Annotated in this window: 113 protein-coding genes, 6 tRNA genes, 2 rRNA genes and 5 pseudogenes (1 of these 126 cut by a window edge); 50 read left to right on the top strand and 76 right to left on the bottom strand. The window is 42.9% G+C overall.

Translation table 11 applies throughout. From position 1 onward, the window contains the following. The first annotated feature begins 109 nt into the window (after window positions 1–109). Window positions 110–1,180, top strand: a complete 1,071-nt coding sequence (locus QA442_RS01245; RefSeq protein WP_279473470.1) for an SDR family oxidoreductase — start codon at window positions 110–112, stop codon at window positions 1,178–1,180. 55 nt (window positions 1,181–1,235) lie between these two features. Here the strand turns inward: QA442_RS01245 and QA442_RS01240 are convergent, their stop codons facing one another. After that, complete coding sequence (locus tag QA442_RS01240; protein WP_040081221.1) at window positions 1,236–1,667, bottom strand: MarR family winged helix-turn-helix transcriptional regulator; 432 nt, start codon at window positions 1,665–1,667, stop codon at window positions 1,236–1,238. 227 nt (window positions 1,668–1,894) lie between these two features. Between QA442_RS01240 and QA442_RS01235 the strand changes: the two genes are divergently transcribed. After that, complete coding sequence (locus QA442_RS01235) at window positions 1,895–2,296, top strand: CidA/LrgA family holin-like protein (RefSeq protein ID WP_041521462.1); 402 nt, start codon at window positions 1,895–1,897, stop codon at window positions 2,294–2,296. Beyond that, window positions 2,269–2,961, top strand: coding sequence for an LrgB family protein (locus tag QA442_RS01230; RefSeq protein ID WP_040081217.1), 693 nt, complete (start codon window positions 2,269–2,271; stop codon window positions 2,959–2,961). The genes QA442_RS01235 and QA442_RS01230 overlap by 28 nt, the downstream gene beginning before the upstream one ends. A 96-nt stretch (window positions 2,962–3,057) precedes the next feature. Here the strand turns inward: QA442_RS01230 and QA442_RS01225 are convergent, their stop codons facing one another. After that, the gene (locus QA442_RS01225; protein WP_279473469.1) at window positions 3,058–3,576 is read right to left on the bottom strand and encodes a DUF1433 domain-containing protein; all 519 of its coding nucleotides are present in this window, start codon (window positions 3,574–3,576) and stop codon (window positions 3,058–3,060) included. Window positions 3,577–3,636: 60 nt separating this feature from the next. Between QA442_RS01225 and QA442_RS01220 the strand changes: the two genes are divergently transcribed. From QA442_RS01220 to QA442_RS01210, 3 genes are all read left to right on the top strand, one after another. After that, window positions 3,637–5,097, top strand: a complete 1,461-nt coding sequence (locus QA442_RS01220) for a DUF2974 domain-containing protein (RefSeq protein WP_014666051.1) — start codon at window positions 3,637–3,639, stop codon at window positions 5,095–5,097. 14 nt (window positions 5,098–5,111) lie between these two features. Further along, window positions 5,112–5,522 carry a hypothetical protein gene (locus QA442_RS01215; RefSeq protein WP_279473468.1) on the top strand — a complete coding sequence of 137 codons (411 nt, stop codon included), beginning with the start codon at window positions 5,112–5,114 and terminating at the stop codon, window positions 5,520–5,522. Between the two features lie 142 nt (window positions 5,523–5,664). Then, the gene (locus QA442_RS01210; protein ID WP_279473467.1) at window positions 5,665–7,242 is read left to right on the top strand and encodes a Na+/H+ antiporter; all 1,578 of its coding nucleotides are present in this window, start codon (window positions 5,665–5,667) and stop codon (window positions 7,240–7,242) included. 39 nt (window positions 7,243–7,281) lie between these two features. Here QA442_RS01210 and QA442_RS01205 read toward each other — a convergent pair whose 3' ends face one another. After that, a complete protein-coding gene (locus QA442_RS01205; protein WP_279473466.1) occupies window positions 7,282–8,313 on the bottom strand; it encodes a polysaccharide pyruvyl transferase family protein in 1,032 nt (343 codons plus the stop codon). 92 nt (window positions 8,314–8,405) lie between these two features. Beyond that, window positions 8,406–9,554, bottom strand: coding sequence for a glycerate kinase (locus QA442_RS01200; RefSeq protein WP_279474472.1), 1,149 nt, complete (start codon window positions 9,552–9,554; stop codon window positions 8,406–8,408). Window positions 9,555–9,748: 194 nt separating this feature from the next. On the opposite strand from QA442_RS01200, the gene gntR reads away from it, so the two are divergent. From gntR to ahpF, 6 genes are all read left to right on the top strand, one after another. Then, window positions 9,749–10,480 carry a gluconate operon transcriptional repressor GntR gene (gene gntR / locus QA442_RS01195; RefSeq protein WP_279473465.1) on the top strand — a complete coding sequence of 244 codons (732 nt, stop codon included), beginning with the start codon at window positions 9,749–9,751 and terminating at the stop codon, window positions 10,478–10,480. Further along, the gene (gene gntK, locus QA442_RS01190) at window positions 10,473–12,014 is read left to right on the top strand and encodes a gluconokinase (protein ID WP_279473464.1); all 1,542 of its coding nucleotides are present in this window, start codon (window positions 10,473–10,475) and stop codon (window positions 12,012–12,014) included. Before gntR ends, gntK begins: the two co-directional genes overlap by 8 nt. 28 nt (window positions 12,015–12,042) lie before the next feature. Continuing rightward, window positions 12,043–13,389 (top strand): gluconate permease GntP, encoded by a 1,347-nt coding sequence (gene gntP / locus QA442_RS01185; protein ID WP_014666059.1) that lies wholly within the window; start codon window positions 12,043–12,045, stop codon window positions 13,387–13,389. A 22-nt stretch (window positions 13,390–13,411) separates the two neighbouring features. After that, on the top strand, window positions 13,412–14,818 hold the full coding sequence (gene gnd, locus QA442_RS01180; protein ID WP_095431003.1) for a decarboxylating NADP(+)-dependent phosphogluconate dehydrogenase: 1,407 nt from the start codon (window positions 13,412–13,414) through the stop codon (window positions 14,816–14,818). A gap of 473 nt (window positions 14,819–15,291) precedes the next feature. After that, a complete protein-coding gene (gene ahpC, locus QA442_RS01175) occupies window positions 15,292–15,855 on the top strand; it encodes an alkyl hydroperoxide reductase subunit C (RefSeq protein WP_014666061.1) in 564 nt (187 codons plus the stop codon). Window positions 15,856–15,868: 13 nt separating this feature from the next. Beyond that, window positions 15,869–17,398 (top strand): alkyl hydroperoxide reductase subunit F, encoded by a 1,530-nt coding sequence (gene ahpF / locus QA442_RS01170; RefSeq protein WP_095431002.1) that lies wholly within the window; start codon window positions 15,869–15,871, stop codon window positions 17,396–17,398. 132 nt (window positions 17,399–17,530) lie between these two features. On the opposite strand, the pseudogene QA442_RS22170 reads toward ahpF, so the two are convergent. Continuing rightward, window positions 17,531–17,623, bottom strand: a pseudogene (locus QA442_RS22170) (hypothetical protein); the annotation flags it as partial. A 101-nt stretch (window positions 17,624–17,724) separates the two neighbouring features. Then, entirely contained in the window at window positions 17,725–18,741 is a 1,017-nt protein-coding gene (locus QA442_RS01165) for a hypothetical protein (RefSeq protein ID WP_095431001.1), read from the bottom strand. Between the two features lie 284 nt (window positions 18,742–19,025). Between QA442_RS01165 and QA442_RS01160 the strand changes: the two are divergent. The 3 genes and pseudogenes from QA442_RS01160 to fbp form a co-directional block, all read left to right on the top strand. Beyond that, a pseudogene (locus QA442_RS01160) lies at window positions 19,026–19,436 on the top strand (Pathogenicity island protein); the annotation flags it as partial. Between the two features lie 61 nt (window positions 19,437–19,497). After that, complete coding sequence (locus QA442_RS01155) at window positions 19,498–19,656, top strand: hypothetical protein (protein ID WP_279473461.1); 159 nt, start codon at window positions 19,498–19,500, stop codon at window positions 19,654–19,656. 206 nt (window positions 19,657–19,862) lie between these two features. Next, entirely contained in the window at window positions 19,863–21,788 is a 1,926-nt protein-coding gene (fbp, locus tag QA442_RS01150) for a fructose-1,6-bisphosphatase (RefSeq protein ID WP_014478521.1), read from the top strand. Between the two features lie 254 nt (window positions 21,789–22,042). Here fbp and QA442_RS01145 read toward each other — a convergent pair whose 3' ends face one another. From QA442_RS01145 to QA442_RS01130, 4 genes are all read right to left on the bottom strand, one after another. Next, window positions 22,043–22,162: a TdeIII family type II restriction endonuclease gene (locus QA442_RS01145; RefSeq protein ID WP_083252772.1), complete on the bottom strand. Its 120-nt coding sequence runs from the start codon at window positions 22,160–22,162 to the stop codon at window positions 22,043–22,045. Window positions 22,163–22,394: 232 nt separating this feature from the next. Then, window positions 22,395–25,634, bottom strand: coding sequence for a hypothetical protein (locus QA442_RS01140; RefSeq protein ID WP_279473460.1), 3,240 nt, complete (start codon window positions 25,632–25,634; stop codon window positions 22,395–22,397). 99 nt (window positions 25,635–25,733) lie between these two features. Then, complete coding sequence (gene rlmH, locus QA442_RS01135; RefSeq protein WP_014115824.1) at window positions 25,734–26,213, bottom strand: 23S rRNA (pseudouridine(1915)-N(3))-methyltransferase RlmH; 480 nt, start codon at window positions 26,211–26,213, stop codon at window positions 25,734–25,736. Window positions 26,214–26,293: 80 nt separating this feature from the next. Next, window positions 26,294–26,464: a CxxH/CxxC protein gene (locus tag QA442_RS01130; RefSeq protein WP_003219122.1), complete on the bottom strand. Its 171-nt coding sequence runs from the start codon at window positions 26,462–26,464 to the stop codon at window positions 26,294–26,296. 184 nt (window positions 26,465–26,648) lie between these two features. Between QA442_RS01130 and QA442_RS01125 the strand changes: the two genes are divergently transcribed. After that, a complete protein-coding gene (locus QA442_RS01125; protein ID WP_279473459.1) occupies window positions 26,649–27,062 on the top strand; it encodes a hypothetical protein in 414 nt (137 codons plus the stop codon). A gap of 33 nt (window positions 27,063–27,095) precedes the next feature. On the opposite strand, the gene fdhA is transcribed toward QA442_RS01125, so the two are convergent. The 6 genes from fdhA to QA442_RS01095 form a co-directional block, all read right to left on the bottom strand. Then, entirely contained in the window at window positions 27,096–28,322 is a 1,227-nt protein-coding gene (gene fdhA, locus QA442_RS01120) for a formaldehyde dehydrogenase, glutathione-independent (protein ID WP_279473458.1), read from the bottom strand. Window positions 28,323–28,384: 62 nt separating this feature from the next. Further along, a complete protein-coding gene (locus QA442_RS01115) occupies window positions 28,385–28,555 on the bottom strand; it encodes a hypothetical protein (protein ID WP_279473457.1) in 171 nt (56 codons plus the stop codon). A gap of 101 nt (window positions 28,556–28,656) precedes the next feature. After that, window positions 28,657–28,905, bottom strand: coding sequence for a DUF2651 family protein (locus tag QA442_RS01110; protein ID WP_279473456.1), 249 nt, complete (start codon window positions 28,903–28,905; stop codon window positions 28,657–28,659). Window positions 28,906–28,920: 15 nt separating this feature from the next. Further along, window positions 28,921–30,084, bottom strand: coding sequence for a hypothetical protein (locus tag QA442_RS01105; protein WP_279473455.1), 1,164 nt, complete (start codon window positions 30,082–30,084; stop codon window positions 28,921–28,923). 10 nt (window positions 30,085–30,094) lie between these two features. Next, entirely contained in the window at window positions 30,095–30,832 is a 738-nt protein-coding gene (locus QA442_RS01100) for a YiiX/YebB-like N1pC/P60 family cysteine hydrolase (protein WP_095430990.1), read from the bottom strand. 140 nt (window positions 30,833–30,972) lie between these two features. Then, entirely contained in the window at window positions 30,973–31,443 is a 471-nt protein-coding gene (locus tag QA442_RS01095) for a GNAT family N-acetyltransferase (protein ID WP_095430989.1), read from the bottom strand. Between the two features lie 110 nt (window positions 31,444–31,553). Between QA442_RS01095 and rapG the strand changes: the two genes are divergently transcribed. Both rapG and QA442_RS01085 read left to right on the top strand, forming a co-directional pair. After that, the gene (gene rapG / locus QA442_RS01090; protein ID WP_095430988.1) at window positions 31,554–32,651 is read left to right on the top strand and encodes a response regulator aspartate phosphatase RapG; all 1,098 of its coding nucleotides are present in this window, start codon (window positions 31,554–31,556) and stop codon (window positions 32,649–32,651) included. After that, complete coding sequence (locus QA442_RS01085; protein ID WP_014666080.1) at window positions 32,652–32,768, top strand: Phr family secreted Rap phosphatase inhibitor; 117 nt, start codon at window positions 32,652–32,654, stop codon at window positions 32,766–32,768. A gap of 35 nt (window positions 32,769–32,803) precedes the next feature. Here QA442_RS01085 and rocF read toward each other — a convergent pair whose 3' ends face one another. The 3 genes from rocF to rocD all read right to left on the bottom strand — a co-directional run bounded on the left by rocF (window position 32,804) and on the right by rocD (window position 36,599). Beyond that, window positions 32,804–33,694, bottom strand: coding sequence for an arginase (gene rocF / locus QA442_RS01080; protein WP_003226959.1), 891 nt, complete (start codon window positions 33,692–33,694; stop codon window positions 32,804–32,806). A gap of 73 nt (window positions 33,695–33,767) precedes the next feature. After that, a complete protein-coding gene (locus tag QA442_RS01075; protein WP_095430987.1) occupies window positions 33,768–35,171 on the bottom strand; it encodes an amino acid permease in 1,404 nt (467 codons plus the stop codon). 222 nt (window positions 35,172–35,393) lie between these two features. Continuing rightward, window positions 35,394–36,599 (bottom strand): ornithine aminotransferase, encoded by a 1,206-nt coding sequence (gene rocD, locus QA442_RS01070; RefSeq protein WP_095430986.1) that lies wholly within the window; start codon window positions 36,597–36,599, stop codon window positions 35,394–35,396. Between the two features lie 240 nt (window positions 36,600–36,839). On the opposite strand from rocD, the gene rocR reads away from it, so the two are divergent. Further along, window positions 36,840–38,222: an arginine utilization regulatory protein RocR gene (rocR, locus tag QA442_RS01065; protein ID WP_014666083.1), complete on the top strand. Its 1,383-nt coding sequence runs from the start codon at window positions 36,840–36,842 to the stop codon at window positions 38,220–38,222. On the opposite strand, the gene QA442_RS01060 is transcribed toward rocR, so the two are convergent. Beyond that, the gene (locus QA442_RS01060) at window positions 38,204–39,670 is read right to left on the bottom strand and encodes a sensor histidine kinase (RefSeq protein WP_095430985.1); all 1,467 of its coding nucleotides are present in this window, start codon (window positions 39,668–39,670) and stop codon (window positions 38,204–38,206) included. The two genes, rocR and QA442_RS01060, sit on opposite strands and share 19 nt — an antisense overlap. Further along, window positions 39,667–40,350 carry a response regulator transcription factor gene (locus QA442_RS01055; protein WP_014666085.1) on the bottom strand — a complete coding sequence of 228 codons (684 nt, stop codon included), beginning with the start codon at window positions 40,348–40,350 and terminating at the stop codon, window positions 39,667–39,669. The genes QA442_RS01060 and QA442_RS01055 overlap by 4 nt, the downstream gene beginning before the upstream one ends. A 211-nt stretch (window positions 40,351–40,561) precedes the next feature. Between QA442_RS01055 and QA442_RS01050 the strand changes: the two genes are divergently transcribed. Together QA442_RS01050 and QA442_RS01045 are read left to right on the top strand one after the other, a co-directional pair. Continuing rightward, window positions 40,562–41,461 (top strand): PepSY domain-containing protein, encoded by a 900-nt coding sequence (locus tag QA442_RS01050; protein ID WP_095430984.1) that lies wholly within the window; start codon window positions 40,562–40,564, stop codon window positions 41,459–41,461. A gap of 160 nt (window positions 41,462–41,621) precedes the next feature. Continuing rightward, window positions 41,622–42,122, top strand: a complete 501-nt coding sequence (locus QA442_RS01045) for a PepSY domain-containing protein (protein WP_071581800.1) — start codon at window positions 41,622–41,624, stop codon at window positions 42,120–42,122. Here the strand turns inward: QA442_RS01045 and QA442_RS01040 are convergent. The 14 genes and pseudogenes from QA442_RS01040 to dnaB form a co-directional block, all read right to left on the bottom strand. Then, window positions 42,119–42,248, bottom strand: a pseudogene (locus QA442_RS01040) (hypothetical protein). The gene QA442_RS01045 and the pseudogene QA442_RS01040 sit on opposite strands and share 4 nt — an antisense overlap. Window positions 42,249–42,267: 19 nt before the next feature. Then, window positions 42,268–43,470 carry a serine protease HtrC gene (gene htrC, locus QA442_RS01035; protein ID WP_095430983.1) on the bottom strand — a complete coding sequence of 401 codons (1,203 nt, stop codon included), beginning with the start codon at window positions 43,468–43,470 and terminating at the stop codon, window positions 42,268–42,270. A gap of 81 nt (window positions 43,471–43,551) precedes the next feature. After that, entirely contained in the window at window positions 43,552–44,346 is a 795-nt protein-coding gene (locus QA442_RS01030; RefSeq protein ID WP_003226939.1) for an MBL fold metallo-hydrolase, read from the bottom strand. Window positions 44,347–44,367: 21 nt separating this feature from the next. Next, complete coding sequence (gene walI / locus QA442_RS01025) at window positions 44,368–45,210, bottom strand: WalRK two-component regulatory system regulator WalI (protein ID WP_014666090.1); 843 nt, start codon at window positions 45,208–45,210, stop codon at window positions 44,368–44,370. Further along, window positions 45,197–46,564 (bottom strand): WalRK two-component regulatory system regulator WalH, encoded by a 1,368-nt coding sequence (walH, locus tag QA442_RS01020; protein ID WP_095431142.1) that lies wholly within the window; start codon window positions 46,562–46,564, stop codon window positions 45,197–45,199. The genes walI and walH overlap by 14 nt, the downstream gene beginning before the upstream one ends. Next, window positions 46,554–48,389 (bottom strand): cell wall metabolism sensor histidine kinase WalK, encoded by a 1,836-nt coding sequence (walK, locus tag QA442_RS01015; RefSeq protein ID WP_014666092.1) that lies wholly within the window; start codon window positions 48,387–48,389, stop codon window positions 46,554–46,556. The genes walH and walK overlap by 11 nt, the downstream gene beginning before the upstream one ends. Before the next feature lie 7 nt (window positions 48,390–48,396). Continuing rightward, window positions 48,397–49,104: a cell wall metabolism DNA-binding response regulator WalR gene (gene walR / locus QA442_RS01010; protein WP_003244363.1), complete on the bottom strand. Its 708-nt coding sequence runs from the start codon at window positions 49,102–49,104 to the stop codon at window positions 48,397–48,399. A gap of 384 nt (window positions 49,105–49,488) precedes the next feature. After that, a tRNA-Phe gene (locus tag QA442_RS01005) sits at window positions 49,489–49,561 on the bottom strand. Between the two features lie 35 nt (window positions 49,562–49,596). Then, a tRNA-Asp gene (locus QA442_RS01000) sits at window positions 49,597–49,673 on the bottom strand. Between the two features lie 81 nt (window positions 49,674–49,754). Further along, window positions 49,755–49,826: transfer RNA gene (locus tag QA442_RS00995), tRNA-Glu, on the bottom strand. A 9-nt stretch (window positions 49,827–49,835) separates the two neighbouring features. Next, window positions 49,836–49,911, bottom strand: a tRNA-Lys gene (locus tag QA442_RS00990). 224 nt (window positions 49,912–50,135) lie between these two features. After that, window positions 50,136–51,428, bottom strand: coding sequence for an adenylosuccinate synthase (gene purA, locus QA442_RS00985; RefSeq protein ID WP_014666093.1), 1,293 nt, complete (start codon window positions 51,426–51,428; stop codon window positions 50,136–50,138). A gap of 205 nt (window positions 51,429–51,633) precedes the next feature. Continuing rightward, window positions 51,634–52,053: a VOC family protein gene (locus QA442_RS00980; RefSeq protein WP_095430981.1), complete on the bottom strand. Its 420-nt coding sequence runs from the start codon at window positions 52,051–52,053 to the stop codon at window positions 51,634–51,636. A 119-nt stretch (window positions 52,054–52,172) separates the two neighbouring features. Beyond that, entirely contained in the window at window positions 52,173–53,537 is a 1,365-nt protein-coding gene (gene dnaB / locus QA442_RS00975; protein WP_003226923.1) for a replicative DNA helicase, read from the bottom strand. Between the two features lie 169 nt (window positions 53,538–53,706). Here dnaB and QA442_RS00970 point away from each other — a divergent pair, with 169 nt between their 5' ends. After that, window positions 53,707–53,907, top strand: coding sequence for a DUF2188 domain-containing protein (locus QA442_RS00970; protein ID WP_014666095.1), 201 nt, complete (start codon window positions 53,707–53,709; stop codon window positions 53,905–53,907). 47 nt (window positions 53,908–53,954) lie between these two features. On the opposite strand, the gene QA442_RS00965 is transcribed toward QA442_RS00970, so the two are convergent. Then, window positions 53,955–54,158, bottom strand: coding sequence for a hypothetical protein (locus QA442_RS00965; protein WP_014666096.1), 204 nt, complete (start codon window positions 54,156–54,158; stop codon window positions 53,955–53,957). A 120-nt stretch (window positions 54,159–54,278) separates the two neighbouring features. On the opposite strand from QA442_RS00965, the gene QA442_RS00960 reads away from it, so the two are divergent. The 3 genes from QA442_RS00960 to QA442_RS00950 all read left to right on the top strand — a co-directional run bounded on the left by QA442_RS00960 (window position 54,279) and on the right by QA442_RS00950 (window position 57,866). Beyond that, on the top strand, window positions 54,279–54,419 hold the full coding sequence (locus QA442_RS00960; RefSeq protein ID WP_003242786.1) for a YycC family protein: 141 nt from the start codon (window positions 54,279–54,281) through the stop codon (window positions 54,417–54,419). Between the two features lie 72 nt (window positions 54,420–54,491). After that, entirely contained in the window at window positions 54,492–55,700 is a 1,209-nt protein-coding gene (locus tag QA442_RS00955; RefSeq protein ID WP_095430980.1) for a CynX/NimT family MFS transporter, read from the top strand. A gap of 105 nt (window positions 55,701–55,805) precedes the next feature. Then, the gene (locus QA442_RS00950; RefSeq protein ID WP_095430979.1) at window positions 55,806–57,866 is read left to right on the top strand and encodes an ArnT family glycosyltransferase; all 2,061 of its coding nucleotides are present in this window, start codon (window positions 55,806–55,808) and stop codon (window positions 57,864–57,866) included. A 36-nt stretch (window positions 57,867–57,902) separates the two neighbouring features. On the opposite strand, the gene rplI is transcribed toward QA442_RS00950, so the two are convergent. The 4 genes from rplI to QA442_RS00930 all read right to left on the bottom strand — a co-directional run bounded on the left by rplI (window position 57,903) and on the right by QA442_RS00930 (window position 61,669). Next, a complete protein-coding gene (gene rplI, locus QA442_RS00945) occupies window positions 57,903–58,352 on the bottom strand; it encodes a 50S ribosomal protein L9 (protein WP_003226915.1) in 450 nt (149 codons plus the stop codon). Then, window positions 58,349–60,328 (bottom strand): cyclic-di-AMP phosphodiesterase GdpP, encoded by a 1,980-nt coding sequence (gene gdpP, locus QA442_RS00940; RefSeq protein ID WP_040081167.1) that lies wholly within the window; start codon window positions 60,326–60,328, stop codon window positions 58,349–58,351. Before gdpP ends, rplI begins: the two co-directional genes overlap by 4 nt. Before the next feature lie 36 nt (window positions 60,329–60,364). After that, window positions 60,365–61,294: a YybS family protein gene (locus tag QA442_RS00935; RefSeq protein WP_095430978.1), complete on the bottom strand. Its 930-nt coding sequence runs from the start codon at window positions 61,292–61,294 to the stop codon at window positions 60,365–60,367. Window positions 61,295–61,519: 225 nt separating this feature from the next. Beyond that, complete coding sequence (locus QA442_RS00930) at window positions 61,520–61,669, bottom strand: hypothetical protein (RefSeq protein ID WP_003226909.1); 150 nt, start codon at window positions 61,667–61,669, stop codon at window positions 61,520–61,522. A 145-nt stretch (window positions 61,670–61,814) separates the two neighbouring features. Between QA442_RS00930 and cotF the strand changes: the two genes are divergently transcribed. Continuing rightward, complete coding sequence (cotF, locus tag QA442_RS00925; RefSeq protein ID WP_069838304.1) at window positions 61,815–62,297, top strand: spore coat protein CotF; 483 nt, start codon at window positions 61,815–61,817, stop codon at window positions 62,295–62,297. 29 nt (window positions 62,298–62,326) lie between these two features. On the opposite strand, the gene hypR is transcribed toward cotF, so the two are convergent. Next, window positions 62,327–62,704 carry a transcriptional regulator HypR gene (gene hypR, locus QA442_RS00920; RefSeq protein WP_014666105.1) on the bottom strand — a complete coding sequence of 126 codons (378 nt, stop codon included), beginning with the start codon at window positions 62,702–62,704 and terminating at the stop codon, window positions 62,327–62,329. Between the two features lie 204 nt (window positions 62,705–62,908). Here hypR and QA442_RS00915 point away from each other — a divergent pair, with 204 nt between their 5' ends. Then, the gene (locus QA442_RS00915; protein WP_014666106.1) at window positions 62,909–63,838 is read left to right on the top strand and encodes a manganese-dependent inorganic pyrophosphatase; all 930 of its coding nucleotides are present in this window, start codon (window positions 62,909–62,911) and stop codon (window positions 63,836–63,838) included. Window positions 63,839–63,870: 32 nt separating this feature from the next. Here QA442_RS00915 and QA442_RS00910 read toward each other — a convergent pair whose 3' ends face one another. Continuing rightward, the gene (locus QA442_RS00910; RefSeq protein ID WP_095430977.1) at window positions 63,871–64,317 is read right to left on the bottom strand and encodes a DUF6376 family protein; all 447 of its coding nucleotides are present in this window, start codon (window positions 64,315–64,317) and stop codon (window positions 63,871–63,873) included. A gap of 11 nt (window positions 64,318–64,328) precedes the next feature. Further along, the gene (locus QA442_RS22135; protein WP_040081162.1) at window positions 64,329–64,649 is read right to left on the bottom strand and encodes a hypothetical protein; all 321 of its coding nucleotides are present in this window, start codon (window positions 64,647–64,649) and stop codon (window positions 64,329–64,331) included. A gap of 100 nt (window positions 64,650–64,749) precedes the next feature. On the opposite strand from QA442_RS22135, the gene QA442_RS00905 reads away from it, so the two are divergent. Then, window positions 64,750–66,060, top strand: coding sequence for an MFS transporter (locus tag QA442_RS00905; RefSeq protein WP_095430976.1), 1,311 nt, complete (start codon window positions 64,750–64,752; stop codon window positions 66,058–66,060). 158 nt (window positions 66,061–66,218) lie between these two features. Continuing rightward, window positions 66,219–66,956 (top strand): MerR family transcriptional regulator, encoded by a 738-nt coding sequence (locus QA442_RS00900; RefSeq protein WP_095430975.1) that lies wholly within the window; start codon window positions 66,219–66,221, stop codon window positions 66,954–66,956. Between the two features lie 37 nt (window positions 66,957–66,993). Here QA442_RS00900 and QA442_RS00895 read toward each other — a convergent pair whose 3' ends face one another. The 4 genes and pseudogenes from QA442_RS00895 to QA442_RS00880 all read right to left on the bottom strand — a co-directional run bounded on the left by QA442_RS00895 (window position 66,994) and on the right by QA442_RS00880 (window position 69,321). Continuing rightward, complete coding sequence (locus QA442_RS00895; RefSeq protein ID WP_095430974.1) at window positions 66,994–67,782, bottom strand: hypothetical protein; 789 nt, start codon at window positions 67,780–67,782, stop codon at window positions 66,994–66,996. A 67-nt stretch (window positions 67,783–67,849) separates the two neighbouring features. After that, window positions 67,850–68,029 (bottom strand): annotated as a pseudogene (locus tag QA442_RS00890) (Cif family virulence factor); the annotation flags it as partial. A 10-nt stretch (window positions 68,030–68,039) separates the two neighbouring features. Then, the gene (locus QA442_RS00885; RefSeq protein ID WP_095430973.1) at window positions 68,040–68,702 is read right to left on the bottom strand and encodes an MBL fold metallo-hydrolase; all 663 of its coding nucleotides are present in this window, start codon (window positions 68,700–68,702) and stop codon (window positions 68,040–68,042) included. 166 nt (window positions 68,703–68,868) lie between these two features. Beyond that, entirely contained in the window at window positions 68,869–69,321 is a 453-nt protein-coding gene (locus QA442_RS00880; RefSeq protein WP_095430972.1) for a MarR family transcriptional regulator, read from the bottom strand. 117 nt (window positions 69,322–69,438) lie between these two features. Here QA442_RS00880 and QA442_RS00875 point away from each other — a divergent pair, with 117 nt between their 5' ends. Together QA442_RS00875 and QA442_RS00870 are read left to right on the top strand one after the other, a co-directional pair. Beyond that, the gene (locus tag QA442_RS00875) at window positions 69,439–69,885 is read left to right on the top strand and encodes a GNAT family N-acetyltransferase (protein WP_071581815.1); all 447 of its coding nucleotides are present in this window, start codon (window positions 69,439–69,441) and stop codon (window positions 69,883–69,885) included. Next, window positions 69,882–70,487 (top strand): YczE/YyaS/YitT family protein, encoded by a 606-nt coding sequence (locus QA442_RS00870; protein ID WP_095430971.1) that lies wholly within the window; start codon window positions 69,882–69,884, stop codon window positions 70,485–70,487. Before QA442_RS00875 ends, QA442_RS00870 begins: the two co-directional genes overlap by 4 nt. A 96-nt stretch (window positions 70,488–70,583) precedes the next feature. Here the strand turns inward: QA442_RS00870 and satA are convergent, their stop codons facing one another. Then, window positions 70,584–71,105 carry a streptothricin N-acetyltransferase SatA gene (satA, locus tag QA442_RS00865; RefSeq protein WP_095430970.1) on the bottom strand — a complete coding sequence of 174 codons (522 nt, stop codon included), beginning with the start codon at window positions 71,103–71,105 and terminating at the stop codon, window positions 70,584–70,586. A 398-nt stretch (window positions 71,106–71,503) separates the two neighbouring features. Between satA and QA442_RS00860 the strand changes: the two genes are divergently transcribed. Together QA442_RS00860 and QA442_RS00855 are read left to right on the top strand one after the other, a co-directional pair. After that, window positions 71,504–71,860: an MmcQ/YjbR family DNA-binding protein gene (locus QA442_RS00860; RefSeq protein ID WP_095430969.1), complete on the top strand. Its 357-nt coding sequence runs from the start codon at window positions 71,504–71,506 to the stop codon at window positions 71,858–71,860. Window positions 71,861–72,019: 159 nt separating this feature from the next. Further along, complete coding sequence (locus tag QA442_RS00855; protein ID WP_021481097.1) at window positions 72,020–72,586, top strand: dihydrofolate reductase family protein; 567 nt, start codon at window positions 72,020–72,022, stop codon at window positions 72,584–72,586. A 403-nt stretch (window positions 72,587–72,989) separates the two neighbouring features. Here the strand turns inward: QA442_RS00855 and tet(L) are convergent, their stop codons facing one another. Next, entirely contained in the window at window positions 72,990–74,366 is a 1,377-nt protein-coding gene (tet(L), locus tag QA442_RS00850; RefSeq protein WP_095430968.1) for a tetracycline efflux MFS transporter Tet(L), read from the bottom strand. Window positions 74,367–74,399: 33 nt separating this feature from the next. Next, a complete protein-coding gene (locus tag QA442_RS22165) occupies window positions 74,400–74,462 on the bottom strand; it encodes a tetracycline resistance efflux system leader peptide (protein ID WP_369122227.1) in 63 nt (20 codons plus the stop codon). A 243-nt stretch (window positions 74,463–74,705) separates the two neighbouring features. Between QA442_RS22165 and QA442_RS00845 the strand changes: the two are divergent. Next, a pseudogene (locus QA442_RS00845) lies at window positions 74,706–74,874 on the top strand (DUF255 domain-containing protein); the annotation flags it as partial. Between the two features lie 94 nt (window positions 74,875–74,968). On the opposite strand, the gene arsC reads toward QA442_RS00845, so the two are convergent. Genes arsC through arsR form a run of 4 tightly spaced genes read right to left on the bottom strand, consistent with a single transcriptional unit; the run spans window position 74,969 to window position 77,278 of the window. Continuing rightward, window positions 74,969–75,388 (bottom strand): arsenate reductase (thioredoxin), encoded by a 420-nt coding sequence (arsC, locus tag QA442_RS00840; RefSeq protein ID WP_071581820.1) that lies wholly within the window; start codon window positions 75,386–75,388, stop codon window positions 74,969–74,971. An 11-nt stretch (window positions 75,389–75,399) separates the two neighbouring features. After that, a complete protein-coding gene (acr3, locus tag QA442_RS00835) occupies window positions 75,400–76,440 on the bottom strand; it encodes an arsenite efflux transporter Acr3 (protein ID WP_071581821.1) in 1,041 nt (346 codons plus the stop codon). Between the two features lie 21 nt (window positions 76,441–76,461). Beyond that, the gene (locus QA442_RS00830) at window positions 76,462–76,902 is read right to left on the bottom strand and encodes an ArsI/CadI family heavy metal resistance metalloenzyme (protein WP_071581822.1); all 441 of its coding nucleotides are present in this window, start codon (window positions 76,900–76,902) and stop codon (window positions 76,462–76,464) included. 58 nt (window positions 76,903–76,960) lie between these two features. Then, on the bottom strand, window positions 76,961–77,278 hold the full coding sequence (arsR, locus tag QA442_RS00825) for an arsenical resistance operon transcriptional regulator ArsR (RefSeq protein WP_071581823.1): 318 nt from the start codon (window positions 77,276–77,278) through the stop codon (window positions 76,961–76,963). A gap of 373 nt (window positions 77,279–77,651) precedes the next feature. On the opposite strand from arsR, the gene QA442_RS00820 reads away from it, so the two are divergent. Next, window positions 77,652–78,260 (top strand): transglutaminase-like domain-containing protein, encoded by a 609-nt coding sequence (locus tag QA442_RS00820; RefSeq protein ID WP_071581824.1) that lies wholly within the window; start codon window positions 77,652–77,654, stop codon window positions 78,258–78,260. A 127-nt stretch (window positions 78,261–78,387) separates the two neighbouring features. Continuing rightward, window positions 78,388–80,457 carry a thioredoxin domain-containing protein gene (locus tag QA442_RS00815; protein WP_095430967.1) on the top strand — a complete coding sequence of 690 codons (2,070 nt, stop codon included), beginning with the start codon at window positions 78,388–78,390 and terminating at the stop codon, window positions 80,455–80,457. On the opposite strand, the gene QA442_RS00810 is transcribed toward QA442_RS00815, so the two are convergent. Next, window positions 80,454–81,353 (bottom strand): CPBP family intramembrane glutamic endopeptidase, encoded by a 900-nt coding sequence (locus QA442_RS00810; RefSeq protein ID WP_095430966.1) that lies wholly within the window; start codon window positions 81,351–81,353, stop codon window positions 80,454–80,456. The two genes, QA442_RS00815 and QA442_RS00810, sit on opposite strands and share 4 nt — an antisense overlap. 226 nt (window positions 81,354–81,579) lie before the next feature. Here QA442_RS00810 and QA442_RS00805 point away from each other — a divergent pair, with 226 nt between their 5' ends. After that, entirely contained in the window at window positions 81,580–82,935 is a 1,356-nt protein-coding gene (locus QA442_RS00805; RefSeq protein WP_095430965.1) for an MFS transporter, read from the top strand. 33 nt (window positions 82,936–82,968) lie between these two features. Here the strand turns inward: QA442_RS00805 and QA442_RS00800 are convergent, their stop codons facing one another. From QA442_RS00800 to QA442_RS00750, 11 genes are all read right to left on the bottom strand, one after another. Further along, window positions 82,969–83,523, bottom strand: a complete 555-nt coding sequence (locus tag QA442_RS00800; protein ID WP_014666134.1) for a sugar O-acetyltransferase — start codon at window positions 83,521–83,523, stop codon at window positions 82,969–82,971. A 17-nt stretch (window positions 83,524–83,540) separates the two neighbouring features. Continuing rightward, on the bottom strand, window positions 83,541–83,921 hold the full coding sequence (locus QA442_RS00795) for a VOC family protein (RefSeq protein ID WP_014666135.1): 381 nt from the start codon (window positions 83,919–83,921) through the stop codon (window positions 83,541–83,543). A gap of 54 nt (window positions 83,922–83,975) precedes the next feature. Further along, window positions 83,976–84,911 carry a transcriptional regulator CcpB gene (locus QA442_RS00790; protein ID WP_095430964.1) on the bottom strand — a complete coding sequence of 312 codons (936 nt, stop codon included), beginning with the start codon at window positions 84,909–84,911 and terminating at the stop codon, window positions 83,976–83,978. Window positions 84,912–84,972: 61 nt separating this feature from the next. Next, window positions 84,973–85,731: an exodeoxyribonuclease III gene (gene xth, locus QA442_RS00785; RefSeq protein WP_095430963.1), complete on the bottom strand. Its 759-nt coding sequence runs from the start codon at window positions 85,729–85,731 to the stop codon at window positions 84,973–84,975. Between the two features lie 60 nt (window positions 85,732–85,791). Then, complete coding sequence (gene rpsR / locus QA442_RS00780; protein WP_003219224.1) at window positions 85,792–86,031, bottom strand: 30S ribosomal protein S18; 240 nt, start codon at window positions 86,029–86,031, stop codon at window positions 85,792–85,794. 43 nt (window positions 86,032–86,074) lie between these two features. Next, window positions 86,075–86,593, bottom strand: a complete 519-nt coding sequence (gene ssbA, locus QA442_RS00775; protein ID WP_003219228.1) for a single-stranded DNA-binding protein SsbA — start codon at window positions 86,591–86,593, stop codon at window positions 86,075–86,077. 40 nt (window positions 86,594–86,633) lie between these two features. Beyond that, window positions 86,634–86,921: a 30S ribosomal protein S6 gene (gene rpsF, locus QA442_RS00770; RefSeq protein WP_014115888.1), complete on the bottom strand. Its 288-nt coding sequence runs from the start codon at window positions 86,919–86,921 to the stop codon at window positions 86,634–86,636. 110 nt (window positions 86,922–87,031) lie between these two features. Further along, window positions 87,032–88,132, bottom strand: a complete 1,101-nt coding sequence (ychF, locus tag QA442_RS00765; RefSeq protein WP_014666140.1) for a redox-regulated ATPase YchF — start codon at window positions 88,130–88,132, stop codon at window positions 87,032–87,034. A gap of 126 nt (window positions 88,133–88,258) precedes the next feature. Next, window positions 88,259–90,262 carry a molybdopterin-dependent oxidoreductase gene (locus tag QA442_RS00760; protein ID WP_095430962.1) on the bottom strand — a complete coding sequence of 668 codons (2,004 nt, stop codon included), beginning with the start codon at window positions 90,260–90,262 and terminating at the stop codon, window positions 88,259–88,261. Between the two features lie 50 nt (window positions 90,263–90,312). Next, entirely contained in the window at window positions 90,313–90,519 is a 207-nt protein-coding gene (locus QA442_RS00755; protein WP_003219236.1) for a DUF951 domain-containing protein, read from the bottom strand. A 93-nt stretch (window positions 90,520–90,612) separates the two neighbouring features. Then, a complete protein-coding gene (locus QA442_RS00750) occupies window positions 90,613–91,629 on the bottom strand; it encodes a YkvI family membrane protein (RefSeq protein WP_095430961.1) in 1,017 nt (338 codons plus the stop codon). A gap of 442 nt (window positions 91,630–92,071) precedes the next feature. On the opposite strand from QA442_RS00750, the gene yyaC reads away from it, so the two are divergent. After that, on the top strand, window positions 92,072–92,689 hold the full coding sequence (gene yyaC, locus QA442_RS00745) for a spore protease YyaC (RefSeq protein ID WP_095430960.1): 618 nt from the start codon (window positions 92,072–92,074) through the stop codon (window positions 92,687–92,689). Between the two features lie 38 nt (window positions 92,690–92,727). On the opposite strand, the gene spo0J is transcribed toward yyaC, so the two are convergent. Together spo0J and soj are read right to left on the bottom strand one after the other, a co-directional pair. Continuing rightward, entirely contained in the window at window positions 92,728–93,576 is an 849-nt protein-coding gene (gene spo0J / locus QA442_RS00740) for a stage 0 sporulation protein Spo0J (protein WP_040081123.1), read from the bottom strand. Next, entirely contained in the window at window positions 93,569–94,330 is a 762-nt protein-coding gene (gene soj / locus QA442_RS00735) for a sporulation initiation inhibitor protein Soj (protein ID WP_003219244.1), read from the bottom strand. Before soj ends, spo0J begins: the two co-directional genes overlap by 8 nt. A 247-nt stretch (window positions 94,331–94,577) precedes the next feature. Here soj and QA442_RS00730 point away from each other — a divergent pair, with 247 nt between their 5' ends. After that, window positions 94,578–95,018: a PH domain-containing protein gene (locus QA442_RS00730; protein ID WP_095430959.1), complete on the top strand. Its 441-nt coding sequence runs from the start codon at window positions 94,578–94,580 to the stop codon at window positions 95,016–95,018. Window positions 95,019–95,067: 49 nt separating this feature from the next. Here the strand turns inward: QA442_RS00730 and noc are convergent, their stop codons facing one another. The 8 genes from noc to rpmH all read right to left on the bottom strand — a co-directional run bounded on the left by noc (window position 95,068) and on the right by rpmH (window position 102,560). Beyond that, window positions 95,068–95,919: a nucleoid occlusion protein gene (noc, locus tag QA442_RS00725; RefSeq protein ID WP_014666147.1), complete on the bottom strand. Its 852-nt coding sequence runs from the start codon at window positions 95,917–95,919 to the stop codon at window positions 95,068–95,070. Window positions 95,920–96,040: 121 nt separating this feature from the next. Then, entirely contained in the window at window positions 96,041–96,760 is a 720-nt protein-coding gene (gene rsmG, locus QA442_RS00720) for a 16S rRNA (guanine(527)-N(7))-methyltransferase RsmG (RefSeq protein WP_014666148.1), read from the bottom strand. Between the two features lie 13 nt (window positions 96,761–96,773). After that, entirely contained in the window at window positions 96,774–98,660 is a 1,887-nt protein-coding gene (gene mnmG / locus QA442_RS00715) for a tRNA uridine-5-carboxymethylaminomethyl(34) synthesis enzyme MnmG (protein ID WP_014666149.1), read from the bottom strand. A 20-nt stretch (window positions 98,661–98,680) separates the two neighbouring features. Beyond that, entirely contained in the window at window positions 98,681–100,060 is a 1,380-nt protein-coding gene (gene mnmE, locus QA442_RS00710; protein WP_095430958.1) for a tRNA uridine-5-carboxymethylaminomethyl(34) synthesis GTPase MnmE, read from the bottom strand. Between the two features lie 310 nt (window positions 100,061–100,370). Then, a complete protein-coding gene (gene jag / locus QA442_RS00705) occupies window positions 100,371–100,997 on the bottom strand; it encodes an RNA-binding cell elongation regulator Jag/EloR (RefSeq protein WP_095430957.1) in 627 nt (208 codons plus the stop codon). Next, the gene (gene spoIIIJ / locus QA442_RS00700; RefSeq protein WP_050982297.1) at window positions 100,994–101,779 is read right to left on the bottom strand and encodes a YidC family membrane integrase SpoIIIJ; all 786 of its coding nucleotides are present in this window, start codon (window positions 101,777–101,779) and stop codon (window positions 100,994–100,996) included. Before spoIIIJ ends, jag begins: the two co-directional genes overlap by 4 nt. A 144-nt stretch (window positions 101,780–101,923) precedes the next feature. Next, on the bottom strand, window positions 101,924–102,274 hold the full coding sequence (rnpA, locus tag QA442_RS00695) for a ribonuclease P protein component (RefSeq protein WP_003236647.1): 351 nt from the start codon (window positions 102,272–102,274) through the stop codon (window positions 101,924–101,926). 151 nt (window positions 102,275–102,425) lie between these two features. Then, entirely contained in the window at window positions 102,426–102,560 is a 135-nt protein-coding gene (rpmH, locus tag QA442_RS00690) for a 50S ribosomal protein L34 (RefSeq protein WP_003178075.1), read from the bottom strand. A 626-nt stretch (window positions 102,561–103,186) separates the two neighbouring features. Here rpmH and dnaA point away from each other — a divergent pair. The 11 genes from dnaA to QA442_RS00635 form a co-directional block, all read left to right on the top strand. Then, on the top strand, window positions 103,187–104,527 hold the full coding sequence (gene dnaA / locus QA442_RS00685; RefSeq protein WP_003242674.1) for a chromosomal replication initiator protein DnaA: 1,341 nt from the start codon (window positions 103,187–103,189) through the stop codon (window positions 104,525–104,527). A gap of 188 nt (window positions 104,528–104,715) precedes the next feature. Beyond that, window positions 104,716–105,852, top strand: coding sequence for a DNA polymerase III subunit beta (gene dnaN / locus QA442_RS00680; protein WP_014662455.1), 1,137 nt, complete (start codon window positions 104,716–104,718; stop codon window positions 105,850–105,852). Between the two features lie 130 nt (window positions 105,853–105,982). Further along, a complete protein-coding gene (gene rlbA / locus QA442_RS00675) occupies window positions 105,983–106,198 on the top strand; it encodes a ribosome maturation protein RlbA (RefSeq protein WP_003219264.1) in 216 nt (71 codons plus the stop codon). Window positions 106,199–106,213: 15 nt separating this feature from the next. Beyond that, window positions 106,214–107,326, top strand: a complete 1,113-nt coding sequence (recF, locus tag QA442_RS00670; RefSeq protein ID WP_040081112.1) for a DNA replication/repair protein RecF — start codon at window positions 106,214–106,216, stop codon at window positions 107,324–107,326. A 17-nt stretch (window positions 107,327–107,343) separates the two neighbouring features. Then, on the top strand, window positions 107,344–107,589 hold the full coding sequence (remB, locus tag QA442_RS00665) for an extracellular matrix regulator RemB (RefSeq protein ID WP_003219266.1): 246 nt from the start codon (window positions 107,344–107,346) through the stop codon (window positions 107,587–107,589). A 53-nt stretch (window positions 107,590–107,642) separates the two neighbouring features. Further along, entirely contained in the window at window positions 107,643–109,559 is a 1,917-nt protein-coding gene (gyrB, locus tag QA442_RS00660) for a DNA topoisomerase (ATP-hydrolyzing) subunit B (RefSeq protein WP_095430956.1), read from the top strand. Window positions 109,560–109,769: 210 nt separating this feature from the next. Further along, window positions 109,770–112,235 (top strand): DNA topoisomerase (ATP-hydrolyzing) subunit A, encoded by a 2,466-nt coding sequence (gene gyrA / locus QA442_RS00655; RefSeq protein ID WP_014662458.1) that lies wholly within the window; start codon window positions 109,770–109,772, stop codon window positions 112,233–112,235. 288 nt (window positions 112,236–112,523) lie between these two features. Next, window positions 112,524–114,072, top strand: a 16S ribosomal RNA gene (locus QA442_RS00650). Between the two features lie 102 nt (window positions 114,073–114,174). Beyond that, window positions 114,175–114,251: transfer RNA gene (locus tag QA442_RS00645), tRNA-Ile, on the top strand. Between the two features lie 11 nt (window positions 114,252–114,262). Continuing rightward, a tRNA-Ala gene (locus QA442_RS00640) sits at window positions 114,263–114,338 on the top strand. Window positions 114,339–114,419: 81 nt separating this feature from the next. Then, a 23S ribosomal RNA gene (locus tag QA442_RS00635) occupies window positions 114,420–115,343 on the top strand (it continues 2,004 nt past the right edge of the window). The 16S and 23S rRNA genes sit together here with 2 tRNA genes alongside, the layout of an rRNA operon.

Genomic DNA, 115,343 nt, shown 5'->3' with positions numbered 1-115,343 from the left:
ATGGTAGAGCGACTTATATAATATAAAAAAGAACCCTGTGATTGTCAAAAGGGGTAAGACCCTCCCGGATGGGGTAAATGTTAGAAAACAGCCTCTAGGAGGGATCTCAATGGCAAACGATTATTCAGTCACGAATACAGAACAGCTTGAACAACAGAACCCCGGCATGAAAACGAAGATCAAACTGAAAAAACTCAAGGATCAAGTAATTGTGATTACCGGCGCTTCAAGCGGTATCGGACTTGTCACTGCGAGAATGGCAGCTGAAAAAGGCGCAAAGGTCGTGGCAGCAGCGCGAAATGAAGATGCGTTGAAGGAGCTCACTGATGAACTAAAGGAAAAAGGGCACGACGCCATATGGGTGAAGGCGGATGTCGGAAAAGAAGAGGACGTCAACCGCATCGCCGAAACCGCAATCAGCACATTTGGCCGCTTTGACACATGGGTTAACAATGCGGCCGTCTCGACTTTCGGACATGCCATGGACGTCACCGTCGAAGACATGAAGCGGATGTTTGACACAAATTTCTGGGGGCCTGTTTACGGAACAAGAGCGGCTGTCAAACACTACACCGGCAGGGGCGTGCCGGGCGCACTTATTAATGTAGGAAGCCTGTTCGGAGACAGGGGAACGGTCATTCAATCCACATATGCGTCAGCCAAATTCGCGCTTCACGGCTGGACGGAAAGCATCCGAATGGAACTCGAAAAGGAACAGGCGCCCGTCTCGGTAACGCTCATCCATCCGGGCAGAATCGACACACCTTATAACGAGCACGCACACAGCTACCTTGACAAACAGCCGGCTCATTACCGCTCCATGATCTATCCGCCGGAAGCAGTCGCCGAAGCCATCCTGTTTGCCGCCGAACACCCTAAGCGCGACATGTATATCGGGTCACAGGCAAAAGCCATCGCCATGCTGGGCGCGCTTTTCCCTCGTCTGACCGACAGACTGATGGAAAAAATCATGTATCACAGCCAGCATGCCGAAAGACCGTCCAACCCGCGAGAAGAACGCGCGCTTTATGAAGCGGGCTACGGCATGCATGACAGGGGCACAAATAAAGGATGGATGCGGTCAAGGAGCTATTACACGAAGGCTGCGAAGCGCCCGATTGTATCGGCGGCTGTTGTTGCCGGACTAGTGGCTTGGGCTGCCGCCAAACGGTGCAAATAATCTCTGCCCATAAGAAAAACCCATGCTGTTCCATCGAACCATGGGTTTTTAGCTGTTAATCAATAAAAGCCTTGTTCATACGCTGCAGCAGCTCGCCGAATATCTCTTTTTCCTGTGTTGACCATTCTTGCAGCATCTGTTCATAACGTTCAAGGCGCTTTTGCTGATCGGCTTTTAAAATTTGTTTACCGAGCTTTGTAATGGTAAACAGGCTGACTCTCCCATCAGATGGGTCTGAAAAGCGATGGATGAGCTCCTTTGCCTCTAATGCAGCTGCTTGTCTTGAAAGAGTTGAAATATCAAGCTTGAACGATTCTGCCAATTCCTTAACACGAGCAGGCCCAAACTCATCCAATTGTCTCAGCAATAAGTAAGAAGATCTTTCCAAATTCCCTGTTCTTTTCTCTGATTGATCCAGATAAACGGCTCTCCTGATAAAAGTCGTCAGCTCATATTCAATTAATTCAACTGGATTTTGTTTTCGCAATCGCTCTCGCTCCCCATTCCAATCTCCGTCATTGACAACATCATATATACTTGTATAATACAAATGTATATTAACTGAATGAATACAAGTCGTTATATGACCAAATCAATTATTATACTTGTATAGTACAATCATATAAATAGAAAGTAAAGCGATTCCTCAGAACCATCCTAGAAGCAAGTCACCAGAAAGGAGGAAGCTGTTCTCATTGGAGAGCAGCACTTGATGTGAAAGTCATACGAGTTATCTTGCAAGTGTTGATATTATATGTATTTTTTATGATCGGGGAAGCCCTTCAGCACCTGTTTCATTTACCTGTGTCAGGAAGCATCGTCGGATTGGTATTGCTGCTGATCTGCCTGGGCCTCCGTATTGTCCCCGTCTCCATCATTGAAGACGGAGCAGGTTTTTTATTGTCCTTTCTTCCATTATTGTTCATCCCGGCAATGACAGGAGTGATGAACTATCCGTCACTTATTTCATTCAATGGTCTGATGCTGCTGATTACAGTCGTACTCAGCACCATCGTCACCATCATTGCGGCTGGATTCGCCAGCCAGCTATTAGAGAAAAAAGCAAAAAAACGTGAGGAGAAAGAGAAATGCAGCAAGCATGTATCGCAATCATGATAATTCTTTTAACAGTGGCCGCTTATGTAGCGATGGCCAAACTTTATAAGCGATTCCCGCTTCCATTTCTGATCCCTGTTCTGACAACGACCATATTGATTGTAGCGGTTTTGATCATGTTCCATGTTTCGTATGAAGGCTATATGATCGGGGGGAAATGGATCAATTCTTTGCTTGGGCCGGCTGTTGTGGCACTGGCTTATCCGCTTTATAAACAATGGCATATCATTGTCAAACATTGCATTCCCATTCTAGGCGGCGTCCTGGTCGGATTATGCATGGGAATGATCAGTGGGCTGGTCTTCGCAGAAGCATTCGGGATTGATCATGATCTTTTATTATCCATTCTGCCAAAGTCGATCACAACCCCTGTCGCTATTCAAATCGCCGCCGGTCTAGGAGGCGTCCCTTCCATGACAGTCGTATTTGTCATGATAGCGGGTTTTTCAGGCGTCATCCTCGGGCCGCTTTTCCTAAAATGGCTTCGCATACGCAGCTCCCTTGGACAAGGCATTGCATTAGGAAGCGCCTCCCATGCGCTAGGCACCTCCAAAGCATTGGAATATGGGGAACTGGCCGTATCCATGAGTTCCGTCTCCATGACGCTTTGTGCAGTGCTCGGCTCATTCTTCGGCCCAATCGTCGTCTGGCTGTTTCATATTTAACAAGAAAGACTGCCCCGGCGGAGGGCAGTCTTTTTTCATCTATTTTACATGGTTGTTAGAGATAGCATCATAAAAGTAAACTGGCATTTTTCCTGTTTATTTTAGTTCTCCGATATCTCTTAAATACTGTTCACGCTCTTTTTTATCGGGGTAAGCGGTTCTGATATATTCTTCTTTTTCTTTCTTGGTGTATTCGCTCCAATCTGTAAAACGATTACCTACATCCTCAGGGTAACTCATTCCGTCCACTTTATTGGAATCATAAATTAAATCTGCTGAGAAGTAAAACTTATCTGGCTTGTCATTTATATATCCATTTACTATTATTCTTCCCATTGGGTTTATTTCAATTTTATCCTCGAAAGTAATTGTTTTAATAAAATTGTGTATATCTTCTTTTTTAAGATGTTCTTTAATTTGTGGTTTCATCTTTTCTGCATATTCTTCTGCTTTTTCTTTATCGCTTTTTTCATCTTTTTTCACTGCCTGTTTACCTCCAGTCTCTTCTGTTGTCTGATCTGATATATTCATTTTTTTTACTATCCCATAAGAAATACCCAATACAATAACCAATACGATAGAACTTATTATAAGTATTTTTTTTACAAACGACATGGTATTTCATCCTTTTTTAATTTATTATACAATATATACAAGTTTTTGGAGAGTGAAGAAATGTCTAGAAAAAAGAATTCACTTACAGACGAAGATTATAATAAAGCATCAAGTGCTGCATATAATCTTAGAAACTATCATATTGGTACTAATATTGAGATAAGTAATGGACAAAAGTTATATGTAGTTGATTATAAAAAAACGAAAAAAGGGCTTGATGCCCTTACTTTAGTATCCGAAAAAGAATACAAAATTTCCAATCATGGAAAAAACAAAGAAAAAATCCAAAACGCCATCATCGCATACCGCGGATCAGAACCCATCAGCCCCGGCCAATTCCAAGATACAATAAAACAATATCGTGATGAGCGGGAACAGCTTATTAAAGAAGTAGAGAAAAAAGGAATCAACATTCCTGAAGATGAAGATGGCTCCTTTTATGACTCAGCAAAAGGGCTTCGTGAATATTCAAATGAGATTTTGCAGGATTGGCTTCACATGGACACTAGTTATTTGGTGGGCAAAAAACCATTTGATGACGGGACAGAGAACCAAGCCATTCAGGCGGATCAATATGCAAAAAAAATACATAAAGACTTTAAAAATGCTGACATTCAAGTCACCGGTCACTCATTAGGCGGTTCTAACGCAAGCTATGCTGTCGTGATGAATGACTTTATCAAACGCGGCGTTACTTTCGAGAATCCAAACATATATGAAAACCTGCCTGAGGATGTCAAAGCCCGGGCGTTAAAAGGGGATTTCCGCAGCCGCTTAACAGAATATATTAATTTAAATGATGGTTTATCGTTGCTGAATCGGGATGCCGCTGAAGTGGGTCAAGTGAAAGTAATGTATGACGAGGCTTTGCCGAATGGTGTACAAAATAATGGTCTCCCTAATGAAGTGAAAATGCTTGGGCTTGCTCTTAAACATTACGGCAATCAATCTCTTGATGTCACATTATTTGTTGAAGCATTAATGGGGAGTCACGGTCTGGACCGCTATAACTTCAATTCAGATGGCTCTGTCCAAACTGTAGATGATGTGTTAAAAAACAATCCAGAGTTTGCGGTAGCGATGCTTAAGCAAATGAAATCAACGAATGTAAAAGGCAATACAGGTGTTTCAATTCTCATTAAGTCACATGTATTGATGAATACAAGCACACAGTTAAAACATATCGCTGAATCAGAATGGTCTAAGATTATACGCCAAATTGAAAGAATTGATGACATCGTAAAGGATTCTATTGAGGATGTCAGGAACATGCATACACGAATGGTTGGTTTTGGCACATATGATGAATTATCAATTTCTGATGTCGATGATTTGATCAATAAGCTTAAAATGAACAAACCGCATCACCTTTTTTACTCAAAAGAGAAGTATGATCAGGCTGTAGATGCAGCACTTCATTTACAGCACTTGCTTCATATGGTGTCAGATGACCTTGGCCATATGGGACACGCTTACCATGATGCGGATCTGGCAGCGGCCAGCCGGATGGGGATTTCGTAAGGAGAGAAAGAGACATGAATTTTATGAATAAAAAACCAACAGATGCAGACCGTTTTATGCAAAGAGTAACGAGCCAGCATTCAAGCACCTCGCTTTTTTCAAATGCCCATCTAGATACATCTGAAATGACACCGGAACAATTGGCGGTGTACAAAGAGAAGAAAAGACAAGAACAAAAGTTGGCGCTGATGAATTCAATCAAGAAACAACTAAGCTATGCTCTTCAGGAAGACCGCAAACACTTGTCTTCAATCCTTGATAGCATCACAGATGCCGAGCAGGCTGTTAAGACAAAGCGGAAAATGCTCGACCATCATATGTCAGGAAAAGCGATTGACAGTGTCACTGATAAAATGAAGGATCAATTATCATTTGATAAAGTTCGTTCTCATGTATCGAGTGCAGTAAATTCCATTGGCTTATAGAATAAAGAAACCAAAAGCCGGCAAATTGCCTGCTTTTTTGCTTTCTCCAGACTGACATAGAGCTGTCTTACATAAGATATGTTTATCATTCACAAAATGAGGGTAATTCTTTCGTTGCACGATTAACATAAAGGAGGTTCAAATGGACCACTTGGACTTGCATCATATTTTCGAACTGGGTTTTTTGCTGGTTATGATCGCGGCCGGAATCACTGCGATTGCCAAGAAGTGCAGGCAGCCTTATCCCATCGCACTGGTGATTGTCGGAACGATCATTGGACTTGTACATATTCCGCTCTTAGAACCGCTTAAAGATTTTATTACTGAAGGAGAAGTCTTTAACTTCGTCATCATAACACTATTCTTGCCGGCTTTATTAGGAGAAGCGGCGCTGAAACTTCCTTTTTCCCATTTGAGAGAAAACAAACGGCCCGTTCTGGCACTGGCTTTCGGCGGTACACTCATCTCGTTTCTGATCGTCGGCTTTTCTTCCATGTGGCTTATGCATCTGGCCATTCCTGCGGCGTTTGTTTTTGCGGCGCTGATGAGCGCGACTGACCCCGTGAGTGTGCTGTCCATATTCAAAAGTGTCGGCGCGCCGAAAAAGCTTTCGATCGTCGTTGAAGGAGAAAGCCTGTTCAATGATGGGCTGGCGGTTGTGCTGTTCAACATTTCCGCTTTTTACTTGATGACATATCTGGATCTCGGCATCCAAGGCGCCGGTTTAGGCCTGTGGGAGTTTGTCAAAGTGATTTCTCTCGGCCTGATCATCGGAGGCATACTTGGATATGTCTTTTCCCAGCTCACCAAGTACTTTGATGATTACCCTTTAGAAATTATTTTCAGTATCATTCTGTTTTACAGCTCATTTTTATTAGCGGAAATGGCAGGTGCCTCCGGGGTAATCGCCGTTGTTGTCGCCGCTCTTATTTTCGGTAATTATGGCGCCAACATCGGCATGAGCCCGACGACAAAGCTGAATATCAATAACTTTTGGGACGTCGCCGCCTTGCTTGCGAACTCCCTTGTCTTTCTAATGGTCGGACTTGAGATTACGAGAATTGATCTCACAGATAAATGGGGTTTGGCCGTTACGGCGATTGTGATTGTGCTTATCGCCCGAAGTGCCGCCGTCTATATTAGTCTGGCCTTTATCAAAAACTTTCCGGCTTCATGGCAGCATACGATTAATTGGGGCGGGCTGAAGGGTTCTCTATCCATCGCACTGGTGCTGAGTCTGCCGAGAGACTTTCCGGGGCGTGAAGACATTCTTGTGTTCGCCTTCAGTGTTGTTTTATTCTCCCTCGTTGTCCAGGGCCTCAGCATCAAACCGCTTCTTGAACGGTTAGGCGTGAATCAAAAGGATGAAGGCAATCAGGAATATGAGGAACTGCTAGCAAAAGGACATCGCTTAGAAACCGCCATCAAAGAAGTCCAGCAATCCAAACATCATTTGCTTATACACGAAGCTGTCTCCAGCGAACTGACAGACCAATACAAAGAAGAGGTCAGCCAGCTGCATCAACAAACAAATCAATTATTCGAAACGTACCCAGAACTCAAAAACAAACAACAAACCATTTTGAAGAAACATTCGTTATACGCTCAATACCAAGCGATTGAAAACCTATCAAAAGAAGATATCATCTCAAACGAAGTGGCTGAGCAAGAGCAAGCCCGGATCATTGATGAAATCGTTCGTTTGGAAGACGATCATTAATACACAAAAAAGCAGACTGTCAGTAGTCTGCTTTTTCCTTTATGATCTAAAAAAATCAATCAGCGGCTGAAAATCCTTAGACAAATCAACGTCATTCGGCTCTGCTTGAAGCAGGCGGTCAATCATGCGCTCCAGCTCCTCAACATCATTCTGATCCGTATACTCAATGAAGTTTAAGCCTTCAAGCCAATCTCGATATGAATGTTTGGCTTTGCCATAGCTGTTCCCGAAGACAAGGCAAGGTGTTTTCGTGATAATCGAGAAAATCATCGCATGAAGGCGGTCGGTAATCACCAATTTACTGGAGCCGATGCGGTCCAGCATCTCCATAAAATGCTTTTCACGATCGGCGTAATCGATGGTGTCGACCGTATCCAGCACCGTATCGGTACGCTCCGTGTAAGTTGTTTTTTCTGCCCATTTCTTCATCTGTGAAATAAAATCTTCGTCAGTCACTTTCTCCTTATCCGCTCTTAAAATAAAGAGAACGCCGTCCCGCTCGAGCTCTCGCGGCACAATATCCAAGGAAAGCACCATGTCCGGTGTAAAGATCACATTGGAGTTGAAGGTCTCTTTCACCACATCGAGTGTTTGCGTTTCACGCGCAGCAATCGTTAAGTTTGTATTTTGATGGTACGCATCCTGTGTTTTTTTCTTTTCCTTCTGCCCTTCCTCTGTATCCTCAAAATAAACGGATTGTGGCAGAGAAATCGATTTGTAGTCTTTAAACGCCGAGAAGACCTTTCTTCTGTCTTCCTCAATATCGAGATAAAGGTTTCCTAAGTTCCCTCCGCCTGTAAAGCAGACAATATCGTCTTCACGAATGATCTCCTTCACCAGTTCAATGCCCTCATCCGTCGCATAATCCATAATTTCAATGTATTCATAATACGGAAAATGATTTTTGATAAATTTCTCTTCCGCATACGCAATCGCTTGGTCGCCAATGTTTGTGTAACTAGGGGAACCAAACAAAAATACTTTTCGTTTATCATTTAACAGAGCTTCTGGCTCCACATTTGGCGCAATGCCTTTAACTAGTTTTTTGCCTTTAATTTCTTGTACAGTCATATCTGCGTCCTCCTTCTGGGATGAATTCCTCATTATGTGTTAACTGTCTCTACCCCAAAAGAAGGATGGCTATGCATTGGCATGTGCACCGGCTATATCAAAAACATCGTTTTCGCCAATTTGATAGACGCCGCGATATCCCGCGCCGTTCTTTCCATATATTCCGCGGCATGTTCAAACGCGTCTTCTAGAGGCACGGCTCCGGGAACGATGCTGAAAAGCGCATCGATGCCGTGCCGGTAGACGGCATCACTGTCCAGTGATATTGATCCCGCAATGCCGATAACGGGCACATCGTATGATTTAGCCGCCTTGGCTACCCCGATCGGCGTTTTTCCGTGAACCGTTTGGCTGTCAATCCGGCCCTCACCGGTAATTACAAGATCTGCATCTTGAACGATATTTTCAAAATCAACCGCTTCAAGAACGATATCAATGCCTCTTTTCAAATCAGCCTGAAGAAAAGTCAGCAGGCTCCACCCAAGACCGCCCGCTGCACCGGCGCCCTCTCTTTCTCGCAAGGTTGCTCCGAGCGCTTTTTCTGTGATATCAGCGAAATGGCTTAGGTTCTGTTCTAGTACATCCACCATGTCGGACGTCGCGCCTTTTTGCGGCCCGAAAACAGCCGTAGCTCCTTTTGGCCCTGTCAACGGATTATCCACGTCACACGCGACTTCCAGTTTGACATTCTGCAACCTGGGATCAAGCCCGCTAATATCTATTGATGCAAGCTGTGATAGCGCGCCGCCCCCTGGGCCGATCTCGCGTCCTGAGTCATCAAGAAGCCTTCCGCCCAATGCCTGGATCATTCCGGCTCCTCCATCGTTCGTGGCGCTCCCCCCGATTCCGATGATCAAACGCTCCGCTCCCGCATCAAGAGCTGCTCCGATTAATTCTCCCGTTCCTTTTGTTGTAGTGACGAGCGGATTTCGTTTATCAATGGATACCAGATGCAGCCCCGAAGCAGCAGCCATTTCAATCACAGCTGTTCTCCCATCACCCATCATGCCAAAAAACGCTTTTACCGGTTCTCCCAGCGGTCCTGTCACAACCTGCTCTAGGACCCTTCCATTTGTGGCATCAACGAGCGACTGGACGGTTCCCTCGCCGCCGTCCGCCATCGGCATTTTTCTGTAATCAGCACCCGGAAAGACCGATTTGAAACCTCTTTCTATCGCGTCGGCGGCCTCCAGAGCTGATAAACTTTCCTTAAAAGAATCAGGTGCAATGATGATTTTCATCCAAATCGCCTCTTTCAAAACATGATTCATTAACCTATTGATCTCCAATGTACCACACTACCGCTGGAAATAAATACTATATAATATGGTAAAAATTTAATTAAAAATTAGAAATGAAAGTGTTTGCATAAAAGAAACATTCACGTTATCATACTTGTATACAAGTATACTCCTTGAGTGAGGAAGGTGAGTGTATGCTAGACTCCAAAGACCTGTTGTATCCCGCAAAGTGGCTCTCAAAAGCGTCAACCGGGGTTCGTGTCGCATACGAGCTGAGAATGCGGATCGTTTCAGGCCTGATTGAAAGCGGTACCATTTTATCAGAAAATATGATTGCCGCCGAGTTTTCAGTAAGCCGTTCGCCGGTTCGTGAAGCACTAAAAATACTCGCATCCGAAAAAATCATCCGCTTAGAACGAATGGGAGCGGTCGTAATTGGTTTAACTGAGAAGGAAATCGCGGAAATTTATGATGTGCGTTTACTATTAGAAACATTTGTCTTTGAACGGCTCGTCAAAATAGACATTGAGCCTTTAGTTAAGGATCTCAGCAAAATTCTTGAAATGATGAAAGTTTCAATCAAATATGAAGACGCTGACGAATTTTCATTTCAAGATGTGCTGTTCCATGAAACGATAATCAGAGCCATCGATCATTCATACATTCAAATGATCTGGAACAATCTAAAACCTGTCATGGAAAGCTTTATTCTTTTATCGATGCGGGTACGGTTAAAGGAAAAATATGATGACTTCACAAGAATTTTAGATAACCATGAGCTTTATATTCAAGCCATCAAAACAAAAGATAGGGCGCTGATGATTCAGTCACTTCACCAAAACTTTGATGATGTGCAAGAAAAGGTAGAAGACCTGTGGCTCTCACAACAAATGCTGGCAAAAGGAGCTGAATACAACAATGACTAGTTATATGTTAGGAATCGATATCGGAACGACAAGCACAAAAGCTGTGCTGTTCAGTGAAAACGGAGATGTGGTACAGAAGGAAAGCATCGGCTACCCACTCTATACACCGGACATCTCAACAGCTGAACAAAATCCGGAAGAGATTTTTCAGGCCGTCATCCAAACAACAGCGAGAATTACAAAACAGCATCCCGAAAAACAGATCTCTTTCATTTCGTTCAGCAGCGCCATGCACAGCGTCATTGCAATCGACGAAAATGACAAGCCGCTGACGCCATGCATTACATGGGCCGACAACCGAAGCGAAAGCTGGGCGCATAAGATCAAAGATGAATTGAACGGACATGAGGTGTACAAACGGACGGGAACACCGATTCATCCGATGTCACCGTTAAGTAAAATTGCCTGGATCACGAATGAACGGAAAGAAATCGCTTCCAAGGCAAAAAAATATATCGGCATCAAAGAGTACATTTTTAGACATCTGTTCAATGAGTATGTCATCGATTACTCCTTGGCATCAGCAACAGGCATGATGAACCTGAAAAGCTTGGATTGGGACGAAGAGGCACTGCGCATCGCAGGCATTACGCCGGATCACTTATCCAAACTCGTGCCGACAACCGAGATCTTTCAGCATTGCAGCCCGGAAATAGCGATCCAGATGGGAATCGATCCGGAAACGCCTTTTGTCATCGGGGCCAGCGACGGCGTGCTCTCCAACCTCGGCGTCAACGCCATTAAAAAAGGCGAAATCGCCGTCACCATTGGAACAAGCGGCGCCATCCGGACAATTATTGACAAGCCGCAAACCGATGAAAAAGGGAGAATTTTCTGCTACGCCTTGACGGACAAGCATTGGGTGATCGGGGGACCTGTGAACAATGGGGGCATCGTCCTTCGCTGGATCAGAGACGAGTTTGCCTCTTCCGAAATCGAAACAGCGACACGGCTGGGCATTGATCCATATGACGTGCTGACGAAAATTGCCCAACGCGTCAGACCCGGTTCTGACGGTCTGCTGTTCCACCCATATCTCGCCGGAGAACGTGCTCCGTTGTGGAATCCAGATGTACGCGGCTCCTTTTTTGGCCTGACTATGTCGCATAAGAAAGAGCATATGATACGCGCGGCATTAGAGGGCGTCATTTACAACCTGTACACGGTGTTCCTGGCGTTAACAGAATGCATGGATGGCCCGGTAACCCGCATCCAAGCAACAGGGGGATTTGCAAGGTCGGAGGTTTGGCGCCAAATGATGTCGGATATCTTCGAATCAGAGGTTGTCGTTCCGGAAAGCTACGAAAGCTCATGTCTCGGCGCCTGCATTTTAGGCCTGTATGCGACAGGAAAAATCGATTCTTTTGACGCCGTGTCCGACATGATCGGCAGCACATACAGACATACGCCGATCGAAGACTCAGCCAAAGAGTACAGAACATTAATGCCGATTTTCATCAATCTATCAAGATCCTTAGAAAATCAATATACGCAAATTGCAAATTATCAGAGGGGCTTAATCACACACAAATAGTACATGACATGAAGGGGAGGGCATTACCATGCCGTTAATCATCGTTGCACTTGGGATCTTAGCATTACTATTTTTGATTATGGGATTAAAACTAAACACATTTATTTCCCTGCTGGTCGTATCGTTCGGCGTGGCACTGGCACTCGGGATGCCGTTCGATAAAGTTGTCAGCTCCATCGAACAAGGAATAGGGGGGACTCTTGGCCACATCGCGCTCATCTTCGGACTCGGTGCGATGCTGGGCAAGCTGATCGCGGATTCAGGAGGCGCACAGCGCATTGCGATGACGCTCGTTAACAAATTCGGTGAAAAAAATATTCAATGGGCTGTTGTCATTGCCTCATTCATTATTGGGATTGCGTTATTTTTTGAAGTAGGACTCGTTCTATTAATTCCCATTGTCTTTGCGATTTCAAGAGAATTGAAGATTTCTATTTTATTTCTCGGAATCCCGATGGTCGCAGCACTATCCGTCACGCACGGTTTTCTGCCGCCGCACCCGGGACCAACGGCGATCGCTGGTGAGTATGGCGCAAACATTGGAGAAGTGCTGCTGTACGGCTTTATCGTTGCTGTTCCGACAGTGCTCATCGCAGGACCGTTATTTACAAAGTTCGCGAAAAAAATCGTTCCTGCATCATTTGAGAAAAACGGCAATATTGCATCACTCGGCACACAAAAAACGTTTAACCTTGAAGAAACACCCGGCTTTGGAATCAGTGTCTTTACTGCAATGCTCCCGATTATCATCATGTCGGTCGCGACCATTATCGACCTGCTTCAAGAAACAATCGGGTTTGCAGATAATGGCGTTTTAGCTTTTATCAGATTGATTGGAAACGCGTCGACTGCTATGATTATTTCGTTATTGGTTGCAGTCTATACAATGGGGATCAAACGCAACATTCCAGTCAAAACTGTGATGGACTCTTGTTCAACTGCCATTTCACAAATCGGCATGATGCTTTTAATCATCGGAGGCGGCGGCGCCTTCAAACAAGTGCTGATCAACGGCGGTGTTGGCGATTATGTAGCAGACTTATTCAAAGGAACGGCATTATCGCCAATCATTCTGGCATGGCTTATCGCAGCGATCCTACGCATTTCTCTAGGTTCAGCCACTGTTGCCGCTCTAAGCACAACGGGTTTGGTCATACCGTTATTGGGGCATTCTGATGTTAACCTGGCGTTAGTCGTGCTCGCAACAGGCGCCGGAAGTGTCATCGCTTCACACGTCAATGACGCCGGCTTCTGGATGTTCAAGGAATACTTCGGATTAAGCATGAAAGAAACATTTGCCACATGGACATTGCTGGAAACCATTATTTCCGTTGCTGGACTGGGATTCATTTTATTGTTAAGTTTAGTTGTATGAAATTAAGAAGGAGCTGTAACACATGTTGAATACGATTGGTGTCATAGGCTTAGGCGTAATGGGAAGCAACATCGCCTTAAACATGGCAAATAAAGGTGAAAACGTCGCTGTCTATAATTACACCAGAGATTTAACGGACCAGCTTGTCCAAAAGCTGGATGGACAATCTCTCAGCCCGTATTACGAGCTAGAGGACTTTGTTCAATCGTTAGAGAAACCAAGAAAAATCTTTTTGATGGTCACAGCGGGTAAACCCGTAGATTCCGTCATCCAATCATTAATGCCTTTGCTTGAAGAAGGCGACGTCATCATGGATGGAGGAAACTCCCACTATGAAGACACAGAAAGAAGATATGACGAGCTGAAGGAAAAAGGGATCGGCTACCTGGGAGTCGGCATTTCCGGCGGTGAAGTCGGCGCATTAACAGGGCCTTCCATCATGCCGGGCGGAGATCGCGACGTCTATGAGAAAGCCGCTCCTATCCTGACAAAAATCGCAGCTCAAGTCGGAGACGACCCTTGCTGTGTCTATATCGGACCAAAAGGAGCAGGGCACTTTACAAAAATGGTGCACAACGGCATTGAGTATGCCGACATGCAGCTGATTGCAGAAGCGTATACGTTTCTGAGAGAAACGCTGCGTCTGCCGCTTGATGAAATTGCATCTATTTTTGAAACATGGAATCAAGGTGAGCTGAAAAGCTATTTAATAGAGATTACAGCTGAGATTTTACGCAAAAAAGACGAAAAAACAGGGCAGCCTCTGATCGATGTCATTCTTGATAAAACCGGCCAAAAAGGAACCGGAAAATGGACGAGCATGCAGGCAATTGATAACGGCATCCCGTCTACGATCATCACAGAGTCCTTGTTCGCCCGCTACTTGTCATCCTTAAAAGAAGAACGCGTAGCGGCTCAAGATGTATTAGCAGGTCCGGAAACGGAAGAAAAACATTTTGATAAAGACACGTGGATTGAATACGTCAGACAGGCTCTTTACATGGGGAAAGTATGCGCCTACGCACAAGGCTTTGCCCAATACAAAATGTCATCTGAGCTTTACGGCTGGAACCTGCCGCTCAAAGACATCGCGTTGATTTTCCGCGGCGGCTGCATCATCCGCGCAGATTTCCTAAACGTGATCAGTGAAGCATTCAGCGAGCAGCCAAACCTGTCAAACCTGATGATTGCGCCTTATTTCTCAGATAAGCTCCAGGCTTATCAAACAGGCATGCGAAAAGTCGTTTGCGAAGGCATCAGCACCGGAAGCTCATTCCCATGCTTAACAACAGCGCTCTCTTATTACGACGGCTACCGCGCAGGGCGTTCCAATGCGAACCTCTTGCAGGCGCAGCGCGATTACTTTGGCGCTCATACGTATGAACGGACTGATATGGACGGCGTTTTCCATACAAATTGGTCTGAATAACCTGTATCAAAAACACGGTCAGTTTCAACTGAACCGTGTTTTTTTCATCTATGTTTTCTTCTCAAACAACAGAAGACATAAGTTATGTTTTAAATCTCATAAACAGTGATACAATAATAGCTAGAAACAATCCCCAAGACCATCATGTGACAGCGGCTTGCTGTTTTGTTCTATTCTGCTTTTGGTCATTGTCCTTTGCTCCTTGCCTATGGTGTCATAAAATGTTCAAATGCCTAAAACGTCCTGGCATTCTCATTTACAAAAGTCCCTGAAAACCTTGTCTAATTGAGAATCAGCCTCTCATCTGTTATAAAAGAAATGCCTAAATCCTACCTGTCACACCTTTAACAAGATGAAAAAAAGTAGGTTATGGCTTGACAAAAAATATATATTAATTAATAATTCATATATAATTAGAATTATTATTGAAAGCGAATATGCTTTCTAATACATTTTTAGGAGGAATATACATTATGTCTTTAATCGGTAAAGAAGTACTTCCATTCGAAGCAAAAGCATTCAAAAACGGTGAATTCATCGATGTAACAAACGAATCTTTGAAAGGCCAATGGAGCGTATTCTGCTTCTACCCAGCAGATTTCTCTTTCGTATGCCCAACTGAGCTTGAAGATCTTCAAAACCAATACGCTGCACTTCAAGAATTAGGTGTTGAAGTATACTCTATCTCTACAGATACTCACTTCGTACACAAAGGCTGGCATGACAGCTCTGAAAAAATCGGCAAAATCACTTACGCAATGATCGGTGACCCATCTCAAACGATCTCTCGCAACTTCGATGTTCTTGACGAAGAATCTGGTCTTGCTGACCGCGGAACATTCATCATCGATCCAGATGGCGTTATCCAAACTGTAGAAATCAATGCGGGCGGTATCGGCCGTGACGCAAGCAATCTGATCAGCAAAGTAAAAGCAGCTCAATACGTTCGTCAAAACCCAGGTGAAGTTTGCCCGGCTAAATGGGAAGAAGGCGGCGAAACTCTTACACCTAGCCTTGATCTAGTAGGTAAAATCTAAGGAGTGCATTCAATTGGTACTTGATGCAAATATCAAAGCACAATTAAATCAATATATGCAGCTAATTGAGAATGACATTGTTCTCAAAGTTAGCGCAGGCGAAGATGACACTTCTAAGGACATGCTGGCTCTCGTTAATGAGCTGGCTTCCATGTCATCGAAAATTTCAGTTGAAAAAGCTGAATTAAACAGAACGCCAAGCTTCAGTGTCAATCGTGTCGGAGAAGACACTGGCGTGACTTTCGCCGGTATCCCTCTGGGCCACGAATTTACATCATTAGTGTTGGCGTTGCTCCAAGTGAGCGGCAGACCGCCTAAGGTAGACCAAAAAGTCATTGATCAGGTGAAGAAGATCAGAGGTGAATACCACTTTGAATCTTATATCAGCCTGACATGCCATAACTGTCCTGATGTTGTACAAGCTTTAAACATGATGAGCGTGCTGAACCCGAACATTACGCACACGATGATTGACGGTGCAGCATACAAAGCAGAAGTTGAAAGCAAAAACATTATGGCAGTGCCGACCGTTTACCTGAATGGCGAATCCTTCGGAAGCGGCCGTATGACGCTTGAAGAAATCCTTGCGAAAATGGGCAGCGGCGCAGATGCATCTGAGTTTGCTGACAAAGAGCCGTTTGACGTTCTTGTTGTCGGAGGCGGACCTGCTGGTGCAAGTGCAGCGATCTACACTGCACGTAAAGGCATCCGCACTGGGGTTGTCGCTGAGCGCTTCGGCGGACAGGTTCTCGACACCATGAGCATCGAAAACTTCATCAGCGTCAAAGCGACGGAAGGACCGAAGCTGGCGGCAAGTCTTGAAGAGCATGTGAAGGAATATGATATTGATGTCATGAACCTTCAGCGTGCGAAACGCCTTGAGAAGAAAGATCTGTTCGAACTTGAACTCGAAAACGGCGCTGTCCTAAAAAGTAAAACAGTGATCCTTTCAACAGGTGCACGCTGGCGCAATGTCAACGTACCTGGTGAACAAGAGTTCAAAAACAAAGGTGTCGCATACTGCCCGCACTGTGATGGGCCATTGTTTGAAGGCAAAGACGTTGCGGTAATCGGCGGCGGAAACTCTGGTATCGAAGCAGCGATTGACCTTGCAGGTATTGTCAATCACGTTACCGTGCTAGAGTTCGCGCCAGAACTGAAAGCAGACGAAGTCCTGCAAAAACGTCTCTACAGCCTGCCAAACGTCACTGTCGTGAAAAATGCACAAACAAAAGAAATCACAGGCGATCAAAGCGTTAACGGCATCACATACACAGACCGCGAAACGGGCGAAGAAAAACACGTTGAACTTCAAGGTGTATTCGTCCAAATAGGTCTCGTGCCAAACACAGAATGGTTAGAAGGAACGGTTGAACGCAACCGCATCGGCGAAATCATTGTCGACAAACACGGCGCAACAAGCGTACCTGGCTTATTTGCTGCCGGCGACTGCACAGACAGTGCGTACAATCAGATTATTATTTCTATGGGATCAGGTGCAACTGCCGCTCTCGGCGCGTTTGATTACCTAATCCGTAACTAATATAAGAAATCCGCTATATTGCCAGATTGGCAGGATAGCGGATTTTTCTTATTTTATAAAAAACCCCAACCGCACTTCAGTATGATTCGGGCCGGCTTCTTATAGTTCTTCGCCATTCGTTTGAATGACATTTTAGTACCACTCAAATGAGTCTTTCTTATATCGCTTCATCTCGCCTGTTGTGAAGAAGACGATATCAATAATGCCCAAGGCGTTTAGCCCAATTTTTGAATGTAAAGAGCTTAGCCTCTTAGACACCCGCCCTACCCTAAAAAGGTGCAAGAGAATCTCTTGCACCCTAATATATTAGAATTTCAAACGTGATTTTACTTATAATAATTATAATTATTAAATGTGGCGATCATATCTTCTTGTGTTCCTTTGTTTCCTCGGTTCGTATTAAAGTATAACGTGCCATCATCAAAATCAACAGATTCTATCTCGAAAAGTGTATAGGCACCGCTGGTAATCCGGAAAGATAAGTTGTTACGGGTGAACAATTCTTTCGAAAAATCAGCTGTTGGAGTTGCTTTTTGTTCTTTAATTAAACCATTTATATCCAAAGGATAAGTTAGTATAATGCTAACATTAGAGGCATTTCCATTTGCATCTGGTTTTGAAAGCGGCACATATAAGGTTCCTTGATAGAAGGAAATCCCTTGCTGGATGTATTTAGAAACATCTTCTATCTTATTATTAACTATAGCTTTCGTATAATTGAGTTTAAAAGTAGCCTCATAATCAAATCGTCCAGTTTTATCATTAAACGTACCAACAAAAAATCTTTTTCCTGATCTAACGATAAATTTATCTGCTCCTACTGAGTATGTAATTCCACTTATAGATAAATTAGAACCCTTATAATTCAGAACATAAGTTTTAGCAACTTTGTATGTTTTCTTTGTTGTATCTACACTGAGTTTTATTATTTTATTTATATATTTAGTTCCATCTGACATTGGAGCAACATAAATGCTTACATTTTTATCACCTGCAGATGCTTTTACGGCTAAATCATTAGCGTGACCTAAATCATAATTAGTACTATTTGTGTCTGAATTTTTAAGTAGTGTAACAGTTCTATTACTCGATGTACTGCTCATTTTAATAGAGAATAATTGAGTTTTTTGAGTTGCACTGTTCAGTTTTGCTGCATAAATAGCATTATTGTTGCGATCCACACACATTCCCTGCATCGCAGTAAAATACCCTGATTTTGATAAAGGTGTATAAGTTGTATACGTGTTAAAGTAACCGGATTGAGCGTATACAGTTGTTGCAGCCAAACTGCTTATAGCTAAGACAACCGCCGTTATTAAGACTCTTGGTTTTCTAAACATCAATACTATCCTCCTGTATTTTATTTCCAAATTATATATTGAAGAGATTTTATCGTCAACGTATTACCCATTTATGCAAATTCGATTTTTTCACCTTATAAACTAAGAAATTGTTTGTTTAACCATTAAATATTGAAAACAAAAAGACCTACCAACGTCTAAGATTTTTAGATGAAAAATGAATATTTTGGTGATTCAATGTAATGAAATTCAGTAATTTATATATATAAGGGTTTAACAGGCGAAACGTCTCTGTTAGTATGGCAACCAAAGGAGAAGGATAAATGATGCAAAGGATAATGAAGCTAACCACAGTAAAATTGGCGGCCTTGGTATTCCTAGTAGGTGCCTTATCCCTCCCGGTTTTACCTATTGCAGCGAATGCTACAGAATCCCAAGCTACATACAATATTGAAAACCTCAATGATAGTGAGCTGAAGATGACGTTCGATCATGCAGATGTTCAGCTTGCTGATGGAAATGCAATATTAAAAGATCATGTAACAGGCGAAGAACAAGTTCTCCCTAAAAGCTCAACTGACAAAAATGGTGTTCCTGTTACACTACAATACGAAAAACTCGTTCATGGCGTTTTAATCAAAGTAGTAAACCAAGACTCTGGACAAACTAGCGGTACAATCAGCACCCAATCAGTTGGAAAATGTATTCTTGGGACTGGCGGCGGTGCGATGACAGGGGCTGCTGCATCTTGCTTCTAATATAGAACTCTTCTTTCATTAACTATGGAAGGTGGTCGACATGTACAAAATCATCATTCCTGCAATACTAGCCATCTTTGCGCTCTGGATACTCTTACAGATTTCCCTGGAGATGAGCATCGTTAAGAATCCAATGAACTACTTTATCGTATTCATTGTCTTTTTCCTCTTTATCAAGATGGTGAAAGAAAAACAATAATAGTTTGCTTTGAACAGGAAACCAGATTTAACATCTGGTTTTTTTGTGTTTCACTTTATTCACTCGTTTCAATTGTCTCTAAAAGCAGTTATGCGGTACTATCATATAAAGGTCCAATGTTTAAAAATAATGTCATACTTTTAAATTCACCTTATCATGCACATGCTCATAAAGAGGGGTTTATTCTAAAAAGGGGATGGACGATTTTGGAAAGCAAGTACCTAGATCTACTCGCGCAAAAATACGATTGTGAAGAAAAAGTGGTAACAGAAATCATTAATTTGAAAGCGATATTGAACCTGCCAAAGGGCACTGAGCATTTTGTCAGTGATTTGCACGGGGAGTATCAGGCATTCCAGCACGTGCTGCGCAATGGTTCAGGACGAGTCAAAGAGAAGATACGCGACATCTTCAGCGGTGTCATTTACGATAGAGAAATCGATGAATTAGCAGCATTGGTCTACTATCCGGAAGACAAACTGAAGTTAATCAAACATGACTTTGATGCGAAAGAAGCGTTAAACGAGTGGTATAAAGAAACGATTCATCGAATGATTAAGCTCGTTTCATATTGCTCCTCCAAGTATACCCGCTCCAAATTGCGCAAAGCACTGCCTGCCCAATTTGCTTATATTACGGAGGAGCTGCTGTACAAAACAGAACAAGCTGGCAACAAGGAGCAATATTACTCCGAAATCATAGATCAGATCATTGAACTTGGCCAAGCCGATAAGCTGATCACCGGCCTTGCTTACAGCGTTCAGCGGCTGGTAGTCGACCATTTGCATGTTGTCGGCGATATTTACGACCGCGGACCGCAGCCGGATAGGATTATGGAAGAACTGATCAACTATCATTCTGTCGATATTCAGTGGGGAAATCACGATGTCCTTTGGATCGGCGCCTATGCCGGTTCCAAAGTGTGCCTGGCCAATATTATCCGCATCTGTGCCCGCTACGACAACCTGGATATTATTGAAGACGTGTACGGCATCAACCTGAGACCGCTGCTGAACCTGGCCGAAAAATATTATGACGATAATCCAGCGTTCCGTCCAAAAGCAGACGACAACAGGCCAGAGGATGAGATTAAGCAAATCACCAAAATCCATCAAGCGATTGCGATGATCCAATTCAAGCTTGAGAGCCCGATTATCAAGAGACGGCCAAACTTTAATATGGAAGAGCGACTGTTATTAGAGAAAATAGATTATGACAAAAACGAAATCACGCTGAACGGAAAAACATATCAACTGGAAAACACCTGCTTTGCGACGATTAATCCGGAGCAGCCAGATCAGCTATTAGAAGAAGAAGCAGAAGTCATAGACAAGCTGCTATTCTCTGTCCAGCATTCCGAAAAGCTGGGCCGCCATATGAATTTTATGATGAAAAAAGGCAGCCTTTATTTAAAATATAACGGCAACCTGTTAATTCACGGCTGTATTCCTGTCGATGAAAACGGCAATATGGAAACGATGATGATTGAGGATAAACCGTATGCGGGCCGTGAGCTGCTCGATGTATTTGAACGATTCTTACGGGAAGCGTTTGCCCACCCGGAAGAAACCGATGACCTGGCGACAGATATGGCCTGGTATTTATGGACAGGCGAATACTCCTCTCTCTTCGGAAAACGCGCCATGACGACATTTGAACGATATTTCATTAAAGAAAAGGAAACACATAAAGAAAAGAAAAACCCGTATTATTATTTGCGCGAAGACGAGGCAACCTGCCGAAACATCCTGGCAGAATTCGGCCTCAATCCAGATCACGGCCATATCATCAACGGCCATACACCTGTAAAAGAAATCGAAGGAGAAGACCCAATCAAAGCAAACGGAAAAATGATCGTCATCGACGGCGGCTTCTCCAAAGCCTACCAATCCACAACAGGTATCGCCGGCTACACGCTGCTATACAACTCCTACGGCATGCAGCTCGTCGCCCATAAACACTTCAACTCCAAGGCAGAAGTCCTAAGCACCGGAACCGACGTCTTAACGGTGAAACGATTAGTGGACAAAGAGCTTGAGCGGAAGAAAGTGAAGGAAACGAATGTGGGTGAAGAACTGTTGCAGGAAGTAGCGATTTTGGAGAGTTTGCGGGAGTATCGGTATATGAAGTGAGGAATATTTAGGGTTCAGAGATGATTTTCTCTGGGCTCTTTTTTGCGTTTTCCAGATCTATTTAGTGCGACACCTTCTTAAAAATAAACCATTTCCAATAAATGTATATAAATATGAACTAAAGAAGAATGGAGGCAATGGATGGGTATCCAAAACAAGGAATATCTTGATGGATTCGTTTATTTATAGAATAAGTAAAAAGAGAAGCGGTTTTTATCCGCCTCTTACAATCCGAAGTATTCTCTTCTAATTCGTTAAGATGTATGTTGCCCTACCTCATCAAAAATATCGAGTAGTTCTGTATATGTATTTAAATCATTTCCAATCTGATTCCAAAAAGAGGAGTCAACAAGTACAAAGTTAGTATCATCCATATCAAAAAATTTTGCAGGTATTTTATGTTTTTATTTTATTTTAGCTTTATTTACAAACACCATTATGTTGTGGGATATTCACTTATTAGTACTCCTACTGCAATTTTCCATATCATGTTTTTATCTCCAAAATAATATTTTTTATTATAAAAAGCTTACGAATAGAGAGGGGCCATTAAGGCTAAGGAGCGTATTTATAAACTCGTTTTTATTAATGAACTTCATAGAATCATTATAACTGATTATTTACATCTACATCGTAAATCAATGATTCTCTTAGAAACCACTTTAGAATTTCGTACATTTTATTCCAGTTGATATCAATCTCGTATTGTTCAAGAAATCGCGGTATATTACCAATCAACAAATTCCAATTACCAATGTATTCTCTATCTGATACTCTAGCAAACATTGCATTATGTATTATCTTTAAGTGGGACATTCTGATTTCATCCAAGTTATAAAGAGAATATAAATCTACAAACGGTAAACAGGAATGCCACCCATCAGAGTATCTTGATACTTCAAGATATCCGATTTGGTTTTCATGTATATACTCTATGTCTGCTTCATGAATACATCCATGTTTAAATGGGATATAGCTGTCTTCTTCTTTTACTTGCTTTAGTATTTCTATTCCTTTTTCAGTAATCATTTCCTCAATTTCTTCATCATCAATCAGCCCGAATATTTTGTAACCATAGTAATCTATAGCGTCAAGAACACGATTAAAGTACTTACTTCGCAATGGATTTAGTATATCTCTGTATTCAATGGTTTTTCCATAATTATGATATGAAAGCATTTTATATATTCTTTGATCAACGTGCTTAACATCAAGGCAATTTATTTTCTCGGGTGTTAAATCGAATATATCTACCGGAAAATCACTATCATTAAATGCACCAATTTGACCTAATTTATTTATAAGTGAATCATCTTTCAGATTTATATAGCTTCCAAGTAGATGCCTAATCCCTTTTTCACTTTGATTCATTACTTTTCTTAGTATTTCAATCGACTTTAAATCTTCTAAAAAACCAAATTTCTCAAACACTGTTAATGCACTATCTAGAGTATAAACACTGTAATCTTTTCGATTGTAATACATTGCCCACACTCGATTAACTGAATAAATATCAATCTGTCTCTTTTCATGATTGGCTAACCTTATAAAGGATTGTGCATACTCTACTGTTTCAAAAGATCCATTTGGAGCACTATTCCTTATAATGTCGCTCAAAGATTTACCATAAAAGAAATTCTTTTCTCCTAATTCACCTATCTCATTGAGTTGGTATTTAACAGATGATAGTATCCTGGCTGACCATCTACCTCTAATACCATTCTCTTCGACAATTTTCCTTAATCGATATGTTGCTATGTTTTCATCGTTATTCAAGAATTCATCTAGTATTTTATAATAGATATCCTCTTTATCTTGGTGAACCCAGACTTTTACCATATGTCTTATTAAGATATCTTGTTTACCAAATTCGAATATATCATTTTCTTGTAACTTTTCTAATGTTTCTTTGTAGTTCGGCTTTTCTTTCCGTTTTTCAAAGTAGCAATGTTCATCATTCAATTTCTCATATAGTTCATTTATTTGATTTGGATCATACATTCTATCTGCTAAATACCTTTTATATGATGCTTCGTCCTTCAACTTTAAAAGGATAAAAATATTCCATAAAACACCAGTACTAAATATCTCTTCCTCTATAGTTAAATGATCATTCATATATATAAGAATTTGATACACCAAACCATCATATCCAATTAAGTCATTACGATTAGCCATTTGATAAACCAAAGCAAATGAATAATAATGATATAGATCTAGTACTCCTTCTCGTTGCTCTAATAACTTCTGTAGCTGGTTGTAAAATGAGGTTATTGAATTATAATCTAAAGTTCTTTCAAGTAGAGCTGAAAAATTATCAACCTCGCTATACATCCATAATAGTTCATTATAGAAATCTTCACTAAGTTCAAATGAAGACAATCTTGACATGAAATTAATATCTCCATTCAATAAACTACTCTGTACAAACTGATTCACTCTGCCTTTTAATTCTGGATAACTTTCTAGTTGATACCTCAAGTATGTATTAAAACTATCATGAATTAAAGAAATCCTATTCATTGTCCTTTTAAACAAGTATGGATGTACTTCAATAAAGTCCATGATTGCGTCTACCACGAAAGATTCGTTAAGAATAGTTCTAAGCTCGGATTCTGTGAAGAAACTATTGTTTGTTGCAAAAATAGATAATAATGACTTTGGATTAGCTTTTTCAAGCAAAATACTATAATATTGATTTAAGTTTTCAATCTCAAGCCCAATATTAATCTCTTTATGCATTATATAATGTTCAGCAATAAAATAAGTGATTATCGGATAACCATCGGTAACTTCGTAGATTTCCTTAACAACTCTGTATTCATAGATGTTGTAAGCCATAGCCAAATATAATGCAGTTTCGTCAAAACTCCAATTTATCAATTCCATAGGTTGCCAACTAACTTTAGCTAAAAGTGGTCTTGATAAAACAACCAAACGAGCTTCTTTCAATGAATTAATAAAATCTATGTATAGTTGAAGCTCTTTCGGATTATAATTTTCAACATGATCTAGACCATCAATAATCAATATTTTTTCTTGTCTAATAATTTCTTGAATCAGTTCTTCGATGGTGTAACTCCTTGGAGAATTGAAAATTCCTAGTGCCACATCATTTAAAAACGTATCAAATTGCAACCGTTTCATAAGTCGTTCATCTTGAGATCCAGTCCAAAACCTATACACTATTGCATCATTATATTTTTGAATCAACTCTTCGACATAATGGCTTTTGCCTACACCTGGCTTACCATATATCCATAAAATACCTTTCTCCACGCTTTCTAATGGTTCTCGAATTAAGATTGTTCTGTCATTTAAGTCTAAAGACATTCTTATCATTTTTGGTAGTTCCTCTTCATTTATCACAAAGTTTGAGGAAGTTATCAAAGAAAATGCGAACTGAATTATCTGAATTTCTCTACTTTCAGTACTAAACATCTCATCAAGTAAATCTTGTACATCAAATGGAGTTAGTGGTATTATCACAATTCCGTTTACTTTTTTTGCTGGAAAACCCATGAACTCTGAATCTGTATCAATCTGATCAGTATTAATTATTACAATATTATTCTCATCTTGATTGTAGTCATTAGAGTTTCCTTTGATTCGAACACTGTCTTTGGTAATAACAATGTCATCCAATGTAGTACTAGGGTAATTTTTTACTTGAATTCTATAATTCTCATCAGCCTCTATATATAAATCATCAAAGTTTCCACTAATAATCGTTTCCGATTCAATTTTTTTGATTTTCCTTTCAACATCCATCTTTGCTACAAACAGCGTAAATATGTAGTGTTGAAATGTGTAACCTTTAAGTGCATTTCGTGCAACTTGCCCCATAACTTCCCTCCTCTATTCATCAATACTTTATTAAATCTTTTAGTTTCTCTATATGCTATCACTTACTAAAGCGTAAATCTTACGCCTCAAAAACCTCATTTACTTATGGTACGGCTCACCACGATTAATCCGAAAAGCCCGATAAATCTGCTCGACTAGTATGAGACGCATCAACTGATGAGGAAACGTCATCTTTGAAAACGACAGCTTTTCGTCCGCTCGCTTCATCACCGCGTCACTCAGTCCAAGTGATCCGCCGATGACGAAGGTGACTTTGCTTTTTCCATAAGTAGCCAGCTTATCTATTGTATCGGCTAGTTCTTCGGATGTTTTCATTTTTCCTTCGATGGCGAGGGCGATGACGTGGGCGTCGGGGCTGATTTTTGCTAGGATGCGGTCGCCTTCTTTGTCTTTTATGATTTTCATGTCCTGGTCACTTAGGTTTTCCGGCGCTTTTTCGTCCGGGAGTTCGATGATGTCGATTTTTGCGTAGGCCGAAAGTCGTTTGGTGTATTCTTCAATGCCTTGCTTGAGGTATTTTTCTTTTAGTTTTCCGATTGTCACAATATTGATATTCACAGGTCATCCCCACTTTAAAAACAAGTTATTCATATATGTTGTCCACAATTGTGGATATCTTTTCTGTATTTTGTGTAAGATCACTCGTTCCCCACTATATATACTGCGGGGTCTCCACATAATTCACAGGCTGTGGATAAACTGTTAGTATGTTCGATTTTTCTGATTTCGGGCGGCAGCTCGTGGTCGTCTATGTACATATCCAGTACCGTTTCGATATGTTCTTCACAGGAATAATACGCTTGTTTCATGTTCAAATCCTCCGATGTTTTCTTCCATTTTTACAATTGTGCTCTTCTCAATATAACCTATTTATTCACATGTTAGTAGTGCTTCGGGCTGAGTTTTATCCACAATTCGACAAACAAGCTGTTGATGACTCTATTTCGCACGTGTGTTAGTTTGGATGTAACCGATGTGTGGGGAGGTTTGTATTTGCGCTTTAGATGGGTTTGGCTTTTTGTGATCATGTTGCTGCTTGCTGGGTGTCAGCCGTCTTATTGGGTGTTGGAGAAGGATCGAATCGGTGAAGGCAGTCCAGACTTAGAAATATACGCTAATTACCTTCAAATGCATGATGATGTTAAAGGATATCAAGTCTTCACCATTTCAGAAGGCAAAAAAATGGCCGTGGTGTCTCTCGGAAGCAGCGCGAATGATAAGAAGCTTGATGTGTCAGACGTCAAATACTCGCCTAAAGAAACAATTGTGACTGTGAAAAGAAAACCTGCTCCTAAGGCAAATGAGAAAAATCCTTATATTTTGATTGGACTGGACAAAATCGAAGGGGATTTCATCGTACAGGATGAAACGGGAAACCGCTTTGAAGAAACGGATTATCAGCAATAAAGCCGGCGTTCAAAGAACGTCCGGCTTTTTCTTTTACTTCAATGTTCCATGCGGGTCGATGACGAATTTTTTGGCTGCGCCTTTGTCGAAGTCGCTGTAGCCTTTTGGCGCGTCGTCCAAAGAAATGACGGTGGCGTTGACGGCCTTTGCGATTTGCGCTTTGCCGCTCAGGATCGCTTTCATCAAATTACGGTTGTATGTCATGGCGGGCGTTTGTCCGGTGACAAAGGTGTGGGCTTTGGCCCAGCCAAGTCCGAAGCGGATTTTTAGTGAGCCTGTTTTGGCGTCCGCATCCTTTGCACCAGGATCCTCGGTCACGTATAAGCCTGGAATGCCAAGGCTGCCTCCGACCTGGGTGACGTCCATGATCGAGTTCAGCACGGCAGCAGGCGCTTCTCCTTGATTGCCGTGCCCAGATGCTTCAAAGCCGACACAGTCCACTGCGGCGTCAACGGTCGGTTCACCTAGTATTTGTTCAATTTGCTCGCCGAGGCGATCGTGTTTTTGCACGTTGACCGTTTCACAGCCGAAGCTTCTCGCCTGTGCCAGTCTGTCTTCGTTCAGATCGCCGACAATCACGGTGGAGGCGCCAAGGAGCTGAGCGGAGTGTGCAGCTGCCAAGCCGACAGGCCCCGCTCCCGCGATGTAAACGGTTGAACCTGTTTGCACGCCTGCTGTGTAAGCTCCATGAAAGCCTGTCGGGAAAATGTCGGACAGCATGGTCAAATCGAGAATCTTTTCTAGCGCCTGTTCTTTATCAGGGAATACCAAGAGCTGAAAATCGGCGTACGGTACCATGACGTATTCAGACTGGCCGCCGACCCAGCCGCCCATATCGACGTAGCCGTAAGCCGAGCCCGGCCGGTCCGGATTGACATTCAGGCACACGTGCGTTTTCTGCGTTTTGCACATCACACAGCGTCCGCAGGAAATATTGAAAGGAACGGATACGATATCTCCTTTTTTGATAAATTCAACATCACGCCCCGTTTCAATGACTTCTCCCGTAATTTCATGCCCGAGCACCAAGCCTTCTGGCGCCGTTGTGCGGCCTCTGACCATATGCTGGTCGCTTCCGCAAATGTTGGTTGTAATGACTTTGAGAATAACCCCATGCTCACATTTTCGATTCACATTCGCCTTTGGAACGCCGGGCCCGTCCCTTAGGATTAACTCCGGATAACCGATATCCTCCACCGCTACAGTCCCTTTGCCTTTATACACAACCGCTTTGTTTCCAGTCAACGCCATTCCTCCCATTCATGTGTTTGGACTCTTGGTCCTAGAACATGACTTCGGTTCGGCATGACCCTTTCCCTTTTTCACGACTGTTTTTTCTGTATTCTTATAACGATAAAGATGCCAAGAAAGCAGCCGATAATGGTTCCGAAGATGTCTAACCAGTCGACTTTACGTCCATTTAACAGGAACACAGTAATGGCCGAAACTAGGCTGATCATAACTGCCAGAAGAATAACCCGTTTGGTCCGCATGTCATTACTCCTTTAGATTCGTTTCTATACCATACCCAAAATCTCTGCGAACTTCGGTTCAACAAAAAAAGAGACTTTATACCAGTCTCTTCATAAACAGATCAATTAAAAAATTTCCTGAGAAATAATGTGACAATACTGGTTACTAACGCAATTGCCGTATACATAACAACCCAAAACATGAATGAGCTATTGCCCGAAGCTAACGTAAATAACAATATCAAACTCGCGATAAGGACGATGAGCGGCGCCACCCAAAGTCTCTTAAATAAAAAATGACCCGCTATACCAAATACACCTGCAATGATCGGAAAACCAAAAACGATAAATAAAACGGCGATAGCTCCCATAAAACCTCCTTGCCCTTAAAACCCCTTCATCACCTCAACATCATACAGCTTCAAATGACTCTTCGGCGTCACGACGTCCTTTACCTTCCCAATCTCTTTTTCCTTCATTTTCTTTCCGGTTTTCAGACTGTACTGTTCAATGGTTGCAGGCTTGTTATACGTGTATGTGAAGAAGTAGAGACTGCTGCCTTTTTTGGTGATTTCTTTGAAATCGGCTTTCATTTTGTCCTGGGAAAGGGTGAAGGCGATGTTTGTTTTTCCTGTCTTGGCATCGATTTTGTGTACCTTTCCGAAGCCGTCAATGAAATACAGGTTCCCGTCATAAGGGAAAAAGCTGTTTTTAAAGCTAAAGGGCATGGAGCTGTATATCGTTTGTTCGTCGTTTTTGTATTCGGCGATGTCGTGCAGCTCTACTTTGCCGCTTTTTTTGTTGATCTTGACCATTTGATAGAAATTGCGCGCCTTTTGGCCGCGGATCATGACATACACAGCTTGGTCGTCCACGGCAAGCTGGGATTCGACTGAGGCTCCTTCCCTGTACTGCCATTCCGTTATGGTGTGATAGGTAAGCTTCTTCTGATCTGCTTGAATCTGAAGGAGCTCATAGCCTTTTTCGTCATCTGTCGGGACGAGTGCATAAATGGCGCCGTCATGAAAACCGGAGGCCCGAATGTAGGATGGGATGACGTCTTTTTTCCACTCTCCGTTCATTTGGCGGTACAGCTCTGAGCGGTATCCGTCTCTCTTTTTGTCGTAGCCGGAGTTGTATAAGGTATAAAAACCGTCCGTGTTTTGCAGAAAGCCCGCGCTGTCTCCGGTGTGCTGATAGGCTCTTTTATGAGAACTCAGGCCGTTTTTGATCGTGTAAATCGTGTTTTTGTCCTCCAGCATCACACTGTCGCCGTGAAACTTGGCTGAGCCCAGCTCAAGGCCCTTCATCTTAAAGGAAGACAGCGACCCGTCCTGGCTGATAAACAGGGCGTAGCTTTTCCCGCCGCCAAATGCATCTTGATCCGCAGAGGATGAGAAATACAGCAGGATTTCTTTGTCATCCAGGAAACCGGGATCTCTAAGATCCTGCTGACTCACGGCTTTATGGCTTTTGAGAGGGGAAACGAAGACAAATAGTGCGATTCCTGCGAGTACAAGCATGGCAATGATGATCATCCACTTTTTCATATCCCTCTCCTTATCTGATGGTCATAATGGTTGCTGTATAGGATGAGCTGGTGATGTCGCGCGGATACACCCCTAAACCTCCGTTGCTGTCTATATCAATGCCGGCTTTCAGCAAAAAGGCGGACCATAGGAGCTTTGAACAGTTTTTGGCGCCGTCATGGCCGGTATTTCTGTTATTGACGAAGTTAAATGAGTATGGGTCACCGACTTTTGATACCGCCCAGTCAGCGGCAGCTGTTTTTTGAGATGAGGTAACACTGACGGTCTGTACAATGGAGTTGTCTTCCACGTCTCTGGCATTGTAAGCGATCTGCCTGACACCGTCACCCGGGACAGATTCAACAATTTTGTCAGCGGCGGAATACATGCCGACGTGGCCATGATTATAGTAGGCTGTGTAGGAGTTCGTGTAATAAATGTTGCCTTTCGCGCTTGTCGGAAGTTTTTTCGTGCCGGACGAGCCGCCCATGATAGACATGCCGCTTTCCTTGGCGAGCCTGTCACCTTCTGCTTTATCTGCTGTGATTTCCTTATAAAACTGCTTCAGAATGACGTCTTGCTTTACATGTTGCTGTTTGGCAATCTGGCTGGCCGATTTCATGATTTCCTCCGGTGTCGTGCCTGGCTGCAGTGCGGCGATTTCTTCAGCATAGTTTGTGGTCTTTACGGCTTTGGCTGGAGAAACAAACAGGCCGCCGTACATTGTAAGCGCTACCAATAACATCGACACCCGTTTCTTCAACTTCATTACATCTCCTCTTTTCTTGTGAATGTAGGAAGGGTAATTCCTCACCCACATTATATTAGAAAAATAAGGAAAGTAACTAGGTTATTTACAGAATTTTTAGAAATCATTTACAGAAAAAGGCCTTTACCAGGCCCTATTCGTTAAAGCTCTTTGCTCATTACCACGTCTGTTTCTTGAAATCCGGTTCGCTCATATAGCTTTCGCGCCGTCTGATTATGGGCAAAGACGTGAAGGGACAGCTTCCGGATTCCCATGCTGCGGGCCGTGTTATCTAATGCTGCCAATGCTTGCTTTGCGTAGCCCTTGCCCCGATACGGTTCATATAACCCGAAATCGTATATATATGCTTCCTGCTGCGGATGCTCCGGTTCAGCATGGATCCAGAGCCAGCCAACGATTTCCTTTTCATTCAGCGTGAGGCTCCACAAATGGTGATGGGGGGTTTCAAGCCCTCTCGGAAGCAGATCAGTAAACGTCTGCCTAGACAAAAGCTGTGCGTCTTCAGGCAGCCATGCTCCCGCTTTTACCTTTTCTTCCGCGTAATGCTTTGTTGTGTACGTGAGATAGGACCGAAATTCTTCTGTCTGCATCGGGGTTAGTATCATTGTCATATCATCTCTCCTTCATATATTGACTAGAGGATTTTACATAAAATAGAAAGAGGTGTTACTATCAGAATAAGCAACTGAGATTGATAAGTCACTAGAGAAAGGAGTTTCACATGAATAAGATTGCACCTGCAGAAATCGCTAGCATGCTCAACGATTGGTACCTTGCTATCAAGAAACATGAAGTGGAAGAGTCCTCCCGTTTATTTGAAGAAGTGAAGCCTTTATTGGATGACATGGAAGAGGATCAGGAGGTGCTTGCCTACTTCTCCTTATTGGAACTGCGCCACAAGGTTTTGCTTCACGAGGCGAGAGGACAGGGTTTTCAGCATGAGGAGCCTTCTCATATGAATGCTACGTCTGACATGCTGAAATATTACTTTTTTCTGTTTGAAGGCATGTATGAGGCCTATAAAAATAATTATGATATTGCCATTGGGCTGTATAAAGATGCTGAGCAGTATCTCAACAACATTCCCGATCCGATTGAGAAAGCCGAATATCACCTGAAGGTCGGAAAGCTCTATTATAAGCTGGGACAAAATATTGTGTCCCTCAATCATACACGGCAAGCGGTCAAAACGTTCAGGGAAGAGACTGATTATAAAAAGAAGCTGGCTTCAGCCCTGATTACCATGTCAGGCAACTTTACAGAAATTGGGCAGTTTGAAGAAGCTAAAACATATTTGGACGAAGCAATTCGGATCACAAGAGAATTGGAGGATCATTTTTTTGAAGCCCAGCTTTTGCATAACTTCGGCCTTCTCCATGCGCAAAGCGGCCAATCAGAACAAGCAGTCTCCAAATTAGAAGAGGCCTTGCAGAACGAAGAGTATGCCCGCTCCGCCTATTATTATCATTCTGCCTACCTGCTGATACGAGAGCTGTTTAAGGTCAAAAAGAAAGAACAGGCCTTATCTTATTACCAAGAAGTGAAGGAAAAATTGACTGCTGAGCCGAATAGAATATGTGAGGCAAAAATAGACATTTTATATGCCATTTATGCAGAAGGGGGTCATGCGGAAACGTTTTACTTATGCAAACAACATATGGATGACTTGTTGTCCGAGAAAGAGTATGACAGTGTAAGAGAACTTTCCATTTTGGCTGGCGAACGGTATAGGGAACTTGGGCTTTACAAAGAAGCTGCCCACTTTTTTTATGAAGCATTACAAATTGAAGAACTGATTAAACGAACGGAGGTTATATAAATGAAAAAATTTTTGATTGGCGCAGGCGTCGCAGCGGTGATGTTATCAGGCTGGTTTATTGCGGACCATCAAACCCATTCACAGGAGATGAAAGTCGCTGAGAAAATGATTGGATAAATGAAAAACCCCCGCGGGATACGGGGGTTTTCTTATTACAGGAGCTTCTTCCCTAGCAGAGATTCTACGAGCTCTACTGCTGTTTTGCCCGTTTTGTTTTTGTGATCAAGGATCGGGTTAACCTCAACGAATTCGGCTGAGGTAATAATGCCTGCGTCATACAGCATTTCCATAGCCAGATGGCTCTCCCGGTAGCTGATGCCGCCGACGACAGGGGTTCCGACACCCGGTGCGTCGTTCGGATCAAGTCCGTCCAGATCAAGGCTCAGATGGACGCCATCACATGCTGATAAATAATCAAGGGTTTCTTCAATGACCTTTGTCATGCCAAGACGGTCGATTTCGTGCATTGTGTACACCTTCATGCCGCTTTCTTTAATGTACTTGCGCTCCCCTTCATCAAGTGACCGGGCGCCAATGATGACGACGTTTTCCGGTTTGATTTTAGGCGCGTAGCCTTCAAGGTTAACCAGTGACTCGTGGCCAATGCCGAGGCTGACCGCGAGCGGCATGCCGTGAATATTGCCCGATGGTGAAGTTTCAAGTGTATTCAAGTCGCCGTGCGCGTCATACCAGATGACGCCGAGATTATCGTAATGCTTTGCTGTGCCTGCCAGCGTGCCGATCGCAATACTGTGGTCACCGCCCAGGACAAGCGGGAATTTTTTCTCTTCGATGACTTTGTTGACTTTTTGTGCGAGTTTTTCATTTCCCGCCAAAACAGAATTCAGGTTTTTCAATTCCTCGTCATTTTTGATCTTTTCGCGGTTGATCGGAATGTCACCGAGATCTTCAACCGTATACCCCATGTCTGACAGCCGCTCAATCAGATGAGCGTAGCGGATGGCACTCGGGCCCATATCCACTCCGCGTCGTGCTTGTCCTAAATCCATTGGCATTCCAATAACCGAAATCGTTTTATCCATCTGTGATTCCACCTCAACATTTAAGATAATGTCCTATGCGGGTTCTAACAAAGATGACTTGCGGACAACGTTTTTAAAGCTCTAGCTGACGATTTGCCTGCTGGCGTTTTTTAATGACGACATGATAAATGATGTAGCAAATGATCATAAACGGTACGCCGCAATACAGCGCGATACGCTGCTCCGGATCAAATGCAAGGCTGATAAGCACGACTGTATTTAATGTCAGGCCGATCAGCGGAAGCACCGGATACAGCGGTGTTTTGAATTTCAGATCTTCTGTCTTGCCGCCTTCGCGGATATATTTGCGTCTGAACATGATTTGGGAAAGCGAAATCGTAATCCAGCCGACCTGCGCACTCATCCCCGCCAATGATAACAGCACCATATATACGGTTTCAGCCTGCGCAAACTTTGTCAGAAGTGATAGGCAAGCCACAGCCATCGTTACGATTAACGCATACATCGGTACACCGCGCTTATTTGTTTTGCCGAGCGCTTTAAAGGCCTGTCCTTCATTCGCCATCGCGTACAGGATACGTGTTGATGCGTATAAACCTGAATTCGCAACAGATAACAGTGCGATTAAAATAACAAAGTTCATGATATCAGCAGCATATGGGATTCCAATTTGCTCAAATACGGCAACAAACGGACTTTCCACGACTCCCGCCTGTTTCCACGGAATCATGCCGGCAATGACAATGATTGAAAGCACAAAGAAGACAAGCGTTCTCCATACTGTCTGTTTGATCGACCGAGGAATCGTTTTTTCAGGGTCTTCACTTTCTCCGGCCGCAACCCCGATCAGCTCAGTTCCCTGGAACGCAAAGTTCACGGTAATCATCGTAATCAGCATTGCCTTTATGCCGTTCGGAAATAACCCGTCTTCATAAAAATGCGTCAAAAACGGCGCATGCTCTCCGCCCTTCAGATCAATCAGGCCAAACATGGCAGCTCCGCCGAGAATAATAAATAAAAGGATAATCAAAATTTTAATGCCTGAGAACCAGAATTCAGATTCCGCAAAGGCTTTTGTGGTGATCGCATTTAGAATAAACATCAGTGCCGCAAAGACCAGACACCAGATCCACACGTCTATATGCGGAAACCAGCGTTGCATCAGCTGCCCCGCTGATAAGAATTCAATGGCGCATGTAACCGCCCAGCCGAGCCAGTACAGCCAGCCGAACGCAAACCCAAAGGCCGGGCTGATAAATTTCGTCGCGTAGGTCTGGAAGGACCCCGATACAGGAAAGGCGACTGCCAGCTCTCCTAAGCAGAGCATGGTCAAAAACATGATAAAGCCGCCCACTAAATAGGACAGAACCGCGCCGAGCGGTCCCGCTTGGTTAATGGTAAACCCGGTTCCAAGGAAGAAACCGGTTCCGATCACTCCGCCCAATGAAATCATGAACAAATGGCGTGATTTCATTGTCCGCTGGAGCTGATTTCCGTTATCTTGGTTTGTATTCACATTCTGCACCCCTTCAGCAACTTGTATTGGATCTAAGCTGGAACATCTGCATGGTGCTATCCCAGTTTGCTGTCCAAAGAGCCTCTATCTATTTAATATAAAATTCACTTCTTCTCATAAAGATACATTATACTAAAATACTGTAGCTGAGCAAATAGGGAGTGCTGATTTTTCTGTTGTAAATTTATACAAACGAAGTGAATATCCCTTCATGGTGCGGGTTTATGCGTTTTGCAGCACGTGCTTGATTTTCTCTATCGCCCAATCCAAATCCTTTTTGGAAATGATTAATGGCGGTGCAAAACGAATAACAGTATCATGCGTTTCCTTGCATAAAAGCCCTTCTTCCTTCAAACGCTCACAATACGGACGTGCCGCTTCTGTCAATTCCACACCGATAAACAGCCCTCTGCCACGGACTTCTTTAATGATAGGGTTGTCAATGCTCTCAAGTTCGCTTTTAAAGTATTCGCCAAGCTCAAGAGAACGATCCGCCAGTTTTTCATCCTCCAGCACTTCTAATGAAGCGATAGACACTGCACATGCAAGCGGGTTTCCGCCAAATGTGGAGCCGTGTGATCCCGGGTTAAACACGCCTAAGATCTCGCGGTCCGCCGCAATGCATGAGATCGGGAACACACCGCCGCCAAGCGCTTTGCCCAAGATATACATATCCGGAACAATGCCGTCCCAGTCACAGGCAAACGTCTTGCCTGTACGTCCGAGACCCGTTTGAATTTCATCCGCAATAAACAAGACATTCTCTTCCTTACAAATCGCCGCCGCTTCCTGTAAAAATCCTTCAGGCGGAATGACAATGCCCGCTTCGCCTTGAATCGGTTCAAACAAGAATGCCGCTGTATTCGGCGTAATGGCCTGTCGAAGCGCTTCCACATCGCCGTAAGGAATGAGTTTGATCCCCGGAAGCATCGGGCCGAATCCTCGTTTATATTCCTCTTCAGAAGAAAGAGATACCGCCAGCATCGTGCGGCCGTGGAAGTTCCCGACACACGCGATAATTTCCGCTTGATTGTCTGCTACGCCTTTCACTTCATACGCCCAGCGTCTCGCCGCTTTCACCGCAGATTCAACCGCTTCGGCTCCTGTATTCATCGGCAGAATCATCTCTTTGCCTGACAGCTTAGCTGTTTTTTCGTAAAACGGCCCAAGCTGATCGTTGTGAAACGCGCGTGACGTGAGGGTAATTTTATCAGCCTGATCCTTCAATGCCTGAATGATTTTCGGGTGTCTGTGACCCTGGTTTACCGCAGAGTAAGCACTCAGCATATCCATATATTCATTGCCTTCCGGGTCCTTTACCCAAGCACCCAGCGCTTCAGAAATGACAATCGGGAGCGGATGATAATTGTTGGCTCCATAATGAGACGTCTGATCAATAATTTCTTTGGATTTAGATAAAGCTGGCATATTTGAATTCCCCCTTGTTTTCTGTTTCAACATGTTATCCTGCTTTCCCTTTATATAAATGCAAGTTCTGTGCCAAATCAAGAATTCGTGTGTTTTCTACAATTTTCGAGGACAAGGTGCAAAAACATTCTGATATTTCGAGCAAAAATTTCAATGAGTGCAAAATTCTTTTGCATATCCTCTCCATTTTTTTATAAAATAGAAGAAATATTAAGAAAATAATTGAGGGAGGTTCATACAGTGGTCAAGGACAGCGAATTCCTCACATTGGTTTTTCAGAGCATTTTAGATGAAATCGATGTTGGCCTGCACGTAGTGGACGAGCATGGTAACACGATCGTTTATAACAATAAAATGATGCAGATTGAAGATATGGAGAAGCATGACGTCCTGAATAAAAACCTGATGGATGTGTTTATGTTTTCAAAACAGCAGGACAGTACGCTGGTACAGGCGCTCCAGGAAGGCAAGACGATTAAAAATGTGAAGCAGAGCTACTTCAATAATAAGGGCCAGGAAATCACGACGATCAATCATACCTATCCCATCGTCCAGGACGGCAAAATCAAGGGTGCCGTTGAAATTGCCAAGGATGTGACAAAGCTAGAACGGCTGATCAGGGAGAATATGAACAAAAAGGGCAGCACCACCTATACGTTTGACAGCATCCTCGGCACCAGTCCGGCCATTCAAGACGTCATCGAAAACGCCAAGCGGGCAACCCGCACGTCATCATCTGTCCTTCTCGCAGGTGAAACCGGCACGGGAAAAGAGCTGTTCGCGCAAAGTATTCATAATGGCAGCGATCGTTCAGGCGGCCCGTTTATTTCGCAAAACTGCGCGGCACTGCCAGACAGCCTTGTGGAAAGCATTTTGTTCGGAACGAAAAAAGGCGCTTTTACGGGCGCTGTCGACCAGCCCGGCCTGTTTGAACAAGCCCATGGCGGCACGCTGCTGTTAGATGAAATCAATTCGCTGAATCTCAGCCTTCAGGCAAAGCTGCTGCGCGCCCTTCAAGAACGAAAAATCAGGCGTATCGGTTCAACAAAGGATACTCCGATTGATGTACGTATTATTGCCACGATGAATGAAGACCCAATTGACGCGATTGCCGGCGAACGGATGAGGAAGGACTTGTATTACAGGCTGAGTGTCGTGACGCTGATCATCCCGCCGCTTCGGGAACGAAAAGAAGACATATTGCTTCTCGCGTCGGAGTTCATCCAGAAAAACAACCATCTGTTCCAAATGAATGTTGAACACATCAGCGAAGACGTGAAACAATTTTTTCTTTCTTATGACTGGCCGGGAAATATTCGTGAGCTTGAGCATATGATCGAAGGCGCCATGAATTTCATGACGGACGAGCAAACGATTACGGCCTCCCATCTGCCCTATCAATACCGCATGAAAATCAAGCCTGCTGACATTCCAGAGCCTGAACCAAGACATCAGCCGGCTGCGGATTTAAAAGAAAAAATGGAAAGCTTCGAAAAATATGTGATAGAGAACGTGTTAAGAAAACACGGCCATAACATCTCGAAAGCCGCTCAGGAACTTGGAATCAGCCGACAAAGCCTTCAATACCGGCTGAAGAAATTTTCTCACTCATCTGACGAATAAGCTGGTGCAGGAAGCCTGATCATAAATACAGTGCCTCTGCCGATTTCACTTTTCATGTCAATTGTCCCATTGTGGCTGTCGATAATCGATTTCGTTATGGCGAGGCCCAATCCCGAACCTCCATATTTCCGGGAGCGGGATGGGTCTGCCCTGTAAAACCGGTCAAACACATGCGGTAAGTGCTCCGGCGCGATGCCTGTGCCGTTGTCCGCTATCATCAGCATAACGCTATCACGGCCTTTTTGCAGTGAAATGGTAATGGCACCGGCTTTCTCTTTTGTATACTGCACCGCGTTATAAACCAAATTCAAAATGACCTGTTTCATCTTATCCCTGTCAAACACCGCTTCAGCATCATCTTCTAGCAGCAGCTGCAGTCTTCTTTCTTTTGCAAGCAGACTTAGCTGCGGCTCCATTTCCCTTATGAGCGCATCGAGATTTCCTCTCTTCATTTCAAAGCTCGGCACCCGATCAATTTTTGCTAAAAACAACAGATCCTCTATCAGCCGAGTGGCTCTCTTCGACTCTTCATACATACTATTCAGCGCCCTATCTCTCTGCTCCGGCTGAAGCGCGGCGCCACGCAGCAGCACTTCGATAAAGCCGTGTATGGACGTTAAAGGCGTTCTCAATTCATGTGAAGCGTCTGATACAAATTGCCGGATGCGCTCCTTCGCTTCTTTTTCTGCTTTAAATGACGTTTCAATCCGCTCCAGCATGCGATTAAACGAAATGGCGAGCGTGTCGATTTCCATTTGTTTTCGATATACAGGAAGCCTTTTATTCAAATTTCCTGCATTGATTTCACCCATCATATGTACCATTTGTGATAACGGTTTAAGCGTATGTCTGACCACTGGCAAGAATGTAAAAAGCCCGAGCAGGAGCGCGACAAGCGAGAGCGTGGAGTAAGTGCTGATTTGCCGGAGCAGTACGTCCTTCAGTGGTTCTGTTAAAGCACTCATTTGAATCACGCCTGCTTCTTTTCCATCGATATTAATAGCTTGAAATACAATCAGCACTTCCTCGCCGGATTCATTTTTCGTGACTCTATAATGCAAGGCCATCGTATCTTTTAATGCCTCATCATATACACTTTTATTCACTGTCGGCGGCGCTCCCGCATATGGGTCGGTCGACAATACCGTACTGTCTTTTGTTTTCTTATCAATAAAAACAATGGTCACGCCCGGATAAATATAGGCGGGACGGACAGCACCATCTGACTTTTTCAAGCCGCCGGGATGGCTTTTGTATGTTTTAATGTTATTCCAGATGGTCGGCTCCGTCGAATTGATATAACTCTGAATGCTGACAGCCCGGTTTTCATATAATAGACGTTTTCCATACACATATTGCAAAGCGCCAACAAACACCAATAGAAGAACGAGAATGCATAATGAGCGGCATAAAAGCTGAAAGCGCAGCGTTTTGAATCGTTTTTTCATTCTATATCCACCCGATATCCCGCGCCCCGAACCGTTCGGATCACTTCATGCTTTTTGTCATTCAGCTTTTCCCGCAAGGAACGGATGTACACTTCGACAATATTTTCTTCTCCGTAAAAATCATACCCCCATACTTTATCTAGAATCCTCGCTTTACTGAGCACGAGGCCGTGATTCAGCACCAAAAACTTTAAAAGCTCGTATTCTGTTGCTGAAAGCTTGAGCACCTCTTCCTGATAGCGGATTTCTCTGCGCCGATCATCAATTCGAAACGGACCGAGCGCGACTTCTTCAAACAGGTTGGGAAAGTGATCCCGAATTCTCGCGTAGATTCGCGCCAGCAGTTCTTCAAAGCTGAAGGGTTTGATCATATAATCATCAGCGCCCTCTGTCAGCGCTTTTACCCGAACCCCCACCTCATCCTTGGCCGTAAGCATAATAACGGCGGTATGGCCGGTTTTTTTCATCATCCTCGATACTTCCAGTCCATCCATTCCGGGCATCATCACATCCAGGATGGCCACATGCGGCTGAAATGTCTTTACGGTGTTCATCGCTGTCATTCCGTCAGCTGCTGTCTTCACTTCAAAGCCTTCATTTTCAAGGCCCATTGTCAAAAAATCTAATATCGCCGGTTCATCGTCCACGAGCAAAATCTTGATGCCTTTCATCCTATTCATGCTGTGCTCTCTCCTTAGTTGGCATAAACCTCTGATTAGTTTTTTCCCTTCCCCTCCTATTATTCGTTTTTACCTGAAAACAAACTGAATCTTCCCTAAAAATCAGCTGAATTCAGCAAGTTTTCAGCCAGCCCTCATTTGATTTTCAGCTTCAGCCTATACAATTGCCTTAGTTGGTACAGCCAACAATGAAATAAAGGAGGAATCTCACATGAATATCACTAAAGTTTTATCAGGAGCTGCACTGGGAACGATTATTTCAATCAGTTCTTTCACTTCTGCTCACGCCGCGGTCATTCAAAAGGATGATACATCAACGAAGGTCGAGACGAAGCAGCAGGCTTCCATCACAATAGCAAAGGCAAAACAGGTTGCGTTGAACAAATGCAAAGGTACTGTTCAAACGGCCCAAATGAAGAAAGTGAACGGCACATACGTATATGTTGTGAAAGTTCTCGGTGAGGACGGCAAACAGCATACGATGAACGTCAACTGCAACAGCGGCAAAGTTGTGAAACATGATGTTCAAAAGAAACAAATCTATATCAGCAAAACAAAAGCCCAATCGATCGCTTTGAAAAACTGCAAAGGTGCGGTTCAATCTTCTGAGCTGAAGCAAGAAAACGGTGTTTACGCTTACGTCGTGAAAGTAATGGGTGAAGACGGAAGCCTTCACACGCTCCATATCAATGGAGAAAACGGCAAAGTCGCAAAACACGAGCAAAAGAAACAAGCACATCTTTCTAAAACAAAAGCGCATCAAATCGCACTCAACAAATGCAAAGGCGCAGTTCAATCTTCTGAACTGAAGAAAGAAAACGGCGCATACATCTACGTTGTCAAAGTGCTTGGCGAAGATGGAAAAACTCATAAAATCCATGTCAACTGTGACAGCGGTAAAATCGTAAAACAAGAAGTGCAACAGAAAAACGCAGCCGTTACAAAAACAAAAGCACATCAAATTGCACTAAATAAATGTAAAGGCACAGTGAAATCTACTGATTTGAAGAAAGAGAACGGCACATTCGTTTACGTGTTCAAAATTACTGCCCAAAACCACACTGAACATACAGTGAAAGTGAACGCTGAAAACGGAAGCATTTGCAAATAAAATAACTGCTTGCCAGCAGTAAAATAACTGAAATTCAACGTATAACACCAGTCTTGTTTTAACACAAAGTTCTAAGTTCATGTCTACCTTTTTCTAAATACTCTTTTAAACTGAACGTGTGTGACCCGCGTTCAGTTCTTTTTCTAAGGAGGACCTACAAATGAATATGAAAATATGTTCTGCAGCTGCTTTAGGCGCGGTCATTTCAATCAGTTCTTTATCATCCGCACACGCGGCTGTTCTGCATAAAGAAGACACTGCTAAAGTTCAAACCCAGCAGCAGGCTTCTATTACGCTCTCTAAAGCAAAAACTGTCGCTATAAAGAACTGCAAAGGCGCAGTTCAATCAGCACAAATGAAGAAAGCAGATGGCGTTTATGTCTATGTCATTAAAGTGCTTGGTGAGGATGGCAAAATTCATACCTTTAACATTAACCGCAGCAGCGGAAAAATCGTCAAGCATCACGTTGAAAATAAACAAGCCGCGATCACAAAAGCAAAAGCACAAAGCATTGCGTTGAACAAATGCAAAGGTACCGTCACATCTTCTGCATTAAAGAAAGAAAATGGCACCTATGTGTACATCATCACCATCACAGCCAGCAACCACACGGTACAAACCATTAAAGTCCATGCAGATAACGGAAGTATTTGCAGCTAACAGCCATTTACTGCTGTTTCACGTGTAACATCCATCTTGTATTTTTCTTCATATTCGATATATCCTTTTCAACTGAACGGGCGTGACCCCCGTTCAGTTTTTTTGCATATCAAAACAGCCTGGCAAACGATGCCAGACTGTTTGATTAACTTCCTAATTGGTCTGCGGACGACAGCTTGATGTCAACAGATTTTTCTTTTCCGCCGCGGTAAAACTTCACCTTCACCCGATCACCGACTTTTTTCTGATAAAGCCGTTTTCGCAGATCAACAATATCATTTACTTTGTATCCGTCAAATTCCGTGATGACATCGAGTTCCTTCAGTCCTGCTTTTCCGGCAGGTGAAAAGGCGTCTACGCCCATCACAACCGCTCCATTGGTGACGTTCTTAGGAAGCTTTAATGTTTCATCCCAATGATAGCTTGCGATATCGCTTAAGGATTTCATCTCAATGCCAAGGAACGGGCGTTTGACCTTTCCGTATCTCTCTAAATCCTCTATCACAGGGATCACGAGCTTAGACGGAATGGACAGGCCAATCCCTTCAACCGATGATTCGGCAATTTTCATTGAATTGATGCCAATGACCTTCCCATCCATATTTAACAAAGCACCGCCGCTGTTCCCAGGGTTAATGGCCGCATCTGTTTGCAGGACTTCTGCGTTCCAATCAGGCTGTCCGTCACCGTTTGAATCCACTGGGATCGCCCTCTCCGTACCCGAGATGACGCCTTGTGTGACAGAGCCAGCAAACTCAAGGCCTAACGGGTTCCCGATCGCAATAACCGGCTCCCCAGACTTCACTTTATCTGAATTTCCGAAATCGGCGACTGCTTTAATCTTATCGCTTTTCACCCGTAAAACGGCAAGGTCCATCAGCTGGTCACTGCCGACAAGATCAGCTGATACACGTGAGCCGTCTTTCAAGCTGATTTCAATTTGGGAAGCGCCTTCGATGACATGATGGTTAGTCACGACATAAGCGGTATGGTCATTTTTCTTATAGATGACGCCAGAGCCGCTCCCAGCCTCGCCGCTCTCTCCCCGTATATCTGATTTTTGGATGTTCACAACACCCACAACGGCGGGCGACACATTGCTGACAATCTTGGTGACCGTATTGTTGACACTGACATTCACCGTCCTGATTGATTCCCGGCCGTTATTGTTCTGCTGCTGATCTAAAGCGCCTGTATCTAGCCCTTCATTTGAAAGGTACGGCATGATAAACGCCATTAATACGGCACCGACAATCACGCCAATCAGACTTGAAAGAAAATATCCTTTTTTGCTTCTCTTTGGCTTTTCAGGAGTAGTATGTTCTTCCTCACGTTCGTAATCCACCATATTCCATCCTTTCCAAGAACGTTAATATGGTTATATTGTGGGTTAGAAGCTCCTAGAATAGTCATGATTTACATAGAAAAATTATACAGCGCAAAGCGGAGTGGCCTTCTTCGGATCGGTGTCATATAAGTCAAATGTCTCACCCGTCACAAATCCTTTAGAAGCCAATGTCTGCTGTACAGACATCCTTGCCAGCTCCTTCATGTTGTTGTCCTGGCTTAAGTGCGCCAGGTAAATACGAGACGTCTCATCGCCAATGACATCCGTCATCGCCAGGGCAGCATCTTCATTTGAAACGTGCCCGACGTCACTTAAAATCCGCCGCTTAATGCTCCACGGGTATCTTCCCATTTGCAGCATGCCGACATCATGATTGCTTTCAAACACAAACACATTCGCAGAACGGATAATGCCTTTCATCCGGTCGCTGACATATCCCGTATCTGTCATTAACGCGAGCTTTCGGCCGTTATAATGGAACACATAAAACATCGGCTCGGCCGCATCGTGGGAAACGCCAAACGATTCAACATCAAGTCCGCCGAACGACTTCACTGTTTCCATCGGAAATACAAACTTTTGATCGGTGTCAATTTTCCCGATTTGATTCTCCATCGCTTTCCAAGTCTTCTCATTCGCATAGATCGGAAGCTTGTACTTTCTGGCGACCACACCAAGGCCCTTAATATGGTCACTATGCTCATGCGTCACAAAAATGCCGTCTACATCATCCAGCTTACGCCCGATCTGCGCCATCAGCCCATCCATCGCTTTCCCGCTCAAACCGGCGTCCACTAAAAATGCGTGATCCTCTGTTTCAAGGTAAAACGCATTTCCCGTACTCCCGCTCGCAAGTACGCTAAATTGCAAGCTCATGTCTGTCTCACTCCATTATTTTCATTGATCTGTATCTAAAATCGTACTCTCCAAAGCATTCACAGTAAAATACTCTTGTACTGTCTTTTTCTCGCCGTTCACTTTTTTATCGTACTCGACTGTAATTCTCCATACCGGCGCCAGCACCTGCGTACTTGTCAGCGGATATTGTGCTACATAGCCGAATTTACAGCTCTTCACAGTGCTGTATTCTTTTAATTGATTTTGATAGTACAACAGCTCAACCGCATCCATTTCAGTAATTAAGCTTTCTTTCTGGATTTGCTTGAAGGTCTCAAGCGTTGTCTGGTCGTACGACACAACCTCGTTTTTACCGTTTAAGTGCAATACCACTTGCCCGATCATATTAGAGGGATTATCGGTCTTTTGGTAAATATAATGGCCTTCGTACGTTTGGAAGAAAATAATTTCTTTCTTCGATTTATCAACCTTCCAAAGCTTATATTTTTCGCCATCTTGAATCTTCGAAGAAACAAGTGCCTGCGCATCGTCCTCGATATTCTTCTTTGACAGGGCAATTGGATTTGCAAACTTCATTTTCAGGCTCGTTACTTTATGATCATCACTAGGCATGTCCATCAAAGGCTTTTGGTCCTTCAGCGCCTCAATTTCCTCCTTGGTGAAGGCTTTTTGATTTGCTGTGATCCGATAGCCTTCTGTCGCTTCCTTATTCAAGCCTTCATACGTGATATGATCGGCCCTCATGTCGTGCTCGACATCATTTTTAATGACTTCATATTCCTTGCCGGTAGCCTGCCATTTTTGAAAAAACTGATAGCCTAAGAAAATATCTAAAATGAGGAAGGCAACGATGAAGATTGATTTTGTCTTATTCCACTCCACTGTTAGCCTCCTCCTTTTTCAATAAGTCCTTTGTAATCGGCACAATTTTTCCATTTACTTTCATCGCCCAAACCGGTTCCAGTTCAACGAGAGGATCATCGTTGGTTGATGTGGATACCAATTGATAAGCAAGGAAGATCTGATCAATTTTGTCCGTATCATAAGCGGTTTGTCTCGAAAGCAGCATCTTCACTTCACTGCCGCTCATCAGCTCTGTTTCACTTGTTTTAATCGGATTCGTTCCGAGACTGTAATTCGGCCGCTTATAGCTGAGAATGTCATCATTCGCCCATTGCACCGTAATCGCTGAGGTCGCTCCGAAAGGTTTGGCGGTGCTGTTAATGACCGGGAGCTGATCCATAAAGATATAGAAGCTCAGCTGCTGGCTGTCATTGATACTGAAAAATTGATAGTGATCCGTCCAGCTTCCGGTATCCTCAAGGTATTTTTGGCTCTTTTTGATTAATTCTCCCGTTTGATAGGATGTGCTCTGCACCAAATTGCGCTGCTGGAATTGCACCTGGCGCTGGCTAAGATTCACATCTAAACGGCTGATCCCATCTGTCAGTACATTTCTGTTGTTGTAATTCGAATCTTCCCTTACAATGCTCGGATCGCTAAACAAAGCCTGCTTAAAGGTATTTGTTTTAATCGATTCAGTGACAAATTCTTTTTTGTCCATTGTAAGCGGTTTGTTTGGCAGCAAGAACTCTTTCTTTGAGCCAATGGAGAACAAACTGAACGCCGGCATATTTGATTGCCTGTTTTTCAAGTCGTTCATAATGTTCCGGTAGTTTGCCGACTCAACCGTCACTTCAAGAATGAGCTGTTTGCTGTAAGACACCAAATAGATTTTCTTGTTCGCTTTTGTTTCATTGAACGGGATCAGAATATGATCAAACGAACTGTATTCAAACGACTGATTAGACCATTTAAACAGCGTTTGGAAAATATCAATCGGGATCGTATCGCTGAATTGCAAATCAAGCTTGGCTTCAGAACCGCCTATACCATAAAACCAGCTCTTGAATCCAGACTTGTCATACTGATCCGAAATATCTTTAATTCCTTTTACATCCCAATGCGGCAAGTCAGACCAGATTTCTTCATAGAGGGTATTGTCATCCACTTTGTAATGAGCGCCGTCATCATGGATAAACATGTCTCTCGGCCTTACCGTTTCAGACAGCTTTTGGGTCGTTTTTTCGATTTTATGTTTCTCACGCACAGTAGACTCTGTTGAGGATGAGCCTTCAGAAAAGTTTGGCTGGAACGTCCATATCCCCCATGTAAAAACAAGACTGATGACGACGAGTACGGTAAGTAATATCGTTTTTATATTTTCACGCTTCATCCCAATCATCCTCTTGCTCCTCTTTATATGGAAGAGTAAATGTAATCGTCGTGCCTTTTCCTTCTATGCTGTCCGCCCAAATATCTCCGCCGTGCGCCTGTACCATTTCCTTGGCAATCGCCAACCCCAGGCCGGTGCCGCCAAGCTTTCTCGTTCTTGCTTTATCCACCCTGTAGAAGCGGTCAAAGACTTTTTCGACATCTTTTTTCGGAATTCCGATCCCTTCATCCTTCACGCTGATATAGAGCAGTTCTTCCTCTTCATTGACATCAATAGAGAACGTGACATGTCCGCCTTCGGGTGAGTATTTTAATGCGTTAGAAATAATATTATCGAGCACCTGCGTAATTTTATCCTGGTCAATCTCGACGTACAGGTTTCTGTCCGGCAGATTGCGGATAAACTCCACATGCTGCTCTTTTGTCATTTCAAAACGGTCAATAATAAGCGACATAAACCGGACAATCTGAATCCATTCCCGGTTAAATTGATAATCTTTACTGTCAAATTTCGACAGCTGAAGCAGATCATTGACCAGCCGGATCATACGCTCTGTTTCATTTTGCGTCACCATCAAGAAGCGCGGAGCAATGTCTTTATTTTCCCACGCGCCTTCAGCTAACGCTTCTAAATAGCTGCGCATTGTCGTGAGCGGCGTCCGCAGCTCATGTGATACATTCGCAACAAATTCTCTGCGTTCCTGATCCATTTTCTCTTGTTCGGTTACATCATAAATGACAGCGATTAAACCATCAATTTTGCCGTGTTCCCTTTGAATCACAGAGAAATTCACGCGAAGCACCGTTAATTGATCATCGCGCTCAATTTCAAGCAGCATAGAATCCTGCTGCTCCACCAAATCTTCAAAAGTATAATTCTCTTGAAGCCCCAGCAAGCTTGTAATCGGCATTTCTAAGGCTGTTTCACGTGAAACGTTCAACAGCTCCAGCGCCGGACTGTTTAGGAGAATAATTGCTCCGTTTCGGTTTGTAGCGATAACGCCGTCTGTCATATAGGCAATAACAGAGGCTAGCTTTCTTCGTTCCCCTTCAGTCATCGCCTGAGCATCTTCAAGTTCTCTCGTTAAGTGGTTAAACGTTGTGGCGAGCTGACCAATTTCATCATGCCCGTACTTTTTAACCTTCCTTGAGAAATTCCCTTTCGCAAGCTCCATCGCCTGCTTTCGCATATCTGAAAGCGGGTGGGTAATGGTTCTTGCCAGAAAAATACCGAGAAGAGCCGTCAAAACGAGTGCCAAACCTGTGCCGGACGCCAGAATCGTGTTGATTGTCTTCATTTGATTAAAGACATCTTCCATACTCGCGACAACATAGATCGCGCCGACAACCTCTTGGTTTTCAGTCATGACGGGCTTCGCGGAAATAAGAACTCTGATTTTGCTTTTCGGATCATAATATTTTCTTAAATACGACTGTTTGGTAGAAAAAATCCTCTTAAAAATCAGATCGGTCGTTTGTTTCCCTGCCACTTCTTCACCATACGGCTTTGAAGAACCGACCACTTCATAGCTTTTATCTACAAAACTAATTTCCCGAACCTCATCACTTTTCGTGAAATCACTCAGGATACGGCTGACGTCATCCTTTATGACAGTGCTGTCGTTATCGCTCTTATATTCTTGTTCGATATAATAAGAAAGGTTGTCGATTCGCTGATTCAGCGATTGTTCATAAGAGCTGATCAGCGACTTCTCTACCTGATTGACAAAATACACACCAATGATTTGCATAGCAATGATGATCAAAAGCACATAAATCAAGGTAATCTTAAATTGGATCGACCGAAAAAAACCAACCTTATTCATATGGGCATTAGTCCTGTTCTGGGTTTCTCAAGTAATAACCTACACCGCGGCGTGTGACGATCCAATTTGGATGGCTCGGGTTGTCCTCAATTTTCTCACGAAGCCGGCGGACTGTTACGTCAACCGTTCTGACATCGCCGAAGTAATCATAGCCCCAAACGGTTTGAAGCAAGTGTTCACGGGTCATCACTTGTCCGATATGTTTTGCTAAATAATGAAGCAATTCGAACTCACGATGAGTCAATTCGATTGTTTCATCTCGTTTTGATACAACGTACGCGTCAGGGAAGATGACGAGAGAGCCGATATGAATCTCGTTAGAGGAAGGCTCTTCCTCCGCAGGCGCTGTTGTCAGCTGGCGGCGCAGATTCGCTTTTACACGCGCCAGAAGCTCGCGTGTGCTGAATGGTTTTGTGACATAGTCATCAGCACCGATTTCGAGTCCGATAACCTTGTCAATTTCTGAATCCTTAGCCGTCAGCATAATGATTGGCATATCGTATTTCTTTCTGACTTCACGGCATACTTCAACGCCGTCTTTATTAGGGAGCATAATATCTAAAAGAATTAAATCAGGCTGAAGCTCTTCTACCATTTCAACGGCTTCGTTTCCGTCGTGGGCACAGTGCACCTCATAGCCTTCTTTTCTTAAGTTAAATTCCAATATATCTGCAATCGGTTTTTCATCATCTACTACAAGGATCTTTTTATCCATCATTTTGATTTTCCTCCTGCCGAATGACTTCATTTCATCTATATCTCATTCGTTTCGTCACTTAAGGCCCATGTAAAGAATGGGTCCTTGTCTATTATAACGGTTTAAGGGCAAAAGATAAAAAAAATAAAGGTTTAGAAAAAAAACACACATTTCACCTTTATCCGCCCATTGTTTATCTTTTGTCATGCTGGTCAACTTTTTTTAAAAAAGATAACTTTATTGAAACCTCCCCTCACAGGAGTGCGTCTTTATCAATGACGTCTTCTTCTTTGAACCGGCCGCAGGGCCGGTTCTCCCTTTTTCTTCTATTATAACATTCCTCATGTTTGCCTTTTTCCTATAAGAAAAAACGCACCTACGATTGCAGATGCGTTTGGTAAGTGGCTCGGGACGGAATCGAACCGCCGACACACGGATTTTCAGTCCGTTGCTCTACCAACTGAGCTACCGAGCCAAATGTTTTATTTTTCTCTACTAAGTAAAGTAAAATGGCGGTCCGGACGGGACTCGAACCCGCGACCTCCTGCGTGACAGGCAGGCATTCTAACCAACTGAACTACCGGACCTTACAGTAATTGCCCGGAGAGCTGTCGTGTCAGCTCTCACAGACAAATAAGGAATTTAGCAATAACGCTAAAGTAAATCAATGACCCGTACGGGATTCGAACCCGTGTTACCGCCGTGAAAGGGCGGTGTCTTAACCGCTTGACCAACGGGCCTTCACGAAATGGTGAGCCATGAAGGACTCGAACCTTCGACCCTCTGATTAAAAGTCAGATGCTCTACCAACTGAGCTAATGGCTCTTAAAGATGTCGGAATTTCTATAGAGCAAACGACTTAGATCTAGTTCTTATCTCGTACTCTATTGAAGCAGTTTCCGTAACAACGAGATTTATAATATCACGAACAAATAGAAGTGGCAATAACTTTTTTGGTTTTTTTTCATATTTTTTTCTCAGACCAACTTATATGCGGCTTTCAAACAAAAAACAAGCCCCAGATATAGGGGCTTGCAGGCATATTCTATTTAGTTCGCACGGTATACACTGCGAAGGACATTTGTTTGTGAACGGTCTGGACCGACAGAGAAAATAGAAAGCGGAATGCCTGTCAGCTGAGACACACGCTCAAGATAATGGCGCGCATTTTCCGGAAGCTCGCTCAAGCTCTTCGCACCTGTAATATCCTCAGTCCAGCCTGGCATTTCTTCATAAACCGGCTCACATTCAGCAAGTGCTTTAAGACTTGCTGGGAATTCTTCAATGATTTCGCCTTTGTAGCGGTACGCCACACAGATTTTCAACGTTTCAATTCCTGTTAAGACGTCAATTGAGTTCAGAGAAAGATCTGTAATTCCGCTCACACGGCGGGCGTGGCGGACAACGACGCTGTCAAACCAGCCGACGCGGCGCGGGCGGCCTGTTGTTGTTCCATATTCGCGTCCGACTTCACGGATTTGATCACCGATTTCATCTTTCAGCTCAGTCGGGAAAGGACCGTCTCCGACACGAGTCGTATATGCTTTTGATACACCGACAACGTGCTGAATTTTGGTCGGGCCGACACCAGAACCGATCGTGACACCGCCGGCAACCGGGTTAGATGACGTAACAAACGGGTATGTTCCTTGGTCGATATCAAGCATAACCCCTTGTGCGCCTTCAAATAATACACGGCGCCCTTCATCAAGAGCATCGTTTAAGACAACAGATGTATCGCAAACGTATTGTTTGATCTGCTGGCCGTACTCATAATATTCGTCTAAGATATCCTCAATTTTAAACCCTTCTGTCTCGTACATTTTCTCAAGCAGACGGTTTTTTTCTTCCAGATTGCGTTCAAGCTTTTCCGCAAACGCGTCACGGTCTAACAGATCCGCGATGCGAATTCCGATGCGGGCTGCTTTATCCATGTAAGCAGGGCCGATTCCTTTTTTTGTTGTACCGATCTTGTTAGCCCCTTTACGCTCTTCTTCCACTTCATCCAATTTCAAATGATACGGCAGAATGACGTGAGCTCTGTTGCTGATTCTCAGGTTATCTGTACTGACGTTGCGTTCATGAAGATACGCAAGCTCTGTGACTAATGCTTTCGGATCTACAACCATTCCGTTTCCGATGACACACGTTTTATCCTTATAAAAAATTCCAGACGGGATTAAGTGAAGTTTGTATGTGATTCCGTCAAACTTGATTGTATGCCCTGCGTTATTTCCGCCTTGATAACGGGCGATCACTTCTGCATTTTCTGATAGGAAATCTGTGATTTTACCTTTTCCTTCATCGCCCCATTGCGTACCTACTACAACTACTGAAGACATGTCCGTGCACCTCCGTTAACCTTTCAAAACGATTCTATTCAAACAAATCAAGTTTATCAGTGAAGAAACAGAAAGTCAATTGTAAATCCGAACATTAAATTATTGTAAATCTATATTCGTTCGCTTTCATTCGTTTTATAAGCGTTTTCTCACCATTTTGTCATAAAAAGCTTGTGAAACTTTCATCCTTTAGCATGAAAAAGAATTACTTGCCTGATAGCCCTTTTGTGTTCATAAAAACGATTCGCCAGCCGTCCGGATCCTCTATTGTCACGCCTCCATGGCTCCAGTAAGGATTCTCTGATTCAACCTCTTGATAGCCCATGTGCTTCAGCTTTGAAGTGATCGCTTTCAGTTCACCTGCATCCGGCACATAAAAAACGAGGAGGCTGTCGGGATGGGGAACTGGGGCGCCACTTTCCCCATCAAACTGAGTGAATTCCAAATGATAATCGGCATGAGGAAGGCCGAACATGACACCGTCATACCCGTTATGCTGTGAAAATTCACCTATTCGTTTCAAGCCCAGTCCCTCTTCGTAAAAACGAACAATCTCATCAAGCTGGCCTGTAGGACGCGCAATTCGGATTTGTGCTGCGTGAAAAGATGAAAAACGGTTTCCCATATTGATACCATCTCCTTTTTGCACCATTTTATTAAAACGCTTTCAAATTTTCATCCACAGAGCGGACGGTTTTTCTTCCGTCTTTCGAACGAAAAAACCCCAAGATCAGCTCTTGGGGCTTATGCGCCGGGCGGAACGCCTGCGTCATCAAAACGCCGTTCCAGGTTGACGAATTTGTTGTATTCTTTTACGAACGCAAGAGACACGGTTCCTACCGGGCCGTTACGCTGTTTGGCGATAATGATTTCGATAATATTTTTATTCTCGGTTTCTTTGTCATAGTAGTCATCACGATAAAGGAACGCGACAATATCCGCGTCCTGCTCGATACTTCCTGATTCCCGGATATCAGACATCATCGGACGTTTATCCTGACGCTGCTCAACACCCCGGGAAAGCTGAGAAAGCGCGATAACAGGGACTTGCAGCTCCCTGGCAATCGACTTCAGTTCACGGGAAATTTCTGATACTTCCTGCTGACGGTTGTCCTTTGAACGGCCGCTTCCCTGAATCAATTGCAGGTAATCGATCAAAATCATGCCAAGCCCGCTTTCCTGCTTCAAGCGGCGGCACTTGGCGCGGATTTCACTTACCCGAATCCCCGGTGTATCATCGATGTAAATCCCGCTGTTCGACAGGCTTCCCATTGCCATCGTCAGCTTGCCCCAATCCTCTTCGGTAAGGTTACCGGTACGGAGATTCTGGGCATTGATATTTCCCTCGGCACAGAGCATACGCATAACGAGCTGCTCTGCACCCATCTCAAGACTGAAAATCGCTACGCTCTCATCGGTCTTGGTCGCCACGTTTTGTGCGATGTTCAAAGCAAAGGCAGTTTTCCCCACTGACGGACGGGCAGCCACAATGATCAAGTCGTTGCGCTGGAAACCCGCAGTCATCCGGTCAAGCTCCGTAAAACCTGTTGGAATCCCTGTGATATCACCTTTTCGATTGTGAAGCTGTTCGATATTATCATAGGTTTGGACAAGGACGTCCTTAATGTTTTGGAAGGCACTCGTATTTTTGCGCTGTGCCACTTCCATAATCGTTTTTTCCGCTTCACTGAGTAAATCCTCGACCTCATCTTCACGGGTATACCCGTCTTGAGCAATCGTTGTCGCGGTTCTGATTAATCGGCGAAGAATCGATTTTTCCTCAACGATTTTCGCGTAATATTCTATGTTAGCCGCTGTCGGCACCGAGTTTGCGATATCTGTCAGATATGAAATGCCACCTACTTCTTCCAGCAGGTCTGTGTTCGCAAGCTCTGAAGTTACCGTCACCAGATCAACCGGCTCACCTCGGTCACCGAGCACCAGCATCGCATTATAGATTTTTTGGTGGGACATTCTATAAAAATCATCTGGAATCAATACTTCTGAAGCCAGTGTTAAAGCAGACGGCTGTAAAAAAATAGCGCCTAACACGGCTTGTTCGGCTTCTATATTTTGCGGAGGAAGCCGATCATTCAGAAGGTCTGTCATGCTAAGCACCGTCCTCTCATTAAAAAATCTCCAACCTCCATTCTACCATTTCTACAGAAAAAAAATAGAAAAATTGTCTGTTTCCTATTTTTTTCAGTTAGCAGATTGGATCGTTTTGGACAGTAACAAGGCGGGAAAAATGCAATAAAACATAAGGGAGGAATGAAAAATGATTAAAAAATACGCGATTACACCGAATGTTGATGCGGATGGCTGGTTTATTGAGGTGGAGAATGTGGCGCCGACAGCTTTGTATACGTCTAAAGACGCCGCCATTGAAAAGGCCAAACAGGTGGCTAAGGAAAACAGTCCGGCAAAGCTTGTGATTTATGACCAGTTTAAAAATGTGGAAGAGGAACTCTCATTTTAGTGAATGAAAGCCTTCGCTGCAGCGAGGGTTTTTTAGCGGTTATCGGTTTATTTCATCCATTGAATGCCTATGTCCATCATCAAATCTGCCGCTTTTTGATACAGATCCCACTCCTCGAGCGAAGCAAATTTCCCCATCAGCTCCTGAAGCTTTAGTCTCACTGCTAAGTATTCTTCGAATGTGACAGCTTTTTCAGTGTCTATTTGGTGTTCCTTCAGCATTTGTTTTAATAAGGACAACGGTGCGTGCATAAGAGCCCTCCTTACCTCATTTATAACGGGCATTTTTCGATTGCTCTATTCCTTTGTTACATCTTCTTACATTTCACATTTGATTCTTGTACAATGGACAGAAGAGAGGAGGGATCTTTTGTGAGACCTTTGCAAATTTCTGCTGAAACTGCACAAAAGCTTGCAGAGTCCTTGAATCTGCCGCTTGAACAGATCATGCATATGCCTCAGCATATTCTGCTGGCCAAAATGGCTGAATTGCAAAAAGAGGACAAATCATAGCCTTCATTCACATACTTGCTTACCTGCTTCGGGATAATATGATGTATATGTTAGAAAAAAGGAGTAACTGCTTTGCCACATCCACAAAATAAAAAAATCCAATCATTTTGGCTGATCGCCGGCATTATCTTTATCGCCTTTAACTTACGGCCCGCGATCACTTCAGTCGGTCCGGTCATCAGCTCTATCCGGGCAGAGCTGCACATGTCCAATGGGGCAGCCGGGTTTTTGACCGCACTGCCGCTGCTTTCATTTGCAGTTCTTTCTCCGCTTGCGCCTAAGCTTGGACAGCGCCTCGGAAATGAGCGAACCTTATGGCTAGGTCTCGTGGTACTGTTGATCGGTGTTTTGACTCGTTCTATCGGCTATACTGCCGCTTTGTTTTTTGGAACGGCACTAATCGGAGTCGGAATCGCGATTGGAAATGTACTTTTGCCAAGCTTAATCAAACATAAATACCCTGAAAAGCCAGGGCTCATGATCAGCCTGTATACGACATCAATGAATATATTCGCTGCGTTGGCATCAGGTGTCAGCGTTCCTTTAGCGACCCAGATGAATGGCGGATGGAAACAAGCCTTTCTCTTATGGGGCGGGCTGGCTTTGCTTGCATTGCTGATCTGGATACCCCAGCTGCGCCATCGAGATACAGCAAACAAGGCAGTGAAGCTTCAAAACAGTTCCATTTGGGCTTCCAAAATGGCATGGTATGTCACCATCTTTATGGGACTGCAATCGTTTTTATTTTACAGCAGCATCGCTTGGTTTCCTGAAATTCTCCGTTCACACGGGATTGATACGGCAACAGCCGGGTGGATGGTATCACTCATGCAATTTGCGAGTCTGCCTTCCACTTTTCTGACACCGGTTTTAGCTGATCGTGTGAAACAGCAGCGCGGTATCGTTGCGGCGCTGGCCTCAGTTTATCTAATCGGCCTCTGCGGATTATTAGCGGGCGGCAGCCATACATTGCTTGCCATCTGGATGATCATTATCGGTATCGGGCAAGGCTCCAGCATTAGTCTGGCGCTCACTTTGATTGGTCTCCGCAGTGAAAATGCCCAGCAGGCCGCTGCGCTGTCAGGCATGTCTCAGTCATTCGGCTACCTGCTGGCAGCAGTCGGGCCAATCTTTGTCGGCTATCTCTTTGACCAGACGCATTCATGGACGATGCCGATTGTGCTTCTCATTGCTGCCCTGATCGTAATGGGGGCAGCCGGACAGGGAGCCGGACGAGATCGATACATTTTTCAGTCAGCAAAACAAAGAAATTCAGCATAAAAGCGGGGAAGATATCTCCGCTTTTTTCTTTGAATATTTATGATTTATTCATAGGTTTTTCATATTTGTTTTTTACAATGAGACACTATAAAGAGGTGAAAAACGATGAAAACCAAACGATTCGACGCAGCTCTTATTCTTATTTTGCTTACAGCGGCTTTTCTGAATATGTATAACATTTGGCAGGATGACACAGCAAACCAGTACTATTTGGCTGCTGTGAAAAGCATGACGCAAAGCTTCCACAATTTCTTCTATGCGTCATTTGACCCTTCCGGATTTGTCACAGTGGATAAGCCGCCTGTTGTGTTATGGGTTCAAACGATTTTCGCACTGATTTTCGGCGTTCACACGTGGAGTGTGATCCTTCCTCAGGCTCTCGCCGGAGTTGGATCCGTGTTCCTGCTCTACAGAATGATCAAACCGACCTTTGGAGTTGGAGCGGCCCGCATTGCCGCACTTGTCATGGCACTGACCCCTATCGCAGCAGCTGTCAGCCGGACAAACAATATTGACAGCATGCTTGTCTTTACCTTATTGCTCGGTTCAGCTTGCCTGCTTAAGGCAGTAAAACAAGGCAAGCTGGTTTGGCTGCTGACGGCATTTGCCCTAATTGGGCTCGCCTTTAATATGAAGATGATGCAAGCATTTATGGTCTTGCCTGCATTTGTGATATTCTACCTGATTGCTTCCCGGGTTGCTCTGAAGAAAAAAATCGGATCTCTGATTCTGTCTCTTGTCCTTCTCACAGGCCTCTCCCTCTCATGGGCGGTTGCAGTGGATTCGACCTCACCCTCCAGCCGGCCTTATGCCGGAAGCAGCCAGACCAACTCTGTGTTAGAACTGGCCTTTGGCTACAACGGCACCGAGCGTCTGCTTGGGCAAACTACGGGCCTGGCAAAGGGTGATATGAATGCTGCTGGCGGAGGGAACATGCAGAATCAAGACAACATACAAGCGCCAAATGGCAATGGTTCATCTTTTTCTCAGAACGGAAATCAATCATTCGGAACCCATTCACAGGCGCCTCAGCCGCCTAACGGACAAACCGGCGCTTCCAATGGAGGCGGAGGCACATCTCCCACAGGTGGCAACGGACCTGGAAGTGGCGGGCCTGGCGGTGGCGGCGGAAAAAGCATGAATATGTTCGGCACCGGTGATGCTGGACCGCTCCGTCTCTTCCAATCGGCACTTTCCGGCCAAATCAGCTGGATGCTTCCATTCGCATTGATCGGATTGCTAGGCGGAATCGTCAGCTGGTATCGTGATCGCCGCGGACAGGCTGCTGAAATGAAAGAAACGCTATTCTGGACGGCATGGCTCGTTCCTGTGGCTGGTTTCTTCAGCATCGCGGGATTCTTCCACCAGTATTACTTGATTATGCTGGCACCGCCGATTGCCGCGCTTTCTGGAATCGGCTGGCATTCGATGTACCGCTTATACAAAAACAATAAAGACTGGTCCAGCTATCTTCTGCCAGCAGCCGTTCTGATCACAGCCGCGTTCCAGGTGTATATCCTGAGTGCTTATACAAGCCAAATCGGCAGTGTATGGATGTACGTACTGGGACTCTTAGGACTCGGGATCACCCTTGCACTTTTGATGCTTAAACGCAATCATCCGTTCAGTAAGCAACTGACCATCCTCAGCTTGTGCATTCTGCTGCTCACACCAGTCTATTGGTCAGCAACGCCGCTTCTATACGGAGGCAACAGCGTCCTTCCTGAATCCGGCCCGCAGCTCAAAAGCTCGGCAAACGGCGGGAACATGTTCTCTTCAGAGGTCGACAGCGGGCTCCTGTCCTATCTGAGAAAGCACAATACTGGCGAAGAATATTTATTTGCCACTTTGACAACCGTAACGGCTGCGCCATACATCATTAACGAAAATGAGGCTGTTATGGCAATGGGCGGGTTTAACGGCACGGATCCCATTTTGACTGTGCCCGAACTGAAAAAACTAATCAAAGAAGGCAAAGTGAAATACTTTCTTCTCTCAGAAAACAACTCAGGCAACAGCGAACTTGTTTCCTGGATTAAGAAAAACGGAAAAGAAATATCGTCTGAAGAGTACAGCAGTTCCTCCAGCAGCACAAACAGCACTCAGCAAGGCATGGGAGGAGGACCTGGCGGAGAAAGCCAGCAAACTCTTTATCTCGTGGAATAAAAAAGAGGCTTGGATCAATCCAAGCCTCTTTTTCTATTAAGCTTCTTCTTTTACATGTACCTTTAACACTGCCTGCACCTCAGGATGCAGCTTCACAGGCACGTTTGTGTATCCTAATGCACGAATGCCGTCCGGCAGTTCAAGCTTCCGCTTATCTACTTTAATGTTATGGTCTTTTTGCAGCTGTTCAGTGATTTGCTTGCTTGTCACTGAACCAAATAAACGGCCGCCTTCACCTGATTTTGCGCTAAGTTCAACAGTCAGTTTTTCTAATGTCTCTTTCAAGCTCTTAGCCTGCTCAAGCTCGGCAATGGCTTCTTTTTTCTCTTTCTGCTTTTGTCCGTTTAGCGCGCTGATGTTTGACGCGTTCGCTTCAACCGCGAGGCCTTTTTTAATGAGAAAGTTATGCGCATAACCGTCTGCTACGTTTTTGACTTCACCTTTTTTTCCTTTTCCTTTTACATCTTGTAAGAAAATAACCTTCATCTCTGTACGCCTCCCTCAAAATACTCATCTATGGCGTGCTTCAGCCGTTCCAGCGCTTCAGAAACTGAAATGCCGGACAACTGCGTCGCCGCATTTGTTAAATGCCCTCCGCCTTCCAGCGCCTCCATGATGATCTGCACATTTACCTCACCAAGTGACCGCGCACTGATACAAACCGTTTGTTCATCCCGTCTCGCCACCGCAAATGAAGCCTCAACCTCACTCATCGACAGCAGCGAATCGGCAGCCTGCGCAATCAGGACTTGATCGAAGTATTCCTCTTCATTTTCAGGAAGAGAAGCAATCGCAATGTTATCTTTATAGAGGACCGTATGCTGGATCAGCTTCGCCCGTTTAATATACGAATCAACGGTTTCTTTCAGGAACTTCTGCACCAGCACCGTATCGGCGCCTTTTGCCCTTAAATAAGAAGCCGCATCAAAAGTCCGCGAGCCCGTGCGGAGAGAAAAGCTCTTTGTATCCACTATTATACCAGCTAATAGGGCTGTTGCTTCAATCATATTGATTTTTAAGCGCTTCGGCTGATATTCAAGCAGCTCTGTCACCAATTCCGCTGTGGAAGAAGCGTATGGTTCCATATAAACGAGCAGCGGGTCTCTGATAAACTCCTCACCCCTGCGGTGATGGTCGATGACCACGATATGTTCAATTTTATTGACCAGCCGTTCCTCCATAACAAGTGACGGCTTATGTGTATCAACGATCACAAGGAGCGTGTCATCATTAGAAATTTCCATCGCTTCTTCAGGCGTAATAAATCTTGACCACAGCTCTTCATATTTTTTGATTTCCTCAATCAAACGCTGCACACTTGATCCGATTTGATTTGGGTCAATCACAATAAAGCCATCTTTGTTATTTGCCTGTGCCACCTTTAAAATCCCGATCGCTGCGCCGATAGAATCCATGTCGGGGAATTTATGCCCCATGATAATCACATTGCTGCTTTCAGAGACGATTTCCTTTAAGGCATGAGAAATGACGCGGGCCCGCACCCTTGTTCGTTTCTCCATTGGGTTTGTTTTACCTCCGTAAAACTTCACCTTGCCGTTTGGCAGCTTAATGGCTACCTGGTCTCCGCCGCGTCCCAGTGCTAAGTCCAAGCTGGATTGCGCCAAATCGCCAAGTTCTTTTAAGGAAGAGACTGAAGCGCCGACACCGACGCTTAACGTCAGCGCTACACCGTCAAATGAGGTTTTTTCCCGCACTTCATCAAGAATCGAAAACTTCGAATTTTCGAGTTCAGTTAAGATGTGTTCATTAAGCACAGCGATAAAGCGTTCTGAAGACGTCCGTTTCAAGAAGATCCCGTACTCCTGCGCCCAAGCGTTCAGCAGAGATGTCACCTGGCTGTTCATCGTGCTTCTCGTCTGGTCATCCAATCCTTGTGTCACATCATCATAGTTATCAAGGAAAATATAGGCCAGCACGGTTCTTTCGTTTTCATATAGCTTTTCAATCTGGATTTGTTCTGTAACATCAAAGAAGTATAAGAGACGCTCATCCCGTTTGATGACAACCCTAAACTTGCGGTCATTCAATGAAACCGTTTCCGATTCCACCTCTTGTTTGATCAGCGGCACTACCGATTCACAAGTATCGTAAAGTGATCTCCCCACTAAAGTGCTTTCATTAAAGCAAGAGGAAAGAAACGGATTTGCCCATTCTATATAATATTGGTCATTAAAAAGCATGATTCCGATCGGCATTTCCATCAATGCCTCTTCACCGACTTTTTTCAACCTGTAGGATAACGTTGAAATATAAGCATCTATCTCTTTTCGAATAAGAGAATCAGCACGTTTAATAAAAAACAAAATAACTGCCAGCAGCAGCACTTCGACGGCTCCTAATATCCAGTTAAAATAAAAGCTGATGAGGATTGTAATGATTGACAGAGCAATCAATGCATAGATGGGATACCGAAACAGCGGTTTTTCATAAAAGCTTGGCATTTCTATCACTCCCCACCATGTGAGTAAAACTCATGTTCACTTCACCTTATTCCTTATATGAAAGCCCATATCTAAGACGCCTAAAATGCGAATGACTGCCATGAATACCGGATGCACAAACCCGAGTACGACAGCAATCACAGCCGCAGCCTTCGGATATTGTTTCTTATGGCAATAGAAAAAGATAAATGATAAACCTTGGATAAAAATCAGAAACCCGAGTATAAACTCCCCATTTAAAGCGATAGAGTACAGCATTTGGCCTTTTTCTAAAGGCAAAAATGAAAGCATGACAATGATCAAATACAGCACTACAACACTTTGCGGAAACTTCAACTCTCTAAAAGGCTTTAGATTAGGAATATCGGGGGAGAATCGCCTTAAGAGCGGCTTAGCGATAAGGTAACTGAGGAAAGAAAAAATAGCTCCTACCATCACAATAGCTGTTGGAAAAAGATATTGAACGATACCCAATTGTTCTTCCATCAGTTTTAATTGCTTCTCAAACTGTTCAGCATTGCCCGACTGCTTCACTACAGTTTCTACAATATCAAGAGATTGCCGGTATTGTGTCATCGCCTCATCAATGATATTGATACCCAAAAACTGAATGCTTATCACAAAATAGAAGACAATACTAAGCATATAAATAAGCGCGCCCGAAATAATGGCGTGCCCGGGCTCTTTCCTTTTGAAAAAATGTCCCATGGCAATGCCGGCGCAAGCTGACATAAAAGCTACAATAAGTCCGTTAAAGGACCCAACAATAAAAACAACCGGAAGACTGACAGCGCCCATCCATATCCCTAACTTCAATCCATGTCTGATCGTATACAGGATCATTGGCAGCGGCAGTGCAAATAACAGAATTGTTCCAATCACAGGAACATAAACGACCAAAAGCGTGATGATCGCAAACAGACTGATTAAAATAGCACCTTCCATTAATGCTCTCGTTTGTTTCACTTAGTCACCTCGTATCATCTTGAACATACGAATAGAAAAGAGCAGCATAAACGACTGCTCTTTTTTCATCGCTGCAAACGCTTTGCACCGAATGTTTTTATATCATCTCTAAATTTTACTTTTATATTTTAACATAAGTCCAAATCGCAAGTAAAATGACGCTAATGTTTCATGTGAAACATAAAAAAAGGAAAAGACATTCTTGGAAAAGAATGCCCATCACCATTAATGTTTATCATCCATAAAGCCAGAAGATTCTTTGTTTTTCTTTTTCGTTTTTCTGACATACATAAAAATTAAGATCACCAGTAAAAGGGTTGTTGCTTGCAGAACGCCGCTGCTAAACAAGAAAAAGTTCTTTATCATGTCCCACATTGAATTTCACCTCTTTGTGCATGTTCTCAACCCGTAGCCTATATAAGGTGAATTTCCCTTTTTAAAAACTTCAAAACATCATGAACAACATTGGGCGTTGGGCATATGCTGATATGGAATCTGATTGATAAAGGAGAATTTTCACATGGATGAACGCAGAACATTGGCTTGGCATGAAACACTAGAAATGCACGAGCTGGTTGCTTTTCAATCAAACGGACTCATTAAACTGAAGAAAATGGTAAGAGAAGTAAAAGACCCTCAGCTCAAACAGCTTTACAACGTGTCTATTCAGGCCGTTGAGCAAAATGTAAGAGAGCTTCTTCCGTTCTTTCCACAGGCTCCGCACAGAGAGGATGAGGAAGAAGAACGCGCAGATAACCCATTTTACAGCGGTGACCTGCTCGGTTTTGCCAAAACGTCTGTCCGCAGCTATGCCATCGCCATTACAGAAACAGCAACACCTCAATTAAGAAACGTACTGGTCAAACAGCTGAATGCTGCCATCCAGCTGCACGGCCAAGTTTATCGATACATGTATCAGCATGGATACTATCCGTCTTACAACCTTTCTGAACTGTTGAAAAATGACGTCAGAAACGCCAACAGAGCCCTTTCAATGAAATAAAACAAGCAGCAAAGGAGTTCCCTTTGCTGCTATTTTTGCTGATCCTTCAGCAAGCCGTTCGTACGATAAGATTCCAGCACATCTCTGTTGGATTCTCCCCATTCTTTCATTTGCAAAACAATCGGTTCAAGTGTTCGCCCGAATTCTGTCAGAGAATACTCAACCTTCGGCGGCACCTGTTGATAAACCTCACGATGCACGATACCGTCCGCTTCCAGCTCCCGCAGCTGAAGAGTAAGCATTCTTTGAGTAATATTCGGGCAGATTCGCCGAAACTCATTAAACCGTTTCTTGCCCTCTATCATGTGATAAAAAAGAATTCCTTTCCACTTTCCGCCAATGACATCTAGCGTAAATTCAACTGGACAGCCTTCTTTGTTCGGGTATATATTCTTTTTTTCACTCATTTATAACCCTCCAATAGTACCTTTTTTGATACTACATTACATTTTGCAACTAAGCTACCCAGTATTTTACACAGCTTTTCTCCTCAGCTCAAAGAAAATGCTTCTTATTCACATCAATTTTTAAGGGTTTGCATGATTACACCTGCAGCAAGACGTGTTAAACTATATAAAGATGACACTACTTAAAAAAGGATAGGAGCTATCATGGAAAAGATACTTATTTTCGGACACCAAAACCCAGACACAGATACGATTTGTTCTGCGATTGCTTATGCTGATTTGAAAAACAAACTCGGCTTCAATGCTGAGCCTGTCCGTCTTGGACAAGTCAACGGCGAAACACAATACGCGCTTGACTATTTCAAACAAGAAAGCCCGCGCCTTGTTGAAACAGCTGCAAACGAAGTAAACGGCGTTATCCTGGTTGACCATAACGAACGCCAGCAAAGCATCAAAGACATTGAAGATGTTCAGGTTTTAGAGGTTATCGACCATCACCGCATCGCTAACTTTGAAACAGCTGAGCCGCTTTACTATCGTGCTGAGCCTGTAGGCTGTACGGCTACCATCTTAAACAAAATGTACAAAGAAAATAACGTGAAAATCGAAAAAGAAATTGCCGGCCTGATGCTGTCTGCGATCATTTCTGACTCACTGTTATTCAAATCCCCAACTTGCACGGACCAAGACGTAGCAGCAGCAAAAGAGCTTGCGGAGATCGCTGGCGTAGATGCTGAAGAATACGGCTTGAACATGCTGAAAGCAGGCGCTGATCTAAGCAAGAAAACAGTGGAAGAGCTCATTTCTCTTGATGCGAAAGAATTTACACTCGGCAGCAAGAAAGTCGAAATCGCACAAGTAAACACAGTGGACATTGAAGATGTGAAAAAACGCCAAGCTGAATTAGAAGCTGTGATCTCAAACGTTGTGGCTGAGAAGAATCTTGATCTGTTCCTTCTTGTTATCACAGATATCTTAGAAAATGATTCACTTGCTCTTGCAATCGGTAACGAAGCAGCGAAAGTGGAAAAAGCGTTCAACGTGACATTAGAAAACAACACAGCTCTCTTAAAAGGCGTTGTGTCCCGTAAAAAACAAGTCGTTCCTGTCTTAACTGACGCAATGGCTGAATAATCAAAAAGCATCCCGTGTCGGGATGCTTTTTCTTATTCACCAAGCTTTTCAATCTGTCCCATCACATCAGTGATTTGCTTTGCGTTTTGGATCAGATCTGACTGCTCCAAATCTTCAAGCGATACATTGCCTTCCTCCACTTGTTTCAACACCTCTTCAGCGCTTTTCTGCAAGGTTTCGTTATGCTCCTGAATGGTTTGATGAATCTCCGTTGCAGCATCAGGCGGTGTTAACTCATTAAAATCAGCGGCAGCCTTCTGAATCGACTCAAGCTGCGCTTCAAGGTTTTCTTTCGCCTCGGTGTCATTTACAGCTTTCTCAGCCAATTCAGGCGCTTCCTCTGCAAATGTCTTCACCTTCTCCACATACCCCGCTGCCTCACCAGTATAGTTCAATCCGTCGTTCACCTGATCAAGCATGCCGCAGCCGCCTGCACTCAAAAGACCCACTCCGGCAAGTACTGTCAAAATAATCTTCATTGTCAGCCTCCTCAACGTTTCTTCTTCACTGTTTCTTTTAAGATCGGGATCAATTTCTCTTTCGCTAACGGCAGCCCTTTCCTCACCAGTTCACGCTTCAGCCACTTTTTCAACGTAGACATCCTGACGCTCCTCTCCCTTTTTGATAAAAATGAAAAAAACTCCACCAATTTGGTGAAGTTCCGAAACAAAAAGACCTTCACCAAATCAGATTTGGCAAAGGTCTCGCTAACAATTAGATTGCCAGCAAAGCCGAGGACATCTTGTCCCGTAATGACGACTTTGCTGTGAAAGCTACTCCCCTTTGGAGTGTTCATTTTTATTACTTTCATTCTAAAGCACCCATCTATTCCAGTCAAATTCCTTCCGTTTACATAAAAGCACGCTGTGGTATTTAAAATTTGAATGGTTTTTCCATTCGGAGATCATGCTATGAAAGAGGAGGTTTTCATCATGAGTCAAGAGCGTGTGAAACGGCCTGGGCATACCAGATGGTACATATCTTCGTTACTTAGCGGCATTATTATTCTTAATTATTTTGACCGAGTGGCCATCTCTGTAGCGGCACCTGCGATACAAGATTCGTTTCACCTTACTGCAACTGAACTCGGCATCGTATTTTCCATTTACACCTATTCCTATACACTGATGCAGCTGCCTGTCGGAAGTTTGCTGGACCGATTTGGGGTGGCATGGGTCACAAGGGTTGGAATGACAATATGGAGCATTTTAACGATCCTTCTTGCTTTTTTACAGGGAAAATTGCTGCTGTATCTGTTCCGGTTTCTCATTGGGCTGACGAGCGCCTCTGCGTTCCCTGCTGCCTCTAAGGCAACCGCTCTATGGTTTCCTCCAAGTGAGCGGGGATTGGCAAATTCACTGTTCGATTCAGCCGCCAAGTTTTCAAACGTCATCGGAGCGCCATTGGTCGCCTTTCTTGTCACAACGTTTGACTGGCGTGTCGCCTTTTTGACGATTGGATGCATCAATGTAATGTTTACGATCTTTTTCTGGCAGTATTATGAACAGCCTGAACGGCACAAACGCATTTCCAAAAGTGAACTCAACTATATTCAAAAACACAATACCATTAATACAGAGCAAATCCCTTACAAAACGGGTCCGCTTTTAAAAAAGCTTTTCACCAACCGCAAAGTATGGGGCTTAATGATCGGATTTACAGGGTACGGGTATACATTCAATCTGCTTCTCACCTGGCTTCCGACTTTCTTTAAACATACATACGGGATGGATCTCATGTCGTCCGGTTTATTTACAGCAGTGCCGTGGCTGATCTCAACCATTTCCGGAATCGCTGTCGGCGGCTGGCTCGTCGATTATTTTATTAAGAAAGGCTATCCTAACACCAAGGTGTACCGAACCGTAATCATAGTCGGGATGAGCTTCGGCTTTTTCTTTTTGGGCTCCATTCTGACGAACAATATTACCGTAGCGATTATTTGTATTTCCATCGGGCTCGCTGGAATTTCTGCTACCGCTCCGGTTGGCTGGTCCATCTCCGCTGAGCTCGCGCCGATCGGTTCCGTATCCATGCTGAGCTCTATGGTGAACCTCGCAAACAACCTGTTCGGAGGCATTATTGCTGCATCACTGACAGGGTATTTGTTTGATGTGACAGGCTCCTTTACGCTTAGCTTTCTGGTAGCCGGTTTTGTACTGTTGCTAGGCTTGGTTTTTTATGTGTTTGTATTAGGGGATGTAAAACGAATTAAACTGGAATAAAGAGTGCTTGCAGAAAGCACTCTTTTCTTTGAATCCGTCTGGTTTGATTTTCTTTCTCCCACATTCACTAGGCTGTCTTCGGACGAAAACACCACCATTTTATCCTTGACTCCAACCAAAGGTAAGGCCTCATAGTGAAAGAAGAAAGGAGGAGTCGGATGGTGAAATTAACAGTAAAAGAACTATCCAATATTGCGAATGTCACAATCAAAACGCTTTATCATTACCACAAAATCGGTTTGCTGGCCCCAAAGGAAATAAGCGAAGCCGGATATCGGTACTATGGTGCTGCCGAACTAAAAAGACTGCAGGAAATCCTTTTTTACAAAGAATTAGATATTCCTTTATCAGAAATCAAAACATTACTAAATGAGGATACTAAAAGAACAAGTACATTAGAAAAACAAAAAAAGCTGTTTGAAAAGAAAATTGAAAAGTATCAGCGTCTCATTCAAACAGTCAATACATCTTTAGAATACACGAGAAAAGGCGAAAACATGGATCATAAGGTAATGTTTAAAGGATTTGAAAGCGCTGAAGAATGGAAACAATCTTTAGCAGAACAAAATGGGCATTTAAAAGAGCGTTACGATTTTGAATTGGATACACATACAATCAATGTCGATGAAATGAACAAAATGGCAATAGAGGCTAAACATTTTCTTGATAGGATGGCTGATTTTTTAAGAAACGGTGTAACGTATCATGACCCTTCCGTGCAAGAGCATGTCATGAATCATCTTAAGTTCCTAAATCAGAACGGGCATCCGACAAGTAAAGAAGATTACGTAAAACAAACACGTTTTTTTATGCAAGATGATTTCCATAGAGGAATGTTAGAAGAGCAGCAAACCGGTTTATCTTATTATTTAGTTGTCGTTGCAGAACACCTGTAGTGTTTTGTCACCCTTTTTAGGGTGGCAGCCATCAGGATTACGAGACAGCACTGCCAACAATCGAAACATTCTGCCGGTCAACGGCAAAACGCCGTCCGTTCCATTTCAATACGGTTTGAACATATCCCAATGAGTCGGCGTTATACCTTCCCGCTATCCGCTGGTACGCCAATAATTCGTATACGCCGTCTCTGTCAAAATCAACCGGATACAAGCCCGATAAAGGATTCACCCATCCTTCTATCGGCATTTTTAACACACCTTGGCTGTTATAAATCTCATTCAAATATTCCCTGCCCTTGTAAGTAAGGTCGAGGATATACTTTTCGTTTTGCTGATGACTGATGACGCTCGCTTTATATTGATTTTGATACGTCACACTGTACGTTAATTCATCATTCAATACATCTGAATTGAAAATTCGCCGGAACTGCCTGTTTAGATAGGCAAACACATATGCATAAATAGCACCGCCGCTTCCCCCTGTGTCCATTACCACTGCCACATCCTCAATCTTGTCGCCTGTCATATCTCCCAGAAAAAGTGACGGATTGTATCCCATATTGTTTTGAAGCTGAATCTGCTGTTCCTGATGGGTTCTGCCATCACGGATCACCAATGTGATATTTCTCCATAACGGGCTGCCGGGCATTTGATTTCCAGTTAGAAAGACCTCGTCAATAACGCCGTCTCCCGTTACATCGCCGCGGGTAGATGCAATGATTGCACGTGAGGAGACAGGCTGCCGAAATACGTATGGATGTTGAACAAGTCCTCTGCTTTCATAAAACCAATAAGGAGCCATTCTGATGTCATACAAATTCAATTGTGTCACCTTCCCTAATCAGCTGAATGAATCATTATATGCAGGAATGGCACATCAAAGACATATCTTACACACCAATTAAATCAGTACCATATGAATTATCGATTACACAAAGCCACTCGCCTTTCGCATTCTTCTTAAAGACATAGGTTGCCCTTCTTCCCATCGCATACTCGGAGTCCTTTTTATCCGAATCAAGCAGTGTCTGAGAAAGAACGAGGACAGTGTCACCTGCTTCCAGTTCTATCGCTACTGCATTAATCCCTATACCTTACCACATAGTTTTTATACAATTCATCGTTATAAAGAATTTCTTCGCCATGTGAAGAGCAAATGAGCGTTGGTTTGATTTGATCTATGATTGAGCCGCTATCGATGTTCTCATTTATATCAACACTGAATCTTCTTATAGGTGGGTGTAAATCCTCCTTACTTGTGATAAAAAGGTCGCCCGTTAATAGCGTACGATCGATTTTATGATAATACACGACATGCCCCGGGGAATGTCCGGGTGTTAAATCATATTGCAGAGGCAGGTGAGCAAGCGTTTGCTCCGTCAGCGGCTGGACAATATGGGCTACCCCTGTGTTCTCTGCTTCATTTTTGTTCGGATAAGGCGCTTCTCCATTGATATATATAAGTTCTTTCTGGTGGGCATAAATCGGAAGATCAAATCTCTCTAACCATTTTGATGCACCTCCGATATGATCACTGTGGCCATGGGTAAGCAAAATGGCTTTTGGATTGCCGATCGCTAACGCTGCCCTAATTTGTACATCAGCAAAACGTTCTATCCCCGTATCAACAATATAAACATCATCGCCATCTTTAATAAACCAAGTATGAACCGGGACACGAAGGGGAACATCAAGCTCAAATTCACATTGAAAGACATGTTCTGATAGTTGTCTCAAGTTCATCAAAACCACTCCCTTTGGAAATTTCTTGCTATCATTACTGTAATACAAATCAATTCAATATGTAACTACGCACATTTTTGTAACTTGCATTGTGAAATGATCGAAACAGGAAATTGGCCCTTTCCGGACTCATATTTGCTTCCGTCGATAAGGTACATTTTGCACATTAATAATCCCTTTTGTTCCCCTTCTTCACATACTCCCAATCACGTTCTACATTTTTCCTTACTCTCTGAAGGAGTGCAGAAATGGTTTCCTTTTCCTCATGTGTAAAACCGGACAAAGCGACTTCCGTAGAATGTTCTCCTTCTCTTCTTAACAAGGGATACACCTTTTTCCCTTTCTCAGTCGGGAACAATTTTTTTATTTTTTTATTTTGCTCATCTGGAAGTTTTTGAATAAATCCCTGCATTTCCAGCTTCTTAATGGCCCGCGCAGCCGTTGTCCGGTCCACTTTTATCATTTCTGCCAATTTTTCTTGAATAATTCCCGGATTTTCGTATATGCGTACGAGATAGAGATACTGCCCTCTTGTTAAGTCCAAATCTTTAAATTCGATATTGCTTATGGAATCCAACGCTCTTGCTATCATGCCGATTTCACGCAAAATATCATTCATTCTAAAACCCCTCACGTATTTTTGTTGCAATTACAACAAAACTGTTTTAACCTTACTATTATAAGACCACATGCATGCTGGACAGTCCAGACTAATATCAGAAAAGGATTGATTTAGATGAGTATAAAAAGAATAACAACTGAAGCGGATTTACATGAAGCTTTAAAGATTAGAAGAGGCGTTTTCATTGAGGAGCAACATGTTTCTGAAGCCGATGAGTTCGATGAATTTGATACGCTTCAGGAACAATGCCAGCATATCTTGGTATATCATGAGAATCAGCCTGTCGGCACCGGACGCGCACGCATCGTTGGCCATACAGCAAAGCTGGAAAGAATCTGCATCCTAAAACCTTACCGTAAGTACGGATTGGGGAAGATCATCGTAAGCGGGTTAGAGGAAATCATGAAAGAAAAAGGACTGACTGCATATAAGCTGCATGGTCAAACACAAGCGGCAGGCTTTTATCAAAAACTGGGCTATCAGACTTCTTCACAGGAATTTATGGAGGACGGCATCCCTCACGTCTTGATGACAAAAGAAATATCGCGGAATATAACATGAAATATATGTATTACGGAATAGGCATACTCATATTAAGTTTGGGCATTTCCTTAACCATACAATCAGGACTGGGCACATCACCCTTCGATGCCCTTTTGGTTGGTCTGTCAAAAGAAATCGGTCTTACCGTAGGAAGCTGGGAGGTCCTTATTTCTGTGATCCTCTTAATCTGCAACGCTATATTAACGAGAAAAAAACCTATTTTGCTGGGCTTGATTACAGCATTCATTACTGGAATAGGCATTGACCTATGGTTGTTTGTTGTAAAAAACACCATCTATCTAAACGCGTTGTTAAGCAAACTGATTTGTTTCGGAATTGGTTTGGTGCTCATCGGTCTTGGAACAGCCATCTATCTTCAGACAAAATTCGCATCAACACCGATCGATCATTTAACACTTATTATCCGAGATCTCTCCAAAAGAACAATCTTGTTTTCAAGAACATTGGTATACGCTCTTTTCTTAGTTTTGGCCATTGTCTTTAGAGGCCCTATCGGCATCGGAACTCTTTTAACAGTTTGTTTGGGAGGAATGCTCCTTTACGTTTTTATGCCTATTGTGGAAAGACATTTCTTATCAAAGAATAGAAGAGGTTATTAAGAAACCTCTTCTCGATCCAAAAAACGAAACGCAAAACAAGCCCCGTTTCGTTCGTCAATTCTTTATCTCTGGTACTGTTGAGATTTTTATAATCAATTAAAATTTATAGTACCAAAAAATCGCAATTTCATTTGCTGTTGGAAAGTTGGAATAAAGCATCGTATCAACCGCACCTATTATAAAGTGATGTTTGGCATAAAAATGACAAGCTGAAACATTAATATCTTGGGTTTCAAGCATAAGACCACAAAAATGATTCTCCTTTGCCCACTCAATCGCTTTATGTAATAATGCTGTTCCAACACCTTTTTTTCTATAGTCTTTTGCCACGGCAATGTCCTCTATTAGTGCATACCCATTCCAGTTAGAACGGATCTTAATCCGGCCAATGCAGTTGTTTTCAAGATAATATAAAAAAGCCGCTTTCCCCTCTTCTTCAACATAACTAACATCCATGTCATCATCTTCATATTGTTTAAAATAAGGTTTAGAAAATCGTTCCTCAGTATATGTCCAAACACCGTTTTCAAAAGCAGGTATCATTCTCCCAAAAACAATGAAAGGTTCGTTTGGTTTATTGAAATCTTTCATATTCAAATGAGTCATTTTCATGATCATATCAATCTCCGCCAATCGAGATAATATTTAGTAAACTCGTTTCGATACTATTCAATAACAGCTTCCAAAAGTGCACTCTTTAACATTACCTTTTAAATAGCGATTTTTCTATTTCACTATCATAATGAGGTATTTCACCAGAAAGGCTTGTGGTACAGTAAAAAGGAACAGAAACAAGAGAAGAAGATGATCCCATGCCCACTAATAATAAAACTCGCCCACACCCCTGTTGACTAGTACCCATGGAAATAGGAAGCTTCGCCAAAGCAAAAAAACTTATATTAGTAAGGATGAGAAACAGCTTCTGCCATTGGTGACATCTCTATCCATAGGACAACCAAGGATCGCTCTTTGACTTTTTCAAGAAGAAAGTAGAGCGAATAAAGGAGTGATTGAGTATGTTAACAAGAGAAGATATCTTTAAACACGTCAAAGAAAAATACGGTACTTCGCCTGATTATCCTTGGGGGAAATACCCAAACTATGCTTCTTTGAGACATGAATCAAACAAAAAATGGTACGGTCTTATTATGAATGTTCACCCGGAAAAATTAGGCTTGGAAGGACATGACGAAATAGATATTCTAAATCTAAAATGTCCCCCTGAAATAAGTGATAGCTTAAGAAATGGAGAAAATATCTTACCCGGATATCATATGGATAAGGAACATTGGATTTCACTTGTTTTGGAACGTATAGATCTAGAAGGAGAAATTTATAACTTAATCGAGCAGAGCTTTCATTTAACCAAGTAAAGATAAAGAGTGTTCCTGCTAATCAAGCTGCGAAGAGTAGTGGGCACTTTCATTTTAGAATATTGTTCTTCACTCTGTCCATAAACGCAACTTAGTCTATCTGGTGCGAGAGTGGGAGAAGAATTTCTACCAACTTCTTATGGAAAAGGATGAATAGTTATGACAAATAACTTAAAACAGAGAAGAATAATTTTAGATTTAGCAGTTACTTTAGATGGTTTTATTGAAGGGAAAAATGGAGAAGTTGATTGGTGCATTATGGACCCTGATATGGGGTTTACTGATTTCTTAAATCAAATTGATACTATTTTATATGGCAGAAAAAGCTACGATTTATGGGGACAATATATTCCAAAAAATGAAGACCCTGATACAGAAAAGGAACTTTGGAAATTGGTTCATAGTAAAAAGAAATATGTTTTTTCCAGAACACAAAATGAGATTGATAATCAAGCCATATTTATAAATGATAATATTCTTGAAGAAGTAAATAAATTGAAGAAAAATCCCGGTAAAGACATCTGGCTATATGGTGGAGCGAGTCTCATTACAACTTTTATAAATTTGGGGCTTGTTGATGAATTTAGATTATCTATTCACCCTGTTGTTTTGGGAGAAGGAAAACCGTTGTTTATTGATGTAAAACAGAGGATAAATTTAAAAATGGTGAATACGAGAACATTTTCCTCTGGCGTTGTGCAAATCGTTTATCATTGGAATGGCTAAAAAAATCTTTCCCTCCAAAATATACATTGTAAGGTAACACTCGACAGTTATTTTTCTTATTGAACTAAAGCGGAATCCAATGGGTTCCCCTTAATACTATGGAATTATCAACTTTAACAGAGCTAAAAATATCCATTCTCTTGTATTAAAAGAAAAGAAGACTGGAAAGGACGCATTAACATAATTAAACATTATAGTATATTTCATTCTCCCTCTTTTAAGTAAATCGGCTAAGTTTTGTGTTTATGAAAAAGCGAAACGCGAAAACAAGCCTGTTCTCGTATCTATTGGGTATAGCTAACGATGGCTAATCTAAAGAACATGCTATTGATGCCATGTTTATTCATTTTACAAAAAAGGATCAACCTTGGATTACTTTCACAAGATTGATCCTTTAACTCATTTAGCCATGTCTCTGCGAACGTTTATATACATTCAAGATTACCAGCCAACAAATAACAATGATTCCTGCAAAAAGTATGAGCATATTACTATACAAATAGGTAGAGTGATCAACGTCAATAGGCAGCAGCCTATGATCTAGGAACCCGATAGATAATAAACCGCCTACAATCGCAATACCCGTTCCCTCTGATAAAAAGCTCGTGAAATTAAGCAAACTCATGCCAGCGCCGGCTTCCTTTTCTTTCAAACTGCTAGACACAATAGTAGATATAACTGTTTTTGTGAACGATAGTCCCCCAAAAACAAAAACTACTATAATTGACATGATCCATGGTGCTGCATCTATAAAAAAGGCACCGATTAAAAAGCCGGAAGAAAGCAATGCGCTTCCAATCGTTAGTACATACAAGGAACCTTTCCGATCAACAAGCAATCCTCCAATGTAACCGAAGATGATGACACTCATTGTTCCGGGGAAAATAATGCCGCTTCCAATTGCTGCAGTACTTAAATGGTGAACATCTTTCATCATATAAGGAACCATAGAGACAAATCCTGCTGCTGTACCAAATATTAGTCCTCCGCAAAGGACTCCAATCACGAAAAATACATTTTTCCCCAGATCAGGGTCAACAAAAGGGTCTTGAGCTTTCCTAATATGTTTTACAAATACGAAGAAAGCAAGAATACTGATGATCAGAAAAGAAAGTCTGTAAGATGTTGTAAACAGCATAAAAAACACGATGCCCGCAGACATCAATATAATCCCTGCCATATCAAAGTGTCCTCTGATTCTCTCTTCCTTTTTCAACAGTTTTATAAGGAATGGAACAGTGATAGTTGTTGCAGTTGGAATAAGCAGCAAATACGACCAATGGATATAATGAGCAACCATTCCCCCAATAGCTGGTCCAACACCTTCTCCCATTGCTACTAAGGACCCGATCAAGCCAAATGCTTTCCCCCTGTTCTCTTTTGGAATATCGCGCGCAACGACAACCATCACAAGAGCTGGGAATGCGGCTGCACCAATTCCTTGAATAAATCGGGCTAGAATGAGAATAGGAAAGAACGAGTGTCCAACAAATCCAATGATCGACCCTAAGCCATTTACCATAACCCCAAATAGAAGCAGCTTTTTAATGCCCAGCTGATCCGATAACTTTCCATATAGAGCTGTTCCAATAGAAAAGGTTAACATAAAGGCAGTATTCACCCAGTTTGCACTCGCTGGCAGTTTATTAAAATCGTTGGCGATATCAGGTAATGAGACGTTCAGAACCATTTCATTTAATACGCTGAAAAATGATAGAACACAAAGCCAAATCAAAACTTGATTGTGCCGTAAAGTTGACTGTGAATAAGACGTATTCACAATTTCCCCTCCATTAATGAGGGCAGACGCAGTTTATAGGGCCACTGATACGCTCCCCTCTTTTAATTGTACCCTGTTCATTTTATTGCACTTCATAATAACTCCCCCTACATTTGATTGATATGATCTTATTATATATAGACTAAGGTTTAAACTTTTACTTTTTTTATGAAAATTTGACCAGATTGCGAAACAAGGAAAAACGTTATTCGCATTTATCTCAAGTGGCAAAATGAAACATTAGATTTTCACATTACAATTATCGATAAGCAGTCAGTAATTGTATTTGTTTAGGATAACTGTGGTAACCTGAATATAACCAACTTAAAAGGTGATCCCATGCCAAATAAAAGTAAACCCAATAGATTAATCGCTGAGAAGTCTCCATATTTACTTTAACATGCCCACAACCCCGTTGACTGGTTCCCGTGGGGAGAAGAAGCCTTCGAAAAAGCAAAACGCGAAAACAAACCGGTTCGTCAGCATCGATTATTCGACTTGTCATTGGTGACATGTTCGTTAGAATCACCATTAAAAAATCTACATCTTCTTTATGTTAGATAAAAGCAATAGCCAAGAGTCCCCTCTCGGCTATTTAAATTTTATTCACCTGTTTCAGCAAATCGTTTTATTCGTTCTCCAATTTCATCACGAACTCGTTGAAAAGTAATCCACTTTTGCTTTTCTGTTCCTTCGGCTCTTGCAGGATCATCAAAACCCCAATGGTCTCTTTTTACATTAGATGGAGTCATAGGACATTTATCTGCCGCATCACCACATAATGTGACAACAAAATCGGCTTTGTTCAGAATGTTAGAATCAACGACATCTGATGTTTGATTAGATATATCAATGTCTATTTCCTTCATGGCTTTAACAGCGTTAGGATTTAATCCATGTGCCTCTATCCCCGCGCTGTATACTTTCCACTCATCACCTAAATATTGTTTAGCCCATCCCTCAGCCATTTGACTTCGGCAAGAGTTCCCTGTACATAAAAAGTAAATAATTTTATTCTTCATATATTCCACCTCTACATCGAGTGACTTCGAAAGTATTTTCGTTGAAACCATAAAGCAACCTTAACGAGTGCAATCATGACCGGTACTTCTACAAGCGGACCAATTACGGCGGCAAATGCTGCACCCGAATGAATTCCAAACACACCAACAGCTACAGCAATCGCTAATTCAAAGTTATTGCTTCCTGCTGTAAAAGCTAAAGTAGTGGTTACAGCGTAGTTTGCCCCGATTTTCTTTCCTAAAAAGAAGGAAACAAAGAACATTAAAACAAAGTAAATCAATAATGGAATCGCAATTCGAACAACATCTAACGGCAAGCTAACAATTACATCACCTTTTAAGGAAAACATGACGATAATTGTAAATAGCAAAGCAATTAACGTAATTGGGCTAATTTTAGGAATGAACACTTTTTCATACCATTCTTTGCCCTTCACTTTTACAAAAATATAACGTGTCACCATTCCTGCAATAAAAGGAATTCCAAGGTAAATGAATACTGATTTTGCGACTTCTGCCATCGTAATATTCACTACTGCTCCTTCCATCCCTAACCATTGCGGAATAACTGTTACAAAAATGTAAGCATAAACTGAGAAAAAAAGCATTTGGAAAATTGAGTTGAAAGCAACTAATCCTGCCGCGTATTCCGTATCACCTTTTGATAAGTCATTCCAAACAATAACCATCGCAATACAGCGAGCTAATCCAATCATAATAAGCCCAATCATATACTCCGGTTTATCTGGCAAAAAGATTATAGCCAAAATAAACATGAGAGTCGGTCCGATGATCCAGTTTTGCACTAAAGACAACATTAATACTTTAATATCTTTAAATACCCGTCCAATTTCTTCATAGCGAACCTTGGCTAGTGGTGGATACATCATTAATACTAATCCAATAGCTAAAGGGATAGATGTAGTTCCAACTTGTAATTTGTTTAGTCCACCAACAAAACTCGGAAATATAAAACCTAATCCTATCCCCAATGCCATCGCAAGAAAAATCCAGATAGTTAAATAACGGTCTAAAAATGATAAACGTTTCATTACTTTATCCTCACCTTTTTATTAACAGCAAGAGTTTGTTGTACTATCACTTGGCGGTGTTACACAACAAGAGGAGGAATCTTGTTTTTGAACCTCGCTGTTCGATTTGGTATAGAAAAATTCCCACTCGTTCCCATCTGGATCAGTAATCCAAAATTTATCTTGGACTGCATAACAACAAGTCGTATCCATTTCTTCACGTGCAAAAAACCCTTCTTTTTCAAGCCTTTCCTTGTGTTTCAAAACTTCTTCCAAACTATCTACTTGGAATCCAAAATGATTCACTTGATTTCCCTTCACCTCATCTGCGACATTTAAAGTGAAGTTCAGTCCAGGAGTCTCTAATAAAAACTTTGCATAGTCTGTTTTTACTTTTACAGCCTTCACTCCAAAAACTTTTTCATAAAAATTGATCGATTTCTCTAAACTGACAACGTTAACCCCTACATGAACATATTTCATTTTAATTCCCCCTCTTATATATTAATCAAAAATTTTTGATTTAAAGTCTAAAAATTTTTTAGCAACAATCTCCTTCACCTTTTTTTCTAAATACACAACAAAGCTCTTCTGATAATAGCCCATTTACTTCCTCATCATTTAGATCATAATAACTCCATGTTCCCTTTGTCTCTTTCGTTATTAAGTTGGCATCCAATAAAATTTTAAGATGATAAGAAAGTTTAGATTGTGTCACCTCAAAAATCTCAGTTAGATCACAAACACAGGTTTTTCCCCTTTGACAAAGTTCATACATGATCTCTAATCGTTTCTGATCAGCAAGAGCTTTAAATTTTTGTTCATATTTCTGAAGTAGTGCTGATTTCGTCTCAACCATCATATCGCCTTCTTTAATCAATTTTTTTTGATGTATTTATTATACTCGGATTTTTTAAATAAATGCAACCAAATAAATCAATTTTTTTTGATTAATCGTTAAAGCCTCTAAAACTTGTGTAACCAGATAGAAATTTTCTATTTTTTAATATTTTCTTCATCGCTATTACATCAATGTTACCACTTATATTTGATGTCACTACATATTTTTAAGGCAGAGAACTAATCATAATTTGTGTTACACCTTTTCATATGCACTCTATAAATATTCAAACTACGCTTTTTAGTAATCTCTTATGTTCTTCTTAATATATTTCCAATCATGTTCTATACTGTAGTATCATTCGTTAAAATATGGGGAGGGGAGTGAAGAAATGAATTTGACATGTGAATCGAAAAACATTGATGATTATTTACTTGAATTAAATGAAGTTGATTATTCTAATCCTATTATTTGTGCACTTGCAAATGAACTTTTCAATCCTTTGCAGACAGAAATCGAAAAAGTAAAAATAGCCTATGAATTTGTTCGAGATGAAATTTCCCATACTTGGGATGTTCAATCAAAACGAGTAACTTGTAATGCTTCAGAAGTATTAACCTTTAAAGAGGGAATTTGCTATGCAAAGTCAAACCTATTAGCTGCCTTATTGCGCTCAGAAGGAATACCGACAGGCTTTTGTTATCAGCGTTTAATGTTGTTTAATACGCCAGATAAAGGATATTGTATTCACGCATTAAATGCTGTATTTTTTCATTCACTTAATAATTGGATTCGATTAGATTCTCGCGGTAATAAAATAGGAATTGACGCTCAATTTTCACTTGATAAAGAGAGATTAGCATTCCCAATTCGACAAGAATTTGATGAAATCGACTATCCTTTGATTTATGTAAGACCACATCCAAAAACAATTGCAGTTTTAAAAGAACATAAAAATGCCATCGAGATGTATAAACATCATTTACCCGAAAGGATATAATTGTTTATAAGAATTCTTCTTCTATACTTAATGAAGCCTTTCACGAAATCATAAAAGAATAAAATACATTATATTATGGAAAAATAAATTCAAAATGATCATTTGTTTTATGAAAGAAGGTGATCCAATGCCAAATAATAGTACACCCAATAGATTAATCGCTGAGAAGTCTCCATATTTACTTCAACACGCTCACAACCCCGTGAAATGGTTCCCGTGGGGAGAAGAAGCCTTCGAAAAAGCAAAGCGCGAAAACAAGCCGGTTCTTGTCAGCATCGGTTATTCGACTTGCCATTGGTGTCACGTCATGGCCCATGAAAGCTTTGAAGACGAAGAAATCGCGCGTCTTCTCAATGAACGGTTTGTGGCGATTAAAGTCGACCGGGAAGAACGGCCGGATGTGGATTCTGTTTATATGCGAATCTGCCAGCTGATGACCGGGCAGGGCGGCTGGCCGCTGAATGTATTTATTACGCCTGATCAAAAGCCGTTTTACGCGGGTACATATTTTCCAAAGACGAGTAAATTCAATCGTCCTGGTTTTGTTGATGTGCTCGAGCATCTGTCTGAGACGTTTGCGAACGACCGCGAGCATGTCGAGGATATTGCGGAGAACGCCGCTAAACATTTACAGACCAAAACAGCTGCAAAAACTGGTGAGGGCCTTAGCGAGTCAGCAATTCACCGGACATTCCAGCAGCTTGCCAGCGGGTTTGATACAATCTACGGCGGTTTCGGGCAGGCACCGAAGTTTCCAATGCCTCATATGCTGATGTATTTGCTTCGTTATTACCACAATACAGGGCAGGAGAATGCTTTATACAACGTGACGAAAACGCTGGACAGCATGGCAAATGGCGGCATTTACGACCATATCGGGTATGGGTTCGCCCGCTATTCAACCGATGACGAGTGGCTCGTACCCCATTTTGAAAAAATGCTGTACGACAATGCGCTGCTGCTGACCGCTTATACCGAATCCTATCAGGTCACGCAAAATAGCCGCTATAAAGAGATTTGTGAGCAGATCATTACGTTCATTCAGCGGGAAATGACCCATGAAGACGGAAGCTTTTTCTCCGCTTTAGATGCGGACACAGAAGGAGAAGAAGGAAAGTACTACGTATGGTCAAAGGAAGAGATTCTGAAAACGCTTGGAGACGAACTCGGAACGCTGTATTGCCAAGTGTATGACATCACTGAAGAAGGAAACTTTGAAGGCAAAAATATTCCGAACCTCATTCACACAAAGCGGGAACAAATCAAAGCGGATGCCGGGTTAACCGAAGAAGAGCTCCGCCTCAAGCTTGAGGACGCAAGACAACGGCTCTTGAAGACACGCGAAGAAAGAACCTATCCGCATGTCGATGATAAAGTGCTGACTTCATGGAACGCGCTGATGATCGCGGGTCTCGCCAAAGCAGCAAAGGTATTCCAGGAACGGAAATATCTCAGCTTAGCGCAAGACGCCATTACATTTATTGAAAAAAATTTAATCATCGACGGCCGTGTGATGGTCCGGTATCGAGACGGCGAAGTGAAAAACAAAGGCTTTATCGACGATTACGCTTTTCTCCTATGGGCCTATCTCGATCTCTATGAAGCTTCGTTTGATCTTTCTTATTTACAAAAAGCGAAGAAACTGACAGACGATATGATCAGCTTATTTTGGGATGAGGAGCATGGCGGATTCTATTTTTCCGGGCATGATGCAGAAGCCTTAATCGTACGGGAAAAAGAAGTGTACGACGGCGCCGTGCCTTCCGGAAACAGTGTGGCAGCCGTTCAGCTGCTTCATCTTGGACAAGTCACAGGCGACTTATCACTGATTGAAAAAGCAGAAACGATGTTTTCTGTATTCAAGCCGGATATCGACGCGTATCCGAGCGGCCATGCTTTCTTTATGCAAAGTGTGTTAAGGCATCTGATGCCTAAAAAAGAAATCGTAATTTTTGGCAGTGCAGACGACCCAGCCAGAAAACAAATCATAACGGAGCTCCAAAAAGCCTTTAAGCCCAACGACTCCATTCTGGTGGCAGAGCATCCCGAGCAATGCAAAGACATTGCACCATTTGCAGCAGAATACCGCATCATAGAAGGCAAAACAACCGTGTATATTTGTGAAAACTTCGCCTGCCAGCAGCCGACAACGAATATCGAAGAAGCCATCCAAACGTTAATAAGCAGCAGGGATTAAGACCCTTGCTGCTTACTTTTTGATTTCTTATGGTACCATAAAGCGATCCCCGCAAACACAAGGTTGACCGCAATCGTCAAGAAAGCCTCCCACATTGGGTTCCCCCGCGTAACGGTAAACAGAGAAGGAATTCCTCCATACACACTGTTTTTTTCTGTAATAAACATACACAAAAACATATTATTCGCGGCATGGGCGCCAAGTGATATTTCGATGCTTCCAGTTTTAATCGTGTAATAGGTCCACACAAAACCAAATGTTAAATACTCAATTCCTGCCCAGACAGCGCCGTTGTTCATTTCTGGATTCGCAAAATGCAATACGCCAAACAATCCTCCGACAATCAGTGTCAAAAATAGAGGATTTTTCGTCAATCTCCCGAAAGCTTGAAGCAAAAATCCCCTGAAAAACAGTTCCTCAGCTGATGTCTGAATCGGAACCAAAATGAGGGCAGCCGCTAGCAGCCAGATAAATCGTGATGCATCAAAGGCTTGCATTGAATAATTGTCTGGATGAATCACAAAATCAATCAATTGTACGGCGATCATCAGCAAGAAATAAGCCATAAAACCAAAGGAAATTCTCCGCCAATTCATCTTTGAATTTGGTGTAATCACAGTTCGGAAAGGCCGCTTCAAAATAAAGCGCACAGCCAGCCAAACTCCCGGAATGGCGAATAAATAAATCACATGGGACAAATAAAGATCTACGAGGGGATCACTCAGCACAGCTTCATCCAAATCAAACGTGATATTGGGATTCACAATAACCGTGAACAATATAGCGAAAAGGTAAGCTATATTCCCGAATACATATAACCCTACCATCACCAAAAAAGCGAAAAAATATCTCCACAACGTATTGTTTCCTTCTATAGGACGGATAAATGAATTCATTCCTTCTATGTCTCTTCCTTTCAATGAGAATATTACTATATATTTGCATAAATTGGTCTATGAATCTACTGTTTTGGAAATCTTTTAAGCAAAATTAAAATATAAAGTGTGAATTTAGTTCTTCCATCTAGTGATTTGAACTCTGTTGCCAATGAACCAAGATACTTATAATAGTCCCAAGAGGGGTATTTTCAGTCTTTTCTTACTACTTAAAAGGGGGTTTTTTATGAATACGATCTTCAAACAAAAGAATACACATCCTTTCTCAAACGCAGCGAATCGTTTAGACCGCCTTCCGATTTCACGCGTTCATTTCCAAGTGTTAACCGCTCTCGGCATTGTTTATTTCTTTGATCTCGCAGATTTATTTACCCTCAGCAATGTAGCGCCGGCGCTGATCGAGCATTGGGGCATCCCGCTTTCAACTATTGCTAACGTAACGGCTGCTTCGTTTTTAGGCATGTTTTTAGGCGCTTCACTGGGCGGACGGCTGTCCGATCGAATCGGCCGCAAAAAAGCCTTAAATCTATTTGTCTTTGTTTTCTCAATCGCATCGCTATGCAATGCTGCGGCATGGGACATTCCATCTTTAATGACATTCCGTTTTCTCACCGGATTTGGCGTCGCAGCAGCCATGGTCATTACGAATAGCTATTTGGCGGAGTTTTTCCCTTCAAGTGTACGTGGAAAATATATTTCTTTTTGTGCCATGATCGGATTGATCGGCGTCCCCATCACCAATATTGTGTCTGCCTTTGTCATTCCGCTCGGTTCATGGGGATGGAGGCTTGTATTTGTATGGGGTGCCGTCGGCCTTATTTATTTTTTCTTCATCCGCCGTCTGGAAGAGTCACCTCGCTGGCATGAAAATCGCGGTGAATATGCGAAAGCTGATGCGATCCTCAACCGAATTGAGGCGCAGGTTGAACAGGAGAAAGGCCCGCTTCCGGCACCGGCTCAGCCTAAAGAAAACGGTTCTGTTCAACAGCATGCCGGTTACGCAGGATTATTGAAAGGCAGAAACCTCAAAATCACCATTATTTTATCTGCTGTATGGATTTTTGAGACATTTGGGTTTTACGGATTTGCCTCATGGGTTCCAAGCCTATTAAAAAGCAATGGCGTCACCATGGAAAATACATTGTGGTATAACGTATTGCATTCTGTCGGCGCTCCGCTGGGCGCACTGCTCGGCTCCATGATTTCTGAGAGATTTCAAAGAAAGTGGATTTTAGCTGCCAGCGCGTTTCTGACGGCCATCGCAGGGCTCTTATATGGCATGACTTTTATTCCCATCATGATCATTGTGTTTGGCTTTATCGTGAATATCACAGAACGGGTTTTCACGTCGAACTTATACGCCTATACATCTGAACCTTATCCGACTGAATACCGCTCATCCGGCAGCGGATTAGCCTATGGTCTGGGCCGTTTTTCAAACATTTTCGGCTCATTGCTTGTCGGATTTATTGCAGTTCAGCTCGGCTATATCAGCGTCTTCTTATTTATAGGCGGCTGCTGGCTCGCATGCTCCTTGCTGTTAATCTGCTTCGGCCCTAATACCAATGCGAAACAAATTTAAAAAAGTCAGTGCGGAGCTGCCGCACTGATCTCTTTACAATTCCTTCAATATCCTCGCAGGGTTTCCGCCTACAACAGTGTTAGCGGGCACATCCTTAGTCACAACAGATCCTGAAGCAATCACCGCATTATCACCAATTGTCACTCCTGGGTTAATCACTGCCCGGCCTCCGATCCAAACTTGATCTCCAATTGTCACAGGCTTACCGAACTCCTTCCCGGACTTTCTTTCAATCGGATCGAGAGGATGGCCGGCCGTGTAGATATGTACACCTGGCGCAATCAAACAATGACGGCCGATACGCACCTCACACACATCTAAAATGACACAGTCAAAATTAACAAATGTGTGATCTCCGATATGAATATGATAGCCATAATCACAGCGAAATGTCGGCAGAATCGTGACTTGATCCCCAACCGAACCGAGCAGCTCCTTCAAAAGCTCTGTCCGCACTGCATCATCTTCTGGTGTTTCGTTATATTGTCTAATCAGCTGTCTCGCATGCTTGCGTTCTAGTAATAGTTGTTGATCTTCCGGATTGTATAATTCGCCGGCTGCCATTTTTTCTTTTTCTGTCCTCAGCATTCAAGTCACTCCAGATGTTAAATTGTAATTTCAATTAAGTTTCCTTCATCATCTTCAATCACACTTTCATAGTAGCCGTCTCCCGTTGTCCTTGGGCCGTTTACTACTGCGAAACCGTCCTTCTTCAATCGAACAGTCAGTTCATCAACCTTCTCCCGGCTTCCTACGGAAAAGGCAATGTGTGCCCAGCCTGTCATCGTTTGTGAAGGCGGATCGGTCACATTCCCTTTTTTCATAATCTCCAGCCTTGCTCCGGAATCAAACGTAATAAAATAAGATTTAAAATCCTTTTTCTCATTATGATACAAATCATTCGCTTTGCCATTAAAATACGTTTCATAAAAAGACTTCATTCGCTCTAAATCATTGACCCAGATCGCTGTATGTTCAATCCGCATGTCTTCTCCTCCTTTACCTTCAATGAAGTTATAACGTATGAAATGCATTTCAGTTCAAGCTTTTTTCTCAAAGTTATGCTGAATTTTGATATCAACGGGTTCATCCTGCAAAAAAAGAGAAAATGCGGCGGTGCCAAGCTGCTCAAGACTCAAATCGAGCGATGGAAATCCAAGAACACGGCTGATAGAAGTATTTCCCTCACCTATGATTTCAACATCCCAATTATTCTTCTGGGCAAATAGATGAATTCCAGCTGCCACTTCATCACTGTTTGCATAAATAGCAGTAGGAACCCGTTTGCTCGTATAAAAGTGCTCAGCTGCCCGCTCACCGTCATTCATATCATTACATCCAGACAGCATATGGCGGTCTTCCAGCCTTCCGCAAACATATTGATAGGCCGCAGCTTTATCAGCCGTGCTTGGGCTCCTGTCGGCTTCTCTGACGCATGTAAAAGCGATATTCTCATGTCCGCGGCTTTTTAGATAGCGAAAGCTTTCTGCATAAGCAGCTTTTCTGTCGTTATACGCACATCGGACATCAATGTCACCGGTTTCCTCACAAGCGATGATTGGCCCATATTCCTGATAAGCTAAAATCTTGTCCCAATGATTGGCGCGGGAAGTAATAATGAGGCCGTCAATTTTCTTTGTTTTTAACAGCTCTAAATATTTGATTTCAATAGCGGGGTTATAATTGGTGGGGAGGAGCGTCGTTGCATACTCATGCTGAAAAGCAGCCTTGGTGATTCCGTTCACGATTTTATCAAAACAGGGATGATCGCTATAAGGCAGAATCACACCGACCGTATGGGTTTTCCCGCGAATGAGATCGATTGCGGTTCGATTTGGTGTATAATTCAATTCCTTCATGACTTGATGCACAAGCTTTCTCTTTTCTACAGACACATACGGATGATGATTCAATACACGCGAAACAGTTGAAACAGATACATTTGCCAGTCTTGCAATCTCTTTTATATTTGCCATCCTCTTTCTCCTTTTTCATATAAAAAAAAGCAGTAAGTGTAAAATCCTTACTGCTATCTCATCATATATTGATGATAAGTTCAACAGGACAATGGTCGGAACCCATGACATCCTTTGATATGCCGGCATCTTCAATCTGTTCCTTAAGGCTTTCAGAAACAACAACATAATCAATGCGCCAGCCGATATTTCTGTCCCGGGCGCCGGCACGATACGACCACCAGGAATAAGCGCCTTCAAGATCAGGATAAACATGACGGAAGGAGTCAACAAAGCCAGCCTCTAATAAACGAGTAAATGCCCCTCTTTCTTGATCGGAAAATCCAGCGTTCTTCCGGTTCGCCTTTGGATTTTTCAAATCAATCTCCTTATGGGCTACATTCAAATCACCGCATAAAATGACTGGTTTTTTCTCATCCAATTCAAGAATATAAGACAACAGAGCCTCTTCCCATTGCATGCGGTAATCGATTCGCTCTAATCCCCTTCTGGAATTTGGCGTGTAAACGGTCATCACAAACACGTTTTCAAATTCCAGCGTAATCACTCTGCCTTCTTGGTCATGCTCTTCTATTCCGATACCGTACATGACATGCAGCGGCTCTTGTTTAGAAAAAACAGCTGTGCCGGAATATCCTTTTTTCACTGCATAATTCCAATACACATGATAGCCTTCAGGCTGGAGATCAACCTGTCCGTCCTGTATCTTTGTTTCCTGAAGACATATGATATCTGCATCCTCTTCTTTCAGATAAGAGAGGAAATCCATTTTTCTCATCACAGCCCGCAGGCCGTTTACATTCCATGAAATCAGCTTCATGTTTCATCCCCCTATAAAAAAGAGCAAGAACCCAAAGGTCCTTGCTCTTTACGTATCAGCTTACTCACCGCTTACGTATGGAAGTAAAGCCATTTGACGTGCGCGTTTGATAGCTGCAGTCAATTTACGTTGGTATTTAGCATTTGTTCCAGTTACACGACGTGGTAAAATTTTACCGCGCTCAGAAACAAACTTTTTAAGAAGATCTACATCTTTGTAGTCGATGTGCGTGATACCGTTAGAAGTGAAATAACACACTTTACGGCGTTTCGCACGACCGCCTCTGCGTCCTCCTGCCATTGTCATTTCCCTCCTTTCTTTTTCATTTTAGGCGATAATCACATTAGAATGGAAGATCGTCATCCGAGATGTCAATCGGTTTGCCATCGTTGGCAAATGGGTCATCATTAAAGCTGTTCCCCTGATTGCGTCTCTGGTTGTTTTGATTTCCCCCGAATGGATTATCATTTTGGCCTCCGCCAAAGTACTGGCCTCCGCCGCTGTTTCCTTCGTTGTATCCACCTGAACCAGAACCGCCGCCGTTTTTCGGCTCAAGAAATTGAACACTTTCAGCTTGGACCTCTGTCACGAAGACACGCTGTCCTTGCTGGTTTTCATAGTTTCTTGTTTGTAAACGGCCATCTACGCCTGCAAGGCTTCCTTTTTTCAAGAAGTTTGCAACGTTTTCGGCTTGTCTTCTCCAAGTGACACAATTAATGAAATCGGCCTCACGTTCTCCGGACTGGTTCGTAAATGTACGATTCACAGCAAGAGTAAACGTAGCAACAGCCGCACCGTTTGGCGTATAACGAAGCTCTGGGTCTTTTGTCAGTCTTCCGACTAATACAACTCGGTTAAGCATAAGAAAGACCACCTTTTACCATTATATATTTCAAAATTGCTTATTCTTCTTCTTTAACAACAATGTGGCGAATGATATCGTCACTGATCTTAGCTAGACGGTCAAATTCTTGAACTGCCGCAGCATCAGCTTGAACGTTTAAGATTTGGTAGAAACCGTCGCGGAAATCGTTGATTTCGTAAGCAAGACGACGTTTACCCCAATCCTTTGTTCCAGTGATCTCCGCACCGTTAGAAGTCAGAACGTTGTTGAAACGCTCGATAACTGCTTTTTTAGACTCATCGTCAATGTTTGGGCGGATAATGTACATAACTTCGTACTTTCTCATCTGTTTGCACCTCCTTTTGGACTAAGCGGCCCATAATGGGCAAGGAGCAATAATTCTATTACTCACAATTTTATATTATACCAAAGCTCTTGTCCCTTTACAACTGCATCCTAAACATTAAATCGGAAATGAATAACATCTCCGTCTTGAACCACATATTCTTTCCCTTCGAGGCGGACTTTTCCTGCTTCTTTGGCTCCTGCCATACCGCCGCCCGCAAGAAGATCCTCATAAGCAACTGTCTCAGCGCGAATGAAGCCTCGCTCAAAGTCACTATGAATAATTCCTGCACACTCAGGGGCTTTCATGCCTTTTTTGAATGTCCAAGCTCTGACTTCCTGTTCTCCCGCTGTGAAGTATGTTGCAAGGCCAAGAAGAGAGTAAGACGCTTTGATCAGCTGATCAAGACCTGATTCTTGAATGCCCAGCTCTTCCAAGAACATTTGCTTTTCTTCGCCTTCAAGCTCAGCAATTTCGGATTCGATTTTCGCACACACAACGATTACTTCTGCGTTTTCGCCTGCAGCGTACTCGCGAATCTTCGCTACATTTTCATTGCCAGATGGATCAGCCACTTCATCTTCACTTACATTGGCCACATACAAAATAGGCTTCGAAGTCAGTAAATGGAGTTGCTTCACAAGCTTTTGCTGCTCTTCAGTGAATTCTACAGATCGAGCAGGCTTTTCGCTCTCAAACGCTTCTTTCAGTTTAGATAAAATCTCAAACTCATATACAGCGTCTTTATCTTTTTGTTTCGCAAGCTTGCTGACGCGTGTAATCCGCTTTTCAACCGTTTCCATATCGGCGAGGATCAGCTCAAGGTTGATCGTTTCAATGTCATCAATCGGATCAACTTTTCCGGAAACGTGTGTAATGTTGTCATCGGAAAAAGCACGGACAACGTGGCAAATCGCGTCAACCTGGCGAATATGGGATAGGAATTTGTTACCGAGTCCTTCTCCTTTAGATGCGCCTTTTACAATCCCTGCAATATCAGTAAATTCAAAAGCAGTCGGCACAGTCTTCTTCGGGTTGACCAGCTCAGTAAGCTTTTGCAGACGATCATCAGGTACTTCTACAATTCCCACGTTCGGATCAATCGTACAGAACGGGTAGTTCGCTGATTCGGCACCGGCCTGTGTAATTGCGTTAAATAGTGTTGACTTCCCGACGTTCGGCAAACCAACAATTCCAGCTGTTAAAGCCATTCTTTCATCTCCTCTATATAAAACCGTCATTGTATGAACGTATTTTGAACCTAGAGCAATTATAAGGAGGTTCACTGGAAAAGACAAGCTGACAAAAAAGCATTTTCAGCCTGCCAATCCCTTTGATTATGCTTTTTTCAAGCCTACTAAACAGTCAAAAAGCGTACTTCCCATTCCATTATCAGAATTTGTATCATTTGTCAGTGCATTGACTGAACCTCCAAAAGCCGCCCACATGCCTTCATCTATATTAATCGTCTTCGCATGAGCCTGCTTCATCACTTTCACCGTTCCCTTCAAGCGTCCGCGGTCATTAAAGATGACAACCTCGTCTCCATCCTGAAAATCCTGCTCAGCCGCTATATCTGGAGAAATATCGACCTGAACGTGCTGAAGCTTTTCAATAAACGGCACATGCTGTGAATGGTTGGAACGCTGCGGATGAATGGACAACAGCGTATAAGGATACTTTCCAGCTAACGCCTCATTATGGAAAACAGATTCTTCGGGCACATTTAATTGAAGCAAGCCGCTAAACCCTTTTTGCTCAGCTAGTGACGAAGTAAATTCAAATTTCCCGCTCGGCGTCAAAAACTTATAATCATCCCACGGCACCTGTTTTACTGGAAGAGGGAGGTGGCCTTTTTCTTTTAAACGCTCGAGTGTCACACCTTCTGCTTCCAATGAAGAAAGCCCCATCTCTAAAAATTCTTGAGTGCTGTATTCAAACAGCTCGCCAAACCCAAGGCGTTTTGCAAGCTCTGACCAGATCCAGCTGTCCGACTTCGCTTCACCCTGGGGCTCCACAAGTTTTTTTCCGTACTGAACATAGTGGTGATACATACTGGAATAGTAGATATCCTCTTCTTCAAAAACAGTGGCAGTCGGCAAAACATAATCACACAGCTTTGCGGTATCCGTCATAATGGAATCAATGGCTACCGTCATTGGAACCTTTTCAAAAGCTTGTCTGACTTTATTTGTATTCGGCACCTGAGTCAGCGGATTTCCGCACGTCACTATCATCATCTCAATCGCAGGATCAGCAGCGGTCAACACCTCTTCAGCCTGCGTCATCATTGAAAATGAACGTGATGCTGTTTTTAATTCCGGCAGCGTCAGCTTTGTTTTTGCAAAGCTCTCGCCAATCTGGACATTTCCGAAATTCGCGCCGCCGCCCTTAATTCCGACATTTCCGCTTGCCGCAACGAGTGCATCAATCCAGCGAATCGTTCCGCCGCCGTTTTTATATCGCTGCATGCCTAGCCCCATAAAAGTAGACACCGGACCATCTGCATACAAACCGGCCAAATACTCCAGCTCCTCCATAGAAGTTTCTGTTTTCACAATAAACTCTTCCAGAGAAACAGTTTTCAATAGCTCTTTCACATCATCAAAACCGACAGAGTGCTCAGAAATAAACGTTTCATACGTTCTTCCCGTCTCAATCAGAACCTTCAAAACAGCAGCCGCAAGCCAGCCATCCATTCCCGGCTTAACAGAGATATAGCGGTCGGCAAGCTTAGCAGTCGGATTGAAGATCGGATCAATCACCGTAATCGTGGCGCCCTTCTTTTTCACCTGCTGCAAGTGATGGTATAAGTGCATATTTGTTCTGGATACATTTCTTCCCCACACAACAACATGCTTGCTGTTGTAAATATCAAGCGGGCCGTGCCCGTACGAACGGCCAAAATCCCAGCTTTGCGCCTCGATGCCGGAGCCCCAGCATATGCTTCCGACGATTTCAGTCACACCGCCATATCCATTAAAAAAACGCTGATCAAGCGCTTTTAACAAACCATTATTCGCATAATCATGGCTGTGCAAAACAGCAGTCGTCTCCGACGTTTCCTTGATCTCCCGAAGTTTGTCGGCAATTTCATCAAGTGCCTGCTCCCAGGAAATCCGTACAAACTCGCCATTTTGTTTTTTCATCGGATAGCGAAGCCGATCAGGCGAATTTGTTTTTGTCTCAAGCATTCTGCCGCGGCCACAGATTTTGCCCTCCGTAATCGGATGGTTTGGATCCCCGTCCACTTTCGTTACCTTTCCGTCTTCAACAGTCACCAAAAATCCGCAGCTGTCCCAACAATTCAGCGGACATGCCGACTGATGCACTTTGCTCATCGCCGTCTTCTCCTTACCTTCTATATGAAAAAGCATGAGTGTCGGCCTATTTATGAAGTAGGCTCCTCATGCTTGACTAGTACTTTTTTTAGTTTTCTTTCAAATTCTTTTCTCGGAATCATAACACTGTGAGAGCATCCCTCACACTTAATACGAATATCCATTCCCATGCGTATAATTTTCCAGCTGTTCGCTCCGCATGGATGCGGTTTTTTCATTTCTACGATATCATTCAGGCCAAAGTCTTTATCCGCCAAGACCCTTCACCTCTTTTCATAAACTGCTGTATCTATTGTACAAAAAAACTGATCATAAGAGCAATCAAGATACTTGAAAAGAAATACATCCTCTTATTTCCATTTACTTAAAATAGGATATAAGAGAAGACAAACTAACAAATACAAATTTAACATCCCGTATATCGGATACAAAAACGCGATCAAATCAGAAAATCCGAAAGAAGTAAAAGGTACCATTAACACTAACAAAATCAACACAATCAACCATCTCGGCATATGAACAAACCCCATCAGCCGGCTGGACAGCCCCAGCAATCCCGCTACCGTCGTCGTGTAAATGGCCAGACACAGCACCCCCGTCATACATAAAAAAAGGACATAAGGCGCACCCTCCAAAACGGCAAACAGCGGTATTTCAAACTGAGAAAGGGAGCCCGCCAGCTCCACTAACGTTTCATTATAAACAAATGAGATCACGCCAAAAATGAGACCGCTTGCCACACTTGCGATTTTCGCTTCTCCGAGTCCTTTCATCTCTTTCCCTACAGAGGATAAAATCGCAACAACTGAAAGGATGTTTAAAGAAGTAAACGTGATGCTCGAAGGCCAGTTATACTGCTTAGACATATCAATCGTCCACGTATGGTGATGTGTGCTCTGAAAAGAGATCAGCGCATATAAAAGCCCCGCTACTAACACAGGAATCAAAATACTATTTATAGATAATATTCCTTTCACATCCCACAAAAACAAACACACTGTCACGATGCAAATCAGCGCGATTCCCCACCAGAAAGGAAGCTTGTACATCTGCAGGGTCACACCGCCTCCGGCAATCATCACCATAGTCGTCGAAAACAAATAAAAAATGATGAGAACATCATAAATTTTCGCCAGCCACGGCCCCATTAAATGCTCCAAAACCGGCAGAAAATGAGTGGATTGAACCTTAAAACTGATTTTCATCACAATATAAGACGAGAAAATGAACATGATTGTAAACAGCAAAATAGCAAGTCCGCTTTCCGCCCCAAAAAACTGCCAAATCTCCTGGCCGCTCGCATATCCGGCCCCGATCAGGCTCCCTAATATGAGCAGCATCCACTTCATTCCGGCTCTCCACAACATCATCACCTCATAGACAAAGATCAGCTTGTTTCCGTTATTGTTACTATATAAATAAAAGAAGGCAAAAATGCCATATTTTCATAGACATTTGAACACAAGCTGAAATTATCATCCGAAATACCCGTAAAAAGAGACTGCTGATGCAGGCAGTCTAAAAAAATATCATTTTGCCGCGGAATGAAGGAATGAACCTCATTAACCATTCCTATCTATAAAGTGTTTTGTAAGCAGACCATAGCTTGATCATGATCGAGGCAATGGGGGACAATACTTGTAATTCACCCACTAACCATTCATATCATAACCTCTACTTTTTTTAAATCTCCGGTGTCATACACAAAGCATAAAAAACCGTACTGCTGGATATACTGTAAACAACCTTACATAACGAAACACACACCATAGCAATTCTGTTACCTACTATAACAAGGAAGTGAAACCTATGAATCGAAAAGGCGGGCTTTTTTCCTCTCAGGAACGAGTAAAACAATACGTTTCACATACAGATGCAGCTGCAGCAAAGCAAATCCAAACCATTCTTTCTTCATCCTTACGTAAAGCTGCCGGCAAACCAATTGTCGTGGTTTGTATCGGAACAGACCGTTCAACCGGTGATTCATTGGGCCCGCTCGTAGGAATGAAACTCAAACAGATGCAGCTCACCAGATTCCATGTCTACGGAACCTTATCTGACCCCGTCCATGCTGTGAACATGAAGGATAAAATCAGTAACATTCATAAATTACATAAAAACCCATTTATTATAGCGGTCGATGCATGCTTAGGCCGCGTTAAGAGTGTGGGTTCATTTCAAATCGGAGACGGGCCATTAAAGCCTGGAGCCGGTGTGCAAAAAGACCTTCCTGAAGTGGGAGATCTTCATATTAACGGAATCGTGAATGTGAGCGGTTTCATGGAGTATTTTGTATTGCAAAACACAAGACTCAACTTGGTCATGAATATGGCCAATGTTCTCGCGGAAGGATTGAGTTTAACAGATCGGACAGAGTGGAGGCAAGAACGCCTGAACCCGCTGCAAAGGCTCACTGGGCGCATATAAAACAAAAACCATCTTCGTTTGAAAGATGGTCTTTTCATTTATGATTCTCGTTCAGATAAAAGCTCTAAAATCCGGTCAAGGTCTTCATTAGAGAAAAATTCAATTTCGATTTTGCCTTTTTTCTTCTGTCTTTTAATATTAACTGTTGTTCCAAAATAATTTTGGAGATAGGATTCCCGTTCTTTTAGAACCGCATCTTTCACAGGTTCTTTTTTCTTTGTTTCACGTGGAACATTCTGATTTAACTGCTGAATCAGCTGCTCAAGCTGGCGAACATTAAGCTGCTCCGCAATCACTTTTTGTACAAGCGGTTCAAGCTTATTTTTGTTTTTTAAGCCAAGAAGCGTGCGTCCATGTCCCATAGAAAGCGTACCTTCAGCAATAAGCTGCTGAATATTTTCTGGCAGTGTCAGCAGTCTTAAATGATTCGCAATATGCGGTCTGCTTTTCCCAAGACGTTTGGCAAGCTGCTCTTGCGTGAGATCTAAGTGTTTCAGCAAAGAGTCATATGCCTGTGCCTCTTCAAGCGGAGATAAATCTTCGCGCTGAAGGTTTTCTAATAAAGCAATTTCCCTCATTAACGCCTCTGATAATTCACGGACAATCGCGGGAACTGTCTCTAAACCCGCCAGCTTTGCTGCCCGAAAACGCCGTTCCCCCGCAACAATATCATAGCCTTTTAAAGATTTTCTGACGATAAGCGGCTGAAGAATGCCATGCTGCAGCACTGATTCTTTAAGTTCAGCTAATGCCTCGTCATCAAAGTGTTTTCTTGGCTGATAAGGATTAGGGCGTAAATCGGCAATTTTAATTTCTTCAACTGTCTCTTCAGACAAATCGACCTGATTAAATAACGCATTAATCCCTTTTCCAAGGCCTTTAGCCATTCGCAGCCACTTCCTTTGCTAAATCTAAATATACTTCCGCACCTCTTGACCGCGGATCGTATAAAATGATGGGTTTTCCGTGACTCGGTGCCTCACTCAGACGGACATTACGCGGAATAACTGTCTTATATACTTTATCTCTAAAATACTTTTTAACCTCTTCAATCACTTGAATGCCAAGGTTTGTCCGAGCATCAAGCATTGTCAGCAATACACCTTCAATCATTAAATCAGTATTCAAATGCTTTTGCACAAGACGTACTGTATTTAATAACTGGCTGAGCCCCTCCAAGGCATAATATTCGCACTGTACAGGAATCACAACGGAATCCGAGGCAGTAAGGGCATTAATCGTCAGCAGACCCAATGACGGCGGACAATCAATGATAATGTAATCATAATTTTGCTTTACTGCTTCAAGTGCTCTCTTCAATCTCACTTCTCTTGAAATTGTAGGAACCAGCTCAATCTCAGCCCCGGCAAGCTGAATCGTCGCAGGGATCACGTCCAAGTTCTCGACTGTCGTTGCTTTAATAATATCTATAACATCTGCATCATCTACTAAAATATCGTACACACACTGCTCTACATCGGCTTTTTCAATCCCTAATCCGCTTGTCGCATTTCCCTGCGGATCAATATCTACCAGCAGAACCCTTTTCCCTATGTAAGCCAAACATGCCCCAAGGTTGACAGACGTCGTTGTTTTGCCGACCCCGCCTTTTTGGTTCGTAATTGCTATGATTTTTCCCACGATGTCACCTACTTTCACATGAACATGTACTATCTTGCTTCTATTCTATCAAAAAAAGATTAAAGCGTTTCATTTTTTTCATCATTTTGTTCCGAATCAGAAGGGAAATAATTGAAAATTCAAGTACGCTTTATGCTTTCTCTTATAAATTCTACAATTTCTATGTTTTTTGACTTAAAAAAGGAATTTCTTTAAGAAAAAAAGAAGAAGTCACAGTAACAGAACGTGGAAACAGGACGGTGAGAAAATGGTTTATCAAACAAAGAGAGATGTACCCGTTACGCTGATGATTGTGTTTCTCATATTACTGATACAAGCAGATGCCATTGTTCCTTTTGTGCTGGGAAATATGAAAGTTTCGGGCTGGGTCATTTTTATTCTGCTGACTCTTTTAAACGGACTCATTATATGGAGCTTTATTGATTTGAAATATGTATTGAAGGAGCACCACCTGATCATTAAAGCCGGACTGATCAAACATCAAATTCCTTACGAAAAAATCGATAAAGTGATCCAAAAAAAGAATCTGTGGTCAGGTTTCCGTTTAATCGGCTCTCGTCATGCCATCACGGTATACTATCAGGGAGGATGGGGACATGCAGTGATTTCACCGCAAAATACTGAAGAATTTATCCACAAGCTCAAAGAAAAGAATTCTAATATAATATTTTTCACTAAAAGTAATTAATTTCCTTTTCAATGAATATAAAAAGCTCTCCTGCTTTTCAGGAGAGCTTTTATTTTGGTATGCGAATCGTTAATTGAATATATTCTTCAAATTCTTCTTCTTCCGTATTCAATTTTACACCACTGTCCTCCACCATTGATAGTGACTGGCGAATCGTGTTCATCGCAATTCTTGTATCTCTGCTGAACGCTTTGCGTCTCGGCTTTGGCTTTCTCTGGCCTTGCTCCAGCATTTTCACCACGCGGTCTTCCGTCTGCTTTACATTTAAACTTTTCTCAATAATCTCTGTGAGCAGTGTGACTTGGAGCTCAGGCTGTTTCAGCGGAATCAGCGCTCTGGCATGACGCTCGGTGATTTTCTTCTCCATAATCGCGTCTTGGACTGGCTGAGGCAGCTTTAATAACCGGAGCTTATTTGCAATTGTAGACTGCCCTTTTCCTAAACGCTGTGCGAGTGCCTCCTGTGTTAAATCATGCAGCTCAAGCAGCCTAGCATAAGCATGGGCTTCCTCAATAGAAGACAATTCTTCCCGCTGCAAGTTTTCAATTAACGCCACAGAAGCGGTTTCCGTGTCGGAAAAATCCTTAATAATCGCCGGAATCTTTTCCCACTCAAGCGATTGCACCGCTCTCCAGCGTCTTTCACCTGCAATGAGTTCGTATTGGCCTTCTTCTTCTGTATGCCTAACAACAATCGGCTGAATAATGCCGTGTGTATGAATGGTCATTGCTAACTCTTTGATTTTTTCATCTGAGAAAATGGTGCGTGGCTGAAAACGGTTGGGAACGATAGCATTTACCGGTATTTCCAGAATCTCTTCTTTGTTTGTATCATGTTCAGCAATCTCCGGCTCCTGTTCCTTCTCACCAAGCCCGAAGAAACGAGAGAATGAATGCTTCATGTACCTACACCACCTTTAAAAACTGCCATTTTTATAATTCTATTTTCTCATGGTTTTTCCTGCTATACATCCATCAATTTTGATGAAAATATGATGGTATTGTCATATCAGGCTGTCTAAATTACCCTTCAATTGGCGATTTATTAGGAGTTCCCGGTTTTCTTGGATACTTCTTAGGTGTATTTTTTATCTTGCGTATCACCATAATATTACGATCGCTTTCTTCAATAGGCAGCTTAAAGGAATGGACATTCTCAAGTTCTCCTCCAAGCGTCGTGATTGCTTTTTTGCCTGCATTCAGTTCTTCTTCAGCTGATGCCGCTTTTAAAGCAACAAATAAACCGTTTTTCTTCACCAGAGGCAAGCAAAGCTCACTCAAAACAGATAATCTTGCAACTGCTCGCGCCGTCACAATATCATAGCTTTCCCGCACGTCTTTCCGTTGTCCGAACGTTTCAGCTCTGTCATGGCAGAATGTTGTATTCTCCAATTGCAAAGCTTCAGATAACTTTTCTAAAAACGTAATCCGTTTGTTCAGTGAATCCACGATTGTGACATTGAGGTGCGGAAAACATATTTTTATCGGCAGACTCGGAAAACCCGCTCCCGCTCCGACATCACAAATCGTGTTCACTTGATTGAAGTCGACATAGAAAGCAGCTGTAATGGAGTCATAAAAATGCTTCAGATACACTTCTTTTTTCTCTGTAATTGAAGTCAGGTTGATTTTTTCATTCCATTCAACCAGCATGTCGTAATACAGCTCAAATTGCTCCAGCTGACGGGGAGAAAGGGAGATCCCTTTTTCCGCCAAACCGGAAGTGAATTCTTCAATATTCATGCCGTCATCCTTTCTACTCGGCTATCTTCGCAATGCGTCCCTGCTCTAAATACACCAATAGAATTGAAATGTCCGCCGGGTTTACACCGGAAATGCGGGAAGCTTGGGCAACAGACAGAGGGCGCACATTTTTCAGCTTTTGACGCGCCTCAGTCGCGATCCCTTTGATTGCGTCATAATCAATTCGATCCGGAATTTTTTTATTTTCCATCTTCTTCAGTTTTTCCACTTGCTGAAGAGATTTTTCAATATATCCTTCATATTTCACTTGGATTTCCACTTGTTCTGCCACGTCTTGAGGAACCGGCACTTCTGGCGGCGCCAGTTTTGTGACTGTTTCATAGTTCATTTCAGGACGTTTCATTAAGTCTGTGCCGCGAACTCCATCTTTCAATTCGCTTCCGCCAAGAGAACGGATATATTCTTGGTTTTCTGGAGACGGCTTGATAATGACAGAATACAGACGTTTTTTCTCCGCTTCGATCGCCGCTTTTTTCTTCTCAAAAGCTGCATACCGCTCATCAGAAATCAATCCAATGCGGTGCCCGATTTCTGTCAGGCGCAAATCAGCATTATCATGGCGAAGAAGCAATCTGTATTCAGCACGTGATGTCAAGAGACGGTAAGGCTCATTAGTTCCTTTTGTTACAAGGTCATCAATCAGAACACCAATGTAGGCGTCAGAACGGCTTAGAATCACTTCTTCTTTTCCAAGCGCTTTCCGTCCTGCATTGATTCCCGCCATAATTCCTTGTCCTGCGGCTTCTTCATAACCGGATGTTCCGTTAATTTGGCCTGCAGTGTAAAGGTTGGTGATTTTTTTCGTTTCAAGTGTCGGCCAGAGCTGTGTCGGTACGATCGCATCATACTCGATCGCATAGCCGGCTCTCATCATTTGCACGTTTTCAAGTCCAGGAATCGTTGCAAGCATTCTTTGCTGTACGTCTTCTGGAAGACTAGTAGATAAACCTTGGACATAGACTTCCTGTGTATTTCTGCCTTCCGGCTCAAGGAAGATCTGGTGACGCGGTTTATCATTAAATCGTACAACTTTATCTTCAATGGACGGGCAATATCTTGGGCCAGTACCTTTGATCATACCGGAATACATCGGTGAACGGTGCAGGTTGCTGTCAATAATCTCATGTGTCTCAGGGCTTGTATATGTCAGCCAGCAAGGGAGCTGATCTGTGATATATTCCACTGTTTCATATGAGAAAGCGCGAGGCACTTCGTCACCAGGCTGAATTTCCGTTTTGCTGTAATCAATTGTGTCGCTTTTAACGCGAGGCGGCGTACCTGTTTTAAAACGAACAAGGTCAAAACCCAGTTCCTCCAAATGCTCAGAAAGCTTAATAGAAGGCTGCTGGTTGTTCGGGCCGCTTGAGTAAGACAGATCGCCAAGAATGATTCGTCCTCTTAGATAGGTCCCTGTCGTCATGACAACTGCTTTCGCACGATAATGTGCGCCGGTTTGTGTAATCACACCTCGGCATTCACCGTCTTCAACGATCAGCCGCTCCACAATTCCTTGCAGCAATGTTAAGTTTGGTTCTTTTTCAAGTGTATTTTTCATTTCGTGCTGATATTGGAATTTGTCTGCTTGCGCACGCAATGCACGAACCGCAGGACCTTTTCCTGTATTCAGCATTCTCATTTGAATATGCGTTTTATCGATGTTTCTTCCCATTTCTCCGCCAAGCGCGTCAATTTCACGGACGACAATCCCTTTTGCGGGGCCGCCGACAGACGGATTACATGGCATAAATGCAACCATATCTAGGTTGATGGTCAAGACAAGCGTTTTGGCGCCTTGGCGTGCAGATGCGAGGGCAGCCTCAACACCGGCATGCCCGGCGCCAATCACAATCACATCGTATTGGCCTGCTTCATACCCCATGATTCTAGTTCCTCCTTTTATTATTTTCCTAAACAGAATTGTGAAAAGAGCTGATCAATTAAGCTTTCGTGGACAGAATCTCCGATGATTTCGCCCAAAAGCTCCCAGCATCTTGTAAGGTCGATTTGCACCATGTCGATCGGGACATCCTGCTCGATGCCGCTAAGCGCATCTTCAATGGCACGTTTTGCTTGCTGTAAAATAGAGATGTGACGTGTGTTGCTGACATAAGTCAGATCCCCGCTTTCAATGGCACCCGTGTAGAACAGCGATTGAATCGCTTCTTCCAGATCATTGATGCCTTCCTCTTTTAAAAGGGATGTCGTAACAACTGGACGTCCATTGGCAAGTTCACGGACACGCTCAGTGTCAATCTTCGCCTCAAGGTCAGTCTTATTCAAAATCACGATAACGTCCATGCCCTCAACGGCTTCAAAAAGCTTTACATCTTCTTCAGAAAGCTCTTCACTATTATTAAGAACAAGTAAAATCAGGTCCGCTTCCTTCAGAACCTGGCGAGAACGTTCAACACCGATTCGCTCAACAATGTCTTCTGTTTCGCGAATACCAGCTGTATCAACCAGACGAAGCGGGACGCCTCTTACATTCACGTATTCCTCAATTACATCCCGTGTCGTTCCGGGAATATCGGTTACAATGGCTTTTGCCTCATGAACGAGACTGTTCAGAAGAGATGATTTTCCTACGTTCGGCCGGCCGATAATGACGGTAGAAAGACCTTCACGCAAGATTTTTCCTTGCTCAGAAGTTCTCAACAGCGCCTCAATTTCCTTTTTAACGGCGGTTGCCTTTTCAACTAAAAGCTGATGCGTCATTTCCTCTACATCATCATACTCCGGATAATCGATATTCACCTCAACATGAGCCAGGGTTTCTAAAATCTCACTGCGCAAACGGCGCACCAAAGCAGAAAGACGCCCTTCCATTTGATTCATAGCAACGTTCATTGCCCGGTCCGTTTTCGCTCTGATTAAGTCCATAACCGCTTCCGCCTGTGAAAGATCGATTCGCCCGTTTAAAAACGCACGTTTCGTAAATTCGCCAGGCTCTGCCAGTCTCGCTCCCTCTCTCAATGCGAGCTGAAGCACTTGGTTCACAGTCACAATTCCCCCGTGACAGTTAATCTCGATCACATCTTCTCGTGTAAAAGTTCTCGGCGCTTTTAACACTGATACCATTACTTCCTCAACGACACGATCTGAAGGTCTGTCTACGATATGACCATAATGAATCGTATGTGATTCAACCGAGCTGAGTGTTTTCCCCTTCGGTCCTTTATAAATTTTATCTGCGATTTGAATGGCCTCTGGTCCGCTCAACCGTACAATCGCAATCGCGCCTTCTCCCATCGGTGTGGAAATTGCCGCAATTGTATCCATGCTGTTCACCTCTCTTTACTTATGTTTCATCTATATAAAAAAATTTTTATTATGCCAAAACTAAAAGATAACATAGTTTGGTTCGAAGTGGAAGATTTGTTATCCACAGAAATAGAAATTCGTCCCTTATTACTTTAACTTATCCACATGTGAATAACAATTAATTTTATTTCCTGAACTTCCTTTTTATCAACAGGATACACCTAAAAAGAAAAAACTTAAACGGCAAAACCTTGATATTACTAGGAAAAGTAGATTTTTCGCATACAAAAAAACCGAAATCCGATTTTTACCGGACTTCGGTTTTATGCTATTTTTTATGGGAAATAACGAGATGGCGATTTTCGCCTTCACCCATTGAATATGTTTTGATCTGGTGGTTTGCATATCCAGAAAGAGTATCATGAATAACTTTTCTTTCAGTGGATGGCATAGGCTCAAGCTGGATTGCTTTTTTCGTCTTCAAAACCTGGTCAGCAAGCCTGATGGCCAGCTGGCTCAGTGTTTCCTTTCTTTTCAAACGATAGTTTTCTGCATCCACCGTCACATTTTTATATTGGCCTGGATAACGGTTAAGAACTAGCTGTGTCAATGTTTCAAGAGCATTTAAGGTTTGTCCTCTTTTCCCAATCAACAATGCCGTTTTTTCACCTGTTATATGGAATCTCACTGTCTTTTTGCTTTCTTGAACAGTCACATCAGACTTTCCGGCAATGGCTTCGGCGATCGTTTGAAGATAAGACTTCGCTTGCTGAATCGGATCAATCTTTTCAACTAGCTTGACGATCGCCGGCTTTTTACCGAAAATACCGAGAAACCCTTTGTGTCCCTCTTCAATAACAGTAATTTCTACTTTATTCCTCGTTAATCCCAGCTCTTGCAATCCGGACTGTACTGCTTCATCGACATTTCGCCCTGCAGCAGTCACATTCCTCACTTTTTCTTTCCTCCGGCTTTTTGCGGCTCAGGATTTTTTTTAATATCAGGCCCTTTAATGAGGAAAGTTTGCGCAATCATAAACAAGTTACCGACTACCCAATAAAGAGAAAGAGCCGCCGGGAAGTTGATCGCAAATACGATAATCATAATTGGCATAATCCAAAGCATCATCGCCATTTGCGGATTTTGCTGCGCATTGCCCGCCATCATCAGTTTTTGCTGAACAAATGTGGCGACACCGGCAACGATAGGAAGAATATAGAAAGGATCCTTTTCTCCTAAGTCAAACCATAAGAAGCTATGCTCTGAAATCGCCTGTGTTCTCATGATCGCATGATAGAATCCAATTAAAATCGGCATCTGGATCAAAATCGGGAAACATCCCGCCAATGGATTAACACCATGCTTTTGGAATAAAGCCATTGTTTCCTGCTGAAGCTTTTGCTGTGTTTTTTGATCCTTTGAGCTGTATTTTTCTTTCAACTTTTGCATTTCCGGCTGTAAAGCCTGCATCGCTTTCGAACTTCTCAGCTGCTTAATCATCAGCGGTAAAATTAATAAACGAATTAAAATGGTAACAAGAATAATTGAAAGTCCGTAGTTATCTCCCGTCAATTTCGCTACATACGTAATGAGCTCAGACAATGGATATACTACGTACTTGTCCCAGAAATGCGGACTATCTGCAGTGATCGGCTCTTTCACACTCGAGCATCCAGCCAAAAGCATGAATACGCCAACCATACTTAATAGCAACCCTATTCTCCTTTTCAACAACATTTCCTCCTATAATTAATCTTTACACTCTTTTATTGCAAAGCATACTTGTATGTATTTTAGCATCTTTCAGTTTTAAATGGTGTCTTTTTCTGATCAACCAGAAAGGAAGCGCTTTTAAAAGTTGTAAGAAAGCAGTGGTGATGCCTACTTTGACGAAGATTTCTTATATAATGAAGACTTTCTGAATAGATGCTGCAGACTTTTTTTCGTTTCCTCATATGTCAGCTGGCTCGCCGGTTTTCTGGCAATAATGATATAGTCCTTTTCCTTCAGTCTCTCTTTCTCTTCAAGAAAGGCCTGCCGAATCAATCGTTTGATCCGATTTCGCATCACAGCATTGCCAATTTTTTTGCTGACGGAAAGCCCGACACGCAGCTCATCATTTTCAGGCTGATCAAGCGTATATAAGACAAACTGGCGGTTTGCAACTGATGTCCCTTGTTTAAACACTTTTTGAAAATCTTCATTTTTCTTTAAACGATTTCGCTTCTTCAAATGACTCACTCCGATACTGGCTGGCAGAAACTTTTAAAATTTATTATGAAAATGAGATGCATTTGAACCAGGGAGCATGCCCCGGTTCATTACGCATCACATCTATCTTTTCCCATAACGTGAAAAAAGACCACTGACATTATTCAGTGGCCTAAGCTGATAATACTTTTCTGCCTTTGCGGCGACGGCGTGCTAAAACTAGACGACCGTTTTTTGAACTCATACGGCTTCTGAAGCCATGAACTTTGCTGCGTTTACGGTTATTCGGTTGGAATGTTCTTTTCATTTATGACACCTCCCTCGAGGAATAGCTGTTAAAGACAGTCTTACTTATTATATTTGCGTTACCTATTCATTGTCAACTTTACTAGTGCTTTTATTTCTTGCAACCATAATAGGATACCATACCTTTTCAACTTTCGAAACCTTATTTTTTAGATTCCTTAATTTAACGAAAAAAAGACAGATCCAAACAATTTGCCCCTAAAAACACGCGTGTGGATATCTTTTTCGGCTTTTTTTAATATCCACAAAGGTTATCGACAACATTTTCACATTACCAACCCCTGTGGACAATAATTTTTCAACAGGTTGTCCGCTTTGTGGATAAGATTGTGACAACCATTGCAAGCTCTCGTTTATTTTGGTATTATATTTGTGTTTTAACTCTTGATTACTAATCTTACCTTTCCTCTTTATCCACAAAGTGTGGATAAGTTGTGGATTGATTTCACACAGCTTGTGTAGAAGGTTGTCCACAAGTTGTGAAATTTGTCGAAAAGCTATTTATCTACTATATTATATGTTTTCAACATTTAATGTGTACGAATGGTAAGCGCCATTTGCTCTTTTTTTGTGTTCTATAACAGAGAAAGATGCCATTTTCTATGAAAAGGAGGGACGTGCCGGAAGATGGAAAATATATTAGACCTGTGGAACCAAGCCCTTGCTCAAATCGAAAAAAAGTTGAGCAAACCGAGTTTTGAGACTTGGATGAAGTCAACCAAAGCCCACTCACTGCAAGGAGATACCTTAACGATCACGGCTCCCAATGAATTTGCCAGAGACTGGCTGGAGTCCAGATACTTGCATCTGATTGCAGATACTATATATGAATTAACCGGGGAAGAATTGAGCATTAAGTTTGTCATTCCTCAAAATCAAGATGTTGAGGACTTTATGCCGAAACCGCAAGTCAAAAAGGCGGTCAAAGAAGATACATCTGATTTTCCTCAAAATATGCTCAATCCAAAATATACTTTTGATACTTTTGTCATCGGATCTGGAAACCGATTTGCACACGCAGCTTCCCTTGCAGTAGCGGAAGCACCCGCGAAAGCTTACAACCCTTTATTTATCTATGGGGGCGTCGGCTTAGGGAAAACACACTTAATGCATGCGATCGGCCATTATGTAATAGATCATAATCCTTCTGCCAAAGTGGTTTATCTGTCTTCTGAGAAATTTACAAACGAATTCATCAACTCTATCCGAGATAATAAAGCCGTCGACTTCCGCAATCGCTATCGAAATGTTGATGTGCTTTTGATAGATGATATTCAATTTTTAGCGGGGAAAGAACAAACCCAGGAAGAATTTTTCCATACATTTAACACATTGCACGAAGAAAGCAAACAAATCGTCATTTCAAGTGACCGGCCTCCAAAGGAAATTCCGACACTTGAGGACAGATTGCGCTCACGTTTTGAATGGGGCCTGATCACGGATATCACGCCGCCTGATCTGGAAACGAGAATTGCGATTTTAAGAAAAAAGGCCAAAGCAGAGGGCCTCGATATTCCAAACGAGGTTATGCTTTACATCGCGAATCAAATCGACAGCAATATTCGGGAGCTGGAAGGCGCATTAATCAGAGTTGTTGCTTACTCATCTTTAATTAATAAAGATATTAATGCTGATCTGGCCGCTGAGGCGCTGAAAGATATTATTCCTTCATCAAAACCGAAAGTCATTACGATAAAAGAAATTCAGAGGGTAGTAGGCCAGCAATTTAATATTAAACTCGAGGATTTCAAAGCAAAAAAACGGACAAAGTCAGTGGCTTTCCCACGTCAAATCGCCATGTACTTATCAAGGGAAATGACTGATTCCTCTCTTCCTAAAATTGGTGAAGAGTTTGGAGGCCGTGACCATACGACCGTTATTCATGCGCACGAAAAAATTTCAAAACTGCTGGCAGACGATGAACAGCTTCAGCAGCATGTAAAAGAAATTAAAGAACAGCTTAAATAGCAGGTCCGGGGATTATTCGGGGAAAGTGTGAATAACTTTTCAGAAGTCATGCACAGTCTGTCCACATGTGGATAGGCTGTGTTTCCTGTCTTTTTCACAACTTATCCACAAATCCACAAGCCCTACTATTACTTCTACTATTTTTTTAAAATATATATATTAATACATTATCCGTTAGGAGGATAAAAATGAAATTCACGATTCAAAAAGATCGTCTTGTTGAAAGTGTCCAAGATGTATTAAAAGCAGTTTCATCCAGAACTACGATTCCCATTTTGACTGGTATTAAAATTGTTGCATCAGATGATGGCGTATCCTTTACAGGAAGCGATTCAGATATTTCTATTGAATCCTTCATTCCTAAAGAAGAAGGAGATAAGGAAATCGTCACAATAGAACAGCCCGGAAGCATCGTTTTACAAGCCCGCTTCTTTAGTGAAATTGTAAAAAAACTGCCGATGGCAACTGTAGAAATCGAAGTGCAAAATCAGTATTTAACGATTATTCGTTCAGGTAAAGCCGAATTTAATCTAAACGGACTGGATGCTGATGAGTATCCTCACTTGCCGCAGATTGAAGAACATCATGCGATTCAGATTCCAACTGATTTGTTAAAAAATTTGATCAGACAAACCGTATTCGCAGTGTCCACCTCAGAAACACGTCCTATCTTGACAGGTGTAAACTGGAAAGTGGAACAAAGTGAATTATTATGCACTGCAACGGATAGTCACCGTCTTGCTTTAAGAAAAGCGAAACTTGATATTCCAGAAGACAGATCTTATAACGTCGTGATTCCGGGAAAAAGTTTAACTGAACTCAGCAAGATTTTGGATGACAATCAGGAACTCGTAGATATCGTGATCACAGAAACCCAAGTTCTGTTTAAAGCGAAAAACGTTTTATTTTTCTCACGGCTTCTGGACGGAAATTATCCAGACACAACCAGCCTGATTCCGCAAGACAGCAAAACAGAAATCATTGTAAACACAAAAGAATTCCTTCAGGCCATTGATCGTGCATCTCTTTTAGCCAGAGAGGGGCGCAACAACGTGGTGAAGCTGTCCGCAAAACCGGCTGAATCCATTGAAATTTCTTCTAATTCCCCTGAAATCGGTAAAGTTGTGGAAGCAATTGTTGCGGATCAAATTGAGGGTGAGGAATTAAATATCTCTTTTAGTCCAAAATATATGATGGATGCACTAAAGGTGCTTGAAGGAGCAGAAATACGCGTAAGCTTTACAGGTGCAATGAGACCTTTCTTAATTCGCACGCCGAATGATGAAACGATTGTACAGCTTATCCTTCCTGTCAGAACCTATTAATCCGATACACTGCTGCCGACCCGTCGGCAGCTTTTCTATTCGGCAACTGCTCCGACAAGTTTTCCCTTTCCCTAATTCGTTTTTTTTTAGTACAATTAGATATTAGTGATATTTGAAAGAGGTCGATATAATGGCAAATCCGATTTCAATTGATACAGAGATGATTACACTCGGACAATTCTTAAAATTAGCCGATGTGATTCAGTCTGGCGGGATGGCGAAGTGGTTTTTAAGCGAGCATGAAGTGCTTGTGAACAACGAGCCGGACAACCGCCGAGGCAGAAAGCTGTATGTTGGAGATGTGGTAGAGATTGAAGGATTTGGTTCATTTCAAGTCGTCAATTAAAGCGGGTGACACTGATTGTATATCCAGAACTTAGAACTGACATCTTACCGCAACTACGACCATGCTGAACTTCAATTTGAAAATAAAGTAAATGTGATCATCGGTGAAAACGCCCAGGGGAAGACAAACCTTATGGAGGCGATCTATGTCTTGTCCATGGCGAAATCGCACAGGACATCAAATGACAAAGAACTTATACGGTGGGACAAAGACTATGCTAAAATAGAGGGAAGAGTGATGAAGCAAAACGGGGCGATCCCGATGCAGCTCGTCATCTCCAAAAAAGGTAAAAAGGGCAAGGTCAATCATATTGAACAGCAAAAGCTCAGCCAGTATGTCGGGGCCCTCAACACCATTATGTTTGCGCCGGAAGATTTAAATCTTGTAAAGGGAAGCCCTCAAGTGAGAAGGCGGTTTCTTGACATGGAAATCGGACAGGTTTCTCCCGTCTACCTTCATGACCTTTCTCTTTACCAGAAAATCCTTTCCCAGCGGAATCATTTTTTAAAACAGCTGCAAACAAGAAAACAAACAGACCGGACGATGCTCGATGTTTTGACCGATCAGCTTGTGGAAGTTGCAGCAAAAGTCGTCGTAAAACGCCTGCAGTTTACAGCACAGCTCGAAAAATGGGCGCAGCCCGTCCATGCAGGCATCTCAAGAGGGCTTGAAGAACTGACCTTGAAGTACCATACAGCTCTTGATGTATCAGATCCCGTAGACTTGTCGAAAATAGGAGATAGCTATCAAGAAGCGTTTTCTAAATTAAGAGAAAAAGAAATCGAGCGCGGTGTTACTTTGTCAGGGCCTCATCGTGACGATGTCCTTTTCTATGTGAACGGACGCGATGTGCAGACGTATGGTTCTCAAGGACAGCAGCGAACGACGGCGTTGTCCCTTAAGCTGGCGGAGATTGACCTGATCCATGAAGAAATCGGAGAATATCCCATTTTACTATTGGATGATGTACTGAGTGAACTGGATGATTATCGCCAGTCACACTTGCTTCATACGATCCAAGGCCGTGTACAAACGTTTGTCACAACGACAAGCGTTGATGGCATTGATCACGAAACCTTACGTCAAGCAGGAATGTTCCGTGTGCAAAATGGTGCGTTAGTGAAGTGAAGAAATGAGGTGAGCAATTGTATATTCATTTAGGTGATGACTTTGTGGTTTCAACACGAGATATTGTCGGCATTTTTGACTTTAAAGCCAACATGTCGCCTATTGTTGAAGAATTTCTGAAAAAACAGAAACACAAGGTGGTGCCTTCCGTAAACGGCACGCCCAAATCTATCGTAGTCACGGTTCAGAATATATATTACTCTCCCTTATCTTCCAGCACATTAAAAAAACGTGCGCAATTTATGTTTGAAATAGATTCTTAGAAATTTTTATCACGAATATATCGTTTAGAAAAGTGTAGGTGAATGACGTGGCTATGGAACAGCAGCAAAATAGTTATGATGAAAATCAGATACAGGTACTAGAAGGATTGGAAGCTGTTCGTAAAAGACCGGGGATGTATATCGGCTCGACAAACAGCAAAGGCCTTCACCACCTGGTATGGGAAATTGTCGATAATAGTATTGACGAAGCCCTCGCCGGTTATTGTACAGATATCAATATCCAAATCGAAAAAGACAACAGTATCACGGTTGTAGATAATGGCCGCGGTATTCCAGTCGGTATTCATGAAAAAATGGGCCGTCCTGCGGTAGAAGTCATTATGACGGTGCTTCATGCCGGAGGAAAATTTGACGGAAGCGGCTATAAAGTATCCGGAGGATTACACGGTGTAGGTGCGTCGGTCGTGAACGCACTATCAACAGAGCTTGATGTGACGGTTCACCGTGACGGTAAAATTCATCGCCAAACCTATAAACGCGGAGTTCCAGTTTCAGACCTTGAAATCATTGGCGAAACGGATCATACAGGAACGACGACACATTTTGTCCCGGATCCTGAAATTTTCACAGAAACAACTGAGTATGATTATGATCTGCTTGCCAACCGCGTGCGTGAATTAGCCTTTTTGACAAAGGGCGTAAACATCACGATCGAAGATAAACGTGAAGGGCAAGAGCGTAAAAACGAGTACCATTACGAAGGCGGAATTAAAAGTTATGTAGAGTATTTAAACCGTTCTAAAGAAGTTGTCCATGAAGAGCCGATTTACATTGAAGGCGAAAAGGACGGCATTACGGTTGAAGTGGCTTTACAATACAATGACAGCTACACAAGCAACATTTACTCGTTTACAAACAACATTAACACGTACGAAGGCGGTACCCATGAAGCTGGCTTCAAAACGGGCCTGACTCGTGTTATCAACGACTATGCCAGAAAAAAAGGGCTTATTAAAGAAAATGACCCTAACCTAAGCGGAGATGATGTAAGAGAAGGGCTGACCGCGATTATTTCAATCAAACACCCTGATCCGCAGTTTGAGGGCCAAACGAAAACAAAGCTAGGCAACTCAGAAGCTCGGACCATCACTGATACGTTATTTTCTGCGGCAATGGAAACATTTATGCTGGAAAATCCAGATGCGGCCAAAAAAATTGTCGATAAAGGTTTAATGGCGGCAAGAGCTAGAATGGCTGCGAAAAAAGCGCGTGAACTTACACGCCGCAAGAGCGCTTTGGAAATTTCAAACCTTCCCGGTAAACTAGCGGACTGCTCTTCAAAAGATCCGAGCATTTCCGAGTTATATATCGTAGAGGGTGACTCTGCCGGTGGATCTGCTAAACAAGGACGGGACAGACATTTCCAAGCTATTTTGCCGCTTAGAGGTAAAATCTTGAACGTTGAAAAAGCAAGACTGGACAAGATCCTTTCTAACAACGAAGTTCGCTCTATGATCACAGCACTTGGCACAGGTATCGGGGAAGATTTCAACCTGGAGAAAGCCCGTTACCATAAAGTTGTCATTATGACAGATGCCGATGTTGACGGTGCGCACATCAGAACCCTGCTGTTAACGTTCTTTTACAGATATATGCGCCAAATTATCGAAAATGGCTATGTGTACATTGCACAGCCGCCGCTCTACAAGGTTCAACAGGGGAAACGTGTTGAATATGCGTACAATGACAAGGAGCTTGAAGACTTGTTAAAAACGCTTCCTCAAACACCTAAGCCTGGATTGCAGCGTTACAAAGGTCTTGGTGAAATGAATGCCACCCAGTTATGGGAGACAACCATGGATCCTAGCTCTAGAACGCTGCTTCAGGTAACTCTTGAAGATGCAATGGATGCGGATGAGACATTCGAAATGCTGATGGGCGACAAAGTAGAACCTCGCCGAAACTTCATAGAAGCAAATGCGAGATACGTTAAAAATCTTGACATCTAATCATAAAAAGCCTTATTTCCAATAAGAAATAAGGCTTTTTTCTAAACAAGATCAGATGCAGCAATGCTTGCAATACCTATATATTCTAGCAATTTAATGTGTATAATCATAAGTTTATTGATATAATGGAGAATAGTGAAATCGTATTGAAGGTCATAATGGACAATCTACTCCCACATATTTCATGTGATACTTCAGGGAGGTTTTTTAATGAGTGAACAAAACACACCACAAGTTCGTGAAATAAATATCAGTCAGGAAATGCGTACGTCCTTCTTGGATTATGCAATGAGCGTTATCGTATCCCGTGCTCTTCCGGATGTTCGTGACGGTTTAAAGCCGGTTCATAGACGGATTTTATATGCAATGAATGATTTGGGCATGACCAGTGACAAGCCTTATAAAAAATCCGCGCGTATCGTTGGAGAGGTTATCGGGAAATACCATCCGCACGGTGATTCAGCGGTATATGAATCCATGGTCAGAATGGCTCAGGATTTCAACTACCGTTATATGCTTGTTGACGGTCACGGAAACTTCGGTTCTGTTGACGGAGACTCAGCGGCTGCCATGCGTTATACAGAAGCAAGAATGTCTAAAATCTCAATGGAAATTCTTCGAGACATCACAAAAGACACAATCGATTATCAGGATAACTATGACGGTTCAGAAAGAGAACCTGTCGTTATGCCTTCGAGGTTCCCAAATCTGCTCGTGAACGGTGCTGCCGGCATTGCGGTAGGTATGGCAACAAACATTCCTCCGCACCAGCTGGGAGAAATCATTGACGGTGTACTTGCTGTCAGTGAGAATCCGGACATTACAATTCCAGAGCTTATGGAAGTCATTCCAGGTCCTGATTTCCCGACTGCGGGTCAAATCTTAGGCCGAAGCGGTATACGGAAAGCATACGAATCTGGCCGAGGCTCTATTACAATTCGGGCAAAAGCTGAGATCGAGCAAACATCTTCAGGTAAAGAAAGAATTATTGTTACAGAGTTGCCTTACCAAGTAAATAAGGCGAAATTAATCGAGAAAATTGCTGATCTTGTTAGGGATAAAAAGATAGAGGGCATTACAGATCTGCGTGATGAGTCAGATCGTACAGGTATGAGAATTGTCATTGAAATTAGACGTGATGCTAATGCAAATGTCATTCTAAACAATCTGTACAAACAAACTGCTCTACAAACATCTTTTGGTATCAATTTGCTTGCACTTGTTGATGGTCAGCCGAAAGTTTTAACTCTTAAGCAATGCCTGGAGCATTACCTTGACCACCAAAAAGTCGTAATTAGACGCCGTACTGCCTATGAATTGCGTAAAGCGGAAGCGAGAGCTCACATCCTTGAAGGCTTGAGAGTTGCTCTGGATCATCTCGATGCAGTTATTTCCCTTATCCGTAATTCTCAAACGGCTGAAATTGCGAGAACAGGTTTAATTGAACAATTCTCACTGACAGAGAAGCAAGCACAAGCAATCCTTGATATGAGGCTCCAGCGTTTAACAGGACTGGAACGTGAAAAGATCGAAGAAGAATACCAATCTCTTGTTAAATTAATTGCAGAGCTAAAAGACATCTTGGCAAATGAATATAAAGTGCTTGAGATTATTCGTGAAGAACTCACGGAAATCAAAGAGCGTTTTAACGATGAAAGACGTACTGAGATCGTCACTTCTGGACTAGAGACAATTGAAGATGAAGATCTCATTGAGAGAGAAAATATCGTCGTCACTCTGACGCACAACGGGTACATCAAACGTCTTCCTGCATCAACTTATCGCAGTCAAAAACGAGGCGGTAAAGGTGTACAAGGAATGGGAACAAACGAAGATGATTTCGTTGAGCATTTGATCTCTACGTCAACTCATGACACGATTCTCTTCTTCTCAAACAAGGGAAAAGTGTATCGTGCAAAAGGGTATGAAATCCCTGAATACGGCAGAACAGCAAAAGGAATCCCGATTATTAACCTGCTGGAAGTAGAAAAGGGTGAGTGGATCAACGCGATTATTCCAGTCACGGAATTCAATGCGGAGCTTTACCTTTTCTTCACAACAAAGCACGGGGTTTCAAAACGAACTTCGCTGTCTCAATTCGCTAATATCCGCAACAATGGCCTAATCGCTTTGAGTCTTCGTGAGGATGATGAACTGATGGGTGTACGTCTGACTGATGGTACAAAACAAATCATCATCGGAACGAAAAACGGTTTACTGATCCGTTTCCCTGAAACAGATGTCCGGGAGATGGGAAGAACTGCGGCAGGCGTAAAAGGCATCACCCTGACAGATGACGACGTTGTTGTCGGCATGGAGATATTAGAGGAAGAGTCACACGTCCTTATCGTAACTGAAAAAGGATACGGAAAACGGACTCCGGCTGAAGAGTACAGAACTCAAAGCCGGGGCGGAAAAGGACTCAAAACAGCAAAAATCACCGAGAATAACGGCCAACTAGTAGCAGTGAAAGCTACTAAAGGTGAAGAGGATCTAATGATTATTACAGCCAGCGGCGTACTCATTAGAATGGACATCAGTGATATCTCAATCACCGGACGTGTCACTCAAGGTGTGCGTCTCATCAGAATGGCAGAAGAAGAACATGTTGCTACAGTGGCTTTAGTAGAGAAAAACGAAGAAGATGAGAATGAAGAAGAACAAGAAGAAGTGTGAGAAAAAGCGCAGCTAAAATAGCTGCGCTTTTTTGTTTTATTCCTCTTTACAGTCTTAAAAATTATGGTATAATCATTTTTGTTGTCTTTTAAAAGACGCAAACGTAACAATCATGACTAGTAAAAACTTTTTCAAAAAAGTGTTGACCTAGTTAACTAAAAATGTTACTATTAAGTAGTCGCTTCGAGGGAAGCACACAAAGTTCTTTGAAAACTAAACAAGACAAAACGTACCTGTTAATTCATTTTTATAAATCGCACAGCGATGTGCGTAGTCAGTCAAACTACTTTATCGGAGAGTTTGATCCTGGCTCAGGACGAACGCTGGCGGCGTGCCTAATACATGCAAGTCGAGCGGACAGATGGGAGCTTGCTCCCTGATGTTAGCGGCGGACGGGTGAGTAACACGTGGGTAACCTGCCTGTAAGACTGGGATAACTCCGGGAAACCGGGGCTAATACCGGATGCTTGTTTGAACCGCATGGTTCAAGCATAAAAGGTGGCTTCGGCTACCACTTACAGATGGACCCGCGGCGCATTAGCTAGTTGGTGAGGTAATGGCTCACCAAGGCAACGATGCGTAGCCGACCTGAGAGGGTGATCGGCCACACTGGGACTGAGACACGGCCCAGACTCCTACGGGAGGCAGCAGTAGGGAATCTTCCGCAATGGACGAAAGTCTGACGGAGCAACGCCGCGTGAGTGATGAAGGTTTTCGGATCGTAAAGCTCTGTTGTTAGGGAAGAACAAGTACCGTTCGAATAGGGCGGTACCTTGACGGTACCTAACCAGAAAGCCACGGCTAACTACGTGCCAGCAGCCGCGGTAATACGTAGGTGGCAAGCGTTGTCCGGAATTATTGGGCGTAAAGGGCTCGCAGGCGGTTTCTTAAGTCTGATGTGAAAGCCCCCGGCTCAACCGGGGAGGGTCATTGGAAACTGGGAAACTTGAGTGCAGAAGAGGAGAGTGGAATTCCACGTGTAGCGGTGAAATGCGTAGAGATGTGGAGGAACACCAGTGGCGAAGGCGACTCTCTGGTCTGTAACTGACGCTGAGGAGCGAAAGCGTGGGGAGCGAACAGGATTAGATACCCTGGTAGTCCACGCCGTAAACGATGAGTGCTAAGTGTTAGGGGGTTTCCGCCCCTTAGTGCTGCAGCTAACGCATTAAGCACTCCGCCTGGGGAGTACGGTCGCAAGACTGAAACTCAAAGGAATTGACGGGGGCCCGCACAAGCGGTGGAGCATGTGGTTTAATTCGAAGCAACGCGAAGAACCTTACCAGGTCTTGACATCCTCTGACAATCCTAGAGATAGGACGTCCCCTTCGGGGGCAGAGTGACAGGTGGTGCATGGTTGTCGTCAGCTCGTGTCGTGAGATGTTGGGTTAAGTCCCGCAACGAGCGCAACCCTTGATCTTAGTTGCCAGCATTCAGTTGGGCACTCTAAGGTGACTGCGGTGACAAACCGGAGGAAGGTGGGGATGACGTCAAATCATCATGCCCCTTATGACCTGGGCTACACACGTGCTACAATGGACAGAACAAAGGGCAGCGAAACCGCGAGGTTAAGCCAATCCCACAAATCTGTTCTCAGTTCGGATCGCAGTCTGCAACTCGACTGCGTGAAGCTGGAATCGCTAGTAATCGCGGATCAGCATGCCGCGGTGAATACGTTCCCGGGCCTTGTACACACCGCCCGTCACACCACGAGAGTTTGTAACACCCGAAGTCGGTGAGGTAACCTTTTAGGAGCCAGCCGCCGAAGGTGGGACAGATGATTGGGGTGAAGTCGTAACAAGGTAGCCGTATCGGAAGGTGCGGCTGGATCACCTCCTTTCTAAGGATATTATACGGAATATAAGACCTTGGGTCTTATAAACAGAACGTTCCCTGTCTTGTTTAGTTTTGAAGGAACTTTGTTCCTTAAATAAGTTAAGATGGGCCTGTAGCTCAGCTGGTTAGAGCGCACGCCTGATAAGCGTGAGGTCGGTGGTTCGAGTCCACTCAGGCCCACCATCTTATATAATGGGGCCTTAGCTCAGCTGGGAGAGCGCCTGCTTTGCACGCAGGAGGTCAGCGGTTCGATCCCGCTAGGCTCCACCAACGTGTTCTTTGAAAACTAGATAACAGTAGACATCACATTCAATTAGTAATACAAGATATCACATAGTGATTCTTTTTAACGGTTAAGTTAGAAAGGGCGCACGGTGGATGCCTTGGCACTAGGAGCCGATGAAGGACGGGACGAACACCGATATGCTTCGGGGAGCTGTAAGCAAGCTTTGATCCGGAGATTTCCGAATGGGGAAACCCACCACTCGTAATGGAGTGGTATCCATATCTGAATTCATAGGATATGAGAAGGCAGACCCGGGGAACTGAAACATCTAAGTACCCGGAGGAAGAGAAAGCAAATGCGATTCCCTGAGTAGCGGCGAGCGAAACGGGATTAGCCCAAACCAAGAGGCTTGCCTCTTGGGGTTGTAGGACACTCTGTACGGAGTTACAAAGGAACGAGGTAGATGAAGAGGTCTGGAAAGGCCCGCCATAGAAGGTAACAGCCCTGTAGTCAAAACTTCGTTCTCTCCTGAGTGGATCCTGAGTACGGCGGAACACGTGAAATTCCGTCGGAATCCGGGAGGACCATCTCCCAAGGCTAAATACTCCCTAGTGACCGATAGTGAACCAGTACCGTGAGGGAAAGGTGAAAAGCACCCCGGAAGGGGAGTGAAAGAGATCCTGAAACCGTGTGCCTACAAGTAGTCAGAGCCCGTTAACGGGTGATGGCGTGCCTTTTGTAGAATGAACCGGCGAGTTACGATCCCGTGCAAGGTTAAGCAGAAGATGCGGAGCCGCAGCGAAAGCGAGTCTGAATAGGGCGCATGAGTACGTGGTCGTAGACCCGAAACCAGGTGATCTACCCATGTCCAGGGTGAAGTTCAGGTAACACTGAATGGAGGCCCGAACCCACGCACGTTGAAAAGTGCGGGGATGAGGTGTGGGTAGGGGTGAAATGCCAATCGAACCTGGAGATAGCTGGTTCTCTCCGAAATAGCTTTAGGGCTAGCCTCAAGGTAAGAGTCTTGGAGGTAGAGCACTGATTGGACT

The sequence above is a fragment of the Bacillus stercoris genome (assembly GCF_029772985.1).
GTDB classification, from domain to species: domain Bacteria; phylum Bacillota; class Bacilli; order Bacillales; family Bacillaceae; genus Bacillus; species Bacillus stercoris.
The sequence above is the reverse complement of the archived record's forward strand: the minus strand, read 5'-3'. Positions and strand labels throughout refer to the sequence as shown.

Excerpts from the sequence above, each read along its gene's own strand:
- QA442_RS01245 (WP_279473470.1), top strand. The coding sequence starts at position 110 with ATGGCAAACGATTATTCAGTCACGAATACAGAACAGCTTGAACAACAG.
- QA442_RS01230 (WP_040081217.1), top strand. The coding sequence starts at position 2,269 with ATGCAGCAAGCATGTATCGCAATCATGATAATTCTTTTAACAGTGGCC.
- QA442_RS01225 (WP_279473469.1), bottom strand. The coding sequence starts at position 3,576 with ATGTCGTTTGTAAAAAAAATACTTATAATAAGTTCTATCGTATTGGTT.
- QA442_RS01220 (WP_014666051.1), top strand. The coding sequence starts at position 3,637 with ATGTCTAGAAAAAAGAATTCACTTACAGACGAAGATTATAATAAAGCA.
- QA442_RS01215 (WP_279473468.1), top strand. The coding sequence starts at position 5,112 with ATGAATTTTATGAATAAAAAACCAACAGATGCAGACCGTTTTATGCAA.
- QA442_RS01210 (WP_279473467.1), top strand. The coding sequence starts at position 5,665 with ATGGACCACTTGGACTTGCATCATATTTTCGAACTGGGTTTTTTGCTG.
- QA442_RS01205 (WP_279473466.1), bottom strand. The coding sequence starts at position 8,313 with ATGACTGTACAAGAAATTAAAGGCAAAAAACTAGTTAAAGGCATTGCG.
- QA442_RS01200 (WP_279474472.1), bottom strand. The coding sequence starts at position 9,554 with ATGAAAATCATCATTGCACCTGATTCTTTTAAGGAAAGTTTATCAGCT.
- gntR (WP_279473465.1), top strand. The coding sequence starts at position 9,749 with ATGCTAGACTCCAAAGACCTGTTGTATCCCGCAAAGTGGCTCTCAAAA.
- gntK (WP_279473464.1), top strand. The coding sequence starts at position 10,473 with ATGACTAGTTATATGTTAGGAATCGATATCGGAACGACAAGCACAAAA.
- gntP (WP_014666059.1), top strand. The coding sequence starts at position 12,043 with ATGCCGTTAATCATCGTTGCACTTGGGATCTTAGCATTACTATTTTTG.
- gnd (WP_095431003.1), top strand. The coding sequence starts at position 13,412 with ATGTTGAATACGATTGGTGTCATAGGCTTAGGCGTAATGGGAAGCAAC.
- ahpC (WP_014666061.1), top strand. The coding sequence starts at position 15,292 with ATGTCTTTAATCGGTAAAGAAGTACTTCCATTCGAAGCAAAAGCATTC.
- QA442_RS01155 (WP_279473461.1), top strand. The coding sequence starts at position 19,498 with ATGTACAAAATCATCATTCCTGCAATACTAGCCATCTTTGCGCTCTGG.
- QA442_RS01145 (WP_083252772.1), bottom strand. The coding sequence starts at position 22,162 with ATGGATGATACTAACTTTGTACTTGTTGACTCCTCTTTTTGGAATCAG.
- QA442_RS01140 (WP_279473460.1), bottom strand. The coding sequence starts at position 25,634 with ATGGGGCAAGTTGCACGAAATGCACTTAAAGGTTACACATTTCAACAC.
- QA442_RS01130 (WP_003219122.1), bottom strand. The coding sequence starts at position 26,464 with ATGAAACAAGCGTATTATTCCTGTGAAGAACATATCGAAACGGTACTG.
- fdhA (WP_279473458.1), bottom strand. The coding sequence starts at position 28,322 with ATGGGAGGAATGGCGTTGACTGGAAACAAAGCGGTTGTGTATAAAGGC.
- QA442_RS01115 (WP_279473457.1), bottom strand. The coding sequence starts at position 28,555 with ATGCGGACCAAACGGGTTATTCTTCTGGCAGTTATGATCAGCCTAGTT.
- QA442_RS01110 (WP_279473456.1), bottom strand. The coding sequence starts at position 28,905 with ATGGGAGCTATCGCCGTTTTATTTATCGTTTTTGGTTTTCCGATCATT.
- QA442_RS01105 (WP_279473455.1), bottom strand. The coding sequence starts at position 30,084 with ATGAAAAAGTGGATGATCATCATTGCCATGCTTGTACTCGCAGGAATC.
- QA442_RS01100 (WP_095430990.1), bottom strand. The coding sequence starts at position 30,832 with ATGAAGTTGAAGAAACGGGTGTCGATGTTATTGGTAGCGCTTACAATG.
- QA442_RS01095 (WP_095430989.1), bottom strand. The coding sequence starts at position 31,443 with ATGACAATGATACTAACCCCGATGCAGACAGAAGAATTTCGGTCCTAT.
- rapG (WP_095430988.1), top strand. The coding sequence starts at position 31,554 with ATGAATAAGATTGCACCTGCAGAAATCGCTAGCATGCTCAACGATTGG.
- QA442_RS01085 (WP_014666080.1), top strand. The coding sequence starts at position 32,652 with ATGAAAAAATTTTTGATTGGCGCAGGCGTCGCAGCGGTGATGTTATCA.
- rocF (WP_003226959.1), bottom strand. The coding sequence starts at position 33,694 with ATGGATAAAACGATTTCGGTTATTGGAATGCCAATGGATTTAGGACAA.
- rocD (WP_095430986.1), bottom strand. The coding sequence starts at position 36,599 with ATGCCAGCTTTATCTAAATCCAAAGAAATTATTGATCAGACGTCTCAT.
- QA442_RS01060 (WP_095430985.1), bottom strand. The coding sequence starts at position 39,670 with ATGAAAAAACGATTCAAAACGCTGCGCTTTCAGCTTTTATGCCGCTCA.
- QA442_RS01055 (WP_014666085.1), bottom strand. The coding sequence starts at position 40,350 with ATGAATAGGATGAAAGGCATCAAGATTTTGCTCGTGGACGATGAACCG.
- QA442_RS01050 (WP_095430984.1), top strand. The coding sequence starts at position 40,562 with ATGAATATCACTAAAGTTTTATCAGGAGCTGCACTGGGAACGATTATT.
- QA442_RS01045 (WP_071581800.1), top strand. The coding sequence starts at position 41,622 with ATGAATATGAAAATATGTTCTGCAGCTGCTTTAGGCGCGGTCATTTCA.
- htrC (WP_095430983.1), bottom strand. The coding sequence starts at position 43,470 with ATGGTGGATTACGAACGTGAGGAAGAACATACTACTCCTGAAAAGCCA.
- QA442_RS01030 (WP_003226939.1), bottom strand. The coding sequence starts at position 44,346 with ATGAGCTTGCAATTTAGCGTACTTGCGAGCGGGAGTACGGGAAATGCG.
- walH (WP_095431142.1), bottom strand. The coding sequence starts at position 46,564 with ATGAAGCGTGAAAATATAAAAACGATATTACTTACCGTACTCGTCGTC.
- walK (WP_014666092.1), bottom strand. The coding sequence starts at position 48,389 with ATGAATAAGGTTGGTTTTTTTCGGTCGATCCAATTTAAGATTACCTTG.
- walR (WP_003244363.1), bottom strand. The coding sequence starts at position 49,104 with ATGGATAAAAAGATCCTTGTAGTAGATGATGAAAAACCGATTGCAGAT.
- purA (WP_014666093.1), bottom strand. The coding sequence starts at position 51,428 with ATGTCTTCAGTAGTTGTAGTAGGTACGCAATGGGGCGATGAAGGAAAA.
- QA442_RS00980 (WP_095430981.1), bottom strand. The coding sequence starts at position 52,053 with ATGGGAAACCGTTTTTCATCTTTTCACGCAGCACAAATCCGAATTGCG.
- dnaB (WP_003226923.1), bottom strand. The coding sequence starts at position 53,537 with ATGACAGACCTTCTGAATGATCGGCTTCCTCCGCAAAATATAGAAGCC.
- QA442_RS00970 (WP_014666095.1), top strand. The coding sequence starts at position 53,707 with ATGATTAAAAAATACGCGATTACACCGAATGTTGATGCGGATGGCTGG.
- QA442_RS00965 (WP_014666096.1), bottom strand. The coding sequence starts at position 54,158 with ATGCACGCACCGTTGTCCTTATTAAAACAAATGCTGAAGGAACACCAA.
- QA442_RS00950 (WP_095430979.1), top strand. The coding sequence starts at position 55,806 with ATGAAAACCAAACGATTCGACGCAGCTCTTATTCTTATTTTGCTTACA.
- rplI (WP_003226915.1), bottom strand. The coding sequence starts at position 58,352 with ATGAAGGTTATTTTCTTACAAGATGTAAAAGGAAAAGGAAAAAAAGGT.
- gdpP (WP_040081167.1), bottom strand. The coding sequence starts at position 60,328 with ATGCCAAGCTTTTATGAAAAACCGCTGTTTCGGTATCCCATCTATGCA.
- QA442_RS00930 (WP_003226909.1), bottom strand. The coding sequence starts at position 61,669 with ATGTGGGACATGATAAAGAACTTTTTCTTGTTTAGCAGCGGCGTTCTG.
- cotF (WP_069838304.1), top strand. The coding sequence starts at position 61,815 with ATGGATGAACGCAGAACATTGGCTTGGCATGAAACACTAGAAATGCAC.
- hypR (WP_014666105.1), bottom strand. The coding sequence starts at position 62,704 with ATGAGTGAAAAAAAGAATATATACCCGAACAAAGAAGGCTGTCCAGTT.
- QA442_RS00915 (WP_014666106.1), top strand. The coding sequence starts at position 62,909 with ATGGAAAAGATACTTATTTTCGGACACCAAAACCCAGACACAGATACG.
- QA442_RS00910 (WP_095430977.1), bottom strand. The coding sequence starts at position 64,317 with ATGAAGATTATTTTGACAGTACTTGCCGGAGTGGGTCTTTTGAGTGCA.
- QA442_RS22135 (WP_040081162.1), bottom strand. The coding sequence starts at position 64,649 with ATGAAAGTAATAAAAATGAACACTCCAAAGGGGAGTAGCTTTCACAGC.
- QA442_RS00905 (WP_095430976.1), top strand. The coding sequence starts at position 64,750 with ATGAAAGAGGAGGTTTTCATCATGAGTCAAGAGCGTGTGAAACGGCCT.
- QA442_RS00900 (WP_095430975.1), top strand. The coding sequence starts at position 66,219 with ATGGTGAAATTAACAGTAAAAGAACTATCCAATATTGCGAATGTCACA.
- QA442_RS00885 (WP_095430973.1), bottom strand. The coding sequence starts at position 68,702 with ATGAACTTGAGACAACTATCAGAACATGTCTTTCAATGTGAATTTGAG.
- QA442_RS00880 (WP_095430972.1), bottom strand. The coding sequence starts at position 69,321 with ATGAATGATATTTTGCGTGAAATCGGCATGATAGCAAGAGCGTTGGAT.
- QA442_RS00875 (WP_071581815.1), top strand. The coding sequence starts at position 69,439 with ATGAGTATAAAAAGAATAACAACTGAAGCGGATTTACATGAAGCTTTA.
- QA442_RS00870 (WP_095430971.1), top strand. The coding sequence starts at position 69,882 with ATGAAATATATGTATTACGGAATAGGCATACTCATATTAAGTTTGGGC.
- satA (WP_095430970.1), bottom strand. The coding sequence starts at position 71,105 with ATGATCATGAAAATGACTCATTTGAATATGAAAGATTTCAATAAACCA.
- QA442_RS00860 (WP_095430969.1), top strand. The coding sequence starts at position 71,504 with ATGTTAACAAGAGAAGATATCTTTAAACACGTCAAAGAAAAATACGGT.
- QA442_RS00855 (WP_021481097.1), top strand. The coding sequence starts at position 72,020 with ATGACAAATAACTTAAAACAGAGAAGAATAATTTTAGATTTAGCAGTT.
- arsC (WP_071581820.1), bottom strand. The coding sequence starts at position 75,388 with ATGAAGAATAAAATTATTTACTTTTTATGTACAGGGAACTCTTGCCGA.
- acr3 (WP_071581821.1), bottom strand. The coding sequence starts at position 76,440 with ATGAAACGTTTATCATTTTTAGACCGTTATTTAACTATCTGGATTTTT.
- QA442_RS00830 (WP_071581822.1), bottom strand. The coding sequence starts at position 76,902 with ATGAAATATGTTCATGTAGGGGTTAACGTTGTCAGTTTAGAGAAATCG.
- arsR (WP_071581823.1), bottom strand. The coding sequence starts at position 77,278 with ATGGTTGAGACGAAATCAGCACTACTTCAGAAATATGAACAAAAATTT.
- QA442_RS00820 (WP_071581824.1), top strand. The coding sequence starts at position 77,652 with ATGAATTTGACATGTGAATCGAAAAACATTGATGATTATTTACTTGAA.
- QA442_RS00815 (WP_095430967.1), top strand. The coding sequence starts at position 78,388 with ATGCCAAATAATAGTACACCCAATAGATTAATCGCTGAGAAGTCTCCA.
- QA442_RS00810 (WP_095430966.1), bottom strand. The coding sequence starts at position 81,353 with ATGAATTCATTTATCCGTCCTATAGAAGGAAACAATACGTTGTGGAGA.
- QA442_RS00805 (WP_095430965.1), top strand. The coding sequence starts at position 81,580 with ATGAATACGATCTTCAAACAAAAGAATACACATCCTTTCTCAAACGCA.
- QA442_RS00800 (WP_014666134.1), bottom strand. The coding sequence starts at position 83,523 with ATGCTGAGGACAGAAAAAGAAAAAATGGCAGCCGGCGAATTATACAAT.
- QA442_RS00795 (WP_014666135.1), bottom strand. The coding sequence starts at position 83,921 with ATGCGGATTGAACATACAGCGATCTGGGTCAATGATTTAGAGCGAATG.
- QA442_RS00790 (WP_095430964.1), bottom strand. The coding sequence starts at position 84,911 with ATGGCAAATATAAAAGAGATTGCAAGACTGGCAAATGTATCTGTTTCA.
- xth (WP_095430963.1), bottom strand. The coding sequence starts at position 85,731 with ATGAAGCTGATTTCATGGAATGTAAACGGCCTGCGGGCTGTGATGAGA.
- rpsR (WP_003219224.1), bottom strand. The coding sequence starts at position 86,031 with ATGGCAGGAGGACGCAGAGGCGGTCGTGCGAAACGCCGTAAAGTGTGT.
- ssbA (WP_003219228.1), bottom strand. The coding sequence starts at position 86,593 with ATGCTTAACCGAGTTGTATTAGTCGGAAGACTGACAAAAGACCCAGAG.
- rpsF (WP_014115888.1), bottom strand. The coding sequence starts at position 86,921 with ATGAGAAAGTACGAAGTTATGTACATTATCCGCCCAAACATTGACGAT.
- ychF (WP_014666140.1), bottom strand. The coding sequence starts at position 88,132 with ATGGCTTTAACAGCTGGAATTGTTGGTTTGCCGAACGTCGGGAAGTCA.
- QA442_RS00760 (WP_095430962.1), bottom strand. The coding sequence starts at position 90,262 with ATGAGCAAAGTGCATCAGTCGGCATGTCCGCTGAATTGTTGGGACAGC.
- QA442_RS00750 (WP_095430961.1), bottom strand. The coding sequence starts at position 91,629 with ATGTTGTGGAGAGCCGGAATGAAGTGGATGCTGCTCATATTAGGGAGC.
- yyaC (WP_095430960.1), top strand. The coding sequence starts at position 92,072 with ATGAATCGAAAAGGCGGGCTTTTTTCCTCTCAGGAACGAGTAAAACAA.
- spo0J (WP_040081123.1), bottom strand. The coding sequence starts at position 93,576 with ATGGCTAAAGGCCTTGGAAAAGGGATTAATGCGTTATTTAATCAGGTC.
- QA442_RS00730 (WP_095430959.1), top strand. The coding sequence starts at position 94,578 with ATGGTTTATCAAACAAAGAGAGATGTACCCGTTACGCTGATGATTGTG.
- noc (WP_014666147.1), bottom strand. The coding sequence starts at position 95,919 with ATGAAGCATTCATTCTCTCGTTTCTTCGGGCTTGGTGAGAAGGAACAG.
- rsmG (WP_014666148.1), bottom strand. The coding sequence starts at position 96,760 with ATGAATATTGAAGAATTCACTTCCGGTTTGGCGGAAAAAGGGATCTCC.
- mnmG (WP_014666149.1), bottom strand. The coding sequence starts at position 98,660 with ATGGGGTATGAAGCAGGCCAATACGATGTGATTGTGATTGGCGCCGGG.
- mnmE (WP_095430958.1), bottom strand. The coding sequence starts at position 100,060 with ATGGATACAATTGCGGCAATTTCCACACCGATGGGAGAAGGCGCGATT.
- spoIIIJ (WP_050982297.1), bottom strand. The coding sequence starts at position 101,779 with ATGTTGTTGAAAAGGAGAATAGGGTTGCTATTAAGTATGGTTGGCGTA.
- rpmH (WP_003178075.1), bottom strand. The coding sequence starts at position 102,560 with ATGAAAAGAACATTCCAACCGAATAACCGTAAACGCAGCAAAGTTCAT.
- dnaA (WP_003242674.1), top strand. The coding sequence starts at position 103,187 with ATGGAAAATATATTAGACCTGTGGAACCAAGCCCTTGCTCAAATCGAA.
- dnaN (WP_014662455.1), top strand. The coding sequence starts at position 104,716 with ATGAAATTCACGATTCAAAAAGATCGTCTTGTTGAAAGTGTCCAAGAT.
- rlbA (WP_003219264.1), top strand. The coding sequence starts at position 105,983 with ATGGCAAATCCGATTTCAATTGATACAGAGATGATTACACTCGGACAA.
- gyrB (WP_095430956.1), top strand. The coding sequence starts at position 107,643 with ATGGAACAGCAGCAAAATAGTTATGATGAAAATCAGATACAGGTACTA.
- gyrA (WP_014662458.1), top strand. The coding sequence starts at position 109,770 with ATGAGTGAACAAAACACACCACAAGTTCGTGAAATAAATATCAGTCAG.